77 protein-coding genes and 2 pseudogenes are annotated in these 92,847 nt (G+C 67.4%); 31 read left to right on the top strand and 48 right to left on the bottom strand.

All coding sequences use genetic code 11. The annotated features are described in order from the left end of the window. Nucleotides 1-263: 263 nt before the first annotated feature. Nucleotides 264-1,073, bottom strand: a complete 810-nt coding sequence (locus BLV97_RS14175) for a response regulator (RefSeq protein ID WP_035837584.1) — start codon at nucleotides 1,071-1,073, stop codon at nucleotides 264-266. Nucleotides 1,074-1,174: 101 nt separating this feature from the next. Here BLV97_RS14175 and BLV97_RS14170 point away from each other — a divergent pair, with 101 nt between their 5' ends. From BLV97_RS14170 to BLV97_RS14155, 4 genes are all read left to right on the top strand, one after another. Continuing rightward, entirely contained in the window at nucleotides 1,175-1,333 is a 159-nt protein-coding gene (locus BLV97_RS14170) for a NepR family anti-sigma factor (RefSeq protein ID WP_081824864.1), read from the top strand. Continuing rightward, a complete protein-coding gene (locus BLV97_RS14165; protein WP_081824863.1) occupies nucleotides 1,330-1,953 on the top strand; it encodes an RNA polymerase sigma factor in 624 nt (207 codons plus the stop codon). The genes BLV97_RS14170 and BLV97_RS14165 overlap by 4 nt, the downstream gene beginning before the upstream one ends. Then, on the top strand, nucleotides 1,953-3,791 hold the full coding sequence (locus tag BLV97_RS14160; protein WP_092164113.1) for a sensor histidine kinase: 1,839 nt from the start codon (nucleotides 1,953-1,955) through the stop codon (nucleotides 3,789-3,791). Before BLV97_RS14165 ends, BLV97_RS14160 begins: the two co-directional genes overlap by 1 nt. An 89-nt stretch (nucleotides 3,792-3,880) precedes the next feature. Further along, a complete protein-coding gene (locus BLV97_RS14155; RefSeq protein WP_035837573.1) occupies nucleotides 3,881-5,221 on the top strand; it encodes a phospholipase D-like domain-containing protein in 1,341 nt (446 codons plus the stop codon). Between the two features lie 14 nt (nucleotides 5,222-5,235). Here the strand turns inward: BLV97_RS14155 and BLV97_RS14150 are convergent, their stop codons facing one another. Beyond that, on the bottom strand, nucleotides 5,236-6,318 hold the full coding sequence (locus BLV97_RS14150; RefSeq protein WP_092164112.1) for an AI-2E family transporter: 1,083 nt from the start codon (nucleotides 6,316-6,318) through the stop codon (nucleotides 5,236-5,238). 175 nt (nucleotides 6,319-6,493) lie between these two features. Between BLV97_RS14150 and BLV97_RS14145 the strand changes: the two genes are divergently transcribed. Then, nucleotides 6,494-6,691 (top strand): CsbD family protein, encoded by a 198-nt coding sequence (locus BLV97_RS14145; protein ID WP_035837569.1) that lies wholly within the window; start codon nucleotides 6,494-6,496, stop codon nucleotides 6,689-6,691. A gap of 603 nt (nucleotides 6,692-7,294) precedes the next feature. On the opposite strand, the gene BLV97_RS14140 is transcribed toward BLV97_RS14145, so the two are convergent. Together BLV97_RS14140 and BLV97_RS14135 are read right to left on the bottom strand one after the other, a co-directional pair. Next, on the bottom strand, nucleotides 7,295-7,486 hold the full coding sequence (locus BLV97_RS14140; protein WP_035837552.1) for a PLDc N-terminal domain-containing protein: 192 nt from the start codon (nucleotides 7,484-7,486) through the stop codon (nucleotides 7,295-7,297). Nucleotides 7,487-7,557: 71 nt separating this feature from the next. Then, entirely contained in the window at nucleotides 7,558-7,731 is a 174-nt protein-coding gene (locus BLV97_RS14135) for a DUF1328 domain-containing protein (protein WP_035837550.1), read from the bottom strand. 245 nt (nucleotides 7,732-7,976) lie between these two features. On the opposite strand from BLV97_RS14135, the gene BLV97_RS14130 reads away from it, so the two are divergent. Continuing rightward, nucleotides 7,977-8,222 (top strand): hypothetical protein, encoded by a 246-nt coding sequence (locus tag BLV97_RS14130; RefSeq protein WP_035837548.1) that lies wholly within the window; start codon nucleotides 7,977-7,979, stop codon nucleotides 8,220-8,222. Here the strand turns inward: BLV97_RS14130 and BLV97_RS14125 are convergent. The 8 genes from BLV97_RS14125 to BLV97_RS14090 all read right to left on the bottom strand — a co-directional run bounded on the left by BLV97_RS14125 (nucleotide 8,219) and on the right by BLV97_RS14090 (nucleotide 16,520). Continuing rightward, entirely contained in the window at nucleotides 8,219-9,670 is a 1,452-nt protein-coding gene (locus tag BLV97_RS14125) for a mannitol dehydrogenase family protein (protein ID WP_035837564.1), read from the bottom strand. The two genes, BLV97_RS14130 and BLV97_RS14125, sit on opposite strands and share 4 nt — an antisense overlap. 54 nt (nucleotides 9,671-9,724) lie before the next feature. Then, entirely contained in the window at nucleotides 9,725-10,498 is a 774-nt protein-coding gene (locus BLV97_RS14120; protein WP_035837547.1) for an L-iditol 2-dehydrogenase, read from the bottom strand. After that, nucleotides 10,495-11,499, bottom strand: a complete 1,005-nt coding sequence (locus tag BLV97_RS14115) for an ABC transporter ATP-binding protein (RefSeq protein WP_035837546.1) — start codon at nucleotides 11,497-11,499, stop codon at nucleotides 10,495-10,497. Before BLV97_RS14115 ends, BLV97_RS14120 begins: the two co-directional genes overlap by 4 nt. Nucleotides 11,500-11,508: 9 nt before the next feature. Continuing rightward, complete coding sequence (locus tag BLV97_RS14110; RefSeq protein WP_035837545.1) at nucleotides 11,509-12,339, bottom strand: carbohydrate ABC transporter permease; 831 nt, start codon at nucleotides 12,337-12,339, stop codon at nucleotides 11,509-11,511. A gap of 43 nt (nucleotides 12,340-12,382) precedes the next feature. Beyond that, nucleotides 12,383-13,255 (bottom strand): carbohydrate ABC transporter permease, encoded by an 873-nt coding sequence (locus BLV97_RS14105; RefSeq protein WP_035837543.1) that lies wholly within the window; start codon nucleotides 13,253-13,255, stop codon nucleotides 12,383-12,385. An 81-nt stretch (nucleotides 13,256-13,336) separates the two neighbouring features. Continuing rightward, nucleotides 13,337-14,650 (bottom strand): ABC transporter substrate-binding protein, encoded by a 1,314-nt coding sequence (locus BLV97_RS14100; protein WP_035837541.1) that lies wholly within the window; start codon nucleotides 14,648-14,650, stop codon nucleotides 13,337-13,339. A 206-nt stretch (nucleotides 14,651-14,856) separates the two neighbouring features. Beyond that, on the bottom strand, nucleotides 14,857-15,825 hold the full coding sequence (locus tag BLV97_RS14095) for a sugar-binding transcriptional regulator (RefSeq protein ID WP_035837539.1): 969 nt from the start codon (nucleotides 15,823-15,825) through the stop codon (nucleotides 14,857-14,859). Further along, nucleotides 15,822-16,520 carry an HAD family hydrolase gene (locus tag BLV97_RS14090; protein ID WP_035837537.1) on the bottom strand — a complete coding sequence of 233 codons (699 nt, stop codon included), beginning with the start codon at nucleotides 16,518-16,520 and terminating at the stop codon, nucleotides 15,822-15,824. Before BLV97_RS14090 ends, BLV97_RS14095 begins: the two co-directional genes overlap by 4 nt. Nucleotides 16,521-16,691: 171 nt before the next feature. Here BLV97_RS14090 and BLV97_RS14085 point away from each other — a divergent pair, with 171 nt between their 5' ends. The 4 genes from BLV97_RS14085 to mdoH all read left to right on the top strand — a co-directional run bounded on the left by BLV97_RS14085 (nucleotide 16,692) and on the right by mdoH (nucleotide 20,946). Next, nucleotides 16,692-17,090: a (R)-mandelonitrile lyase gene (locus BLV97_RS14085; RefSeq protein ID WP_035837535.1), complete on the top strand. Its 399-nt coding sequence runs from the start codon at nucleotides 16,692-16,694 to the stop codon at nucleotides 17,088-17,090. Between the two features lie 165 nt (nucleotides 17,091-17,255). Next, nucleotides 17,256-18,920 carry an OpgD/OpgG family glucan biosynthesis protein gene (locus BLV97_RS14080; protein ID WP_035837533.1) on the top strand — a complete coding sequence of 555 codons (1,665 nt, stop codon included), beginning with the start codon at nucleotides 17,256-17,258 and terminating at the stop codon, nucleotides 18,918-18,920. Next, nucleotides 18,917-19,135, top strand: a complete 219-nt coding sequence (locus tag BLV97_RS14075) for a hypothetical protein (RefSeq protein WP_035837531.1) — start codon at nucleotides 18,917-18,919, stop codon at nucleotides 19,133-19,135. Before BLV97_RS14080 ends, BLV97_RS14075 begins: the two co-directional genes overlap by 4 nt. Further along, the gene (gene mdoH, locus BLV97_RS14070; RefSeq protein ID WP_035837529.1) at nucleotides 19,135-20,946 is read left to right on the top strand and encodes a glucans biosynthesis glucosyltransferase MdoH; all 1,812 of its coding nucleotides are present in this window, start codon (nucleotides 19,135-19,137) and stop codon (nucleotides 20,944-20,946) included. Before BLV97_RS14075 ends, mdoH begins: the two co-directional genes overlap by 1 nt. 10 nt (nucleotides 20,947-20,956) lie before the next feature. On the opposite strand, the gene putA is transcribed toward mdoH, so the two are convergent. After that, on the bottom strand, nucleotides 20,957-24,415 hold the full coding sequence (putA, locus tag BLV97_RS14065; RefSeq protein ID WP_081824861.1) for a bifunctional proline dehydrogenase/L-glutamate gamma-semialdehyde dehydrogenase PutA: 3,459 nt from the start codon (nucleotides 24,413-24,415) through the stop codon (nucleotides 20,957-20,959). A 104-nt stretch (nucleotides 24,416-24,519) separates the two neighbouring features. Between putA and BLV97_RS14060 the strand changes: the two genes are divergently transcribed. Beyond that, nucleotides 24,520-24,984 (top strand): Lrp/AsnC family transcriptional regulator, encoded by a 465-nt coding sequence (locus BLV97_RS14060; protein WP_035837527.1) that lies wholly within the window; start codon nucleotides 24,520-24,522, stop codon nucleotides 24,982-24,984. Nucleotides 24,985-24,987: 3 nt separating this feature from the next. Here the strand turns inward: BLV97_RS14060 and BLV97_RS14055 are convergent, their stop codons facing one another. The 3 genes from BLV97_RS14055 to BLV97_RS14045 form a co-directional block, all read right to left on the bottom strand. Beyond that, complete coding sequence (locus tag BLV97_RS14055; RefSeq protein ID WP_081824860.1) at nucleotides 24,988-26,076, bottom strand: DUF2235 domain-containing protein; 1,089 nt, start codon at nucleotides 26,074-26,076, stop codon at nucleotides 24,988-24,990. Beyond that, the gene (locus BLV97_RS14050; protein WP_035837525.1) at nucleotides 26,063-28,357 is read right to left on the bottom strand and encodes a xanthine dehydrogenase family protein molybdopterin-binding subunit; all 2,295 of its coding nucleotides are present in this window, start codon (nucleotides 28,355-28,357) and stop codon (nucleotides 26,063-26,065) included. Before BLV97_RS14050 ends, BLV97_RS14055 begins: the two co-directional genes overlap by 14 nt. 188 nt (nucleotides 28,358-28,545) lie before the next feature. Beyond that, a complete protein-coding gene (locus tag BLV97_RS14045; protein WP_035837523.1) occupies nucleotides 28,546-29,691 on the bottom strand; it encodes a type III PLP-dependent enzyme in 1,146 nt (381 codons plus the stop codon). Between the two features lie 222 nt (nucleotides 29,692-29,913). Between BLV97_RS14045 and BLV97_RS14040 the strand changes: the two genes are divergently transcribed. Continuing rightward, a complete protein-coding gene (locus BLV97_RS14040) occupies nucleotides 29,914-30,345 on the top strand; it encodes an Lrp/AsnC family transcriptional regulator (protein WP_035837521.1) in 432 nt (143 codons plus the stop codon). On the opposite strand, the gene ygfZ is transcribed toward BLV97_RS14040, so the two are convergent. The 3 genes from ygfZ to BLV97_RS14025 all read right to left on the bottom strand — a co-directional run bounded on the left by ygfZ (nucleotide 30,342) and on the right by BLV97_RS14025 (nucleotide 33,671). Further along, on the bottom strand, nucleotides 30,342-31,136 hold the full coding sequence (ygfZ, locus tag BLV97_RS14035; protein ID WP_035837519.1) for a CAF17-like 4Fe-4S cluster assembly/insertion protein YgfZ: 795 nt from the start codon (nucleotides 31,134-31,136) through the stop codon (nucleotides 30,342-30,344). The genes BLV97_RS14040 and ygfZ overlap by 4 nt on opposite strands. 112 nt (nucleotides 31,137-31,248) lie before the next feature. Then, nucleotides 31,249-32,976 (bottom strand): ABC transporter ATP-binding protein, encoded by a 1,728-nt coding sequence (locus BLV97_RS14030; RefSeq protein WP_035837558.1) that lies wholly within the window; start codon nucleotides 32,974-32,976, stop codon nucleotides 31,249-31,251. Then, nucleotides 32,973-33,671, bottom strand: coding sequence for a fused DSP-PTPase phosphatase/NAD kinase-like protein (locus BLV97_RS14025; RefSeq protein WP_035837516.1), 699 nt, complete (start codon nucleotides 33,669-33,671; stop codon nucleotides 32,973-32,975). The genes BLV97_RS14030 and BLV97_RS14025 overlap by 4 nt, the downstream gene beginning before the upstream one ends. A 342-nt stretch (nucleotides 33,672-34,013) precedes the next feature. Between BLV97_RS14025 and BLV97_RS14020 the strand changes: the two genes are divergently transcribed. Continuing rightward, nucleotides 34,014-35,213 carry a pyridoxal-phosphate-dependent aminotransferase family protein gene (locus BLV97_RS14020; protein WP_035837514.1) on the top strand — a complete coding sequence of 400 codons (1,200 nt, stop codon included), beginning with the start codon at nucleotides 34,014-34,016 and terminating at the stop codon, nucleotides 35,211-35,213. 54 nt (nucleotides 35,214-35,267) lie between these two features. Here the strand turns inward: BLV97_RS14020 and BLV97_RS14015 are convergent, their stop codons facing one another. From BLV97_RS14015 to BLV97_RS14005, 3 genes are all read right to left on the bottom strand, one after another. Continuing rightward, complete coding sequence (locus BLV97_RS14015; protein WP_051645791.1) at nucleotides 35,268-37,055, bottom strand: DUF4153 domain-containing protein; 1,788 nt, start codon at nucleotides 37,053-37,055, stop codon at nucleotides 35,268-35,270. A gap of 96 nt (nucleotides 37,056-37,151) precedes the next feature. Beyond that, nucleotides 37,152-38,708, bottom strand: coding sequence for a trimethylamine methyltransferase family protein (locus BLV97_RS14010; RefSeq protein ID WP_035837512.1), 1,557 nt, complete (start codon nucleotides 38,706-38,708; stop codon nucleotides 37,152-37,154). Nucleotides 38,709-38,787: 79 nt separating this feature from the next. Beyond that, complete coding sequence (locus BLV97_RS14005) at nucleotides 38,788-39,498, bottom strand: HAD family hydrolase (RefSeq protein ID WP_035837554.1); 711 nt, start codon at nucleotides 39,496-39,498, stop codon at nucleotides 38,788-38,790. A 115-nt stretch (nucleotides 39,499-39,613) separates the two neighbouring features. Here BLV97_RS14005 and BLV97_RS14000 point away from each other — a divergent pair, with 115 nt between their 5' ends. Continuing rightward, nucleotides 39,614-40,063 carry a MarR family winged helix-turn-helix transcriptional regulator gene (locus tag BLV97_RS14000; protein WP_035837510.1) on the top strand — a complete coding sequence of 150 codons (450 nt, stop codon included), beginning with the start codon at nucleotides 39,614-39,616 and terminating at the stop codon, nucleotides 40,061-40,063. Between the two features lie 135 nt (nucleotides 40,064-40,198). Next, nucleotides 40,199-41,224 (top strand): hypothetical protein, encoded by a 1,026-nt coding sequence (locus BLV97_RS13995; protein WP_092164111.1) that lies wholly within the window; start codon nucleotides 40,199-40,201, stop codon nucleotides 41,222-41,224. Here BLV97_RS13995 and BLV97_RS13990 read toward each other — a convergent pair. Then, nucleotides 41,221-41,550, bottom strand: a complete 330-nt coding sequence (locus tag BLV97_RS13990) for a GIY-YIG nuclease family protein (RefSeq protein ID WP_035837493.1) — start codon at nucleotides 41,548-41,550, stop codon at nucleotides 41,221-41,223. The two genes, BLV97_RS13995 and BLV97_RS13990, sit on opposite strands and share 4 nt — an antisense overlap. A 68-nt stretch (nucleotides 41,551-41,618) precedes the next feature. Between BLV97_RS13990 and BLV97_RS13985 the strand changes: the two genes are divergently transcribed. The 3 genes from BLV97_RS13985 (at nucleotide 41,619) to BLV97_RS13975 (ending at nucleotide 43,849) form a co-directional block, all read left to right on the top strand. Then, nucleotides 41,619-42,143 carry a DUF2239 family protein gene (locus tag BLV97_RS13985; protein WP_035837491.1) on the top strand — a complete coding sequence of 175 codons (525 nt, stop codon included), beginning with the start codon at nucleotides 41,619-41,621 and terminating at the stop codon, nucleotides 42,141-42,143. A 69-nt stretch (nucleotides 42,144-42,212) separates the two neighbouring features. Beyond that, nucleotides 42,213-42,473 carry a hypothetical protein gene (locus BLV97_RS13980; RefSeq protein ID WP_035837489.1) on the top strand — a complete coding sequence of 87 codons (261 nt, stop codon included), beginning with the start codon at nucleotides 42,213-42,215 and terminating at the stop codon, nucleotides 42,471-42,473. Nucleotides 42,474-42,562: 89 nt separating this feature from the next. After that, nucleotides 42,563-43,849 (top strand): O-acetylhomoserine aminocarboxypropyltransferase/cysteine synthase family protein, encoded by a 1,287-nt coding sequence (locus BLV97_RS13975; protein ID WP_035837487.1) that lies wholly within the window; start codon nucleotides 42,563-42,565, stop codon nucleotides 43,847-43,849. A gap of 38 nt (nucleotides 43,850-43,887) precedes the next feature. Here the strand turns inward: BLV97_RS13975 and BLV97_RS13970 are convergent, their stop codons facing one another. Then, the gene (locus BLV97_RS13970) at nucleotides 43,888-44,628 is read right to left on the bottom strand and encodes an SIMPL domain-containing protein (protein ID WP_244521031.1); all 741 of its coding nucleotides are present in this window, start codon (nucleotides 44,626-44,628) and stop codon (nucleotides 43,888-43,890) included. Between the two features lie 150 nt (nucleotides 44,629-44,778). Between BLV97_RS13970 and BLV97_RS13965 the strand changes: the two genes are divergently transcribed. Further along, nucleotides 44,779-47,406, top strand: coding sequence for a hypothetical protein (locus BLV97_RS13965; RefSeq protein WP_035837485.1), 2,628 nt, complete (start codon nucleotides 44,779-44,781; stop codon nucleotides 47,404-47,406). Between the two features lie 75 nt (nucleotides 47,407-47,481). On the opposite strand, the gene hppD is transcribed toward BLV97_RS13965, so the two are convergent. After that, nucleotides 47,482-48,576, bottom strand: coding sequence for a 4-hydroxyphenylpyruvate dioxygenase (hppD, locus tag BLV97_RS13960; protein ID WP_035837483.1), 1,095 nt, complete (start codon nucleotides 48,574-48,576; stop codon nucleotides 47,482-47,484). 135 nt (nucleotides 48,577-48,711) lie between these two features. On the opposite strand from hppD, the gene BLV97_RS13955 reads away from it, so the two are divergent. Then, entirely contained in the window at nucleotides 48,712-49,170 is a 459-nt protein-coding gene (locus BLV97_RS13955) for an Lrp/AsnC family transcriptional regulator (protein ID WP_035837481.1), read from the top strand. 7 nt (nucleotides 49,171-49,177) lie between these two features. Beyond that, on the top strand, nucleotides 49,178-51,091 hold the full coding sequence (locus BLV97_RS13950; RefSeq protein WP_051645789.1) for a cation:proton antiporter domain-containing protein: 1,914 nt from the start codon (nucleotides 49,178-49,180) through the stop codon (nucleotides 51,089-51,091). A gap of 72 nt (nucleotides 51,092-51,163) precedes the next feature. On the opposite strand, the gene BLV97_RS13945 is transcribed toward BLV97_RS13950, so the two are convergent. Together BLV97_RS13945 and metF are read right to left on the bottom strand one after the other, a co-directional pair. Further along, the gene (locus BLV97_RS13945) at nucleotides 51,164-51,658 is read right to left on the bottom strand and encodes a PaaI family thioesterase (protein ID WP_092164110.1); all 495 of its coding nucleotides are present in this window, start codon (nucleotides 51,656-51,658) and stop codon (nucleotides 51,164-51,166) included. 53 nt (nucleotides 51,659-51,711) lie between these two features. Next, complete coding sequence (gene metF, locus BLV97_RS13940; RefSeq protein WP_035837478.1) at nucleotides 51,712-52,578, bottom strand: methylenetetrahydrofolate reductase [NAD(P)H]; 867 nt, start codon at nucleotides 52,576-52,578, stop codon at nucleotides 51,712-51,714. A gap of 93 nt (nucleotides 52,579-52,671) precedes the next feature. Between metF and BLV97_RS13935 the strand changes: the two genes are divergently transcribed. Beyond that, nucleotides 52,672-53,577, top strand: a complete 906-nt coding sequence (locus BLV97_RS13935) for a LysR family transcriptional regulator (RefSeq protein ID WP_035837476.1) — start codon at nucleotides 52,672-52,674, stop codon at nucleotides 53,575-53,577. A 50-nt stretch (nucleotides 53,578-53,627) separates the two neighbouring features. Here BLV97_RS13935 and BLV97_RS13930 read toward each other — a convergent pair whose 3' ends face one another. The 4 genes from BLV97_RS13930 to BLV97_RS13915 all read right to left on the bottom strand — a co-directional run bounded on the left by BLV97_RS13930 (nucleotide 53,628) and on the right by BLV97_RS13915 (nucleotide 58,021). Next, a complete protein-coding gene (locus tag BLV97_RS13930; protein WP_035837474.1) occupies nucleotides 53,628-54,380 on the bottom strand; it encodes a LamB/YcsF family protein in 753 nt (250 codons plus the stop codon). Nucleotides 54,381-54,528: 148 nt separating this feature from the next. Beyond that, nucleotides 54,529-54,903 (bottom strand): DUF1850 domain-containing protein, encoded by a 375-nt coding sequence (locus BLV97_RS13925; RefSeq protein WP_035837471.1) that lies wholly within the window; start codon nucleotides 54,901-54,903, stop codon nucleotides 54,529-54,531. After that, a complete protein-coding gene (locus tag BLV97_RS13920) occupies nucleotides 54,900-57,017 on the bottom strand; it encodes a TRAP transporter permease (RefSeq protein ID WP_051645788.1) in 2,118 nt (705 codons plus the stop codon). The genes BLV97_RS13925 and BLV97_RS13920 overlap by 4 nt, the downstream gene beginning before the upstream one ends. A gap of 50 nt (nucleotides 57,018-57,067) precedes the next feature. Continuing rightward, a complete protein-coding gene (locus BLV97_RS13915) occupies nucleotides 57,068-58,021 on the bottom strand; it encodes a TAXI family TRAP transporter solute-binding subunit (protein ID WP_035837469.1) in 954 nt (317 codons plus the stop codon). Between the two features lie 395 nt (nucleotides 58,022-58,416). Here BLV97_RS13915 and BLV97_RS13910 point away from each other — a divergent pair, with 395 nt between their 5' ends. Beyond that, on the top strand, nucleotides 58,417-59,331 hold the full coding sequence (locus BLV97_RS13910) for a LysR family transcriptional regulator (protein ID WP_210184795.1): 915 nt from the start codon (nucleotides 58,417-58,419) through the stop codon (nucleotides 59,329-59,331). Between the two features lie 47 nt (nucleotides 59,332-59,378). On the opposite strand, the gene BLV97_RS13905 is transcribed toward BLV97_RS13910, so the two are convergent. Next, nucleotides 59,379-61,049 carry a GMC family oxidoreductase gene (locus BLV97_RS13905; RefSeq protein ID WP_035837467.1) on the bottom strand — a complete coding sequence of 557 codons (1,671 nt, stop codon included), beginning with the start codon at nucleotides 61,047-61,049 and terminating at the stop codon, nucleotides 59,379-59,381. Nucleotides 61,050-61,297: 248 nt separating this feature from the next. Between BLV97_RS13905 and tpiA the strand changes: the two genes are divergently transcribed. Then, entirely contained in the window at nucleotides 61,298-62,047 is a 750-nt protein-coding gene (gene tpiA / locus BLV97_RS13900; RefSeq protein ID WP_035837466.1) for a triose-phosphate isomerase, read from the top strand. A 51-nt stretch (nucleotides 62,048-62,098) separates the two neighbouring features. Here tpiA and der read toward each other — a convergent pair whose 3' ends face one another. Genes der through BLV97_RS13885 form a run of 3 tightly spaced genes read right to left on the bottom strand, consistent with a single transcriptional unit; the run spans nucleotide 62,099 to nucleotide 65,657 of the window. Continuing rightward, the gene (gene der, locus BLV97_RS13895; protein WP_035837464.1) at nucleotides 62,099-63,571 is read right to left on the bottom strand and encodes a ribosome biogenesis GTPase Der; all 1,473 of its coding nucleotides are present in this window, start codon (nucleotides 63,569-63,571) and stop codon (nucleotides 62,099-62,101) included. A 48-nt stretch (nucleotides 63,572-63,619) separates the two neighbouring features. After that, on the bottom strand, nucleotides 63,620-64,948 hold the full coding sequence (locus BLV97_RS13890) for a PQQ-binding-like beta-propeller repeat protein (RefSeq protein WP_051645787.1): 1,329 nt from the start codon (nucleotides 64,946-64,948) through the stop codon (nucleotides 63,620-63,622). 52 nt (nucleotides 64,949-65,000) lie between these two features. Further along, the gene (locus BLV97_RS13885; RefSeq protein ID WP_035837462.1) at nucleotides 65,001-65,657 is read right to left on the bottom strand and encodes a tetratricopeptide repeat protein; all 657 of its coding nucleotides are present in this window, start codon (nucleotides 65,655-65,657) and stop codon (nucleotides 65,001-65,003) included. 597 nt (nucleotides 65,658-66,254) lie between these two features. Here BLV97_RS13885 and urtA point away from each other — a divergent pair. The 6 genes from urtA to BLV97_RS13855 all read left to right on the top strand — a co-directional run bounded on the left by urtA (nucleotide 66,255) and on the right by BLV97_RS13855 (nucleotide 73,128). Further along, on the top strand, nucleotides 66,255-67,520 hold the full coding sequence (gene urtA / locus BLV97_RS13880; RefSeq protein ID WP_244521032.1) for an urea ABC transporter substrate-binding protein: 1,266 nt from the start codon (nucleotides 66,255-66,257) through the stop codon (nucleotides 67,518-67,520). Nucleotides 67,521-67,569: 49 nt separating this feature from the next. After that, nucleotides 67,570-69,513, top strand: a complete 1,944-nt coding sequence (gene urtB / locus BLV97_RS13875; protein ID WP_092164109.1) for an urea ABC transporter permease subunit UrtB — start codon at nucleotides 67,570-67,572, stop codon at nucleotides 69,511-69,513. A gap of 3 nt (nucleotides 69,514-69,516) precedes the next feature. Beyond that, complete coding sequence (gene urtC / locus BLV97_RS13870; RefSeq protein ID WP_035837442.1) at nucleotides 69,517-70,743, top strand: urea ABC transporter permease subunit UrtC; 1,227 nt, start codon at nucleotides 69,517-69,519, stop codon at nucleotides 70,741-70,743. Further along, nucleotides 70,740-71,480 (top strand): urea ABC transporter ATP-binding protein UrtD, encoded by a 741-nt coding sequence (gene urtD, locus BLV97_RS13865; RefSeq protein WP_035837440.1) that lies wholly within the window; start codon nucleotides 70,740-70,742, stop codon nucleotides 71,478-71,480. The genes urtC and urtD overlap by 4 nt, the downstream gene beginning before the upstream one ends. Before the next feature lie 2 nt (nucleotides 71,481-71,482). Then, nucleotides 71,483-72,178 (top strand): urea ABC transporter ATP-binding subunit UrtE, encoded by a 696-nt coding sequence (gene urtE / locus BLV97_RS13860; RefSeq protein ID WP_035837438.1) that lies wholly within the window; start codon nucleotides 71,483-71,485, stop codon nucleotides 72,176-72,178. Nucleotides 72,179-72,279: 101 nt separating this feature from the next. Further along, entirely contained in the window at nucleotides 72,280-73,128 is an 849-nt protein-coding gene (locus BLV97_RS13855) for a DUF2793 domain-containing protein (RefSeq protein WP_035837436.1), read from the top strand. 111 nt (nucleotides 73,129-73,239) lie between these two features. Here the strand turns inward: BLV97_RS13855 and BLV97_RS20815 are convergent, their stop codons facing one another. Then, complete coding sequence (locus BLV97_RS20815; RefSeq protein ID WP_143037542.1) at nucleotides 73,240-73,422, bottom strand: hypothetical protein; 183 nt, start codon at nucleotides 73,420-73,422, stop codon at nucleotides 73,240-73,242. 393 nt (nucleotides 73,423-73,815) lie between these two features. Here BLV97_RS20815 and BLV97_RS13850 point away from each other — a divergent pair, with 393 nt between their 5' ends. Further along, nucleotides 73,816-75,234 (top strand): MFS transporter, encoded by a 1,419-nt coding sequence (locus BLV97_RS13850; protein WP_081824857.1) that lies wholly within the window; start codon nucleotides 73,816-73,818, stop codon nucleotides 75,232-75,234. Here BLV97_RS13850 and BLV97_RS13845 read toward each other — a convergent pair. The 12 genes and pseudogenes from BLV97_RS13845 to BLV97_RS13785 form a co-directional block, all read right to left on the bottom strand. Beyond that, on the bottom strand, nucleotides 75,194-76,030 hold the full coding sequence (locus tag BLV97_RS13845) for a DUF2189 domain-containing protein (protein ID WP_051645785.1): 837 nt from the start codon (nucleotides 76,028-76,030) through the stop codon (nucleotides 75,194-75,196). The two genes, BLV97_RS13850 and BLV97_RS13845, sit on opposite strands and share 41 nt — an antisense overlap. 279 nt (nucleotides 76,031-76,309) lie before the next feature. Continuing rightward, nucleotides 76,310-77,434 carry a peptide chain release factor 2 gene (prfB, locus tag BLV97_RS13840; protein WP_035837434.1) on the bottom strand — a complete coding sequence of 375 codons (1,125 nt, stop codon included), beginning with the start codon at nucleotides 77,432-77,434 and terminating at the stop codon, nucleotides 76,310-76,312. 102 nt (nucleotides 77,435-77,536) lie between these two features. Then, on the bottom strand, nucleotides 77,537-80,107 hold the full coding sequence (locus BLV97_RS13835; RefSeq protein ID WP_035837432.1) for a penicillin-binding protein 1A: 2,571 nt from the start codon (nucleotides 80,105-80,107) through the stop codon (nucleotides 77,537-77,539). 256 nt (nucleotides 80,108-80,363) lie between these two features. Further along, nucleotides 80,364-81,602, bottom strand: coding sequence for an N-acetylmuramoyl-L-alanine amidase (locus BLV97_RS13830; protein ID WP_035837429.1), 1,239 nt, complete (start codon nucleotides 81,600-81,602; stop codon nucleotides 80,364-80,366). Nucleotides 81,603-81,724: 122 nt separating this feature from the next. Further along, nucleotides 81,725-82,534, bottom strand: coding sequence for an anti-sigma factor domain-containing protein (locus BLV97_RS13825; RefSeq protein WP_051645784.1), 810 nt, complete (start codon nucleotides 82,532-82,534; stop codon nucleotides 81,725-81,727). A gap of 400 nt (nucleotides 82,535-82,934) precedes the next feature. Next, complete coding sequence (locus tag BLV97_RS13820; RefSeq protein ID WP_081824856.1) at nucleotides 82,935-84,146, bottom strand: sigma-70 family RNA polymerase sigma factor; 1,212 nt, start codon at nucleotides 84,144-84,146, stop codon at nucleotides 82,935-82,937. Beyond that, a complete protein-coding gene (locus tag BLV97_RS13815) occupies nucleotides 84,146-86,182 on the bottom strand; it encodes an ASKHA domain-containing protein (RefSeq protein ID WP_035837427.1) in 2,037 nt (678 codons plus the stop codon). Before BLV97_RS13815 ends, BLV97_RS13820 begins: the two co-directional genes overlap by 1 nt. 273 nt (nucleotides 86,183-86,455) lie before the next feature. Beyond that, nucleotides 86,456-88,054 (bottom strand): glucose-6-phosphate isomerase, encoded by a 1,599-nt coding sequence (gene pgi / locus BLV97_RS13810; RefSeq protein WP_035837425.1) that lies wholly within the window; start codon nucleotides 88,052-88,054, stop codon nucleotides 86,456-86,458. A 9-nt stretch (nucleotides 88,055-88,063) separates the two neighbouring features. Continuing rightward, entirely contained in the window at nucleotides 88,064-88,735 is a 672-nt protein-coding gene (gene pgl / locus BLV97_RS13805; protein WP_035837423.1) for a 6-phosphogluconolactonase, read from the bottom strand. Beyond that, nucleotides 88,732-90,201, bottom strand: coding sequence for a glucose-6-phosphate dehydrogenase (gene zwf / locus BLV97_RS13800; protein WP_035837420.1), 1,470 nt, complete (start codon nucleotides 90,199-90,201; stop codon nucleotides 88,732-88,734). The genes pgl and zwf overlap by 4 nt, the downstream gene beginning before the upstream one ends. 271 nt (nucleotides 90,202-90,472) lie before the next feature. After that, nucleotides 90,473-91,517, bottom strand: a pseudogene (locus BLV97_RS13795) (IS3 family transposase). A 12-nt stretch (nucleotides 91,518-91,529) separates the two neighbouring features. After that, nucleotides 91,530-92,368: pseudogene (locus tag BLV97_RS13785) on the bottom strand (tyrosine-type recombinase/integrase). Between the last annotated feature and the right edge of the window lie 479 nt (nucleotides 92,369-92,847).

The raw sequence follows: 92,847 nt of genomic DNA, 5'->3' as shown, positions 1-92,847 counted from the left end.
AACGTGATTTGCGCATCGTCTGTTCTCCTCGCTGCTATGAACGCTACGAGAACAAACTCTCCTTTTGAATGGCCCGGTTCATCGGGGGCAGGTCACAAGCCCTGGCATGCACGGGTCTCTACCCCGGCCGCCCGCCGGGAACATCGCACCTGCCCAGGACGCCAAAGTGCCGGGACGCAGGCCCGGGCCCGCGGCGATAGATCCGGCAAGGCCCGCCCCCAACTTGCAGGGAGCCCGCGCGCCGCGGGGACGGGCCGGAAGGTTCAGGCCGCGAGGGTCTCGGTCGAGGAGAAGAACATCGCCTGACTGACGGCCGACCAGATCTGTTCCTCGGAATAGGGCTTCGAGATCAGGAAGGCCGGTTCGGGGCGTTCGCCGGTCAGAAGGCGTTCGGGGAAGGCGGTGACGAAGACGACCGGCAGATCGGGAAATTGCGAAAGGATGTCGTTGACCGCATCGATCCCCGAGGAATTGTCGGCCAGCTGGATATCGGCCAGCACCAGATCGGGGCGCTCGGAGCTTGCCATCTGCACCGCCTCTGCCCGGGTTCGGGCATTGCCGGTGACGCTGTGGCCCATGTTCTCGACGATGCTCGAGATATCCATGGCGATGATCGGCTCGTCCTCGATCACCAGCACCTTGCCCGACAGCGCGCCCTCCATCTCGCGTAGCGCGATCTCGACCAGATCAGAGGCCTCTTCGGCGCGGACCTGCATGATCTTGCCGACCTCGTCGAAGGAGAAGCCCTCGACCGTATGCAGCAAAAGGGCCTCTCGGGTGTTCGCGGTCAGCGTCGCCATGCGCTTTTGCGCGCGATCCGCGACCAGGCTGTCGGAATGCTCCGCGACCATGCCGCCGACGCTGGACCAGACAGCATGGAAGGTCTGAAACAGGCCGACCCTTGGCGTCAGGCCCGAAAGCGTCGAACGATCCGCCAGGATTGCCTCGAGCGTGGCCGCCGCGTAGCGGTCACCCGCATCCTGGCTGCCAGTCAACGCCCGTGCGTAGCGGCGCAGATAAGGAAGATTTGCAGCCACACCTGCCGCCAGATCCTCTTGCGCGTCCGAACTCATATTCATGCCTCCGCTTGAGATTTTCCGGGAACCAACGCGACTTGTCTGCGTTGGGTTCCATGCTTAGATACAATCAGACGGGCGAAAGTGTAGAGCGGGAAATGGGAAAGAGCACGGTGGCAGAGAGCACGCGGGCGAATTTGCGCCGACAGATCGACGAAAATCTGCGGCGCGCTTACCAGGAAGAACTGGAACGCGAAGTTCCCGACAAATTCCACGAGCTTCTGGAAAAGCTGCGCGGCAAGGAGAGCGCGAAATGACCAGTGCCCCCATTTCACGCGCCAGGCCGCGCGCCGCACCGCCGCAATCGGCGGCGGACGCAGGTGCCAACGATCCGCGAACAGCCCTACCCGATCATTTGCCGTCGCTGCGCGCCTTCGCGATCAGCCTGACCCGCGACGCCACCTCCGCCGACGACTTGGTACAGGACACGATCGTGAAGGCCTGGACCAATCTCGACAAGTTCCAGCCCGGAACGAACCTGAAGGCCTGGCTGTTCACCATCCTGCGCAACACGTTCTATTCCGATCGCCGCAAGCACCGCCGCGAGGTACAGGATAGCGATGGCGCCCATGCCGCAGGGCTGGTCGAGAAGCCCGCCCATGACGGCCGCCTGGCGTTTTCGGAATTCACTCGCGCCTTCGAGAAGCTCAGCGTCGAACACCGCGAGGTGCTGGTCCTGGTCGGCGCGGAAGGTTTTTCCTACGAGGAAGCGGCCGAGACGATGGGCGTGGCCAAGGGTACCGTCAAGAGCCGCGCCAACCGCGCCCGCGCCCGCCTGGCCGAGTTGATGGGCATGGCCGAAGGCGAAGAGGTGCTATCCGCGACGGGGGCCGAGACGCTTGCGGTTCTGGGTCGCGCCGCAGTTCCGGCCGCCTGATGAGCATGGCTGCGCTGCGCCGGCTGACCGGGCGGCTCGGATTTCGGATCACCTTTCTGCTGGCGTTGGCGCTCTTGCCGCTGGCGCTGCTGTCGGCGGTGCAGACCATCAGCCTGGCGTCCGAGGCGCAAAGCCGCGCCGAGGCCGCAATTCTGGGCGATACGGTGCGGCTGGCCGCGCCGGTGCTGCAGCATCTGCTGCGCGCCCAGGGCGCTGCGGCCACGCTGGCGTCGGCCATTGCCAAGGTGGACAACGACACCGCGCGTTGCAGCGAGATCCTGTCGCGCTTCGCCCAGGCCAACCCGCTTTATTCGATGGTCGGCTACATCCCCAGTGACGGGTTGATGACCTGCTCGGCCGACGGCCGCACCCATGATTTCGCCAACGACCCGGGTTTCCAGGACGCGATCTCGGATCCCAACCCGACCTTCGAAGTCACCCCGAAGGGCGCGGTGTCGGACAGCGCGGTGCTGGCGGTGATCAGCCCGGTTACCCATCGTGACGGCCAGCGCAGCGGCATCATCTCGCTCGCCATCCCGCAGCATGCGCTCGAAGTCAGCCAGGCCGGGATCAAAACCGCCACGGGTATCCCCAATTCGCTGCGTCTGTTCACCTTCGACAGCGGTGGCAACATGCTGACCTCGACCAACGGGATCAAGGCCGACCAAGGCTATCTGCCGGTCGACCGGTCGCTGAAGGCGCTGGCGGGCCACCGCTCGACCGCCTTCACGGGGCGCGACGCGCTGGGGCGCAAGCGCATCTTCGCCGTCGTGCCGATCGTGGTGAACAAGCTGTACGCGCTGTCCTCGTGGCCCGGCGATTACGGCCGTGGCACGGGGATGCTGTCGCAGTTGCCGCCGATCGTGCTGCCCGCGCTGATGGCCATCGTCAGCCTGTTCGCGGCCTGGATGGCGGCCGAGCGCCTGGTGCTGCGCCACATTCGCCGCCTGCGCCACGCGATCCGCGCCTTCGCCTCGGGCAGCCGCGTCGTACCGGTCAAGGGCCGCGGCCACGCCCCGCTGGAGATCGCCGAAGTCGAGGACAGTTTCGAGCGCATGACCGAAACCATTCTGCGCGACGAGGCGGATCTGGAGGATGCCGTCCACCAGAAGGAGGTGCTGCTGCGTGAGGTCCACCACCGGATCAAGAACAACCTGCAGCTCATCGCCTCGATCATGAACCTGCAGATGCGGCGCGAGAAATCGCCAGAGGTCAAGGCGATCATGAAGAACCTGCAGGACCGGGTGATGAGCCTGGCCACGATCCACCGCGGCCTGTATCTGACCTCGGGGGTCAGTGACGTGCGGGCAGACGAACTGCTGGCGGGGATCGTGAACCAGGTGCTCAGCATCTCGACCACGGAAGAGCGCAGCTTCAAGGTCCACACCGACATCGCCGACATCCTGCTGACCCCCGATCAGGCGGTGCCGCTGTCGCTGTTGCTGACCGAGGCGCTGACCAATGCGATGAAATATGCCGGCGGGTCGCACGACGGCGCGCAGCCCGAACTGGAGGTGACGCTGGCGCGCGAGGCGGGCACCGGGGCGGTCCTGCGGCTGTCGAACAGCCTTCCCGGCACGGGCGCGAGCCCCACCGCGCCGCTTGCGGACGAGCCATCGGGCTTCGGCTCGCATCTGATCCGGGCCTTTGCGCAGCAGCTGGAAGGCACGGTCAGAACCGGCATCGAGGACGGGCGCTACCTGCTGGAACTACACTTCTCGGTGACCCCCCTTTCAAGGGGCGAGGCCAGCCGTAGTTCTGCAGGAGCAGGCGTCGAACCGGACCCGCGACCGCCCGGTGGTTTGATACCTGGTGTCGCACCGGCGAAGAAAGTCTGAAACAAGGGGAACCGGGGACAGCCCTCGCACGTTGCGGGGGCCAATGGGCGGGGAATGACGGTACACGAGACAAAAATGAGAACACCGCCTTGGTCCGGGTGATCCTGACCAGTGACGAGGCCAACGAAGCGTTCGAGCGTGCCTTTCTGCAGGCGCGCCAAGAGGTATGGGCCGCTTTCAATCAATTGGACCCGGATCTCGAACTGGTCAGTCAGGCGGGCCTGCAGATCGGACGGACGTGGAAGGCGCTGGTCACCGCGACCTTGCAGCGCGGGGTGCAGTTGCGGCTGTTCCTGCCCGATGCCGATCCCTTTCTGGCGCCCGCGGCCCATCGGGCCAACCACGCCTGCGTCCGGCTGCTGCGCGCCGCGGCCACCGCACAGGGCCTTGCCAACCTGCTTGACATCCGGGTCCTGAAGCATCCGGCCCGGCATGGGCCGTTGACCTATGGCACCGAATGGCGCCGGCGCCGGGCCGCCGTCGCGCCGGAAATCGTCCGTCTCGCCGCCGCCGAGCCCGAGGCCCGGCAGCGCGCACTCGACGACATGCCGGGGCTGATCCCCTTCCTGGCGGCCGCGGCGCGCGGCGGGCGGTTGGCATTGCGCAAGTTCGCCCATCCGGCCCTGGCCGCCGCCTGCCATCACCACCAGTTGCTGGTCGCCGATCGGCGCCTGCTGCTGATCGGCGGGCCGGATACAAGCACCGATCGTGTCGGATATGGCCTGCGGCTTGCGCGCGAAGGCCCGTCGGCCGCCGACGCCCAGGCCCATCTGGAACATTTCGCCGGCATCGCGGCCGGCCAGGACGAACCCGGCTCTCAGCGCCACCTTCTGCGCACCCTGTCGCGTCGCGCCAGCCGCCTGCGCCGCGGCCCGACCAAGTCCTTGCGCCAGGATATCGCCACCGCCCATGCCGCCCTGGCCCGACGGGCCGAGGACCTGATCTATATCGAGACCCGCGCCTTCACCGATCCCCGGCTGGCCGCCGAGCTGGCCGAGATGGGACGGGCACGGCCCGATCTGGGGCTGATACTGATGCTGCCCGAAACCCCGCCGCCCGACCCCGGCGCGCAGGAACAGGTGCTTGCGCGGCTGGCCCGGGCCTTCGGGCCGCGCTTTTTCGCCGGGCAGATGCTGGTCCCTCTGTCGCAGGGCGGTCAGCGCCTGACGCTGTTCGACCGGCGAGCGGCACTGGTCACCTCGGCCGATCTGACGCCCGAGGCCCTGTACCGCGATACCGAGGCCGGCCTTTATGTGCGCACCCCGCGCGAGGTCAGCGAAATCGGCAGCCGGGCGATGGCCTATTGGTTTATGGCGCAGCGCGCCGCGGCGCCAGAGGGCGGCCCGGCGACGGTGGCGTTGTGGCGCGCCCGGGCGCAGCGGGATGACGGCGGGCCCGGGCGCCGGATGCGCCCCTACCCGCTGCCCTAGCCTGGACACCGACATCAATCCTGCTCCGCGGGATGATGGGGCGGCGTCGGGCTGGCCACGGCGGGCTGGCCGGGCAGGACGCCGGCAAGGACCAGCGCCCAGATCAGCAGCGGTATGGCGACGATGCCGCCCACCGGCCCCCACAGCCAGAACCCGAAGATCAGCGCAAGAAACACCAGCAGCGGATTGACCGCCGCATTGCGGCCCACCATCGCCGGCGTCACGAACTGGCTTTCCAGCACGATCAGCCCCAGATAGGCCGCCGCGGGCAGCCCCGACTGGGCCCCGTCGAAAGCCGCCACGCCGGCATACAGCAACCCGGCCACCGCCAGCCCCGGCCCCAGATAGGGCACGAAGTTCAGCACGAAGGCGACCAACCCCCAGGTTGCCGCCTGCGGCAGCCCCATCAATTGCAACGCCGCTGCCGTCAGCAGGCCGAGCCCCGCGTTGATCACCGCGATCGTCAGGAAATAGCGCGACACGCGATATTCGGCATCGCGCATCTTGCTGACCAGATTGCCGCGCTCGGAAGTCGTGGCCAGGCGGCGTGCAGCCCAATCGTACATGTCGGCCCGGGTCAGAAGAAAGAAGAACAGCGACCCCGCGAAGACGGTGAATTGCGTCAAGATCACCGGCGCCAGCATCAGCGCCCCCGCCACGGTCGGCACATGCACGCCCGAATCCTTCGCCGCCTTGGTCTGCGAGCCGGCCGCGTCGGCTGCAGGCGCGATCGCCTTGGTGACGTTGTCGGACATCTGGGTCAGATCGCGCGCAAGCGACCGCAGCGTATCCAGCGTCTCGCGCAGATCGCGCAACACCTTCGGCGCCTGGGCGGCCAGTTGCTCGACCGCGGGCTGGAAGATCAGGAACAGGCCGGCCAGCAGCAACAACGTGAACACCAGGGTAAGCAGGGCGGCCGCGGCGCGCGGCAGGTGATGCCGATCGCAGAACTCCGACACCGGCGACAGCACCACGCCGCTGACCAGCGCCAATGCCAACGGCGCGAAGATATCCGACAGCTCGTGTAGGGCCGCGAACATCACCACGGCGCCGATCACGATCAGCGACATCCGCGACAACGTCTCTAATCTGGTCATTAAGCCCGGCCCCCTTGGGCAGCAAACGCATGCTGCCCTGGGCAATCAACGCTTGCTGAGCGGATCGGGTTCCTGCGTGGCGCGCGCACAGCACGGTCCGTGGCGGAGGATCGACACGGAACCCCTCTGCCCCTTCGCGCGTCTTATTCACGTTGGCCATGCGAAGGAGGAAGTGATGAATCGCGACCAAATGGAAGGCAACTGGAAACAGATAAAAGGCAAGGTCCGCTCCAAATGGGGCGAGCTGACCGATGATGACGTCGCCAGCGTCGAAGGCCGGCGCGAGATGCTGGTCGGCAAGATCCAGGAGCGCTACGGAACTGCGAAAGCCGACGCCGAAAAGGCTGTCGATGAGTGGCTGCAGGATCTCTGACCCGCCTGATGACCCGATGCCCCCCGCCTGGCACTATTCAGGCGGGGGTTTTGTTATTGCGGCCTCGGTATTTGCGTCCCGCCGCACGGCCGGGCGACCTGGGCACCGCGCACAGGCCGAAGGCTCGTCGGCGTGGCAATCCCCGAAGCACGGCCAAGGTGGCCCCCGCGTGCCCCCCGCGAACGGGCGACGTGCGATGAAGACAGCCCAAGAAACGGCAAGGCCTTGGCCGGGGCCAGCCGGTAGACGCTGACGCGGAGGATTTTCCGGGGGTCAGGTGCGGCTGGCCGTCACTTTTCCAGCCGAGGGCCCGTGCGGGTCGCAAGCAGATCGCGCCGGGGCTGCGCCACCACGGCCGCCTCCGCCCCGGTGCGGGGGGAGGGCGCTGAAAGTAGCCTGGTGCGGGGGAATAGATGCAATGGGATATGCGAAGCGAAAAGACCGCCGCGTCGCGTTCGCCCGGGCCGGAAATGTTGCGGCGGCCGCGCGCGCGGGCGGCCACTGCCGCAACGGGGGCAGGGCCGCGACCTTCGCCCGACCGGACAAGCAAGGCGGTGCCCTTGGGCGCCGCCTTGTTGGAAGTTTCCCGATTGCCGGGCGGGATCAGATGCTGCCGGTGCGGGCCCGCGGGCCGATCACCCACCACAGTATCAGGCCGATCACCGGCAGGAACAGGATCACCAATACCCAGACCAGCTTGGACAGCGAGCTTTCCGCCGAGCCGATTACCGAGATGATCGCAAGAATGTCCAGGATCAGGATGATCACCGAACCGATCGTGCTGAGGAAGAACATGGACGCCTCCTAGGATAGGAGGAGATGGCGGCCGAAGCCCGGCTTCGACCGCCATCCCCCCAAGTGGGGGATCAGAGCGGCGGGTTGCCGCGCATTGCGCGCGCGACCAACGCAACCACGAAGAGAACCAGGAAAATCACGAACAGGATCTGCGCGATTCCGGCGGACGCCCCGGCGATCCCGCCGAAGCCCAGGGCTGCGGCGATCAAGGCGATGATCAGAAAAGTTATGGCCCAGCCTAGCATTGAAACCTCCTATGCGGGTGGAAGGGAAAATGTCGTCGATCAGATGTGATAGAAACGCCCGACCCGCGCACCGGTTCCTCACGCCCGGGTGTACTTTCTGATTAACTGTCTGATCCACAAATATATTTATGCAAATATGGTGACGCAGACGGCACCAAAAGGCCGAATTTCATTGGCCTGGAACGGAACCGCGGGGCACTGCCGGATGTTGATCGGCAAGAATTCGCTGCAAGAGGTTCGTCACGATGAAAGCCGCTCTGCTTCTGTCCGGGCTTGGCGCCGTCTGCGGCTCTTTCATGCTGGTCACCATGTTGGCCGTCTTGAATGCGCTGGGTCCAGGCATGCCAACCGATGCGCCCGCCTATGCCCACGCCCGCGCGCACGACGTCGCGACCCGGCACGATCCGGCGCGTGATCTGGCGCAGGGTATCGTCTCGGCCGCCGCGCAGCCCTCTCGCGCAGAAATGACGCGGATCGCGGCGGGTGGCTAGGCGCCGGACGCGCCGCCTTCCAGATAGCGCGCCAGTACCGCCCGGGTGCCATCCGACCAAAGGGCCGAAAGCGCCTGTGCGAAGGCCGCGACAAAGCCCGTGTCCTGGCCCCACGCGCCATAGACGTCTCGCATCGCGAGCCATTGGGCGGGGTCGTGCTTCGCCGCAAGGGCGCGGGCGTTCAGCGCCGTCCAGTCGGGATCGTTCGGCGCGATCCGCTGCCCCTGATCGTCCACCCCCGCACAATAGCGGCACCAAAGCGCCGACAGCAGCGCCAGCCCCTTCGGCACCTGGCCCGCAGCCAGATTGTCGCGCACCGAAGGCATGATGAACTTCGGCTGCCGGTTGGAGCCATCCAGGCACAGCCTGCGGATCCGGTCGCCGATGTCGGGATTGGCAAAGCGCTCCTCGATCGACGCCAGATAATCGACAAGCGAGGTCCCGGGGACCGGCTTCACATGCGGCAGGATTTCCTCGACCTCGACCTTGTGCAGGAAGGCCGCGACCTGTTCGTCCCGCATCGCTTCATGCGCGAATTCGATGCCCAGAAGGCCAGCGGGGTAGGCGATGATCGCATGGCCGCCGTTCAGGATGCGGATCTTCATCGCCTCGAAGGCATGAACCTGATCGGTGAAGGTGACGCCCGCGTCTTCCAGCGGTGGGCGGCCCTGGGGAAAATTGTCCTCGAGCACCCATTGCATGAACGGCTCGCACAGCACGGGCGCGGCATCGTCGACGCCGAATTCGCGCGCCACCAGGTCGATCTCGCGCTGGCCGGTGGCCGGGGTGATGCGGTCGACCATGCCGTTCGGGAAGGCCACGTTCGCGGCCACCCATTCGGCGAAGGCCTGGTCCGACAGCGCGGCCAGTCCGGTCACGGTGCCCTGGGCGACATGACCGTTGCCGGGCAGGTTGTCGCAGCTCATCACCGTGAACGGCGGCAGTCCGGCCGCGCGCCGCAGACGCAGCGCCTTGAGGATCGCGCCGAAGGCCGACCCGGGCGCGTCGGGCTGCCGGGCATCGCGCAGCATGTCGGGATGGGCGGTATCGAAGGCGCCGTGCTGGTCCAGGTAGTAGCCCCCTTCGGTCACCGTCAGCGACACGATCCGGGTCGATGGCCGCGCCATCGCGGCGATCAGCGGGCCGTTGTCGGCGGCGATCGGCACGAAATCCACCATCGCGCCGGTGACCCGCGCGCGGTGGCCTTCGGGGGCCAGTTCCACCACCGTGGTCAGCAGGTCCTGGCCCAACAGCCGTTCGCGCATCGCACCATCGGCGGTGCGCACCCCGGCGCCGACCAACGCCCAATCGCGCCCCTTGCCCATCTCGAACAGCCGGTCGAGGTAGACGGCCTGATGCGCGCGGTGGAAATTGCCCACGCCGATATGCACGATCCCAGGCGAGAGATCGCCCCGCGCATAGGATGGGCGCGCGACGCAGGGCTTCAGGTTCTGCAGATTGTCGAGCGAGAGTTTATCCATGGTATCCGTTCCTTCCAGCTCTCAGCTCATCCAGTTTCCGCCGTCCACGTTATAGGTCTGGGCGACGATGTAATCGGCCTCGGACGAGGCCAGGAAGATTGCCATGCCGGTCAGATCCTCGGCGGTGCCCATGCGGCCATAGGGCACGGCCGCGCCGACCTCGCGCTTCTTCTGGCCCGGCGCCTTGCCCTCGTATCGGGCAAAGAAGGCGTCGACACCGTCCCAATGCTCGCCATCGACCACGCCGGGCGCGATGGCGTTGACGTTGATCCGGTGGTCGATCAGGTTCAGCCCCGCCGATTGCGTCAGGCTGATCACGGCGGCCTTGGTGGCGCAGTAGACGGCAACCAGGGCCTCGCCCCGCCGCCCGGCCTGCGAGGCCATGTTGATGATCTTGCCGCCCTGCCCGCGCGCGACCATGTGGCGTGCCACCGCCTGCATGGTGAACAGCGTCCCGGCCACGTTCACCGCGAAGACGCGGTCGTAATCGGCGCGGGTGATCTCGGTCAGGGGCGCGGCGGTGAAGAGCGCGGCGTTGTTGATCAATATGTCGATCCGGCCCATCCGCTCAACCGCCGCGGCAACGCCTGCCTCGATGCTGTCTTGCCGCGTCACGTCCATGTCGACGGCATGGCAGCCCGGTCCCAGATCCTGTGCCGCGGCTCTGGCGCGGGTCAGGTCGATATCCGCGATGGTGACCTGCGCGCCTTCGGCCAGATAGGCCCGGGCGAACGCAAGGCCGATCCCCCGGGCGGCACCCGTGATCAGCGCGCGTCTGCCTTGCAGGCGCTTCATGCGATGCGTACCCCTTGGGCGTCGAACCGGTGGATCTTGGTCCGGTCGGGGGACAGGTGAACGATGTCGCCCGCCCTGAACGGAACTTCACCATCGGCGCGGACGGTCATCGGCGCTTCCCGGCCGGCGACTTCGACATGAAGAAAGGTGTCAGAGCCCAGATGCTCGGACACCACGACCTTGCCCGACCAGACACCGCCCTCGGCCACGATCGCCAGGTGCTCGGGCCGGATGCCGATGGTATGAGCCCCGTATTCGTCTGCTTCGGCGCCGGCGACGAAGTTCATCTTGGGCGAGCCGATGAAACCCGCCACGAACAGGTTTGCCGGCGCGCGGTACAGATCCAGCGGCGATCCCACCTGTTCGATCCGGCCCGCATGCAGCACCACGATCTTGTCGGCCATGGTCATGGCCTCTACCTGATCATGGGTGACGTAGATCATCGTGGTCTTCAGGCTGTTGTGCAGTTCGGAAATCTCCAACCGCATGTTCACCCGCAAGGCCGCGTCGAGGTTCGAAAGCGGCTCGTCGAACAGGAACGCCGCCGGTTCGCGCACGATCGCCCGGCCGATCGCCACCCGCTGACGCTGGCCGCCCGACAGCTGCCCCGGTCGGCGGTCGAGGTAATCGCCAAGGTTCAGCACCCTTGCGGCGTTCTCGACACGGCGGTCGATCTCATCGCGGGGCATCTTCGCCATCTTCAGCGGGAAGGCGATATTCCTGCGCACCGACATATGCGGGTAAAGCGCGTAGGACTGGAACACCATCGCCAGCCGCCGGCGCGCAGGCGGCAGCGTCGTCGCGTCCTGCCCGTCGATCGAGATGACGCCGTCGGTCACGTCCTCGAGCCCTGCGATCAGCCGCAGAAGGGTGGATTTGCCACAGCCCGAGGGGCCGACGAAGACCACGAATTCGCCCTCGTCTATGTCCAGGTCCAGCGGCGGGATCACCTCGACATCGCCGAATCTCTTCACGACCTTGGAAAGCTGTATCTGTCCCATGAGGTCCCCCTATTTCACCGCGCCAAAGGTCAGGCCGCGGACAAGCTGTTTCTGGCTGAACCACCCCAGGATCACGATCGGCGCGATCGCCATCGTCGAGGCGGCGGAAAGTTTGGCGTAGAACAGGCCCTCGGGGCTGGAATAGCTGGCGATGAACGCGGTCAGCGGCGCGGCGTTGGCGGCCGTCAGGTTCAGCGTCCAGAAGGCCTCGTTCCAGGCGAGGATGATGTTGAGCAGCAAGGTCGAGGCGATCCCCGGCACCGCCATCGGGGTCAGCACATAGAGGATCTCGTCGCGCAGGCCCGCGCCGTCCATCCGCGCGGCTTCCAGGATCTCGCCAGGGATTTCCTTGAAATAGGTGTAGAGCATCCAGATGATGATCGGCAGGTCGATCAGCGTCAGGATGATGACCAGCCCGGTGCGCGTGTCGAGCAACCCGTAATTGCGAAACAGCAGATAGATCGGGATCAGCACGCCCACCGGCGGCAGCATCTTGGTGGATAGCATCCACATCAGCACGTTCTTGGTCTGCTTGCCGGGCACGAAGGCCATCGACCATGCCGCCGGGATCGCGATCGCAAGCCCGATCACGGTCGAGCCGACCGAGATCACCACCGAATTCCAGAAATGCAGGAAATAGTCCGAGCGCGCGTTCACCTCGATGTAGTTTTCCAGCGTCCAGTGGAAGAACAGGAAATGCGGCGGCACCGACACGGCCTCTCCCTCGGTCTTGAACGAGGTCAGCACCGTGTAGAGGATCGGAAAGAAGATCAGGAAGGCGATCACCCAGGCGATCGCGGTGACGATCAGGCGGCGGCGGGTGGTGACACGGCGGGCCATGGCTTAAACCTCCTGTTCTGCGGTGAGGGGCGCGCGGATCATCCTAGGCGTCCAGGTTCTTGCCGATCATCCGCATCAGGAAGATCGCCACGATATTGGCCAGCACCACGGCGACCAGACCGCCCGCGCTGCCGCCGCCCACGTCGAATTGCAAGAGCGACTGGGCATAGACCAGATAGGTGAGGTTGGTCGACGCATTGCCGGGCCCGCCATTCGTCGTCACCAGGATCTCGGCGAAGACCGACAAAAGGAAGATGGTCTGGATCAGGATGACCACGGTGCCGGCGCGCGACAGATGCGGCACGGTGATTTGCACGAAACGCGCGACGGGACCGGCGCCGTCCATCTCGGCCGCCTCCATCTGTTCGCTGTCCAAGGATTGCAGCGCGGTCAGCAGGATCAGCGTGGCGAAGGGCAGCCATTGCCAGGCGACGATCAGGATGATCGAGAACAAGGGCGCTTGCGACAGGAAGTCGAAGGGCTGCAGGCCGAAGCTTTGCGCGATCCAGGCGAAGATGCCGTTCACGGGGTTCATGAACATGTTCTTCCAGATCAGCGCCGAAACCGTGGGCATCACGAAGAACGGCGCGATCACCAGCACCCGCACGACCCCCTGCCCCCAGATCGGCTGATCGAGCAGCAGCGCCAGCAGCGTGCCACCGATTGTGGTGATCAGTAGCACCCCGGCCACCAGCACCAGCGTGTTGACCAGCGCGGTGCCGAAGGCGGGATCGGTCAGGAAGTAGTAGTAATTCTTGAAGCCGATGAAATTATGCGGCCCCGGGATCACCAGATTGTAGTTCAGGAATGAGAAGTACACCGTCATCGACAGCGGGATGATCATCCAGCCCAGCAGCAGCAGAACCGCGGGTGAGATCATCAAGCGCGCAGCCGCGCGCGAATGTTTGGTGGCCATCGTCTCCTCCCTGAACCGAAAGCGGAATGTCGATGCGGGGCCGGCTCAGGAGGGAACCGGCCCCGCGGATGGCAAGGAGGCCTACTTGATGTAGCCGGCCTTGCTCATTTCGCGGGTAGTCAGGGCTTGTGCGTTTTTCAGCGCCTGGGCTCCGGTCTCACGCCCGGCGAGCGCGGCCGAGAATTGCTGACCCACCGCCGTGCCGAGGCCCTGGAATTCCGGGATCGCCACGAATTGCACGCCGACATAGGGCACCGGCTTCACGGTCGGATGCTCGGGGTCGGCCTTCTCGATCGACTTCAGCGTCATCTCGGCGAAGGGGACCTTGGCATAGTCGGGGTTCTTGTAAAGCGAGGTCCGGGTGCCCGGAGGCACGTTGGCCCAGCCGTCCTTCTTCGCCACAAGTTCGGTGTATTCCTTCGATGTCGCCCATTCCACGAAGGTCTCGGCGGCCTTCGCCTTCTTGGTGCCCGCCGGGATCGCCAGCGCCCAGGACCACAGCCAGTTGCCATCCTTGTCGACGCCCTGCTTGTGCGGCGCCATGGCAAAGCCCACGTCCTTGGCCACCTTCGAATCCTTGGGGTTGGTCACGAAAGAGGCCGCCACCGTGGCGTCGATCCACATGCCGCACTTGCCCTGCTGGAACAGCGCCAGATTCTCGTTGAAGCCGTTCGACGAGGCACCGGGGGGGCCGTAATTCTTCATCAGGTCCAGATAGGTAGCCAGGGTCTCTTTCCACGGCTTGGTGTCGAACTGCGGCTGCCATTTCTCGTTGAACCAGCGCGCGCCGAAGGAATTCGACATCGCGGTGATCAGGGCGATGTTCTCGCCCCAGCCGGCCTTGCCGCGCAGGCAGATGCCGTAGATGCCATCCTTCTTGTCGGTCATCGCCTTGGCGGCCTTCTTGATGAAGGCCCAGGTCGGCTTCTCGGGCATCGTCAGCCCGGCCTTCTTCATCAGGTCGGTGCGATACATCGTCATCGAGCTTTCGCCGTAGAACGGCGCGGCATAAAGCGTGCCCTTGTAGCTAAGGCCCTTGCGGATCGCCGGCAGCAGATCGTTCACGTCATAGCTGGCGGGGAATTTCAGTGGCACCAGCCAGCCCTGCTTGGCCCAGATCGGAACCTCATAGGTGCCGATCGTCATCACGTCATACTGGCCGGCCTTGGTGGCAACATCCGTGGTCACCTTCTGGCGCAGGACGTTTTCCTCCATGGTCACCCATTTGACCTTGATGTCGGGGTGCAACTTGTAGAAGTCGCCCATCATCCCCTGCATCCGGATCATGTCGCCATTGTTCACGGTCGCCACCGTGATCGTGGTCTCGGCCATCGCCCCCCCGGCGATCAGGCCAAGGGCACACGCGCCCATCAGCGCGCGAACATTCATATTCATCACTCTCCTCCCAAGATGCATGAGCATATGCCCATCTGGCGGGCATATGCTCACTCAACCATGCCAAAGTGTCAACTCAAAATCTCGCCCGCATGCGAAATCACGCGAGATTCGGAACCAAAGGCGGCAACGCCTGATCCGGTTGGAGCAAGCTTCGACAGCGAATCCGGGCGTTTATCCCGGACGGGTTGCGAAGTGTTCAGGGGCTATTCGGGGGATTCCAGAAGCGCCTCGGCGGTGTCTTCACCGGTCACCAGACCGTTCAGAAGCCCGCCCTTCAGCGCGGCGCGCAGCGGAACCACCTTGTCCGGCCCCGCGGCGATTCCAATCACTTCGCCGCACGGCTTGCCACCGGCGCGCAGCCCGCCGACACGGCGCGCGAGGCCCTCTTCGATATAGCGCCCCTCGGCGTCGAAGCAGGAGGTCACGATCTCGCCCACCGCGCCCAGCGCGCGCTGCTCGCGCAGGTCACGATCCGAAATGAAGCCGTCTACATAGATCGGCGCGCTTTCGCTCATGTGGCCGACGCCAACGAAGGTGACATCGGCCTGATCGGCCAGCCGCGCGACGATCTTCAGCTGCGGCAGCGAATAGAACATGCGCCGGATCTCCTCATCGTCGATGATCACCGGCAGGGGCATCGGGTAATGCGGCGCGCGCACCGTGTCGGCCATCCGCATGATCACGTCGTAATTCGAGGCCGTCCCGTCCGGCGCGATATTGCCGACCAACGAGACCAGCTTGTGCTGTTCGCAGGTCATCTTCGGCAATTCCTCGACCGTGGCGCGCAGCGCGCGACCCGTGCCCAGCGCGATGATCAGCGGATCGGGCTGGCGCAGGAAGCGCTCCATCACCTCGGCCGCGACCGGAGCAAGCCCATGGGTCGGGTCGGCCCCCGGCCCCGGGGACGGCGCCACCCGCACCATGCGCAACCCGTGACGTTGCTTCAGCGCGGCCTCCAGCGCCAGACAGCGGGCGATGCGATGTTCCAGCCGGACATGGATCAACCCCTCGGACATTGCCTTGGAAACAAGACGTTGCGCGCGCTGGCGCGAAACGCCCAGCTCGGCCGCGATCTGATCCTGGGTCAGCCGGCCGACATAATACAGCCACCCCGCCCGCGCCGCGGCATCGGTCGCGCTGTCTTCCGCGTCAAAGGCGGGTTTCCTGTTCACGGCACGGTCTCCTTGCGCTGCAAGTCAGGGAATTGCACGAAAAAGTCGGCAAATCCAGCAAGCGTGACATCCGGGCGCGGCGCCTCCGGCGGCAGGACGGCGCCGGCGATATGGCTTCCGCCGGCAAACCAGCACAGCCGCATCTGCGCCGCCCGGCCCGCGCGCAGGCCGGTCAGGCTGTCCTCGATCACCAGGCAGCGCGCCGGCCGGGCGCCCATCTTCGCGGCGGCATGTTCGAACAGATCGGGCGCGGGCTTGCCATGGGCCACCTCGGAGGCGGTGAACAGCCGCCCCGCGAAGCGCGCCGTCAATCCGGTCAGTTCCAGCGACCGGGCGGCACGTTCCGGGCTTGATGACGTAGCGGCGCAATATGGTACCCGCAGCCGGTCGATGACCTCGGCGACGCCGGGCATCACCTGCAGGCCGGTCTCGAAGGCGGACAGCAGGCGGGCGCGGTAATCGGCCTCGAAATTTCGGGGCAGGTCGATGCCGAAGGTCTCGCGCACGTTCTGCAGCACCACCGGATAGGATCGCCCCAGGAAATGCCGCGCGACATAGCCCATGTCGATCGCCACCCCATGCCGGGCCAGTTCGGCGATCAGCATGCGCGCGCTGATCACCTCGCTGTCGATCAGCACGCCGTCGCAATCGAAGATCACCAGATCGATCGCCGCCGTCTCTGTGCCTGCCGTCATTTCGTCTCCTTGCGCGGCGCGCCGGCGCCCGGCCCAAGACTAGCGCGACGCTGGGCAATTGCTCAAGCAGACGCGAAATGCCCGTGCCGTTTTCATCCGGCCGGGCGGCACGGCGCCCATTGCATCGGCCCGGGCTTGCGGCGCAGACTGCGCCCAGCAAAGGAGCCCATCATGCAGATCACGCGCAACGGATCCAGGCCCTCGGGCCCCGGCCCCGAGGAGTATTTCACCGGTCAGGTGCGGATCGACCCGCTGATGTCGCCCGACGCCCCGGCGCGGGTGGCCGGCGCCCATGTCACCTTCGAGCCCGGCGCCCGCACCGCCTGGCACACCCATCCGCTGGGTCAGACGCTGATCGTCACCTCGGGTCTGGGTTGGTGCCAGTCCGAGGGCGGCCCGGTTCAGGAAATCCACCCCGGCGACGTGATCTGGTTCCCGCCGGGCGAACGCCATTGGCACGGCGCCAGCGCCGCGACCGCCATGTCGCATATCGCGATCCAGGAACGCGATGAAACCGGCAGCGCCGTGACTTGGCTGGAGCAGGTGACCGAGGACGAATACAAGCGCTGAGAGAGTCGCGCCGAATTTCGCCCAATTAATAGGCAGATATAGGGGAACCCCCCGGCACATAGGCATAAATCGGCCATTCGATTTGGTCGCATTTGACCTTTCGTAGCTTTGGCGCAATGTGGCCCGAAAATTCACAGCCCGCCACCTGCCGCAAAGAATTCGCCAGTGCCCCACGTCTCTGATTCGCGCCTGTTCGCCTCGTCTCCCCATCCCGGCCGCCGCCGGGTGCTGGGTTATCTTGCCGCCTCGACCGTGCTGGCGGGCGGCCTGCCCCGCGCCGCCCGGGCCGCGGGTCAGGACGCCGCCACCACCCCTGCCCCGGCCGCCGCAGCCCCCGCGCCGGCCGCCGTCGCCCCCGCGCCGGAGGCACCACGGCCGTTTTCCTACGATATCCTCGCGCAGGAGATGAAAGCCCGCGCCGCCAAGCCGCATGTCGAGCGCACGCTGGCCAATTCGCCGCTGACCAAGCTGACCTACGACGACTACCAGCGCATCCAGTTCCGGCGCGATCACGCCCGCTGGCAGGGCAAGGAAGAGATGTTCCGCCTCGAGGCCTTCTATCTGGGCTGGCTCTACAAGACGCCGGTCGAACTTTACCAGGTCGAGGACGGCAAGGCCACGAAGATGGCCTTCCGCAACGAGGACTTCCAGTTCTACAACCCGATCAGCGTGAAGATCCCCGAAACCGGGCCGCTGCCGGGCGTCGCGGGCTTTCGCCTCAACACGCCGTTGAACCGGCCCGACAAGTTCGACGAAATGGTCTCGTTCCTGGGCGCCAGCTACTTCCGCGCGTTGGGGCGCGGCAATGTCTATGGCCTGTCGGCACGCGGGCTGTCGGTGAACACCGCGATCTCGGGGGCCGAGGAATTCCCCGAATTCACCAATTTCTACCTAGAGAAACCCGCCCCGGCGGCCGAGACGGTGACCCTATACGCCGCGCTCGAAAGCCCCTCGCTGACCGGCGCCTACCGCTTCGTGATGAAGCCCGGCGCCGCGACCACGATGGAGGTCACCGTGCAGCTGTTCCTGCGCGCCGACATCCAGCAGCTGGGCGTGGCGCCGCTGACGTCGATGTATCTCTTCGGCGGCAATGACCCGGGGAATTTCAACGATTTCCGCCCCGAGGTGCATGACAGCGACGGGCTGATGCTCGACGATGGCGGCGATCTGCGCTATTGGCGGCCGCTGAACAATCCGCCGCAGCTTGCGACGTCCTATTTCAGTGCCGAGAACCCGCGCGCCTTCGGCCTGATGCAGCGAGACCGCAACTGGAACGACTATCTCGACGCCCAGGCATTTTACAATCTGCGGCCCTCGCTGAAGGTCGAGCCGCTGGGCGATTGGGGCAAGGGCGCGGTGCGGCTGGTCGAGATCCCCTCGCAATCCGAGGCCAACGACAACATCGTGGCCTTCTGGATCCCCAGCGCGCCCGCGAAGGCCGGCGATGCGCTGACTTTCGCCTACCGGCTAAGCTGGGGAATGCTGCCGCTGCCGCCGGATCAGACCCTGGCGCATGTCCAGCGCACCCGTACCGGCCATGGCGGGGTAGCGGCGACCAAGTCCAAGCTGGACAGCAGAAAATTTATTGTGGATTTCGAGGGCGGCCTGCTTGGAAACCTGCCCTCCAATGCCGATGTAAAGGCGCGATTAACGGTCGCTAAAGGAAAGGTCGAGCAGCAGACTCTCTCGAAGATCGAGGGAACCAAAACATGGCGTTTCGTCGTTGATGTATCGGCCCCGAAAGGCACGATCATCGAGTTGAGCGCGGTGATCGAAGGCTACGGTCGCACGCTGTCCGAAACTTGGCTCTATCAATGGATCAAAGAATGATCTTCTCCTCTGCTGCCACCTCCAACACCACCGCCGCGCCGGGTACCGATACCCTGACCGCGGTCGGCGACCCGACGGCGCATGCCGCCGATTTCACCCCGCCCGCCGCACCGATGGCGATGCCCAAGCAGGTGCTTGAACGGGCGGTCGGGCGCGGGCAATCGCGCCGGCTGCGACTGCCGTTCTTCGGCGGACGGATGCAAGGCCAAAGCTGATGCCCAGCCCCCTGCCCGCCGACGCGCCGACCCGCGCGGCGCGGGTCCTTGCGCTTGCCTTCGCGGGCGTGATGGGCCTGGGCGCGGGCGGCCTGATCCTGATGGCCTCCGAATCCACCGGGATCGGCCGGCTTGACCTGCTGCGCGCCCTCTTGATGCTGGTCACCACCGCCTGGCTTGCCTGGGGCGCGGCGCAGGCGCTGATCGGGCTGGTCAGCCGCCCGCCGGCGCCACCGCCCGCGGTGCCCGACGACGCGCGGCCCGACAGCCGGGCCCCGGATGGCCTGACCGTCGTGATGGTGCCGATCTGCAATGAGGATCCGGTCGCCACCTTCTCGCGCGTGGCCGCGATGGCCGCCTCGCTGGAAGAGGTCGGGCTGCGCGACAGCGTGCATCTGGCGATCCTGTCCGACAGCCGTGACGACGCGGTGGCGCAGCGCGAACGCTTCTGGTTTGACCGCCTGCTGACGGAAACCGGTGCCGAGGGGCGCCTGTTCTACCGCCGGCGAAGTTCGAACGAGGGCCGCAAGGCCGGCAATATCGAGGATTTCATCCGGCGCCACGGGGCGGCCTATGAATTCGCGGTGATCCTGGACGCCGACAGCCTGATGGAAGGTGCGACCATCGCCGAGATGATCCGCCGGATGCGGGCCGAGCCGCGGCTGGGTCTTTTGCAGACCCTGCCCAGGATCGTCGAGGCAGAGTCGCTTTTCGGCCGCGCACAGGCCTTTTCGGCCGCGTTCTACGCGCCGGTCTTCGCGCGCGGCCTGGCGCGGATGCAGGGCAGCACCGGCCCGTTCTGGGGCCACAACGCCATCGTCCGCACCCGCGCCTTCGCCGAAAGCTGCGGCCTGCCGGAACTGACCGGCCCCGCCCCCTTCGGCGGCCCGGTCCTTAGCCACGATTACGTCGAGGCCGCGCTTCTGGCGCGGGCCGGCTGGATCGTGCGGCTCGATGACGATCTGGAAGGCTCCTACGAGGAAGGCCCCGAGAATATCGTCGCCCATGCCCGGCGCGACCGGCGCTGGTGCCAGGGCAACCTGCAGCACGCCCGCATCCTGCCGGCGCCCGGGTTGCGCATGTGGAACCGCTTTGTCTTCGTGCAGGGTATCCTGGCCTATGTCTCGTCGCTGATCTGGGGTGCGTTCCTGCTGGTTTCGGCGCTGTCGGTGCTGAACGTGGGACGGCCGAACTACTTTCCGCTGCCGCATCAGCTGTTCCCGGTCTTCCCCGACGACCAGACCAAGAAGATCGTCGGCCTGGCGATCGGAGTGGTGGGCCTGCTTGTGCTGCCCAAGCTGCTGATCTGGGTCAAGGCCGCGCTGGACGGGCGCGCGCGCGGCTTCGGCGGCGCGGCGCGGGCTTTCGGGTCGTTCTTCGCGGAACTGGCGCTGTCTTCGCTCAGCGCGCCGGTGATGCTGATGTATCAGGGCCGCGCGGTGCTGCAGGTGCTGTTCGGGCGCGACGGCGGCTGGCCGACCAACCAGCGCGGCGAGGGCCGGCTGACCCTGGCCGAGGCCTGGGCCGCCAGCGGCTGGATCGCGCTGACCGGCGCCGCCTGCCTGGGCGGGCTGTTCGCCATGCTGCCCGAATTGTGGCTGTGGATGGCGCCGATCTTCGTGCCGATGATGGCCGCGCCCGTCCTGATCGCCGCCAGTTCGCGCCCCCTAGGACGCCCGTTCTTCACCACCCCGTCCGAGGCCGCGACGCCCCCCGTCCTATGCCGCGCTCGCGCGGTCCATGCCGCCTGGCGGCGATCGGCGCCACAGGGAACACAGGCCGCCAAGACCCGCGCCGCCGCCCTGCCCTGAGGCGCCGCGCTCACGCCGGCCCGGCCGCCGCCAGAAGCTGGGCGTTGCCGCCCGAGGCCGTAGTGTCGATGCAGACGTGGCGCTCCAGCAGCACGCGGCCCGCATCCGGCGCCTCGGCGATCAGCGGCAGGATCGGGCCGGGCCGCGCCGCCAGCGCCTGCGCATAGGCGCGCCCCGCCTCCGCCTCACCCCACCAGATGACGCCGGAAAAGCCCTGTAAATCGGTCAGCGCCTCGGGCGCCAGCGTGCCTTCCGCCGCCACCGCCTTGGCCCCCAGCGCGGTCACCGCCGCCACCTGGCGCGCCGCGGCCTCCGCCCCCGGGCCGAGGCACAGCAGCGGCGCGCGCGGGTACAGCGACAGCCGGTTCGATTCCCCCGTCGGCCCCGGCAGATCGCTCACCCGCACCGCGCCCAGCCCCGGCCGCGCGGCGCCAAGCGCCGCCTGCAGCCGTGCCGGATCGGCCGGGCCGGGCCAGTCGCCCGCCGCGGGCCGGGCCGCGCGGGTGAAGCGGATCAGGTATTCCGGCCCGCCCGCCTTCGGCCCGGTGCCCGAAAGGCCCTCTCCGCCGAAGGGCTGGCTGCCCACCACCGCGCCGATCTGGTTGCGGTTGACATAGGTGTTGCCCACATGCAGGCGGTCCACCAGCATCTGCACGCGGTCGTCGATGCGGCTGTGCAACCCGAAGGTCAGCCCGTAACCGGTTGCGTTGATGTCGGAAATCACCCGGTCCAGATCGCGCCCCTTGAACCGCGCGACATGCAGAACCGGGCCGAAGACCTCGCGTTCGAGATCCTTGATGCCGGTGACGCGGATCGCCGCGGGGGCGATGAAATGGCCAACATTGAGGGCGGCCAGTTCGTGCAGTACGCGACCGTCTGCGCGGGCCTTGGCGACGTATTCGGCAATGCCGGCCTGCGCCTCGGCGTCGATCACCGGGCCCACATCGGTGGCCAGATCCCAGGGGTTGCCCAGCGCCAGTTCCTCCATCGCGCCGAACAGCATCGCCTCGATGCCCTCGGCCACGTCCTCTTGCAGATAAAGGCAGCGCAGCGCCGAACAGCGCTGACCGGCGGACTGGAAGGCCGAGGTCAGGATATCGCGCACCGCCTGTTCGGGCAGCGCGGTGGAATCGACGACCATCGCGTTCAACCCGCCGGTTTCGGCGATCAGCGGCGCGTCGGGGGCAAGATGCGCGGCCATCGCCCGGCGGATCGCCAGCGCGGTATCGGTCGAGCCGGTGAAGGCCACCCCCGCGACACGGGCGTCCGAGGTCAGCGCCGCCCCCACCGTCGGCCCGTCGCCGGGCAGCAGTTGCAAGGCGGTCTCGGGCACCCCCGCCTGATGCAAGAGCCGCACCGCCAGCGCGGCGATCAGCGGCGTCTGTTCGGCGGGCTTGGCGATCACCGCGTTGCCCGCCGCCAGCGCGGCCGAGATCTGGCCGGTGAAGATCGCCAGCGGAAAGTTCCAAGGAGAGATGCAGACGAAAGTCCCCCGCGCGGGCTGCGTCAGCCCCGCGGCGCCATCGGCATAGTAGCGCAGGAAATCGCAGGCCTCGCGCAATTCCCCCACCGCGTCGGCAAGCGATTTGCCCGCCTCGCGCGCGACGATCGCGAAAATCGCGCCGTATTCCTCTTCATAGAGGTCGGCGGCGCGGCGCAGCACCGCGGCGCGCTCGGCGGCGGGGACGTCCCAGACCCGTGCGGCGGCCAATGCGGTTTCCACGTCCTCGGGCGCGGCCGGTGTGACGCGGCCCACCGCATCGGCGGGGTCGGCGGGGTTCGGGGCCTCGAACGGCGTGCCGCCCGTCACCGGCCCGGCGATCATCGGGGCGGCGTGGAAATGCTGGGTGCGATAGGGGGCGCGGGCGGCCTCGATCGCCGCCAGATCGGCAGCCTCGGTCAGATCCCAGCCGCGCGAATTGCCGCGCGCGCCGAAAAGATCCGGGCCGCGGCGGATGGCCGGGTTCGCGGGCGTCGGCAAAAGCGGCGCGATCGCGGCGAAGGGACAGGCGGCAACCACCTCTGGCGGCACGTCCTCATCCACGATCTGGTTCACGAAGGAGGAGTTGGCGCCGTTTTCCAGCAGACGCCGCACCAGATAGGCCAGCAGATCGCGATGCGCGCCAACGGGCGCGTAGATGCGACAGCGGGTGCCCTCTTCTGCATGGACGATCTCGTGCAGGCGCTCGCCCATGCCGTGCAGACGCTGGAATTCGAACGCCGCGCGGTCGGTGGCCATTTCCAGGATCGCAGCCACGGTATGGGCGTTGTGGGTGGCGAATTGCGGATAGATCCGGTCGGTCATGGACAGCAGCTTGCGCGCGTTGGCGATATAGCTGACGTCGGTCGCGGCCTTGCGGGTGAAGACCGGAAAATCCGCCAGCCCCAGCACCTGGGCGCGCTTGATCTCGGTGTCCCAATAGGCGCCCTTCACCAGCCGCACCATGATCCGCCGGTCCAGCCGCCCCGCCAGCTGATACAGCCAGTCCAGCACCGGCCCCGCGCGCCGGCCGTAGGCCTGCACCACCACGCCGAACCCGTCCCAGCCTTTCAGTGCCGGATCGGACAGCACCGCCTCGATCACGTCAAGCGACAGATCCAGGCGGTCGGCCTCTTCCGCGTCGATGTTGAAGCCCAGCTGCGCCTTCGCCGCCTGCCGCGCCAGCTTGCGCACGCGCGGCACCAGTTCCGCCATCACCCGGTCGCGCTTGGCCACCTCGTAGCGCGGATGCAGCGCCGAAAGCTTCACCGAAATTCCGGGGTTGGCGCGGATGTCGCCGGTCTTCGCCGCCCCCGCGATCGCGGTGATCGCATCACCATAGGATTTGAGGTAGCGCAAGGCGTCCTCGCCGGTGCGCGCGGCCTCTCCCAGCATGTCGTAGCTGTAGGAATAGCCCTTGGCCTCCATCCCGGCGGCGCGGTCCATGGCCGACTTGATCGTCTCGCCCAGCACGAACTGGCGGCCCATCTCCTTCATCGCGCGGCCCACGGCGGTGCGGATCACCGGCTCTCCCAATCGGCGCACGGCGGCGCGCAGATGGCCGGCGATGCCCGGCTCGCCCTCGTCCAGCACCCGGCCGGTCAGCATCAAGGCCCAGGTCGAGGCATTGACCAGCGACGAGGCCGAGCGGCCCAGGTGCCGGCCCCAGTCCGACGGCGCGATCTTGTCCTCGATCAGCGCGTCCATCGTGGGCGCGTCGGGCACGCGCAGAAGCGCCTCGGCCAGACACATCAGGGCGACGCCCTCGTCGGTGGACAGGCCATATTCGGCCAGGAACACCTCCATCAGACCGGGCCGGGCGCCGGCACGGATGGCGCGCACCAGCTGGGCGCCGCAGGCATTGATGCGGGCGCGATCCGCGTCACCCAGCGCGGCCTGGTCGATCAGGCGCTGCAGCAGCGGGCCCTCGGGGGCAAGCGTGGATGCGCGGATCGTCGCGCGCGGGTCCTGTGGCACGGAAACTTGCATGGCGTGATTCTCCAGTTTGTTCCATGATAGCGGGAAGCGGCCACCCGTTTGTCCCGATTATCGCGAAATGGCGGGCCGTATGACTGGAGTTGAGGGGTATCACGATGCAAGAGGACGCCGCCGATCTGGACCGCTTCGACCGCGCGATCCTGCGGGTGCTGTCGGCCGAGGGACGGATCAGCGCGACGGAGCTGGCGCGACGGATCGGGTTGTCGAAATCGCCCACCCAGGCGCGTCTGAAACGGCTGGAGGAAAGCGGCGTGATCACCGGCTATCGCGCGCTGCTGGATCCGATCCGCATGGGTCTGGCGCATGTGGCCTTTGTCGAGGTGCGGCTGTCGGACACGCGCGAGGCCGCGCTGCAGGCCTTCAACCGCGCCGTCGCCGCGGTCCCCGAGATCGAGGAATGCCACATGATTGCCGGTCATTTCGACTATCTCCTGAAGGTCCGCACCGCCGATATCGCGGATTACCGCAAGGTGCTGGCGGAACAGATCTCGGCGCTGCCCCATGTCACCTCGACCTCGACCTATGTGGCGATGGAATCGGTGAAGGACAGCCCGATCTGAACGCTAGAGCACCTGATCGGTGCGGCGGACCACGCGCCAGCGGCGACGGCTCTGGAAGGTTCGGGAATGCCAGTCCTTCGCGGTCGGATGGATCCGTTCCGAGGCGTCCTGGCCGACGACCCGCCGCTGGCGCAACAGAAACATCTTGCCCCAGCCCGACCAGGTGCCGACCATCGGCGCGTCTGGGTCGATGGCGAAGCGCTGTCGCCAGCCCTCGGGCAGCGTCAGACCCAGCGCCTCGCCCTGTTCCAGCATCCACACCAGGGGGATGTTGGCCAGCGGGCGGGCGGCCTCAAACTCTCCCAGCATGCCGCCCACATCGCCGTGGGTGCCGCGGAACCAGACCTGTTCCACCCGCCCCGGCCAGGCCTCTGGCGTGTTCCACAGCACCGGCGCGAAGGCCAGCCGCGTCTCGTCCAGCGCCAGCGCGTGAAAGCCCCGCAGGATCGCTGGTCCCAGGTCGTGATTGTGAAAGGCATGGCGCGGCGCGGAAAACCGATGCAGGATCGGCAGCCGCCAGCCCAGCGCCTTCACCGTGTCCCAGACGCCGATCATCTCGATCTTCACGTCCTTGTGGCAGAAACGCTGGGCGAAGGCCGCGGCGGTCTCATGGCTGACGGGCATCTGGTAGTGGCGATAGGCGGTGCGAATGTTGCGCACATTGGCGTGTTCGGCCCGCAGCAGGCCCACCCGGTCGATCACCCCCGCAAGCGAACGCACCGCATAGGCGCCCCGCGAATAGCCCATCAGGAAGATCCGGTCGCCCGGCCGGTAGCGCGACGCCAGGAAGCCATAGGCGCGGCGGATCTGGCGGTTGATACCGCGCCCGGCGATCACATCGGCCGACTGGCGCCAGCTTTGCCACTGGATCCCGGCCTCGTAGTAAAGCGACAGGTGCGGCGAGGGCGTGCGTTCCGCCAGCAGCTTGTAGGCAAGCCCGGCATTGGTTTCCCGCCCCTCGTCCAGGGTCGAGAGCGTGCCGTCCAGGATCACCACATGATCGACGGGTCCGCGGCGCCGGAGACCCGGCGCCTGCGAGGCATACCTGCGGCCGGGCCAGATCCAGCCAAGGAGGCGCTTAGCGAGGCTCACCGCCCTCCCCCGAATGTTGCAGCCAGCCCCAGATGCGCGCAGGCGTCAACGGCATGTCGACCTTGCGCACGCCGCGCGCCCACAGCGCATCCAGCGCCGCATTGGAGATCGCGGCCAGCGCGCCGACGGTGCCGGCCTCGCCGCAGCCCTTCATGCCCAGCGGATTGGCCGTCGAGGGCACGGGTTCGGTGGTGAAGCGCATCATCGGCATGTCCTTCGCGCGGGGCAGCGCGTAATCCATGAAGGAACCCGTCAGAAGCTGTCCGGTTTCATCGAAACCCACCTGCTCCATCACCGCCTGGCCGAAGCCCTGCGCCACGCCGCCATGCACCTGGCCTTCCGCCAGTTGCGGGTGCACCAGATTGCCGAAATCGTCGGTGACGGTGTAGCGGTCAAGCACCAGCTTGCCGGTCTCGGGGTCGATCTCGACCTCGGCGACATGGGCGCCGTTGGGGAAGGACCGGCCCGGCAGGGTCATCCGTTCGGAATGGCGCATCAGATCGTCGCGGCCCCGCGTGCGGGCCATCGCGGCGGCTTCCAGCAGCGTCGGCGTCAGGTTCGAGCCGGCTGCACGGAAGCGGCCGTCCTCGAAATCCGGGCGGCTGCCCATCTCTTCATCCAGAAAGTCGGCGTAGGCCGCAACCAGCTTGGTCACCGTGACCAGCGTCGCGTTGGCCTGCGTGGTGACCGAACGCGACCCGCCGGTGCCGCCGCCCCTGGCGATCAGGTCGCTGTCGCCCTGCACCACCGCGATCCGGTCGACCGGGATGCCGGTCCGGTCGGACAGGAACTGGGCATAGACGGTCTCGTGCCCCTGCCCGTTCGACTGGGTGCCGACATAGAGGTTCACGCCCCCGGCTTCGGTGAACTCGACGGTCGCGCCCTCGCTCGGGTCGCCCAGGATCGCCTCCAGGTAATAGCTCAGCCCCAGGCCGCGCAGCTTGCCCGCGGCCTCGGACGCCGCGCGGCGGGCCTTGAAGCCGGCGATATCGGCCTCGGACTCGATGCGCGACAATACGCGATCGAAGTCGCCCACGTCATAGGTTTCGCCGGTGGCGGTGGCATAGGGAAAGGCGGCGGGCGCAATGAAATTGCGCCGGCGCAGGGTGAATGGATCGACCCTCAATTCACGCGCGGCATGGTCCATGGCGCGTTCCAGCATGTAGATCGCCTCGGGCCGTCCGGCGCCGCGATAGGCATCCACCTGGGTGGTGTTGGTATAGATCCCGCGCGCCCGGATGAAGGCCGCCTGCACGTCGTAAACGCCGGTCAGCACGCGCGAGAACAGCTGCGACTGGATCAGCTGGCCGAACACCGAATTATAGGCGCCGAGGTTTGACAGGATATCGACGCGGTAGCCGATCAGCCGCAGGTCGGCGTCGAAGGCCAGTTCGGCGGTCGAGACCAGATCGCGGCCGGAATTGTCGGTCAGCATCGCCTCGCCCCGATCCGACATCCAATGGCAGGGCCGCCCGGTGATCTTCGCCGCTCCCGCCAGGGCGAATTGCTCCGGGTAGGGGCCGTTCTTCATGCCGAAGCCGCCGCCGACATCGGGGATCGTCACCCGCACCTGCGCGGGGTCGGTCGAGAAGGCCTTTGCAAGAAAATCCTTGTGATTCCATACCCCTTGACCATTGAAGGCCAGATGCAGCCGCCCGTCGCGCCATTCGGCGGTGGCACCGCGCGGCTCCAGCGAGTTGACGATGACGCGGTTGTCCTCGACCGTCAGCGTGACGCGATGCGCGGCGCCGGCAAAGGCCGCCTCTACCCGCGCCGCATCGCCCATCGACCAGTCATAGGCCAGGTTCTCCGGCGCCTCGGGGTGCAACGCCATCCCGCCGGGGGCGATGTCCAGATGCGCGGGCAATTCGTCATAGCTGACCTCGACCGCCTCGGCCGCGTCGAGCGCCTGGGCCTTGGTCTCGGCCAGGATCAGCGCCACGGGTTCGCCCACGAAGCGCACCTTGTCGCGCGCCAGCGCCCGGCGTGGCGGGGCGGCGGCGGCGGTGCCGTCGGAATTGGTCACGGTGATCGCCGGCAGATCGGGCGTCATCCCCGCGGCCTCGAGATCCGCAAGCGTCAGGATGGCATGGACGCCGGGCATGGCGCGCGCGGCCTCGGTGTCGATCCCGGTGATGGCGGCATGGGCGACGGGCGCGCGCAGGAAATGCGCGATCAGCGCGCCTTCGGGGATCTGGTCGTCGACATAGCGGCCTTCGCCGGTCAGGAACCTGACGTCTTCTATCCGCTTGATTGACTGGCTTTCTCCGAACGCGTTCATGCCCTGTCCCTTGCTGTTGTCGCACCGGCAACCTAGCCGCAGCAACGGCGGAGTCCAGACAATGTCACGCAAAGGTTGCGCACAGGTGAAGCGCGGCAGAGAAACTACCCGATCGGGTGGCAAACGGGGTCCGAAACGCCCGGACGCGGGGTCCGGGCGGGCGGGATGGCAGGCGCGGCGCGGGCCGGCTAGCTATGCAGCGACAGCACCGTCACCACGCCCAGATCACCGAACCCGTTGAACCGGGTGTTGGTGGCGGCGGAATAGGCCCCCATGCCGTGGAAGACAAGGTAATCCTCTTCCTCCAGATCGCCCGGCAGAGGCACCTCGCCCGGCAGCCGGTCGACGCTGTCGCAGGTCGGGCCGAAGACGATGCGCGCGACAGCCGCGCCCTGACGGTGGGTTCCGTCCGGGGCGATGGCCTCGGTCCGGTCGATGACGCCGATCATCGGCAGTTCCATCAGCGCGCCATAGACCCCGTCGTTGAGGAACACATGCGCGTCGTCGCGGATCGCCTTGACGCGGGCGGCCAGGGTGAAGGCCTCGGCACACAGGCCGCGGCCGGGTTCGCACACCAGCGCCGGGCGCTCGGCCCCGAAGGCCTCGGTCGCGGCCTCGTCGATGCGGGCGAAGATCGCCTCCAGCATCGGCTGGACCTCGGTCAGCCGGTGCGAGGGGAAGCCGCCGCCGACGTTCAGCCGGGCGATGGTCACGCCGGCTGCGCGGGCGATCTCGGCTGCGGTGTGGATATAGGTCTCCCACGCGGCGGGGTCGGTGCATTGGGTGCCGGGATGGAAGGTCAGCGACGGGATGAAGCCGGCGTTGGCGGCGGCTTTCAGCAGCTCGGTCGCCAGTTCCACCGTGGCGCCGAACTTGGCGCCGAAATTATAGGCCGCGCCCTGCACCGGCAGCTTGAAGCGCACCGAGATTTCGCAATTGTCCGCCGGCACCATCTCGATCAGCTTGGCCAGTTCGGAATGGCTGTCGACCGACCAGGATTTCACCCCCATCTCGACAGCGGCACGGATTTCCGAGCGCCCGCGGACCGGGTTGTTGTAGTGCAGCGCCGCCTGGGGCGCGAGGCGCCGGATCAGGGCGATCTCGGCGGGCGAGGCGACGTCGAAGCCGCGAATGCCGGCGGTGGCGAGGTTGTGAATCACGATCTCGTCGGGGTTCGACTTGACCGCATAGGTCACGAGCCCCGGAAAGCCGTTCAGAAAGCGGCGCGCGGTGGCCTGCAAGATCCCCGGAGAGAAGAACATCACCGGGTTATTGGGTTGATTTGCCTTCAGGAATTCGGACGGATTGGTCCAGATCGTTTTCGAGAGCCCCATCGGCGTGTCCCTTTCGCTGCCAACAGAGCGCAAGCTACCCTGCCCTGGCATCACCAGTTCGGAGAAGCATGCGCATTCAACCAAACCAGGCCAGGTGCTGACGACTTGCCGCCCTTTGATCCTGAAAACGAGTGTTCCGCATATGAATGTTGTTTTCACCGATGAAAAGGGTTGAATTGTACGAAATCGTCGTCAAAATGACGAAAACCTTGGGCAGATTTCATGGACGACCTCGACGAGAAACTTCTGACCGCGCTGGTGTCGGATTCGAGCACCTCGACCTCGCGCCTGGCGCGGCGATTCAAGGTGGCGCGGTCGACCGTGCAGGCCCGGATCGAGCGGCTGGAGCGCGGGGGGGTGATTGCCGGTTACACGGTGAAGCTGGGCAATGTGGTGCTGGCACGGCGGATTCGCGCCACCGTGCTGTTGCAGGTCGAACCGCGTTCGACGCCGCAGATCCTGCAACGGCTGAAGGCCATGCCGGAGGTTGAGATCGTGCATACCACGACCGGGCGGTTCGACCTGATCGTGCAGATCGCGGCCGAGACGACCCAGGCGCTCGATGTGGTGCTTGATCAGCTTGGCGCGATCACCGGGGTGCGGTCTTCCGAAAGCCTGATCCAGCTGTCGACCAAGATCGACCGGGCGGTCTAGGGCTGATCCGGGGCGGCGAAGACGCGCGCGGCACCCGCCGTCAGCCCCCCCTCGGCCCGGTCAAAACGCAGATAGGCGATCCCCTGGCCACCCGACTGGGTATAGAGCGTGCCGGCGGTCTTGCCCGACTCGGTCACGATCTCGGTGCCGACCGGGGCCGCGCCCTCGACGCGCACGCGGCGCAGTCCCTTGCGCAGTTCGGTCTTGTGCTTCATCCGCGCGGTGACCTCCTGGCCCACATAGCAGCCCTTGCGGAAATCGACGCCGTGGAGGCGCTCGAACCCGGCCTCCAGCAGGAAGGTGTCATCGGGGATCAGTTCGACCCCGGTCTCTGGGATGCAATGGGCGACGCGGATCGCGTCCCAGTCGATCGCGGCGGCGGCGTCCGGCCCGGCAGCGGCGTCCGGCCCGGCGCCAGACGCGCCGTAGCTGCGCCAGCCAAGCGCCGGGTGGCGCGGATCGGCAAAGGCGCCGGCGGGGGCCTCGCCCAGGCCGCGGCGGACCTGAAGATCGGTCTCATGGATCTGCACCTTGGCGCGCAGGCGGTACATGTTCAGCCGGCGCAGCAGCCCCTCGGCCAGGCTGGCATGGGTGTCAAGCAGCACGTCGCCGGCGTCGGGCACCAGGAAGAAATCGGCCAGATACTTGCCCTGCGGCGTCAGCAGCGCGGCATAGACCACGCCCTGATCGAGCCGGCCGACATCGTTCGAGACCAGGCCTTGCAGGAAGTCGCGGGTGTCCTCGCCGGTCAGGCGGAACAGGCGGCGGTCGGGGGCGCGTTCGCCGGGCATCTTGATCCTCTTTTCGGTCGTTCCCGGGGGATATAGCATGGGACAGGCGTTTCGACAGGGGGGTGTCCCCAAGGCCGCCATCCCCCGAGGCTATTCGAAACAGGACGAAGGTTCAGTCGCGGAACTGCAGCTGGTGCAGCCGGGCATAGGTGCCGCCCAGGGCGATGAGGTCCTCGTGGGTGCCTTGCTCGACCACACGGCCCTGATCGAGAACGACGATCTTGTCGGCGTCGCGCACGGTCGACAGGCGATGCGCGATGACCAGCGTGGTGCGGCCGTGCGACAGCGTGCCCAGCGCCTCGGCCACGAGTTTTTCGGATTGCGCGTCGAGGGCCGAGGTCGCCTCGTCCAGAAGCAGGATCGGCGCATCGCGCAGCAGCGCGCGGGCGATCGCCACGCGCTGGCGCTGGCCGCCCGACAAGGCCGAACCGCGCGGCCCCGCGGGCATGTCGGCGCCGCGCGGCATCGCGGCGACGAAATCGGCGGCATGGGCGGCGCCCAGGGCGGCGTCGAACTGCGCCGGGGTCACGCCCGCGCGCCCCATCAGCACGTTGTCGCGGATCGATTCGTCGAACAGCGCCGCATCCTGGCTGACCACCGAGAACAACCCGCGCAGCGCGGCAAGGTCGAGCGTGCGGATATCGCGCCCGCCGATGCGCACCGCGCCCGACTGCGGATCCACCAGCCGGGCAAGCAGCGCGAAGACCGTGGACTTGCCCGCGCCGGACGGCCCCACAAGCGCGGTGGTCTGACCCGGCTCGGCGGTGAAGGAAAGGCCGTTCAGCGCCGGGGTCTCGTCATAGGCGAAGGTGACGTTGTCGATCTCGATGCGCAGGGTGTCGGGCAGCGGCGCGGGATTGGCCGGGGTCACGATCGTGGCGGGGCGGTCGAACAGCGCGCGCAGACGTTCGAGGCTGGCACGCGCCATCTGCCAGGCGCCCGAAACCGCGCCGATGCGGCGCAGGGGTTCGAAGATCAGCGCCATGGCGGTGAAGAAGGACATGAATTCGCCCACCGTCTTTTCCCCGCCGATGATCTGGAAGCCGCCGTAGACCAGCACCCCGGCAAAGCCGATCGCCGCCACCACGTCCATCATCGCCGGGATCCCGGCAGATCCGGTATCGGCCCGCACCTGGGCGCCGACGAAACGATCCAGTTCCTTGCGGTAGCGCGCGGCCTCGCGGGCCTCGGTGCCGCTTAGCTGGATCGTGGTCAGGCCGTGGAAGATCTCGTCCAGCCGGGTCGCCAGATCCGCCGCGCTGGCGCGGGCGGCGCGCGAGGTGTGGCGCACCAGGCGTTGCAGCGCCAGGATCGGCAGGATCAGCAGCGGCGTGCCCGCCACCGCCACCAGCGTCCAGCGCCAATCGACCGAAATCGCCACCGCGAACAGCGACACCAGCGCCACCACGTCGCGCCCGACCGCTGCCAGCACCGAGGTCCACAGGTTGCGCAGCGTGGTGGTATCGCCGCGCACGCGTTCGATCAGCGCGCCGGGCGGATGGGTCTGGTGGAAGCGCTGATCGAGCGTCATCAGATGCGCCAGCAGGTCCGACTGGATCGCGGCGATGAACCGCTCTCCCGCGATCGCCATCAACGCCCGCTGCCCCACGCCCGACAGCGCGCGCACCACGAACACCCCCGATACCGCCGCCGCCACCCAATAGACCGCGCCGGCCGATCCACCGACGAAGACCCGGTCGAACATCGGCTTCACCAGATAGGACAGCGCCCCCATCATCGAGCCCTCGACCGCCATCAGCACCAGCGCCGCCAGCAAAAGCCAGCGGTAGGGGCGCATGTAGCTGCGCCAAAGCCAGGCGATCATCGCCGCGCCGGTCATCTGGGATCCCAGTTGCCCGCGCGCCATTGAGCGAAGGAGCGCGTCACCTCTTCGGGGTCGTATCCGGTGCGGATCCAATCCATCAGCGTGATCCCCGTGCGTCTGTGTTCGCGCGCATAATAGCGCAGGAAATGATCCAGCACCCCGGTCTTCGACCGCTTCAGATGCGCGAACTTCAGGCCAAGCTGTTTCTGAGCAACCTCGACGGGCGCGCCCTCGATCATCATCTGGTAGAGCGCGGCGGCGAAACCCGCCCGGTCGGCGCCCGATTTGCAATGCATCACGAAGGGGCGCGGGATCGTGCGGAAGGCCTGTTCCAGCTCAATCAGCCGTTCTGGCGGCACCAGATCGCGGGCCGAAAGCGGCAGGTTGACCATCTCGATCCCGGCCTCGCGGGCGGCGGCGCTTTCGAACAGGTAGAACGGCAGCCGCCCCTCGCCGCGCAGATTAAGGATCGCGCGGATCCCCATCGCGCGGTAGCGCGCCACGCGTTTCGCGTCGGGCTGGTTCGAACGCCAGACGCCTTCGGCCACCGGATAGAGGTTGGTCCAGAACGTGCGCAGGAAGCCATGGTCGAGCAGCAGGAACTGCCAGCGCGCCCGGCGGCGGACCACGGGATCGGCCAGGTTCGTGAAGTCGGTGCTGTTGAGGCTGTTTTCGATCGCCTTCAGCCGCTGTTGCATCGCCTTGAACATCCGCACTCCGCATCCGGCCCCCGGGCGCGCGAGGCGACCCGTCGCGCGGGGTCTAGCGGCTAAGCCGAAGCCTGGCAAGCAATGCCACCGCGACGCGCGCATCCGGCCCGGATCGCCAGGTCCGTTTCGGCCGGTGCCCGGGCGGGGCCGGACACGCCGATGAAGGCGCCCAGCCCCGGGGGCGCGGGATCGGTCGGCTGCTGGCCCGACCTGCCCCTGATGTGGGCAGATCATGCGCGCACCCCGCCCGGGGGCGCGATTGCGGTGCGCGCCCGGGGCGTCGCGCATTGACGCCCCCTGCGCCCCGGACTACGGAAATCAAAAGCCTTGCGGAGTTTCCCGATGTCCCTTGCCCATGGCCGCCCCTATCTTGCCATTCCCGGCCCGTCGACCATGCCCGACCGGGTGCTGCGCGCGATGCACCGCGCCGCGCCCAACATCTATGCCGGCGAATTGCCCGGCATGATGCCCAGGCTGACCGCCGATCTGAAGGCCGTCGCGGGCACCCGCCACAACGTGGCGATCTACATCGCCAATGGGCACGGCACCTGGGAAGCCGCGAACTGCAACCTGTTCTCGCGCGGCGACCGCGCGCTGGTGCTGGTCACCGGCCGCTTCGGCGAAGGCTGGGCCGACAGCGCCCGGCGCCTGGGGGTCGCGGTCGAGACACTGGATTTCGGCAAGCGCTCGCCGGTCGATTGCGCGCGGCTGGCCGAGGCGCTGGAAGCCGACCCCGACCACCGCATCAAGGCGGTGATGGTCACCCATATCGACACCGCCAGTTCGGTGCGCAACGACATCGCGGCGGTGCGGGCCACGCTGGACGCGGCGGGCCATCCGGCGTTGCTGGCGGTGGATACGATCGCCTCCTTGGGGTGCGAGGAATATCACATGGACGCCTGGGGCGTCGACGTGACCGTGGGCGCCAGCCAGAAAGGCCTGATGACGCCGCCGGGCCTGGGCTTTCTGTGGTTCTCCGAAAAGGCCCGCGCGGCCTGCGAGGGCGCGGACCTGCGCACGCCCTACTGGGACTGGACCGAACGCGCGGCGCCCGAGGAATTCTACCAGTATTTCGGCGGCACGGCGCCGACCCATCACCTCTACGGTCTGCGCGAGGCGCTCGACATGATCGCCGAGGAAGGGTTGCAGGCCATCTGGGCCCGCCACGACACCCTGGCCCGCGCGGTCTGGGCGGCCTTCGAGGCCTGGGGCCGCGATGTGCCCGATATCGCGCTGAACATCGCCGACCCGGCCCATCGCGGCCGATCCGTCACAGCGGCCCGGCTGGGCGCGCCCCATGCCACGGCGCTGCGCGACTGGACCGAGACCGAGGCCGGCGTGACCCTGGGCATCGGGCTGGGCATGGCCGCGCCGGGCGATCCGGCCTATCACGGCTTCCTGCGCGTGGCCCATATGGGCCATGTGAACGCCCATATGACCCTGGGCGCCATCGCGGTGATGGAGGCCGGCCTGCGCGCCCTGCAGATCCCCCATTCCCCCGGCGGGATCGAGGCCGCGACGGCGGTGATCGCGGGACGCTGAAGGCGTCCCTCCGCACCGGCCCCGCACCGGCCCCGCGCCGGTCCTTCCCGGATTCTAGGGCTGCACCATCAGCTGCAGCCCGCCGATATCCAGCGCCTGCACCCGGGCCGGAGACAGCGAGGTCTTGCCGGCCAGCACCGCCTCGATCACCGCCACGGAGGACGGCGCCTTGGCCCCGGGCAGCAATTGCCGCGCGCCGTTCACCCGCATCAGCGCCCCGCCCTCGCTGCGGTGGGCAAAGCCGTCGATGCGCAGCCGCCCGGCATTGTCGCGCGTCAGCAACAGCGCTTCCTGCCCGGGACTGTCGGGCAGGAAATCGCCGACCAGCAGCACGCAGCCGGGCTGCCCCGAAGGCAGAGTACGGGTACAGGCCTCGGCCCAAAGCTTCAGCTGCCAGACGCTGCGGGTGGACAGGATCTGGGCCTTCAGGTTTGCGCCCTCTCCCTTCGGGCGCACCGCCAGATCGCGGGTCAGCCGGGCGCGCAGATCGGCGATGTCGGCAGGCACCTTGGCCCCCGGCCCCAGCCGCCCGGCATCGAGATCGGCGAAACGTTCGGCCAATGCCTTCTGCTCCGGGCGGGCGGCGATCGCGCGCAGGGTTGCCAGCGCCTCGGTCCCGGCATGTCCCAGCCGGGTCTTGAGGTAGTATAGATCCACCGCGCCCGGCGGGGTGGCCGCGCGTTGGTAGCGCGCGACGCGGTTCGCCGCGGTGATCGCATCGGCGTTGAACAGCGGCGTCAGCCACAGGCCCGCGACCGCGATCACCACCAGCGCCAGCACCCGGTTGTCGCGCCGGATCCGCGCCCCCCAACGCCCGCGCCGCAGCACCGACACCGCATAGCTCAGCCCGTAAAGCAGCAACAGGCCCGCGCCCGTCAGCCCGCCGATCCGCGGTGGTGTCAGCCCGTGCTCGGCCACCCTCAGCCAGATCGCCCAGCCGCCCAGCAAGGCCAGCGCCGGCAGCATCAGCGCCAGAAGCTGGATCGAAAACTGCATCGGCTTGCTGCGGACCGCCTCGTCGTCGTCGCGGTCCAGCGCCGCCGTCACCAGCGTCGCCGCCGCCACCGCCATCGCCAGCAGCGTCCCCGCCACCGATATCTGCCCGAAAAGGTTGCTCAGCCCCTGAAACGGCAGCGCCGCCAGGAATACCGCGACCACGAGGGTCACCACCGGCATGATCACCCGCAAGAGTCGCAAGATCAGGAAGGGCGAGACATAATCGGAAAGCTCGTCAACCACCGAAAGCCCGATCCCCAGCGACAGGCCGGTCAGCACATAGGCCAGCCAGTCGGTGCTGATCAGGTGGCTCAGCAGCGTGATCCCAACCAGCAAGAACAGCTGATCCGACAGGAACAATACCGCCCAGACCACCGCAACGAACAGCCAGGCCGAGGCATAGCGCACGACGATCGACCAGGATTGGGTGAAAAGCGCCGGATAGTCGTGCCAGCCCGCCCCGGGCAGCCCTGCGGCGATCAGGAAGGGCAACGGCAGGGTCGAAAGCAGCACCACCGCCAGCAGCGTCTCGGTCGAGGCGAACAGGTCGCGCGGATCGGCGAAGCGAAAGCTTGCCCACCACACCAGGCTGGCCACGACCGCCGCCAGCGCCAGCGACGACAGTGCCGCGCGGGCCAGCCGCAAAGGCCCGACCGATATCAGGAACGCGCCGAAGAACACCCCGAAGAACAGCGCCAGAAACAGGTGCAGGCGCGGCGCCAACTGCCCCTGGGCATAGACGTCGAACAACAGCCAGGCCGAAACCCCGCACAGCGCCCCCGCCAATCCCAGCACCACACGCAGCCGCGGGCCAAGCACGTTCTCTTCCGACACGGCGATCCTCATGTCTGCATCGCCGCCACATTAGCGGGGCGCGACCGCCCGCGCCAGCCGCTGCGCCCCCGGTGCGGCGCGATGCCCGCGCCGCCGGCAGCGCGGCGCCTAGAAGTCGGTGGGCGCCCCGCCCTCTTCCTTGCGTCGGATCACGAATTCCTCCAGCGCGCCGCGCGCGGCATCGTCCATCGGCGGCGGGGCAAAGTCGGCCAGGATCGCCTTGTAGATCCGGTGCGCGCGCTCCTGCGTCCAGACGGCGCCGTCCGCCACCCAGGCCTCGTAATTGCGCCAGTCGCTGGCGAAGGGAGCATAGAAGGCGGTGGCATAGCGCTGCTGGGTATGTTCGCAGCCGAAGTAATGCCCCACCGAACCGACCTCGCGGATCGCGTCCAGCGCGATGGCGTCATCCGATGTGTCGGTGATGGCGGGTTCGAAATAGCGCTGGATCATCTGCAACAACTCGCAATCCATCACGAATTTCTCGGGGCTGGCGATCAGCCCGCCCTCCAGCCACCCCGCCGCGTGATAGACGAAGTTCGTCCCGGAAGTGACTGCAGCCCATAGGGAATTTGAGGTTTCCCACATCGCCTGGCCATCCGGCACATTGGCCGCGCAGACACCCGATGAACGCATCGGCAACTTGTAGCGCCGCGCCAATTGCCCGGTCATCTGGGTTGCGCGGATGTATTCCGGCGTCCCGAAGGCGGGCGCGCCGGACTTCATGTCGACATTTGACGTGAAAGTCCCGATTCCGACCGGGCACCCGGGCCGAATATATTGCAAAAGTGCAATCGCGCTCAGCCCCTCGGCGAGGCTGAGCGCCACCGCGCCGGCCATCGTCACCGGCGCCATCGCCCCGGCCAGGGTGAACGGCGTGACCAGAACCGGCTGATTTCGCCGCGCCAGACGCATCGCGCCATCGAGCATCGGGTAATCATGCTTCAGCGGCGAGACCGAGTTGATGTTGGTGTACATCCGCGGCCTGGCCTCGAACGCGTCATGGCTGAGCCCGCCGGCAAGGCGCGTCATCTCCATCACGTCCTCGACCCGCTCGGCGCCCAGGGAATAGGCGTGGACCACCTTGTCGGTGGTGATCAGTTTTTCGCGCAGGCAGTCGAGATGGCGCACCGAAGGGTGGATGTCGATAGGTTCCACCGGATAACCCCCGGCGACGTGGATGCAGTTGAAATACTGGGTGAGCTTGATGAATTCCTGGAAGGTGGCGAAATCGCCGGGGCGCTTGCCGCGCACCATGTCCCAGGCGTTGGGCGGAGACGAGACATTGACGAAGACCATGTGCCTGCCGCCCACCACGATCTCGCGCCCCGGGTTGCGCGGGGTGATGGTGAAGCTTTCGGGCGCGTGGCCCAGCATCTCGGTCACGAAATCCTCGTCCATGCGGACGTTGGTGCCCGCGACGCGGCAGCCCGCCCGGCGCAGGATCTCGACGGCCTCGGGGTTCAGGAATTCGATCCCGATCTCTTGCAGGATCCGCATCGCGCCGCGGTGGATCGCCTCGACGCCCGCGTCGTCCAGCGGCTCGACCGGGCGGTCGGGGTTGAGCGGGATGCGCCAGGGCATCTGCTCGATCGCCGCATGTCCCGCGCGGGTCTGATGTCCGGCCCGTCCGCCCGACCGGCGGCGCCGCGTTGCCGTTTCGCTCATGCGTTTTCTCCTGTGCTTCGGCACAGGAAACCATGGGCGCGGTGGGCAATCTTTTCCTTTGCGACGGATTTCGTCGCTTTCAGACTTTCGCGCGATCGGCGGGCTGGGAATCCAGCCAGCGCGGCAGATGGCCGATATCGGGCAGCACGGCCTCGGCCAGCGGCGCCAGTTCCTCGGCGCCGGCAAGGCCGGTCAGCACGGCGACGGTGCGCATCCCCGCGGCGCGGCCGGCGATCAGGTCGTGCAGGCTGTCGCCCACCATCAGTACCTGAGCAGGATCAAGGCCGAAGCGGTCGGCAAAGGCCAGCAGCATTCCGGGGCTCGGCTTACCGCCATGGCCGGAATCGAAACCCGCAATGAAATCGAAATAGGCCGTGATGCCGGCCGTTTCCAGATGCGCCTGCGCCGCGACCTCGCTGTCGTTCGTGGCCACGCCCAGGCGCAGGCCGCGGGCGCGCAGCCCGGTCAGCAGCGGCGCCAGCGGCAGCGCCTCGACCTGCGGCGCGTCGGCCGCGATCACGTTCATGCGCGCCACCAGGCTGGCCGGCGTCTGCCCGGGCAGATGCGGCAGCAGAGCCGCGGCGACCTCTTCGGGCGTATGGGCGATGACGATGGAATCGGGGCTGAACCGCCCCTCTGCCAGATCATAGCCCAATACCGTCGCCAGCCGCCCGGCCCGCAGGCTGTCGCCCCGCGCCAGTTCCAGCAGCAGGCCTTCGGTCCAATCGCGCCACGTCGCGTTGAAATCGAACAAGGTGCCATCCTTGTCGAACAGAATGCCCGTGATCATGGTGTCCTCCCGGCTGGCCAGACGCGGCCCGACCGCCTTTAGCATCGCCCGGCGCGGCGGCCAATGCAACGCCCGCGCAATTGACAGTTTGCGGCGGATCGGGAACAGAGGGCCGATGACAGAAGGTTACCGGCTTCATCAATCGCTGCTCTATCAACTGACGCTGACCTCGCGATTGCAGGAACGCCGGCTGGACGAGGGCCTGCGCCAACACGGGCTGACGCGCCTTACCTGGTGCGTTCTGCTGGCGCTGCATGTCGAGCGGCTGACCCGGCCTTCCGAGATCGCGGAATTCATCGGCATCGACCGAACGGCGATCTCTCGCGCGTTGCGGCAGATGGAGGCCGCGGGCTGGATCGCACGCTCGGGGGGTACCACCGACCGGCGCACGACCCGCGTCGAGACCACCCCCGAGGGCGCCGCGCTGTGTGAACGCGCCACCCCGGTGGCCGAGGAAAACGCCCGCCATTTCCTGTCGAAACTGCCCGAGGGCGGAGCCCGCGCCCTGCAGGAACTGATGGCCCGTCTGCGCGAAGGCGAAGCGCGCAACCTGCCGCGGTTCTGAGGCCAGAAAGCGAAGACCAGGGCGCAAAACAGAGGGCGGGTGGCCCCCTCGCCGCGCAAAGCACCTGCCGGCGCCGGGCCTTTCGCCGGGCGGCAAAGCGCCTATACTGCGTCGCGACAACCCCCGAGGCAGCGAATGGCAGCGACGAACGACACCGCCCCGGGCGCGGCCCAGGCGCCCCGCCCCTTCAACATCCTGATCATCGCCCAGGCCGGTCGCCTTCAATATGAGGCGCTGCTGTTCGCGGCCTCGCTGCGCGCAACCAACCCCGATTTCGCGGGCCAGCTGTTCATCGCAGAACCGCAGCCGGGCCCGCTTTGGCCCAAGGATCCGCGCATCGGTGATCCGCAGGTCCGCGAGATGCTGGAAAGCCTCGGCGCCAGCTTCCTGCCGTTTGATAGCCGCCATTTCGGCGCCGATTACCCCTATGGCAACAAGATCGAGGCGCTGACCGCCCTGCCCCCGGACGCGCCCTTCGTCTTCTTCGACACCGACACGCTGATCACCGGCGATCTGAGCACGCTGGGCTTCGATTTCGACCGCCCCGCGGCCTCGATGCGGCGCGAAGGCACCTGGCCCGAGATCGAGCTTTACGGGCCGGGCTACAGCGCCACTTGGAAATCGCTTTACGACAAGTTCGGGCTGGATTTCGCACCGACGCTGGATCTTGACCAGCCCGACGAATACTGGGGCCGCTACCTTTATTTCAACGCAGGCTGGTTCTTTCATCGCGACCCGCAGGCCTTTGGCCGGCGCTTTCTGGACTATGCGTTGGCGATCCGCGACGACGGGCCCGAGGAAATCGTCTGCCAGTCGCTTGATCCCTGGCTCGATCAGGTGGCGTTGCCGCTGGTGATCCATTCCCTCGGCGGCGGGCGACCGGGGCCGAGCCTGGCAGGGCTCGACGGTGATGTCACCTGCCACTACCGGCTGTTGCCGCTGCTTTACGCACGCGAAAGCGACCGGGTGGTCGAGGTGCTGGAAGAGATCGCCGCCCCGAACCCGATGAAGAAGCTGCTGCGCGGCTCGGAGGCGGTGCGCAAGCTGGTCTATCAGGGCAAGGGCGCCCGCATCCGCGCCCTGTTCGACCGCGACGCGCTGCCCCGGCGCGAGCAGATGATCCGCAACGCGATCAAACGCGAAAACCTCTGGCTGCGCTAAAGCGGTTCCGCCCCCAGATCCCCGCGCCAATGGGCAAGACGCTCCTTCAGAAGCCGCGCCCGCGTCATCGCGCCAAGCTCGGGGTCCAGCGTCTCGAGCACCTCAAAAACAAAGCCCTCACCCCCCGCCGCCCGCCAGGTCCGGGCCAGGGCCGGCACCCGGCAACTGCCAGTGCGCAGGGTGAAGCGCAGCCGGTTCTCGGCCGCGTCCAGGGTCGGCGTCGCGCCCACCCAGACCACGCCATCCGGCGCACGGAAGGCATAGACCCCCGCCGCGACCTTCTTCTCCTTCCACGCCGCCGCCGCGGCCTTGCGATCCACCGACATCTCTTGCCTCTTGCGAATATTACCCGGGCGATATATTTGACCCGGATGAAATAATCAAGGAGAGACGGATGGAGCGTTCTGTGACTGCCTTTCGCGCGGGCCGGCGGGTCGCCGCGGGCGGGATGGCCGAAGTGGCAAAGGCGCTGGCCGGGCAGGATCCGGCGCTGGTGATCGACGATGCCACCGGCCGGGTGGTCGATCTGGACCTGAGCGGCGGGGCGGCGGCGATCGCGGCGCGCTACGCGCCCACGCCGCGCGGACCGGGGCGGCCGAAGCTGGGCGTGGTGGCGCGCGAGGTGACCTTGCTGCCGCGCCACTGGGACTGGCTGAACGCGCAGCCCGGCGGCGCTTCGGCCACGCTGCGCAGGCTGGTCGAGGCCGCCCGGCGGTCGCCCGACGCCCGCGCCCGGGTCGCCCAGGAACGCACCTATCACGCGCTGCAGGCGCTCGCCGGCGACCTGCCGGGTTATGAAGAGGCCCTGCGCGCCCTTTTCGCCGGCGACACCGACCGCTTCGCGGCCTGCGTTGCCGCCTGGCCCGAGGACTTGCGCACCTATGCCCTAGCGCTTGCCACCGGGGACGGGGATGACTGAGCCCCATATCGGCCGGCCGATCCGCACGCCGCCGCCAACGCCCTCTTCACCTGCGGCATCGCGGGCCCGATGGTGATGCTGAACCTGCTGAGCTTCCGCGACATCGCCGATTACCGCTCCAACCCCGGCCTCGCCCCGCCCGCCCCGATCAGCGGCGCCAAAGCCTATGACCTTCATGCCGTGGCCACCCTGCCGATGCTCGAAGACCAGATAAGGAAGCGAGGGGCGAGCCCCTCGCGCTCCCCGGGATATTTTCACCAGAAAGACGGAAATAGAGGAACCCTGTCTGCTTTCTGGCCCAAATATCTTGGCGGGAGGCATGAAACCTGACGCGGCCCGCCGGTCGGTGCGCCGCCCGCCCGTTGTGCGCCGTTCCGGCCTGCCCTAGGCTCTGTCCCAGGCATTCGAGGGAGGCCCCGATGAGCAAAACCTACGGTTTCGACACCCTGCAAATCCATGCCGGCGCGCGGCCCGATCCGGCCACCGGCGCGCGGCAGACGCCGATCTACCAGACCACCGCCTATGTGTTTCGCGACGCCGACCATGCCGCGGCGCTGTTCAATCTGCAGGAGGTGGGGTTCATCTATTCGCGCCTCACCAACCCTACGGTCGCCGTGCTGCAAGAACGCATCGCCACGCTGGAGGGCGGCGTGGGGGCCATGTGCTGCGCCTCGGGCCATGCGGCGCAGATCATGGCGTTGTTTCCGCTGATGGCGCCGGGGCGCAACGTGGTGGCGTCCAGCAGGGCATATGGCGGCACGATCACCCAGTTCGGCCAGACGTTCAAACGCTTCGGCTGGACGGCGAGGTTCGTCGACATGGACGATCTGGATGCCGTGAAGGCCGCGATCGACGATGATACCCGCGCGATCTTTTGCGAGACCATCGCCAACCCCGGCGGCTATATCACCGATCTGGATGCAATTTCCGCCATCGCCCGGGACGCGGGCCTGCCGCTGATCGTCGACAACACCAGCGCCACGCCCTATCTGTGCCGCCCGATCGAGCATGGCGCGGCCCTAGTCGTGCATTCGACCACCAAATATCTCACCGGCAATGGCACCGTCACCGGCGGCGCGGTGGTCGACAGTGGCACCTTCGACTGGTCGGCCAGCGACAAGTTCCCCTCGCTTTCCCAGCCCGAGCCCGCCTATCACGGGCTGAAATTCCACGAAACCTTCGGCTCGCTCGCCTTCACCTTCCATTCGATCGCCGTGGGCCTGCGCGATCTGGGCATGACCATGAACCCGCAGGCCGCGCATTACACGCTGATGGGGATCGAGACGCTGAGCCTGCGCATGGCCCGCCATGTCGAGAACGCCCAGAAGATCGCCGAATGGCTGGAGGCCGATCCGCGGGTGACCGAGGTGACCTATCCGGGCCTCGCGTCCTCGCCCTATCACGCACGGGTGCCGCGGATCTGCCCCAAGGGCGCGGGCGCGTTGTTCACTTTCGGGGTGAAGGGCGGCTACGACGCCTGTGTCAGGCTGGTCGACAGCCTGGAATTGTTCAGCCACGTGGCGAACCTGGGCGATGCGCGATCGCTGATCATTCATCCGGCCTCGACCACGCATCGGCAGTTGACCGAAACGCAGCAACGCGCCGCCGGCGCCGCGCCCGAGGTCGTGCGGCTTTCGATCGGGATCGAGGATGCCGACGACCTGATCGCCGATCTCGATCAGGCGCTGGCAAGGGCGACGGCCTGAGCGGGCCGAGCGCGGCATCTGAGGCGCAGACCCTGCGCCTACTGCGCCAGTGCGTAAGTCACCGTCACATCGGCGGAAAAGCCGACCTCACCCCCCGAGACCGGCACCGTGGAGGCCCCGGCCGGGGCCGCCATCCGCAGCATCGGCAAGGGGCGCGGGCCACCGCCGTTTTCGGAAATCGAGAGAACCCGGCCCAGCTTGGCCCCCGCGGCCTCGGCCATCAGCGCGGCCTTGCGATGGGCGTCCTTCACCGCCTGCGCGCGGACTGCGTCCTGCAACGGGCCGGGGTTGGACACGCTGAATTGCAACCCGTTGATCGTATTTGCACCGGCCCTTACCAACGCATCCAATACCCCACCCAGCGCGTCAAGCTTGCGCACCCGGACGGTGACGCCGTTCGCAGCCGTAAAGCCCACGACCCGCTGCGCCGCGCCCTCGGTCGGGCGTGCCCAGCGGGGGCCAAGCGACAGGCCCGAGGTCTGCATATCGCGCGCCGCGACCCCCGCAGTCTTCAGCGCCGCGAAGACCCGATCCAGACCACGGCTGTTTTCAGCCATTGCCTGGGCGGCAGTCTTTGCCTCGGTCGTGACACCCAGGGTCACCACCGCCATGTCGGGGGCGGCGCTGACCTCGGCCCGGCCGGTCACGGTGATCCTGGCCGGCCCTGCCACACTCGCTGTCTCTGCCTGCGTAGGCGTCCCGGCCCCCAGCCCCAGTGTCAGACCCAGGACCAGCCCCAGCACGGCGGCCCCCGCCCGCATCTGCTTCACGATCTTCATCGGCACCTCCCTGATCGCCGCCAGCATCCCCCGGGCGCACGCGGCGCCGCAAGCCCCAAGCAACTTCCGTTCGGCAATTTCCTGCTATAGGAACGGACAAGGCCCGGCGGCGACTCCCGAGGGTGGGCCGACCTGTGCTAGAGCCATGCGATGAAACCCGGTTTCGCCCTGAAATTGTCGAGCGAAGGCATTGTGCTTTTGCACCGCGCGATCCGCGGCTGGCTGGTCGTGGGCGAAGCCGCGCCCGATGACCCGAAACTTGGCCAGGCGCTGGCCTATCTGCGCCGTACCGCGCTGGATCTGGACCCGCACGGCCTGACGACCAAGCTGATCCTGCCACAAGACCAGATCCTGTACACGACCATCACCGCCCCCGGCCGATCCGAGGCGCAGCGCCGCGCGCAGGTGGCCGCGGCGCTCGACGGGCAAACCCCCTATGCGCTGGACCAAATCGTCTTTGACATCGCCGGCGAGGGGCCCGAACTGCAGGTCGCCGCCGTCGCGCGCGCGACGCTGCAAGAGGCCGAAGCCTTCGCCGCCCAGCATGGGTTCAACCCGGTCTCCTTCGTCGCCGCCCCCGATCCCGGCAGCTTCGACGGCGAGCCCTTCTTCGGCCAGACCGAGAACTGCGCGAAGGTCCTGGGAAAGGATGCAAGGGTTGACCGCGACGACATGCCGGTGGCGATCGTGGGCAAGGCCGTGTTGCCCCGCGCACCGGTCGCCGCCGCGGCCGAGGCAAAGCCGCCGGCGGCGGAACCCGCGCGGCGGGATCCAGGCGCTTCGACACCGCCCGTTCCCGTGCGGGACGGCGCCGAAACGCCAGAAGACGCCGCCCAGCACCCGCATGGGGCGCGCGCAGCCGCGGATCCCAAAGAAAAGGTCGCGGAAGCCCCAGCGGCTGCCCGCCCCGGCACCCCGGCCAAAGCCCCTGTCGCCGATGTCTCGGCCGCCGAAGCCGAAGCTGACGCGCCCCGGCAGCCCCATCACGACGACCGGACGCCAGCGCAGAAGGATGATGCCCAGGCGCCCGGCGGCCTGACCACCCCTGCACCGCCCACCGAGTCGCTGGCGGGGGCGCTGGCGGCCAATATGGCAAAATCGCTGACGGAAATCGCCGGCGGGCACGTGGTCTTCGCGTCGCGCCGCCAGACGCAACCGGACGCGCCCGACGCGCCCGACACCGGGGCGACGCCCGAGGCCGCCGCCCCGAAAGACGCCGCCGCCGAAGACACGCGCGGCCGCGGCAAGCCGCCTTCCCGCCGCCGGCCGCCCAAGTCCCCGTCTCCTCCGGCGCAGCGCCGCCCGAAGGCGCGCCCAGCAGCTTCTCCGTCCCACGAGGGCGCCACCGGCGTGATGGCTTCTCCGCCGGCATCCGCGCCGCCCCGGGGATCGCACACCGCCGCCGTGCCGCCGCTGCTGATCGGCGCCGCGGTCGACGCCGCCGCACGGCCGCAGGAAGATCCCTTCCTTGCAATGATGGCCCGGACGCATCCGCGCCGGAACCCGCGCCTGGTGCTGATCGCGCTGGCGGTCGCGGCCGTGGGGGCGCTGGCGTTCCTGCTGGGGTGGTCGGTCCTGGACTTCGGCAACCGAGGGACCGGCCCCGACCAGACCCGCACCGCCCTCGTACAGCCCGCGCCGCCCCCCTTGTCCGGCCCGGCGAAGCCCCGGATCACCGAGCCCAACCCGCTGCCCAACCTGACACTGCCAAATCCGGTGCTGGCCAACCTCGGGCCATTGACCGCACCCGGTGAAAGCCCTGCCGACATCGCCCCCGGCCCCGAAACGCCCGCCGCCGCCGAGACGCTGCGTCCGGCCGCGCCGCATGCCGCCCCGCGCGACGCCGGGCCCGGCGCCCAGCCCGCGGGCGACACCCCGGCACTGCCGTCAGATCCGGTCACCCGGCTGGTGCCGGCGACGATCCGGGTCCAGAAGGCGCCCGCGCCGTCACGCCCCCCCGCCCCCAGCGCGCTTGGCACGATCACCTGGCCCGGCATCGCCGCCCCGCCCCCCGCCGCCAGCGCCACCGCGCATCCCCCGGCCCCGGTGCCGGCCGAACGGCAGGACACCGCATTCCGCGCGCCGGTCGATCCGCCCGCCTATGGCACCAAGTTCGATCTTGGGCCCGACGGGCTGGTGGTGCCGACAGCCAAGGGCGCCCGCACCCCCGATGGGGCCGTGGTCTATGCCGGACGCCCGCCCGTGGTTCCCCCCCCCCGACCCGGCAGCCCAACCGCCGCCGCCCCGTTGCAGGACCAGCCCGCGCAGGGCCAGGTCGCGCCGCAACCCGCGCCCCAACCCGCACCGCAACCCGAGAGCTTCCCCGATGCGAGCCGCCTGGCGGTCGCCTCTTCGCTGGTGCCGCCGCAGCGGCCGGCGGATTTCTCGAAGATCGTCGCGGCCGCTCTGGCCGCCGCGCAGGCGGCGCGCGCGGCCTCGACGGCAGCCTCGGCGTCGGCGGTCACGGATTCCGGCGCGGTCGAAGCCCAGGACGCCGAACCCGAACCCGCGGCCGTCGCCCCGCGCATTCCGACCCGCTCTTCGGTCGCGAAACGTGCGACCGTCAAGAACGCCATCAGCCTGAACCGGCTGAGCCTGATCGGAGTCTTCGGCGCACAATCGCAGCGCCAGGCACTGGTGCGCACCTCGCGCGGCAAGATCCTCAAGGTGAAGGTGGGCGACCGGCTGGATGGCGGCCAGGTTTCCGCCATCGGCGAGCATGAACTGTATTACGTCAAGGGCGGGCGCAACATCCGCCTGGCCATGCCCAAGGGCTGACGGGCCCGCGCCCTGGCCGCCACGCCGGGATGCCCCCCCGGCAAGACGCCCCGCTCGGGCGTGCCCGCCACGCGCCTAGCCGGCCTTCAGCACGCCGCGGTTGATCTGGTCCTGTTCGATCGACTCGAACAGCGCCTTGAAATTGCCCTCGCCGAAGCCGTCGTCGCCCTTGCGCTGGATGAATTCGAAGAAGATCGGCCCGATCACCGTGCGCGAGAAGATCTGCAGCAAGATCCGCGTCTCGCCCCCGCCGACGACCCCTTCGCCGTCGATCAGAATCCCGTGTTTCTCCATCCTGTCAATGGGTTCTTGATGGCTCTTCACACGCCCCGTGCTCGCCTCGTAATAGGCATGAGGCGGCTTGGGCATGAATTTCACGCCCCTTTCGGCGATCGCGTCGACAGAGGCGTAGATATCATCGGAGCCGACCGCGATATGCTGGATGCCCTCGCCGTTGTAGCGCTTGAGGTATTCGACGATCTGCCCGGTCTCGCCCCGGTCCTCGTTGATCGGGATGCGGATGCGCCCATCGGGCGACGTCAGCGCGCGGCTGTGGAGTCCGGTGAACTTGCCCTCGATGTCGAAAAAGCGGATCTCGCGGAAGTTGAAGATGTCGCCGTAGAACTTGAACCAGACATCCATGTTGCCCTTGTGGACATTATGCGTCAGGTGATCGAGGTAGTAGAAGCCCTCGCCCGCCGGCTTCGACTGTGCGAGCCACGCGAACTCTTCGTTGTAAGGCGAGGTGTCGTAATAGTTTTCGACGAAGTAGATCAGGCTGCCGCCGATGCCCAGGATCGCGGGCACGTCCAGCGCCTTGCCGGGGCCTTCATAGGGCGTGGCGCCCCGGGCCACAGCGTGCCTGAAGGCATGATCGGCATCGGCCACGCGCCAGCCCATCGAAGGCGCGCAGGGGCCGTGTTCCTCGATGAAGGCGGCGGCATGGGTGCCGGGCTCGGCGTTCAGCAAATAGGTGATGTCGCCCTGCTGCCACAGTTCGATGTTCTTCGTCTTGTGGCGTCCGGTCAGGGCATAGCCCATGCGCGCGAAGGTCTCGCGCAGCTTTTCAGGCTCGGGGTGGGCGAATTCGACGAATTCGAACCCGTCGGTGCCGGCGGGGTTCTGATCAGAGATCGTCGCCCGGGGGGCGTTGTGCGGGAAAGGTCCCATGGGAAATTCTCCTGTTCCTTGCGCTAGACCCATCATGCGCCCGGATGCGCGGAATTTGCGCGCATTTTGGGGCGCGTCGTGGTACGGTCATGCGGGAAACCTTCATGAACCCGGACCGACGCGCGAGGAATCCGCATGACGCTGGACCCAACCGATTCCCGAATCCTGACCGCCCTGCAGCAAGACGCCCACCTCACGGCCGAAGCGCTGGGCAAGGTGCTGAACCTGTCGCCCAGCCAGGCCGGGCGGCGGCGCCAGCGCCTCGAATCAGTGGGCTATATCCTGGGCTATGCCGCGCGGCTGGATCCGGGGCTTTTGGGCCTGTCCGTGCAGGCCTTCGTGCAGGTCGAGATGGCAACCCATGCCCCCAATGCCGCAAAAGCGTTCCACACGCTGATTGCGGCGCGCCCCGAGGTAATAAGCGCATGGACGCTGACCGGCACGGCGGACTATCTTCTAAGGGTTTATTGCAAAGATCTGGCGGCGCTGAACCGGCTGATCCATCAGACGCTGCTGCCGCACCCTTCCGTCGCCCGGGTGCATAGCCAGATCGTCATGGATCAGTTCAAATCCGACGCCCCCCTGCCGACCTGAGGAGCCCATGGAAGCGCCGCTTTACCTTGCCAGCCTCTATCTGCTTAGCGCCGTGATCCTGGTGCCGCTTGCGGTACGGATGGGGCTGGGCTCGGTGCTGGGGTTCCTGGCGGCGGGGATCGTGATCGGGCCGGTGATGGGGCTGACCGGGCACGAGACCGGCGATCTGCAGCATGTGGCCGAATTCGGCGTGGTGATGATGCTGTTCCTGATCGGGCTGGAGCTGGAGCCGCGCGTGTTGTGGACCATGCGGCACAAGCTGATCGGACTGGGCGGGCTGCAGATCCTGGGCACCGCGGCGGGGGTGATGGCGGCGGGAATCGCGCTGGGGCTGACCTGGAAGATGGCGCTGGCGGTGGGGCTGATCCTGTCGCTTTCCTCTACCGCGATCGTGCTGCAGACCCTGAATGAGCGCAACCTGATGCGCACCAATGGCGGGCGCTCGGCCTTCGCGGTACTGTTGACCCAGGATATCGCGGTGGTGCCGATGCTGGCCTTCCTGCCGCTGCTGGCCTACGGGATCTCTCCCGAGGCGCTGCTGAAGATGCTGGGCGCCAGCAACGGCACCACGGGCGACCATCCGGCGAATGCGGTGGTCAGCCTGGTGCAGGGCCTGCCCGGCTGGGGGGTGACGCTGCTGACGTTGGCGATCGTGGCGGCGATCGTGCTGGGCGGGCATTACCTGACGCGGCCGGTGTTTCGTTTCGTCCATGCCGCGCATCTGCCAGAGATCTCGACCGCGATCGCGCTTCTGATCGTGCTGGGCATCGCCTTTCTGATGACGCTGGTGGGCCTGTCGCCGGCGCTGGGTACCTTCCTGGCGGGCGTGGTGCTGGCGAACTCGGAATTCCGGCACCAGTTGTCGGCCGATATCCAGCCATTCAAGGGCCTGCTGATGGGGCTTTTCTTCATCACCGTGGGCGCGGGGATCGATTTTCAGGTGCTCGCGGCCGAGCCGCTTTTGATTCTTGGCCTGACGCTGGGGGTGATGGCGCTGAAGCTTGGCGTTCTGCTGGGGCTGACGCCGATCTTCGGCATCAAGGGCCGCGACCGCTGGCTGTTCGCACTGTCGCTGGCCCAGGCGGGAGAGTTCGGTTTCCTGCTGGTGGGCTTCTCGGTCCAGCAAACGGTGCTGCCGCGACCGGTGGGCGATATCCTGTTGCTGGTGATCGGGCTGTCGATGCTGCTGACACCGCTGCTGTTCGTGGCCCAGGCGCGCATTGCCCGGCGCTTCTCTGAAAAGGCCGGCGCCGATCAGGCCGCGGACGAGATCGACGAGAAGGGCAAGGTGATCATCGCCGGCATCGGCCGCTTCGGCCAGGTCGTCAACCGGCTGGTGCGGATGAGCGGTATCCAGACCGTGGTGCTGGATGCCGACATGGCCGCGGTGCAACTGATGCGCCGCTTCGGGGTCAAGGGCTTCTACGGCGACCCGACCCGCCCCGAACTGCTGGCCGCCGCCGGGCTGCACGAGGCCCAGGTGCTGGTGGTCGCCGTCGACGACCGCGAAAGCGCCCTTAAGATCGTGCGCCATGCCCGGCTTGAAAACCCCGGCATCCATATCGTCGCCCGCGCCCGCGACCGCGCCGATGTGTACGAGCTGTACCAGGCCGGAGCCGACGACATCGTGCGCGAAACCTTCGACAGTTCTGTCCGCGCCGGGCGCTATGTGCTGGAAAACGCGGGCCTCACCGAATACGAGGCCGCCAAGGTCACCCAGGCCTATTACCAGCGCGACCGCGCCTCGATCCGGGAACTTGCCGAGCTATGGGTTTCCGGGCAACCCATCCATCTGAACGAGGCCTATATCGCACGGGCGAAGGAACTGGATACGGAACTCGAAGCCGCGCTGCTGGATGAGCTGGACGAGGATCACCCGCATCGCGAGCCGCCTGTCGGGGTGAAGGTCGACGGCGGCTAGGGCCGGCCCGACGCGCGCCTTGCCGACACCAGCGGGGGCGCCGCCCCCCGGGCGGGGGCGGCCCGAGCCACATCAGCGTTGCGGTGCGTCCATCATCAGACAGGTGGTCGAGCCGGTGGCGTAAAGCTTGCCGTCCTTCAACCCGCGGATCGTGCCCTCGGCCACGCCGGTGGTGCGGCCGGCATGGCTGACCACGCCCAACGCCTCGATTTCCACGTCCACGGGCAGGGCGCGGGTGATGTTGATCTTGTATTCCAGCGTCGTGTAGACGCGGCCCTTGGGCAGCATAGTCATCACCGCGCAGGCCATGCAGCTGTCCAGCAGGGTGCCGTACCAGCCCCCATGCACCCCGCCCATCGGGTTCACATGGGCAAACTCTGGCGCGCCGCGAAACGCCACACGGCCGGGTTCGACCGCATGCAGGCGATAGTTCATCACCCCCGCGATCGGCGGACCCGAAAGCCGCCCTTCCAGCATTGCGCGCATGAAATCCAGCCCCGACTGACCGGCCAGATCGGCCAGGGTGGGAAGCTCTTCAGGGGTTTGGGCGGTGAATTGTCTGCTCATCTGCGTCTCCGGTTGCGGCGCCAGACTAGCCGGCGCCGCCCCGGGCGCAATCGTTACGCCACGTTTTCCAGCACGACATCGGGCGCCACGCCCAGCGCATGGCAGACCTCGCGCGTCAGATGCGGGCGGTTGAGGGTGTAGAAATGCAGATCCTCCACCCCTTCCTGGATCAGCTTGTCGCACATCTCGGTGCAGATCGCGGTGGCCAATAGGTCCTCTCGCCCGTCGCGCTTGGCGGTGGCGAAGGCGTCGTCAAGGAAGGCGGGCACGTTCGCGCCGCAGCGCTGGGCGAAACGCTTGGCGCCGTTCCAGTTCTCGATCGGCAGGATGCCGGGGATGATCGGGGCGGTGATGCCCTCTTTCGCGCAAAGATCGCGGAACCGCAGGAAGGTCTCGGCCTCGAAGAAGAACTGGGTGATGGCGCTGGTGGCGCCGGCGTCGATCTTGCGCTTCAGCCAGCGCACATCGGCCAAGGTGTCGGCGGCGTCGGGATGCGGTTCGGGATAGGCGCCGACGCGCAGGGTGAAACTGCCGGTCGCCGCCAGCGCCTCGATCAGTTCGACCGAATTGGCGAAGCCCTCGGGATGCGGGGTGAAACGCTCGGCCCCTTTGGGCGCGTCACCGCGCAGCGCGACGATCTCGGTCACGCCGGCCTCGGCATAAGATTGCGCGATTTCCAGCGTCTCGGCCCGGGTCGCCTCGACACAGGTCAGGTGGGCGGCCACGTTCAGATCGAACTGCTTGCCGATCGTCGTCACGGCCTCATGCGTCAGCTTGCGCGTGGTACCGCCCGCGCCATAGGTGACCGAGACGAAATTCGGCTTCAGCGGGGCCAGCGTCTGCACGGTCTCCCACAGACGGAAGCTGGCGTCCAGCGTCTGCGGTGGGAAGAACTCGAAAGAAACGCGAGGGGTGGGCATGGCACGGACTCCGTTGATTTCACCCCTTGTCGCAGATTTTCGAACGTGAGACAAATTCATAATTTTCATCACCAACATGAGTCACGCCACAAGATGCATCTGGAACTGCGCCATCTCCGCTCGATCAGGGCGATACACGAGGCCGGCGGGCTGGCCCGCGCCGCCGAGATGATGAACATGACGCAATCGGCGCTGTCGCATCAGATCAAGGGGCTGGAAGATCAGGCGGGGGTAGAGCTTTTCGCGCGCCGGTCCAAGCCCTTGCGGCTGTCGGCGGCGGGGCAGCGGCTGCTTCGGTTGGCGCAGAAGGTGCTGCCCGAGATCGACGCCCTGAACGCCGAGTTCCGGGCGCTGCGCGAGGGCAAGGCGGGGCGGCTGCACATCGCGATGGAATGCCACGCCTGTTTCGAGTGGCTGATGCCGTGTCTGGAACATTTCCGCAGCGCCTGGCCGCAGGTGGATGTGGACATCCGCGCCCGGCTGGCGTTCGAGGCGCTGCCCGCGCTGGTGCGCGAAGAGGTGGATCTGGTGATCTCTTCCGACCCCGAGGATCTGCCCGGCGTGGTCTTCCAGCCGCTGTTCGACTACGCCCCGGTGTTCATCTGCTCGCCCCGCAATCCCCTGGCGCAAAAGCCCTATGTCATGGCCGAGGATTTCGCGGACCAGACCTTGCTTACCTATCCGATGGACCGCGCGCGCCTTGATGTGTTCACCGAACTGCTGACCCCCGCGCGCGTCGAGCCGCTGGCGATCCGGCAGGTGGAACTGACGGCGATCATGCTGATGCTGGTCGCCTCGAACCGGGGCGTGGCGGTGCTGCCGGACTGGGTGGTGCGCTCGGTCCGTGGGCAGCCGGATTTCGTGACCCTGCCGGTGACCGAGCAAGGCCTTACCCGGCGCCTCTATGCCGCGATCCGCGAAGAGGACGCCACCCAGCCCTGGATGGCGCATTTCCTGCGCCTGGCCCGGACCGAGCCGGTGAAGTTGCAGCGGGCATAGGCCCTGGGGGTGCGCCGCGCTCGGCCTTTCCGCGGATCCGCCGAGCGGCCTTAGAACCGCGTCACCGCGATGCCCGCGTCTTCCAGATGGGCGCGCACGCCGCGGGCCATGGCGACGGCCTCGGCGCTGTCGCCATGCACGCAGATCGTGTCAATCCGGCAGGGGATGTGCTTGCCGCCCGCGGTGATGATCGCACCCGCGCGCAGCATCTCGACCATGCGCTTGCCGGCGGCCTGGGGATCATGCAGCACCGCGCCCGGCTTGCGCCGGTCCACCAGGGTGGCGTCGTCCTCATAGGCGCGGTCGGCGAAGATCTCGCCCGCCCAGCGCGCGCCCAGATCGCGCGCCACCGCCTCCATCGGGGTGGCGGCCAGGACCACCAGGATGATTTCGGGATCGACCGCAAGCGCCGCGGAATAGCAGGCGCGGGCGATCTCGGGGGCTTCGCTGGCCATGTTGGCCAGCGCGCCGTGCAGTTTCAGATGCCGCACCCTTCCGCCGGCGCGCCGCGCCATCGCTTGGGCCGCGCCCAGTTGATAGGCCACCAGATTGCCCAGCTCCTCGGTCGAAAGCGAGATCCGCCGCCGCCCGAACCCCTGCAGATCGGCGAAACCGGGGTGCGCGCCGATGCCCACGCCGCGGGCTTCGGCCCGGGCCATGGTCGCGGCCATCGTGCCGGGATCGCCGGCATGGAAACCGCAGGCGATATTGGCCGAGGTGACGACATCCAGAAGCGCCGCATCGTCGCCCATCACCCAGTGGCCAAAGCCCTCGCCCATATCGGAATTCAGATCGACCTGCATCAGCGTCCCTCCAGTTCGCAGCCCCTCCGCGGCGCTGCCTGTCTGCCGTCGGAACCGCAGATCGCGGCCAGCCCGCGGACTTCGGATCCGATTGGTGCACCCTGGCGCCCGCGCTTGCAAGGGCCGCCGGGCGGCGCCAGGACCCGGCCTAGCCGCAGGGCCGCAGCACGATCGGCGCGCCCGCCGTCCGGCCCAGTGTGCGGCAATCGCTTCCGGGCCAGGCGCCCTGGCACAGATGCCAGCCGCCCACCGTCGCCCCCGAGGCCGCCAGCACCAGATCCGGAACCGGGCCAAGCGTCGGTTTCCAGACCCACCAATCGCCCTTCAGCACCGCGCCCGGCCCCGGATCCATCCCCGCGCCCGAGCCCATGACGCGGGCCTGCGTCAGTTGCAGCCCCCGCGCGGTGACGGCGTAGGTTTCCGACCAGCCGGTCTTTTCCACCGAATGTGTCCAGCTCAGCGTGAACAGCGCCGAGGCCAGCGTCACCGCCTTGGCCCCGACCATCAGGCAGGCCGCGCTCATGCCGGCGCGCCGCCGCCGGAACGGGCCGCCCGGTTGCGCCGCCAGGCGATCAGCGCGAAACCCGCGACCAGCGCGAAGCCGATCTCGTCGGTCAGCGGCAGCGCGGCGACCAGGGTGAAGGCCGCGGCCACCGCCAGCAGGCGCTCCAACGGGTTCAGGCGCACCCCCAGCCAGCCGATCACCGCAGCCCCCCACAGCCCGATCGCCAGCACCGCCTTGATCACGATATAGGCGACGGCGGGGGCATAGCCGATCTCGGCCGCCAGCGGCCCGCCATCTTGCAGCATCAGCGCCGGCGTATAGACCGCCATGAACGGGATGACGAAACCGGCGGCGGCGACCTTGATCGCCTCGATCGAAATCTTCAGCCCCGATTCCCTAGCGATCGGCGCGGCCGCGAAACAGGCCAGCGCGACCGGCGGCGTCAGATCGGCCAGGATGCCGAAATAGAAGACGAACATATGCGACACGATCAGCGGCACCCCCAGCGCCAGCAGTGCCGGCCCGGCAATCGAGGAGGTGATGATGTAGTTCGGGATCGTCGGGATCCCCATCCCAAGGATGATGCAGGTGATCATCGTCAGCACCAATGACAGGAACAGGTTCGACTTGCCGACGCTGACGATATAGTCGCCGAAGGTGGTGGCGATGCCGGTCAGCGTCATGGTGCCGATGATCACGCCGACCAGCGCGCAGGCGATGCCCACCGGCAGCGCGGTCTTGGCGCCCTCGGCCAAGCTGTCGCGGCACAGCGCCAGCGTCTGGCGCCCGCCCTTGACGAACAGGTTCACCGCGATCAGCGCCGCCATCGCCGCGACGATCACGTTGATGCCGTATTCAAAGAACCCCGCGGCGACCACGCCCAGCCCGATCCAGAAGACATAGCGCAGCACGCCGGCGGGCAGGCCCAGCGCGATCGAGCCGCCCAGGATCAGCATCACCGTCAGCGCCAGGCCGATGGTGCCCGCGTAAAGCGGCGTATAGCCGGTGAACAGCAGATAGACCAACACCGCCAGCGGCAGAAGCAGATACCAACCCGCCTGCAACGCCAGCCGGGGCGAGGGCAGATCGGCCTTGGCCATGCCGCGCAGGCCCCATTTTTCTGCCTCCAGATGCACCATCCAGAAGGCCGATGCGAAATAGAGGATCGCGGGGATCAGCGCGGCCTTCACCACCTCGTGGTATTCGACGCCCAGGGTTTCGGCCATGATGAAGGCGACCGCCCCCATCACCGGCGGCATGATCTGCCCGCCCATCGAGGCCGTGGATTCGACGCCCCCCGCGAAGGCCGGTCGATAGCCGAAGCGCTTCATCAGCGGGATGGTGAACTGACCCGTCGTGACCACATTGGCGACGCCCGAGCCAGAGATCGTGCCCATCAGCCCCGAGGACACCACGGCGACCTTCGCCGCGCCGCCCTGCCGGTGACCGACGAGGCCCAGCGAGACATCGGTGAACAGCTTGATCATCCCGGCCTTTTCCAGAAAGGCGCCGAACAGGATGAACAGGAAGATATAGGACGACGACACATAGACCGGGATGCCGTAGATCCCTTCGGTGCCGAAGGACATGTGGTCGATCACCTGGGAAAACGGGTAGCCCCGGGTCTCGAACGGGCTGGGCAGGTACTGGCCCCAGAAGCAATAGGCCAGGAAGGCGCCCGCGATGATCGGCAGCGCCGGCCCCATCAGCGCATAGGCGGCGGCAAAGACCACGATCAGCGCGGCGACGCCGATCAGGGTGTCGGCGGTCGTGGGGTCGCCCGCGCGGATGATCAGCGGCGCGTATTCGACCCATTGATAGACCGCGACGACCACCCCCACGGCGGCCAGCACCCACGCCAGCGCCCGCAACCCCGGCCCGCGCCCGTGCACCAGCGCCAGGAAGGGAAAGCCCAGAAGCCCCAGAAAGCCCACATGAACCGCCCGGATCACCTGGCTGGGCAGGTTGGTCAGATGCGCGGCGGTCGCGATCTGGAACAGCGAGAACATCACCGCGATCCAGAACAACAGCCGCCCTTCGAACCCGCGCGGGAAGCTGCCCGCCAAGGGGTCGTGAATACCAAGGTCGGGATTCTTCCCGGCCAGTTCATGTGCCGTGTCGCCTGCCTGCATAGCCTGCCTCCGAATGGGACGGGGCGGCTGCGTGGCCGCCCCGACCGGACCTACTTGATGAGGCCCTTTTCCTTATAGAACTTCTCGGCGCCCGGATGCAGCGGCAGCGGCATCCCCTTGATCGCATTGGCCAGCTTGATCTGCGCCGCGGCCTTGTGCGACGCCTCCAGCGTGCCGAGGTTGTCGAACAGCAGCTTGGTCATCTCATAGGCGGTCTTGTCCGACACGCCCTTGCGGGTGACCAGGAAGTTCACCACCGCCACGGTCGGCACGTCGGCATCCTGGCCGTCATAGGTGCCGGCCGGAATCGTCGCGCTGATATAGGGCGCGCCCAGTTTCCCCGCCACGTCCGCGGGCACCGCGACCATGGTGATCGGGACCGAGGTGGACAGATCCTTGATCGAGGCCACGCCCAGACCGGCCGATTGCAGCGTCGCGTCAAGCTGGCGGTTCTTGATCAGCTCGACCGATTCTCCGAACGGCAGATATTCGGTCTTGGCAAAATCCTTGTAGCTGATCCCCGCGGCGGCGAAGATCTTGCGCGCGTTCAGCTCGGTGCCCGATTTCGGCGCCCCCACCGAGACGCGCTTGCCCTTCAGATCGGCCAGCGTCTTGATGCCGCTGTCCTTCGAGGCCACGATCTGGATGTAGTTCGGATAGATCGCCGCGATCCCGCGCAGCTTGTCGAGCTTCTTCTTGAAGCCCGCCTCGGCATCGCCTTCCCAGGCCAGTTTCACCGAATCGCCCAGCGCGAAGGCAAGTTCCCCGCGCCCCTGCTGCAGCAGGTTGAGGTTTTCGACCGAAGCCTTGGTGGATTGCACCTGGACCTTGGTGCCCTTCATGTTCTCGGAATAGATCTTCGAAAGCGCCACCCCGAGTGGATAATAGACCCCCGACGTCCCCCCCGTCAGGATGTTCACGAATTGATCCGCCCGGGCCACCGCCGGGCTGAGCAGCGATGCGGCGGCGGCCAAGGCAAGGATCTTGCCCTTCAAACTTTTCATAATCTTTCTCCCGTAGAACGACGTCGGGCGCTCTGCGGCGCCCAGGCCCAACCAGTTAGCCGCCGGAACACGTCCATGTCACCGATTCTCACGTTTGCGGGAGTCATTTTCCAGTAACATTTGCCGCCCGGACCGATTGTCAACGGCCCGTGGCGTGCCGGGACCGACCATTGGCGGGATGGCGCGCGTCCTCTGCGTACCGGTGAAAACCGGGGTGGCCCCCGAGGGCCGCAACCCGCCCGGCCCGGCGCGCGCGGCGCATGCTGGCTGGCGCGCCGGCTTTGGTCTAGGCTGGCCCCGCAGCTTCAGGACAGCCCCATGACAGCCAGCCGCGCCCCGCTTTGTCCCGTCCGCCGCCGCGCGCGCCGTCTTTCCCGTCGGCCGGAGCAGCCGGCGTGACTGCGCTGGGACGCCTCGCGGTGCAGGATCTGCGCCTGCTGCGCGCGCTGGTCGCGGTGGCGCATACCGGCAACGTCACCCGGGCGGCCGAGCTTCTGAACCTCACCCAGCCGGCGCTTAGCGTGCAATTGCGCAAGTTGTCCGACCTCACGGATCTGACGCTTTTTCAGCGTAACGTCCGCGGATTGCGCCTGACCGCCGACGGCGAGATGCTGGCCGCCAAGGCCGAAACCGTGCTCGACGCGCTGCAGGAATTCGACCAATTGCTGCGCACCATGCGCAGCCAGTTGCGCGGCACGCTGCGCATCGGCACCATCATCGACCCTGAATTCACCCGCCTGGGCGCGCTGCTGCAACGGCTGCTGGAAACCGCGCCGCAACTGTCCACCTCGCTGCGCCACGGGGTCAGCGGCGAGGTGCTGGACCAGATCGGCCAGGGCCAACTGGATGTCGGTTTCTATCTGGGCGCGCCGGCCGAGGCCGAGGCCGGCCGTTTCCATGGTCGTCATCTGGCGCGGCTGCGCTACCGGGTGGTGGCCGCGCCACCGCTGGCGCAAAGGGCCCGGGGGATGGATTGGGCCCAGCTTGCCCGCCTGCCCTGGGTCGGCACGCCACCGGCCTCGGTGCACAACCGGCTGCTGGGCGCGCGCTTCGCCGCCTGCGGGGTGCAACAGAACGTGGTCGCGCAGGTGGATCAGGAAGCCTCGATGCTGGCCATGGCGCGCACCGGCGTGGGGCTAAGCCTGTGCCGCGATTTGATCGCCCTGCACGAGGCGCAATCGGGCAGCGTGGTGATCCTGGATCAGCAGCCGCTAGAGACCGAACTGACCTTCCAGTGTCAGGCGGCGCGCGCCGACGACCCGGTGATCGCCGCCGCGTTCCGCGCGATAGACCATGTCTGGGGACACTAGGGCGCCCTGGCCCGGTCCGCGCCCCGGGCCAGGGGCCGGAGCCCTGCTCAGGCGTCTTCCAGGATGAAACCGGCGGCCTTTTCGGCAATCATCAGCGTCGGGGAATTGGTGTTGCCCGAGGTGATCCGCGGCATCACCCCGGCATCGGCCACCCGCAGTCCGCGCACCCCGCGCACCCGCAGCCGGCTGTCGACCACCGCCATCGGATCGTCGGCGCGCCCCATCTTGGTGGTGCCCACCGGATGGAAAATGGTCGAGGCGATATCCCCCGCCAGCCGCGCCAGTTCCTCCTCGGTCTGGTATTGGGCGCCGGGCTTCCATTCGACCGGCCGGTATTTCGCCATCGCCGGCCGCGACATGATCTTGCGCACATGGCGCAGGCTTTGGGCGGCAACCAGGCGGTCCTCATCCGTGGACAGATAGTTCGGCGCGATCTTCGGCGCATCGGCGGGGCTGGCCGAGCGGATCTCGACCATCCCGCGCGAGGTCGGGTTCAGGTTGCACACGCTGGCGGTGATCGCGGGGAAGGTATGCAGCGGCTCGCCGAAGGCATCGAGGCTGAGCGGCTGCACATGATATTGCAGATTGGCATGAGGCCGCGACGGATCCGAACGGGTGAAGGCGCCCAACTGGCTGGGGGCCATGCTCATCGGGCCGGACCGGCGCAGCGCATATTCAAGCCCGAACATCGCCCGGCCGGTCAGCGTGGCGGCCAGCTTGTTCAGCGTGCGCGTGCCCTCGACCTTGAAGATCGTGCGGATCTGCAGATGGTCTTGCAGGTTGCGCCCCACGCCGGGCAGATCGGCGCGCGGGGCGATGCCGTTGGCCTTCAGCACGTCGGCCGGGCCGATGCCCGAAAGCTGCAGGATCTGCGGCGAGCCGATCGCACCCGCCGACAGCACAACCTCGCGCCGCACCGCCACGCCCACCTCGCCGCGCCCCGCCACGCGGACCCGCGCCCCGGTGCAGCGCAGCCCGCCGTCGGCGTCTTCCTCCAGCGTCAATCGCTGGACATGGGCCTCGGTCCAGACCGCCAGGTTCGGGCGCTTCCTGGCCGGGCGCAGGAAGGCCTTCGAGGCGTTCCAGCGCCAGCCCGAGCGCTGGTTGACGTCGAAATAGCCCACGCCCTCATTGTCGCCGGTGTTGAAATCGTCGGTGCGCGGAACGCCGGCCTGCTCGGCCGCCTCGGCGAAACTGTCAAGCACGTCCCAGCGCAGGCGCTGCTTTTCCACGCGCCATTCGCCGCCATGGCCATGCAGGTCGGAAAACCGCAGGTTGCGGCGCGAGGCCGGATCCTCGCCGCCATCCAGCCGGTAATGATCCTCATGCGCCTTGAAGGCGGGCAGCACGTTGTCCCAGGCCCAGCCGGGATCGCCCGTCTCCTTGGCCCAGCCGTCGTAGTCGCGCGCCTGACCGCGCATGTAGATCATGCCGTTGATCGACGAACATCCCCCCAACGCCTTGCCGCGCGGATAGCGCAGACTGCGGCCGTTCAGCCCGGTCTCGGCCTCGGTGTTGTAAAGCCAATCGGTGCGGGGATTGCCGATGCAGTAAAGGTAACCCACGGGAATGTGGATCCAGGGGTAATTGTCGCGCTTGCCGGCCTCCAGCAACAGCACCCGGACGCGCGGATCGCGGCTGAGGCGGTTGGCCAGCAGGCAGCCCGCCGTCCCCGCGCCAATCACGATATAGTCGAAGGTTTCGGCCTGGTCGCTCATCACTCTCTCCCCACTCTCCGCGCGCGGCAGCGGCGCGCCTCGGCTTGCGGTTTACCCCAGGTCGGGCCGGCCGCCCAATAAAACCATAGGGTAGGATTATTACGCAGAATAATGATGCGGCGCCCCGCCCGATGGGGGCCTCGGGGTCCCGCGCGCCGCGCGTTGCCGCAATAGCACCTGCCCCCGAGGGGCTTCCGATCACGCGCCGTATTGGCTATCTCGGAAGGGTCGCATCAGGAGAGAGCCGCATGACCCCCCGCAAACTTGCCGCCGGAAACTGGAAGATGAACGGGCTGGGCGAAAGCCTGGCCGAGATCGACGCCCTGACCCTGGCCTATCCCGCACCGGCCTGCGAGGTGCTGATCTGCCCGCCCGCCACGCTGCTGTCGCGTATGGCCGACCGGCTGGCCGATCACCCGATCGCGGTGGGAGGCCAGGATTGCCACCCCGCCGCCTCGGGCGCACATACCGGCGATATCTCTGCGGCGATGCTGCAGGACGCGGGCGCCGATTATGTGATCCTGGGCCATTCCGAGCGCCGCGCCGACCATGCCGAGACCGACGCGATCGTCCATGCCAAGACCGAAGCCGCCCTGGCCGCGGGCCTTGGCGCCGTGGTCTGCGTGGGCGAGACCGAAGCCCAGCGCGACGCGGGCCAGACGCTTGAGGTGATCGGCACCCAGCTTGCCGGTTCGTTGCCCGAAGGGATGCGCGCCGAAACCCTGGTGGTGGCCTATGAACCCGTCTGGGCGATCGGCACCGGCCGCACGCCGTCGCTGGCCGAAATCGCCGAGGTGCACGATTTCATGCGCTCCACCCTCATCAGCCGCTTCGGCAAGGCGGGTGAGGCGATGCGTCTGCTGTACGGCGGCTCGGTCAAGCCCGGCAACGCGGCCGAGATCTTCGCGGTCTCGAATGTCGACGGCGCGCTGGTCGGCGGCGCCTCTTTGAAAGCCACGGATTTCGGCGCGATCATCGCCGCGCTGGAAAACGCCTGACCTTCCCGCCGGTCTTCATCTTGGCCCAAATACTCCCGCCGGAGGCGTCTTTCAGCCGCCGGCGGGTCCCTTGCCCAAATGTTTGCGCAGCCGTGAGGGCGTGGTGTATCTCTTGTTCTTGAACGGGTTCTTGTCACCCTGGCCGCGCAGCGTCAGCCGGATCGGCGTGCCCGGCATGTCAAAGCTCTCGCGCAACCCGTTCACCAGATAGCGCTTATAGCTTTCCGGCATCTCCTGCGGGTGCGAACACATCACCACGAAGCCCGGCGGGCGCGTCTTCACCTGGGTCGCATAGCGCAGCTTGATCCGGCGGCCGCCCGGCGCGGGCGGCGGATGGGCCTCGGTCATCGCGCCCAGCCACTGGTTCAGCTTGGCCGTCGGCACACGCCGGTTCCAGACCTCATGCGCCTTCAGGACCGCCTCGTGCAGCCGGTCGAGCCCGCGGCCGGTGCGCGCCGAGACGGTAATCAGCGGCGCGCCACGCAGCTGCGGCAGGAGACGGTCGAACATCTCCTTCAGCTCCTTCAGCTTGCCCTGCTTGTCGTCCTCCAGATCCCATTTGTTCACCGCCACGACGACGGCGCGGCCCTCGGCCTCGGCATAATCCGCGATCCGCAGGTCCTGGCTTTCAAACGGGATCTCCACGTCCAGAAGCACCACGACCACCTCTGCGAAACGCACCGCGCGCAACCCGTCCGAGACGGAAAGCTTTTCCACCTTGTCGGTGATCTTGGCACGCTTGCGCATCCCCGCCGTGTCGAAGATCCGGATCGGCGTGCCCTGCCAGTCGGCCCCGACCGAGATCGCGTCACGGGTGATGCCCGCCTCGGGGCCGGTCAGCAGCCGGTCCTCGCCGAGGATCTTGTTGATCAAGGTGGACTTGCCCGCATTGGGCCGGCCGATCACCGCGATCTGCAGCGGGCGCGCGCGCGTGGGGCGCAGGCGCGCCCCTTCCTCGGCGTCGTCGCTTTCGTCCTCGGCCACATCCACATCGGTTTCCGGCGCGTCGGCCTCGGCCCGTTCGGCAAAGCGGTCGGCCAGCGGCTGCAGCGCGCGGTAAAGATCATCCATGCCCTCGCCATGCTCGGCCGACAGGCGCAGCGGTTCGCCCAGACCCAGGGCATAGGCCTCCAGCACGCCCTCTTCGCCGGCGCGGCCCTCGGCCTTGTTGACGCCCAGGATCACCTGCTTGCCCTGGCGGCGCAGGATCTCGGCAAAGCCCTGATCCGCCGCCGTCACCCCCGCGCGCCCGTCGATCAGAAACAGCGAGATATCCGCCATCTCGACCGCGCGTTCGGTCAGGCGCCGCATCCGGCCCTGCAGGCTGTCGTCGGTCGCCTCCTCTAGCCCGGCGGTGTCGATCACGGTAAAGCGCAGATCGCCCAGCTTCGCGTCGCCTTCGCGCAGGTCGCGGGTGACGCCCGGCTGGTCGTCGACCAGCGCCAGGCGCTTGCCGACGAGGCGGTTGAATAGCGTGGATTTGCCCACGTTGGGGCGCCCCACGATGGCAAGGGTAAAGGACATCAGCCCGCTCCGATCCGGTCGAAGCCGTCCGCCTACACCGGAACGCGCCTAGCGGAAAGCCCGAAGTTTGCCGTCTTCGGTGACGATATACAGCGTGCGGTTCGCGACCACCGCGTTCGTCGTGGCCCCGTCGCCGATCGGCCGGGTGGCGATCAGCTTGCCCGAAGCCGGGTCGAAGATCATGAAATTGCCATCCGATGAAGGCACGATCAGCCGGTTCCCGGCCAAGAGCGGACCGAAGTTGACATAGATGTCGCGGCGCCGCTTGTCCTTGCGGTAGGGCTTGTAATAGGGCAGTTGCGCTTTCCACACCACGGCGCCCGTGGCCGCGTTCATCCGCACCAGCTTCATCTCGTCCGATATGAAGTAAAGCTGCCCGCCCGCCGGCCAGACCGGGCCCAGCATGCCCTCGGGCGAGGTCCATTTCGCCTGCCCCGAAGCCAGATCGTAGGCGCCGACGCGGCCGGTGGCGTTGCCGACATAGATCGTCCGGCCGTCGATCACCGGATCCCCCGCGATATCCGAGATCTGGGCATAGACATGGCCCAGCCGGCGACCGGCGATATTGGTTGTCCACGCGATGGTGCCGCCGCTGGCCAGGGCGCCGATCATTTCGTCGCTGGAGAACGGGAAGACCACGGTATCGCCCGCCACCGCCGGCGCCGGGCCGCCCGTGAGGCTGGCGATCGAGGGCGTGCCCTGCACCATCCAGCGCACCTTGCCATCGGCGGTGTTGATCGCCCAGGCCGCAGCATCGCGCGAGATGACATAGACGGTGTTGCCCCGCACGGTGGGCGCGCCGGTGGCCGGGGCATCGAATTTCTGCCGCCACAGGATGCGCCCCGAGGCCGGATCCATTGCCACCAGCTCGCCAAAGGCCGAGGTCACGAAAAGCTTGCCGTCGCCGTAAGCCAGCCCGCCGCCCGAAACCAGGCCCGCACGCGCACCCGGCGGGGTGATGTCGGTCGACCAGGCGGTCTTGCCCGCCGTGGTGGTGGCGGTCACGGTCGCCTCGGCGTCAAGCGTGAAGATGCGTCCGCCCGCGACCACCGGATCCGAGGTGATCTTGTGGCGCTTGTCGTCGCCGCGCCCGATCGAGACCGACCACAGCGGCGTCAGCGATGTGTCCAGCGCCGGCTGGGCGATCAGATGGGCGGGGCTGCCGTTGCGCTCGGTCCATTGGGCATTCACCCGCGGCGCGGGCAGGCTTACCGGCACGTTGTGGGGCGCATAATCGCCCGGCGGCGGGCCGGCCTCGCCCGCGCCGACGATGCTGCGCGGATCCAGGCGTTCGCCCTTCAGCGGGATCTTCTTGGGCGCGCAGGATGCCAGAAGGGCCGCGCAAGCCAGACAGAAAATGGCGTGGTTCAGCTTCAAGGCCCAGCTCCTCAAGATTCGGTCCGTTCGGGGGGGATGCCGGCCAGCACCGTCAACCCGCCGCCTTGGGCGAACCGCCCAGGGCCACAATCATCTGCGTGGCGCGCTGACGCAAGCCCGGCGTGACGCCCGCATCCTGCGCGATCTTGGTGAATTGCTCGATCGCGTCCTTGGTCTTGCCCGCCTTCACCGCAAGCAATGCCAATTGTTCCAGCGCCAGCGGCCGGTAGGGCCGGCCCGGCTGGCTGAGCGCGGCCAGCACCTGATCGCGCCGATCGGCGCTCATCGTGTCGCCGGCCAGGGTGACCGACTTCAGCAGCGCCAGATCGCGGAAGGCCGGCGGCAGGCTCTTGTCGCCCGACACCGCGTCAAGCCGCGCCAGCGCGGCCTTGGTGTCGCCGGCCTTCTCGGCCTCGGCCGCGGCCAGAAGATCGGCCACCGCGGCCTGGGCGCCCTGCGCCTTGATCGCGGCCAGCGCCTTGTAGACGGCCTCGGGCTTGTCCTTGGACTGGGCCGCCAGCACCGCATCGCCGAAGGCCTGAGCCCCCGCCTTGTGCTGCGCCGCGCGATATTCCTTCCAGGCCGCGCCGCCGACCAGCAGCACCACGGCGAGGATCGCGATCCAGCCATATTTCCGGAACGCCGCGAAGAGCTTGTCGCGGCGAACTTCCTCGGTGACTTCGTCGATGAAACTGTCGACTTCGCTCAACGTGCGGCCTCCTGCCTTTGGCCCCGTCTTACACGCAAGCCCGCGCCCTTGCCAAGCCCCGCGCCGGGGCGCAACGGGCTCTCTTGTCGCCTGCCCCGGCGAGAGACCTCCCGCAGCCCCGCGCTGCGCGGAAACCGGCCTTGCGCGGCGCAACCCTGGCGAGAGACGCCCCGGCGGCCAAACAGGGCCCGCCGCCGGCAAAAGCGGCCTGGCACGCGGCCACGCGACGAGGGCTATATTCTTGCCGCGAAATACGGCGGGCGCGCAAGTATCAGCCCAATATTGCGGCACGTCCGCGCGTCACGCGACTTCGCGTCCCCGTGATCGACGATTTTGTGTAGAGCGCAACACCGCGCCCGCCCAAGCTTCACCTGACCGGTGCCCGAGCAGACGGGGCGCGCGGTCGTCAACAGGGCGGCGCGATGGCGGTGTGTTCGGACACGCGACCACCACCGCGCCGGGTGCAACAGGGTTGCCGGTCAAGACGACGCTCTCCTCCGCTGCGGGGAAAGCCTTGATCCCGCATGGCCGGGCCGAAGAGGGACAGAAACCATGACGAACATGAACCGCCGCCAGATGCTGCTGACGGGCGCCGCGATGGCCGTGCCGCTGGCCGCGCCAACCATTCTGCGCGCTGCAGACACGGACACGATCAAGCTGGGCATCCTGCATTCGCTGTCGGGGACGATGGCGATTTCCGAGACCACGCTGAAGGACACCATGCTGATGCTGATCGCCGAGCAGAACGCCAAGGGCGGCGTGCTGGGCAAGAAGATCGAACCGGTCGTGGTGGATCCGGCCTCGAACTGGCCGCTGTTCGCCGAAAAGGCGCGCGAATTGCTGACCGTCGACAAGGTGGCGGCGATCTTCGGCTGCTGGACCTCGGTCAGCCGCAAGTCGGTGCTGCCGGTGGTCGAGGAGTTGAACGGCCTGCTTTACTATCCGGTGCAATATGAGGGGCAGGAAAGCTCGAAGAACGTGTTCTACACCGGCGCCGCGCCGAACCAGCAGGCGATCCCGGCGGTTGATTATTTCCTCAATGAGCTGGGCGTGCAGAAATTCGCGCTGCTGGGCACCGATTACGTCTATCCGCGCACCACCAACAAGATCCTCGAGGCCTATCTGCAGCAAAAGGGAATCAAGAAGGAAGACATCTTCATCAACTACACCCCCTTCGGTCAGTCGGACTGGTCGAAGATCGTCGCCGACGTCAAGGCGCTGACCGCCGACGGCAAGCAGGTGGGCGTGATCTCGACCATCAACGGCGATGCCAACATCGGCTTCTACAAGGAGCTGGCGGCAAGCGGCATCACCGCCGATGACATCCCCGTGGTGGCCTTCTCGGTCGGGGAAGAGGAGCTTTCGGGGCTGGGCAAGGGGGATCTTCAGAACCTGGTGGGCCAGTTGGCCGCCTGGAACTATTTCGAAAGCGTCGACACGCCCGAAAACGAGGCCTTCATCAAGGCCTGGCACAAGTTCACCGGCGACCCGAAGCGCGTGACCAACGACCCGATGGAGGCCCATTACATCGGCTTCAACATGTGGGTGCAGGCCGCCGAGCAGGCGAAATCGGTGGCCAGCGACGCGATCCAGGAGGCGATGATCGGTCAGAAATTCCCCAACCTGACCGGCACCACCGCCGAGATGCTGACCAACCACCACCTGACCAAGCCGGTGCTGATCGGCGAGATCCGCGCCGATGGCCAGTTCGACGTGGTCAAGAAGACCGCCCCCGTGCCGGGCGATGCCTGGTCGGATTACCTGCCCGAGTCGAAATACCTGGTCTCGGACTGGAAGGGAAAACACTGCGGCATGTTCAACACGCAGACCAACACCTGCGTCCAGATCAAGTCGAACTACTGATCCGGAAGGGGGCGGGCCCGGCGGGCCGCCCCCGTTCCAGGGGGGATTCATGATCCGCATACTTCTTGCCGCGGCGCTGGCGCTTGCGCTGGCCCCAGGCCTGGCGCGCGCCGACAGCCTGGGCGACATCCTGAACGCCAACAAGGCGCTGGTCGAACATGCCTCGCGCCTGACGATCGGGCCGGTGATCGACAAGCTGGCGGCCTCGGGCGATCCCCGCACCGAGGCGCTGCTGAAGGCCTGGGGAGACAAGAAACTGGGGCTGCGCAAGTCCGACGGTACCTTCGTGCTGCTGACGCGCAAGGGCGGGGATTACGCGCTGACGCTGCCGGACGGTTCCGGCGACGGTACGGCGAAGCGTAGTGATATCAACATCTTGCGCCCCAATGCTGGGGTACGGCGGCTGATCGACGGGGCGCTGGTGGAATTCCAGCTGTCCAGCCCCGACCTGAAGACCCGGACCGAGGCGCTGTCGATCATCGACCGCCACCCCGAGGCCGGGCAACTGAAACCGCTGGAGGCCTCGCTGAAGGCCGAGACCGACCCCGCGCTTCGGGCCCGCAAGGAACGCCTGCTTCGGCTGCTGACCATCCGCTTCGGCGAGAGCACGCCAAAGCGCATCGCCGCGATCGACAGTTTCGGCGCCGACACGGGCCTTGATCTGCGCGGCACGCTGAACCCGCTTCTCGACAGTCACCGCGTCATCACCAAAGCGGGCGAAAGACCCCAAGGCAATGTCGAGCGCCAGCTGATCCCGGGCAAGACCATCACCCCCGAGGCCGCCTATGACCTGCTGGTGGCGCGCGGCGACGCGCCCGCACGGTTGACGCCCCTGGCCCGGCGCCAGGCGCTGGAGGCGCATATCGAGGGCGGCAAGGTCGGCGGTGTGCCGGTGGCGCAGATGTCCGATCCCGAGGCCCGCGACCGCGCCTATGCGGCGCTGGAAAAGGCGGGAAAGGTGCCGGGGGCCGCCACCCGGCATGAGGTCGCGGCGGCGGTGGCGGGCCATGCCTATTGGCGGGTCTATCAAGAGGCCGACCCGGCGATGACCACGGCCGCCAAGGCGGCGCTGGCCAAGATCGCGGTGAAGGTCGATGCGATGCAGGGCCTCGATCTGCTGATTGAGGCGCTGTCGCTGGCCTCGATCTACTTCCTTGCGGCAATCGGGCTGGCGCTGACCTTCGGGGTGATGGGCGTGATCAACATGGCGCATGGCGAATTCATCATGATGGGCGCCTATACCGGCTATGTCGTGCAGCAGATCGTGCCCGATTACACGCTCTCGCTGCTGATCGCCCTGCCCCTGGCCTTCGCCGTCACCTTCGCCGCCGGCGTCGCGATGGAGCGGCTGGTGGTGCGCCATCTCTACAAGCGTCCGCTGGAGACGTTGCTGGCGACTTTCGGCGTCTCGATCGCGCTGCAGCAGATCGCCAAGAACATCTTCGGCACCCAGGCGCGGCCGCTGACCTCTCCGGGTTGGCTGGATGGCGCCTGGGTGCTGAACGACGTGGTGTCGATCAGCTACATCCGGATCGCGATCTTCGTGCTGGGCGTGGTGTTCCTGGGCCTGTTCCTGTGGGTGATGAAGCGCACAAGGCTGGGGCTGGAATTGCGCGCGGTGACGCAGAACCCCGCAATGGCGGCCTCGATGGGGATCAACCCCGACCGGATCAACATGCTGGCCTTCGGCCTTGGATCGGGGATCGCAGGGATCGCGGGGGTGGCGCTGGGGCTTTACGCCAAGGTCACCTCGGAACTCGGGCAGGATTACATCGTGCAAAGTTTCATGACGGTGGTGGTGGGCGGCGTCGGCAACATCTGGGGAACGCTGGCAGGGGCCGCGCTGATCGGCACGCTGCAAAAGGGGATCGAGTGGCTGAACCCGTCGAACACCCTGGCCGCGCAGACATACATGATCCTGTTCATCATCCTGTTTATTCAGGTCCGGCCGCGCGGGATCATCGCGCTCAAGGGCCGTGCGGCGGGGGATTGAGCCATGACGTTTGTGAAGAAGAACCCCTCGGTGCTGTGGTTTCTGGTGATCCTTGCGGTCTTCACCCTGGCGGTGACGCTGATGTCGCCGGGGACCGGGACGGGGGTGATCTCGACCTCTTTCGTCAAGACGCTGGGCAAGACGCTGTGCCTTGCGATGGTGGCCTTGGCGATGGATCTGGTCTGGGGCTACACGGGCATCCTGTCGCTCGGGCACATGGCGTTCTTCGCGGTCGGCGGCTACATGATCGGCATGTGGCTGATGTATGCCCGCACGGAGGAGATCGTCTTCGCCGCGCTGGCGAAAAGCCCGATCCCCCCTACCCCGGCCGAGCTTCACGACGGCATCGCCAGCCAGATCTTCGGGGTGGTCGGATCGTCGAAGATGCCCGCGATCTGGGCCTTCGCGGGATCCCTGCCCGCGCAGCTGGCGCTGGTGGTGCTGGTGCCGGCGGCGCTGGCGCTGGCGTTCGGCTGGCTGGCGTTCCGCAGCCGCGTCGCGGGCGTCTATCTGTCGATCCTGACCCAGGCGATGACACTGGCGCTGGCGCTGTGGCTGTTTCAGAACGACAGCGGCCTGCGCGGCAACAACGGCCTGTCGGGGCTGCAGAACATCCCCGGCCTGAACCATGTGCCGCAGGAATGGCTGTCGATCTGGTTCTTCTGGGCCTCGGCCGCCGCGCTGGCACTGGCCTATGTGCTGCTTGCCTGGGTCGTGTCGGGCAAGTTCGGATCCGTGATCCGGGCGATCCGCGACGACGAGCAAAGGGTAAGGTTCCTTGGCTATCCCGTTGAAGGGTACAAGCTTTTCGTCTTTGCACTGACGGCGGTGATCGCCGGGATCGGCGGCGCGCTTTACTATCCGCAGGCAGGCATCATCAACCCCGCGGAACTGGCCCCGATCGCGTCGATCTATCTGGCCGTCTGGGTGGCGATCGGCGGGCGCGGGCGGCTGTACGGCGCGGTGATGGGGGCAGTGTTCGTCTCGCTTCTGTCGTCGTGGTTCACCGGCGGGCGGGCGCCCGATGTGCCGCTGGGCTTTGCCACGATCCACTGGGTCGATTGGTGGCAGGTGCTTCTGGGGCTGGCCTTCGTGCTGGTCACCCTGTTCGCGCCGCAGGGGCTGGGCGGGCTGGTGGACCTGATCACCGGACGCCGCGCGCCGCCGCGCCATGGCGCGCCGCTGGGGCCGGACACCGGATCGCTGCAGGAAAGGGAGGCCGAGGAATGAGTTCCCTGCTGGAGGTTTCCGGCGTCTGCGTCACCTTCGACGGCTTTCGCGCGATCAACAACCTGTCGTTCCAGATCGGCCCGGCGGAACTGCGCGCCGTGATCGGGCCGAACGGCGCCGGCAAGACCACCTTCATGGATATCGTCACCGGCAAGACCCGCCCCGACGCGGGCCGCGTGCTGTTTGGCGAGAAATCGATCTCGCTCCTGCGCCGATCCGAGGCCGAGATCGCCCGCATCGGCGTCGGCCGCAAGTTCCAGCGCCCCACGGTGTTCGAGGACCAATCCGTCGCCGACAACCTGATGACGGCGCTGAAGGCGGCGCGGGGCCCGTGGAAGGTGTTGTTCTGGCGCCCCGGCCCCGCCGATCACGCCCGGGTGCTGGAACTGGCCGATCAGGTGGGCCTGGCCGCGCATCTGGCGCGCAAATCGGGAGAGTTGAGCCACGGCCAGAAGCAATGGCTGGAGATAGGCATGCTGCTGGCGCAAGAGCCGCGGCTTCTGCTGGTCGACGAACCGGCGGCAGGCATGACCCTGGCCGAGCGCGAACAGACCACCGCGATGCTGGTCGATCTGGCGAAGACCCGTGCCGTGGTGGTGGTGGAACACGACATGGAGTTCGTCCGGCGACTGAACTGCAAGGTCACGGTGCTGCATGAGGGGTCGGTGCTGGCCGAGGGCTCGATCGACCATGTCACCGCCGATCCGCAGGTCGTCGAGGTTTATCTGGGGCGCTGATCATGCTGGAATGCCAAGGCCTTACACTGCATTACGGGGGCTCTCAGATCCTTCACGGGATCGACCTTCAGGCCCGCGCGGGAGAGGTCACCTGCGTCATGGGCACCAATGGCGTGGGCAAGACCAGCCTGATGAAGGCGCTTGCCGGGGCGCATGCGCGCTCGGACGGAACCCTGCGCCTCGATGGAGAGGAGCTGGGCCGCCTGCCCGCGCAGGCGATGGCGCGCAAGGGGCTGGGATATGTGCCGCAGGGGCGGATGATCTTTCCGCTGCTCACGGTGCGCGAGAACCTGGAAACCGGCTTTGCCCTGCTGCCCCGGACCGAACGCCGGGTGCCCGACGAGATCTATGAACTGTTCCCGGTGCTGCGCGACATGGGCCACCGGCGCGGCGGCGATCTGTCGGGCGGACAGCAGCAGCAATTGGCGATCGCGCGGGCCATGATCACCCGGCCGAAGGTGCTGCTGCTCGACGAGCCGACCGAGGGCATCCAGCCCAACATCATCCAGCAGATCGGCCGGGTAATTGCGCTTTTGAAGGCGCGCGGCGATGTGGCGATCGTTCTGGTCGAGCAATATTTCGATTTCGCCTATGGGCTGGCCGATGCCTTCTGCGTGCTCAAGCGCGGTCAGGTGGCGCTGGCCGGGCGCAAGGCCGATCTCGACCGCGAGGTGCTGAAGCAAAGCGTCTCGGTCTAGGGTGTTGCGCCTTTCGCGCGGGGCAGCGCACGCCCCGCTTGCCCGGCGTTAACCGCGCCTTGGCATGTTGCGCGGTGAATTTGCCAACAAGGACCGAGCGCATGCAAAACACTGCCAACCTGGGCCTGCCCTTCATCGAGCCGAACCAGGCCCAGAAACATGTCACCCACAACGAGGCGCTGCGCATCCTTGACGCGTTGGTGCAGATCGGCGTGGTCGGGCGCAGCGCCGGCAGCCCGCCCGCAAGCCCCGCCGAGGGCGAGCGCCATATCGTCGCCGCCGCCGCCAGCGGGCTATGGGCCGGGCATCCGCTGGAACTTGCGGTCTATGTCGAGGGCGTGTGGGTCTTTCATCCGCCGCAGGACGGGTGGCTTGCCTGGGTCGAGGACGAGGCGCGGCTTGTCGTCTGGACCGGCGCATCCTGGACCCCGGTGGTGCCGGCGGTGACCGGCGCGCCCCTGTTCGGGATCAACGCGGCGGCCGATACCACCAACCGGCTGACGGTGAAATCGGATGCGGTGCTGATTTCGCATGACGACGTCACGCCGGGCACGGGCGACGCGCGGGTGGTGGTGAACAAGGGCGCGCCGGGCAACACCGCCTCAATGCTGTTTCAAAGCAACTGGTCAGGGCGCGCGGAATTCGGCTGCACCGGCGACGACAACTGGCACGTCAAGGTTTCCGCCGACGGCGGCACCTGGCACGAGGCGCTGGTGGTCGCGGCGGCGAGCGGCAATGTCGGCATCGGCACCGCGGCGCCTTCGACGGCGCTGGATGTCGCGGGGCCGGTGCGGATGGGGAATTTCGCGGTGGCCGCCCTGCCCGATCCAGTGGCCGCCGGCGCCGGGGCGATGCTGTTCGTCACCGATGAACTGGGCGGCGCGGTGCCGGCATTTTCGGACGGCGCAGCCTGGCGCCGGGTGACGGACCGGGCCGTGGTCAGCGTCTGATCCGGCGGCGCGCGCTTCGCGCGCAAGACCGGGCTCTGGAGGGGGCGCGCGCCCTGCGCCCGCCCCGGGGATATTTTCGCCACAAGGAAGACCAGGCCTATGGCCAGGGCCTTAGCCCCCGCGCAGCAGGCGCCAGATGCTGGCCATCACGCCAAAAGCCACCCCCGAGACCGCCGCGACGGCAACGGCCGCATGCAGTTCCATGCCGGTTCCGGCCTCGGCGCCGAAGGTGAGTGCGGCGAAAAATAGGGCTCCGGTGGCGATCTGCGGGGCTCTGGGGGAGTGTCGGCGCATTCAGGTCTCCTGGTGTGAATCAGTGTATCCGTTCGCGCATTATCCACCATTCGAGGCCCGCCGCGACCCACGAGATGGCACTTGGAACGGATCGCGCGCACCTGGGCAAGCGAGGCAACGGCCTAGGCCCCGGCGCCGGTCGGATCCGTGGCATCGCGATTTCGGGACGACGCGCGCCGACACGCCTCGCACCCGCTTCGGCCGGGCTCTGGCTGATTCGTCCGCCGGCGGCGGACGCAAGCCCCGGGCCCCCCATATCTGCCTGCCGAGCCCCCCCCCCACGCGACCGGTGTCGCTTGGCGAAAACATCCCCCGGGGCTGGATCTTGCCGGGGGCCACGCTATTTTTCGCCGTGCTGACAATGGGTTTGCGCTGGCGGGAACAAGGCGGCGGATGCGAGACATACAGGTAGATCCGGGCCAGGGCGCACGATCCCGCCCCGCAGCCCCTGCCGTCCATGTCGACGGGTTGCCGCGCCCGCGCCGCCAATTCGCCTGGGTCGCAATCATCCTGGGGCTGATGCTGGCGGTATTGGACGGAACCATCGCCAACGTCGCCCTGCCCACCATCGCACAGGATTTCAACGCCCCGGCCTCGGTTTCGATCTGGATCGTCAACGGCTATCAACTGGCGATCGTGATGGCGCTGTTGCCGCTGGCCTCGCTGGGCGAGATCTTCGGCTACCGGCGGGTCTATCTGGGCGGGATCGCGCTGTTCACCCTGGCCTCGGTCGGCTGCGTGATGTCGGATTCGCTGGCCACGCTGACCATGGCGCGGGTGGTGCAGGGGCTGGGCGCGGCGGGATTGATGAGCGTCAACACCGCGGTGCTGCGTTATGTCGTGCCGCGCGACCGCTTCGGCGCGGCGCTGGGGATCAACGCGCTGGTCGTCGCGATCGCCGCCACCGTGGGGCCGGTGCTGGCCGGTGCGATGCTTAGCCGGTTAAGCTGGCAATGGCTGTTCGCGATCAACATCCCGCTGGGGGTGCTGGCGCTGGCGGTAGGCTGGCCCAGCCTGCCGCATTCGGACCGCTCGGACCACCGGTTCGACTGGATCAGCGCCGGGCTGAGCGCGCTGTCGCTGGGGCTGGTGATCTCGACCATCGATTCGATCGGACATGCGCTGAGCTGGCCGCTGGTCGCCGCCCAGGTGATCGCCTGCGTGGCGGGCTTTGCCCTGCTGGTGCGCCGCGAGGCGCAAAGGTCCCACCCGATGCTGCCGGTCGATCTGCTGCGCATCCCGATCTTCAGCCTGTCGGTGGCGGCCTCGGTCGCGGCCTTCACCACACAGCTTCTGGCCTTCGTCGCGCTGCCGTTCCTGTTTCAGATACGCATGGGTTTCCGCCCCGAAATGGTGGGCCTGCTGATGATGCCCTGGCCGCTGGCGATCGCCTTCGCCGCGCCGCTGGCGGGGCGCTTGTCGGACAGCCGATCGCCGGCGCTGCTGGGCGCGGGGGGAATGGTCTTGCTGGCGGCGGGGATGGTGTTGCTGGCGGTGCTGCCGCCACATCCGAATATCTGGGATATCGCCTGGCGCATGGCGGTCTGCGGGGTGGGCTTTGGCCTGTTCCAGGCGCCCAACAATCGCACCATGGTGGGCACCGCGCCGAAGGAACGATCCGGCGCGGCCAGCGGCGTGCTGGGCACCGCGCGGCTGACCGGGCAATCGGTGGGGGCGGCGCTGGTGGCGCTTATGCTGGCGCGGTTCGGGATGGCGGGCTCGGTCTATGCGCTTTATCTGGGCGGCGCGGCGGCCGCGCTGGCCGCGCTTTTCAGCCTCTCACGTCGCTCGATGTGGCGCGCGCCGTCCTGAGCGGGCGCGCCGGTTCCGGTTCCAGCGCGCGGCGGTAAAGGTGCCAGCTGGCGTGGCCCAGCACCGGCAGCACGACGAACAGGCCCAGAAAGCCGGGGATCATCCCCAGAAACAATAGCGCTGCGCAAAGCGCGCCCCAGGTCAGCATGGTGCCGGGATTGGCAAGGCAGGTGGTCACGCTGGTGATCATCGCGGTGACGAAATCGACCTCTCGGTCCAGCAGCAAGGGCAGGCTGACCACGGTGATCGAGAACAACAGCCCTGCGAAGGCCGCGCCCGCCAGCGTGCCGAATCCCAGCATCATCAGACCGTTGGGGGTAAGGAACACCTCCCAGGAAGAACTGATGTTGGTCATGGTCGAGACGCCGAGAAACAGCGCGAAGATCATGTGCGACAGGAAGTTCCAGAACAGAAAGAAGATCACGATCACCGCCGCCATGGAAGGGATCTGGCGGTCCTTCTGGCGAAACACCACGCGCAGGATCCCGGCCATGTTGGTGCGCTCGCCCCGTTCCAGCCGGTGGCTGACCTCATAAAGCCCGACCGCCGCGAAGGGCGCGAGGATCGGAAAGCCCGCCGCGGCCGGCAAGCTGACCCAGAGATAGCCGGAAATCGCCAGAAGCCAGACCAGCGCCAGCCCGCCCAGCACGAAGATCCCCGAGAACACCAGCCCGCAGCGCGGGGCGGTGCGGAAATCGCGCCAGCCTTGGCGCAGCGCCCAGGTCAGATCCTGCAGGCCGATCATGCGCACCACCGGTATTCCGGATGCCTGTAGATGAGCCTCGTCTCGGGTCATGCAATCCTCCTTGAACGAAGGCTAAGGGAGGACGGGGTCTTGGGCAATGTCCGTGAGGATTCCGCCGGACGGGCGGCGCGAAACCCGGCCCTTCGCCGCAGGAAAGGCGATCCGGTTGCCGGTGCGGCAGGGGATGCCGACGCGGCGGGCGGGGGCTTTGCCCCCTGCAACGCCGGGATATTTCCATCAGAATGAAGACGGAACACGGACAGGTTCCCGCACGGGGCGCAGCCGGTCCCGGTCTGGCATGGCGTCATGGCCGGGGCGCGCGCGGTCGGGTCAGAGATCGGAGCGGGCTTCGGCGCGGCTTTTACCGGCGACGTCCATCGCCAGGGTCGCGGCCATGAAGGGGTCGAGGTCGCCGTCCAGCACGCCCTGGGTATCCGATGTCTCGTGCCCGGTGCGCAGGTCCTTAACCATCTGGTAGGGCTGCAACACATAGGACCGGATCTGGTTGCCCCAGCCGGCCGAGCCCTTGGCCTCGTGCGCCTCGTTGATCGCCGCGTTCCGCCGATCCAGTTCCATCTGATAAAGCCTTGATTTCAAGGCATTCATGGCGATCTCGCGGTTCTGGTGCTGCGATTTCATCGACGAGGTCACCACGATCCCGGTCGGCAGGTGGGTGATCCGTACCGCCGAATCGGTGGTGTTCACATGCTGCCCGCCGGCCCCCGACGAGCGGTAGGTGTCGATGCGGATATCCGAGGGGTTCACCTCGACCTCGATATTGTCGTCGACCACCGGATAGACCCAGACCGAGGCAAAGGAGGTTTCGCGCGTACCCTTGCCGAAGGGCGAGATCCGGACCAGCCGATGCACGCCCGATTCCGACTTCAGCCAGCCATAGGCGTTGTGGCCCGAAATCTTGTAGGCGCAGGACTTGATCCCGGCCTCGGAGCCCGCCTCTTCAGATTGCAGCTCGACCTTGAAGCCGCGTTTCTCGGCCCAGCGCACATACATCCGTTGCAGCATCTGGGCCCAGTCGCAGGCCTCGGTGCCGCCGGCGCCGGCGTTGATCTCGAGGAAGGTGTCATTGGCGTCGGCCTCGCCGTCCAGAAGTGCCTCCAGCTCCTTCTCGGCGGCCCTGTCGCGCAGGCCGCGCAGCGCGTCCTCGGCCTCGGCCACGACCTCGGCGTCGGCCTCGGCCTCGCCCATCTCGATCAGCTCGACATTGTCGGACAATTCCTTGGCGATGCCTTCATAGGTGCCCAGCGCGTCCATCAGCGCCTGGCGGTCGCGCATCAGCTTCTGCGCGCGGGCGGGATCGGACCACAGATCGCCATCCTCGATCATCGCATTGAATTCCTCCAGCCGGTGCGGCGCCGTCTCGACGTCGAGCCGCTGGCCCAGCAGGCTCAGGCTTTTCTCGATCTCGGAGACGATGGACTGGATCTCGGCGCGCATTTGGGCCCCTTCGGCTATCGCGGGTTGGAAAGGTGAAACCGGTGACACGGTTCACGCGAAATGGACGATCGGTGATAACGTCATCCCCGGCCCCGGGCAAGCTTAGTAAAGCCCGCCCGAGTTGACGGTGCCGAAGGTCGCCTTGCCGGGCAGCACCTTGACCTTGCCCGACGAGGTGGTGACGGTCTGTTTCTGCCCGACCCCGCCGTCAGAGGTGGGGTCGTTCTCGCCCGGGGTGAACAGCGGCAGGTTCGACCCCATCTTGAAACCGCCGTCGACCACGCCGATACCCAGGCCCGGCGCATCCCCGTCACGGAAGTAGATCGACACGACATCGGGTCCGGTCGCAGAAGGGTCCATCGCGGCTCCGGTGTAGCGATCCACGTTGACGAAATGCCCGCCGGGCGGGACCGGGAAGGTGGTGCCACCGTATTTCTTCACCGCCTTTTGCATGAATTCGTTGAACACCGGCGCGCAGAGCGTGCCGCCATAGGCGCCTCGGCCCAATGAGCGCGGCGTGTCATAGCCCATGTAGCAGCCCGCCACGAGGTTGGTGGTGAAGCCGATGAACCACACGTCCTTGGAATCGTTCGTCGTGCCGGTCTTGCCCGCCACCGGCACCGGCAGGTTCACCCGGCCCGCGGCGGTGCCCGATTTCACGACCCCCTCCATCATCTTGATCAGTTCGTAATCCGCGATCGGGTCCAACACGCGCTGGCGATTGGATTCGATGGTGGGGGACTGGCCGGGGGGCAGGTTCGGATCCTTGCAATCGGTGCAGATGCGCTGATCGTGGCGGTAGATCGTCTTGCCGAACCGGTCCTGCACCCGCGATACCAGCGAAGGCGTCACCCGTTCGCCGCCATTGGCGATCATCGAATAGGCGCCCATCAGCTTGAACAGCGATGTCACCTGACTGCCCAGCGCGTTGGCGATGTAGTGCTGCATCGGATCGTAGACGCCGAAGCGTTCGGCATAACGCGCGACCGTGTCCATGCCGATCTGTTCGGCGATGCGGATGGTCATCAGGTTGCGCGAATGGATCAGGCCGGTGCGCATCGGCGTCGGCCCGTAATACTTGTCCTCGGCGTTCTTCGGCCGCCACAGGCCCTGGGGCGTGTTCACCTCGATCGGGGCGTCGATCACGATCGTCGCCGGGGTGAAGCCGTCGTCGAGCGCCGCGCCGTAGATGATCGGCTTGAAGGAGGAACCGGGCTGGCGTTCGGCCTGGGTAGCGCGGTTGAAGCTGGAGTTCTGGTAGGAAAAGCCGCCCTGCATCGCCAGCACCCGGCCGTTGCGCGGATCCATCGCCATGAAGGCGCCCTCGATCTGCGGGATCTGGCGCAGCGACCATTGCTGAAAGCTGCCGTCCTTGGCCCGCTCTGCCTTGACGAAGACCACATCCCCCGGCTTGAGCAGCGCATCCAGATCACGCGCGCGAACAATCTTGCCGTCGTGTTCGCGCTTGTGGGTCCAGACCAGATTCTTGTCGGTCAGCTCATGGCCCTCGGGGGCATTGTCGGGCACCCCCTCGATCCCCAGATCGGCCGAGGTCTTCTTCACCGACAGCACCACGGCCGGATGCCAGCCGGGCACATCGCGCGCCACATCGGTATTGGCCAGCGCCGCGCGCCACTTGACTTCGGTCTTCAGATCGGCGGCCGGGATCGTCTTGCCGGTGCCGCGCCAAACCCCTTTGCTGCGGTCGAACTTCTCCAGCCCGTGGCGCAGTGCCTCGGCCGCCCATTGCTGGGTCTGGGGATCAACAGTGGCGCGGATCGTCAGGCCGCCGCCGAAGAATTCCTGCTTGCCGAAGGTTTCCGACAGCTCGCGCCGGATCTCGTCAGTGAAGTAGTCGCGCGGCGGAAGCTTTTCGCGGAAGGCGGGGAAATCGCCGTTCTGCACGCTGCGCAGGGGCTGCTTCTCGGCGTTCTCGGCCACCGCCTTGGTGAGGTAGCCGTTCAGATACATCTGGTTCAGCACATAGTTGCGCCGGGCGGTCGCGGCCTTCTTGTCGCGCACCGGGCCCAGTTGCGACGGCGCCTTTGGCAGCGCGGCCAGATAGGCGGCCTCGTCCGGGGTCAGCTGGCTGAGCGTCTTGTTGAAATAGGTCTGCGCCGCCGCCGCCACGCCGTAGGAATTCGCGCCAAGGTAGATCTCGTTCAGATAAAGCTCCAGCACCCGGTTCTTCGAGAAGGTCTGGCTGATCCGGTAGGACAGGATCAGCTCCTTCACCTTGCGCTCGATCGTGCGGTTGCCCGACAGCAAGAAGTTCTTGGCCACCTGCTGGGTGATGGTCGAGCCGCCGCGAATCCGGCGACCGTGGGATTTGACGATCTCCACCACGGCCGCGGCGATGCCCTGCACGTCGAAACCCGGATCGGTGTAGAAGGTCTTGTTTTCGGCCGAAATGAAGGCGTCCTTGACCAGCGGGGGGATGTCGCGGATCGGCGTGTAGATCCGCCGCTCGTGCGCGAATTCGTCGATGATCTGGCCTTCGCCGTTGTAGATCCGGCTGATCGTCGGCGGCGTGTACTGGGCCAGCAGTTCATAGCTGGGCAGATCGCGCGAATACATCCAGAACATCCCGACGCCCATCAGTCCGCCGAAAACAAGGGACATCGTCAGGAAGGAATAGATGGCGCCAAAAAAGGAAAGAATTGCCCGGATCAAGGATCGCCCCACGTCAAAATCGCTCCTCATATACGCACTCGCCCCCCCGGGGTCAAAACAAGAGCGTCCGCGCCCGCGCCGTTTTCCGCCACAGCGCGTCACATGGACGCGAGAAGAGGGCGCAAGGCGGGCGCGCGATTGCATGACCCGGGGCGCGTAGCGGGCCAAAACAGGGGCCAGTTCGGGCGGGCCGCGCCAGCCCCGCCCGGGCGCGCGCCACGTCCTTCACGCGTGCGCCGGGCGGAAGCGGGCCCCGCTAGCGCCGCAAGAGCGCCGCCTGCGCCGCATCCTTCACCGCCCAGGCACGGATGCCGCGGACGATTGCCGCGACCATGCGGTCCTGCCAGGCCGGATCCTCCAGCCGCTTGCGGTCCCGGGGCGAAGACAGAAAGCCCAGTTCCAGCAGCGCCGAGGGGATGTCGGGGGATCGGATCACCGCGAAATCGGCCTCTTCATGGGCGGGGTCGTGCATCCGGATGCCGGCGTGCCGGATCACCTGGACCAGATCGCGGGCAAAGGCATCCGATCGTGGCATGTTGTCGGCCTGCGCCATGCTCATCAGCAGGCCGGCGACGATATCGTCGGTTCCCGACAGATCGACGCCCGACAGCAGATCGTCGCGGTTGTGATGTTCGGCCAGCAGCGCCGAGGCCCGGTTGGTCGCCTTGCGCGACAGCGTATAGACGGTGGCGCCGGTCGCATGCCCGACCGGGATCGCATCGGCATGAAGCGACAGGAACAGATCCGCCCCCGCCTCGCGCGCGACCGAAACCCGCGTCTCGAGCGGCACGAAGACATCGGCATCGCGTGTCATCACCACGTCGAAACCGCCCGCGCGCAGCAGCGCCTCGCGCAGTTTTCGCGCCACGGCCAGCACGATATCGGCCTCGTGTTCCTTGCCATAGACCGCGCCCGGGTCGATGCCGCCATGGCCAGGGTCGATCACGACCATCAGCGGATGGTCCCCGGTCTGGCGGTGCTTCGACAGGCCGATCTGCGCGGGCTTCGGCAGCGACCAGCCCGGGGGGTCGGGGCGTGCGGCGGCAGTGGCGAAATCGGCCTCGGACTCGGGGCGCAGTCGCAGATGCACCACCGCGCCGCCCGCGCCGCCCTGATCGGTGCGCATCTCGGCCGTCGCGACACCGAAGGGGCCGTCAAGTTCCAGAACCAGCCGCGACCAGCCCGGGCGCAGCGGGCCGGCGCGCAAGGCCTTGATATGGCGGGATTGCGACAGCGACATGCGCGAGACATCGCCCCAGTCGACTTCTCGGAAATCGACGACCAGCCGGGCGGGATGGTCCAGCACCCGGACCCGCCAGGGCACCGGCTGGCTGATCGCCAGGCGCACCGCGATGTCGCCGCCGCTGTCGGTAATGGCCGACGCCCGCGGCTCGAACCGCGCAAGCGCCGACAGCGCCGGTTCGGCATGACCAAGCGGCGCGGCCAGAAGCCACGCCAGGAAACCCAGCCTGAAAATCGCGACAAGCCTGCTCATGCCTCGCCTTTTTCGGCCACATTAGCGCAAGCGGGACGGGCGGGGAACGCCCCGCGCGCGCCGTAGCGAACAGGTGTTGCCTCCCAGCCGCCACCCCAACCGTCACCCAGGCGGGCACATCGTCAGAGCCGCGCGACCACACCCTTGACCAGCACCGGCCCCGTTGGCTGCCCCGTGCGCGAGCCCCCCATGGGTTCCAGGCTGACCGCCAATTCCGCGCCTGGCGGCAGCGCCGGCACCGCCGCCCGGTACAGATGGCCGCGCAACAGGCCCAACGAGACCGGCGCCCCGGATCGGTCGATCAGCCACAATTCGTAATCGTGCCCCGGCCCGGCCGGCGGCCCCAGGGTGCGGGTGACCTGCAATTCGCGGGTTGCGGGGCTCCACTCGGCGGAGAAGGCCAGCTTCACGCCGCGCTGTTCCAGCGTGGCGGCGGAACGGGGCGCCGTCGGGCGCTGGCCGCCGGCCTGCCAGAACACCACGACCGCCAGCGCCAGCGCCAGCGCCGCCGTCAGGACGAAAATCGCGCGCAGCAAGTAGCGCCGGCGGCCGGGCGCGCGGTTGCCGAACAGACGCACCTCGATCCCGGGCAGCAGGTCGGGCGCAGGCAGGGGGTCGGCTGCGGGGCGCGGATCCTTCGCGGCCCGGCCGGGCGCGGCGGGTTTGGTGCGCCGCCGTTCGGCCGCGCAATCGCGGGCGATGGCAGTCAGCCAGGCCATCGCCCCTTCCCGCGCCGGATCGAAGCGCTTCGCGCGCTGCCAGATGCGGGCGAATGTCTCTTGCAGCGCGTCCTCGGCCTCGGCCCGGTCGCGCAGGATGTGCAAGATGGCCGCGAAAAGCCTGTCCGCCGCCGCATCGTAAAGATCGCGCAGCGCGGCGCGGTCGCGCGCGGCGAGCCGCCCGATCAGATCGGCAAGGGGATCGGCGCTCATGCCTGCCGCCCCGCCGCGCCGCCGGCTTCGGCCGTGATCGTTTCGAGACTCATGCAAGAACCCTTTGCCCGCATGGGCGCGGGCGTGCGGCGATTTGAACAGACCCTTCCCGCCCCGGCAAGAGGGGCGGATCGGCCTGAGTCCGCCACCACCAAGGGTCGGCGCGGAGCAGGCGCGCCGGGCTGCATGGCCCTATCGAAGCATGGCGGCACTGGGGTCCGCGACAGCGTGCCGCGGCAAGGCGCTGCCACCAGGGCCACCGCCATCGCGCCGCCCCCCGAGGCGCCCGCCTGCATGGCGCGGGCGGCGCGCGTCGCACTGCTTGCGTGGGCCCGCCTCTGCCCAAAGGCCGAAACGGGCCTCCCCCGTCGAAGGCCCGCTCAGGCCGCGCGGAGCGCGGTCAGAGCCTTTGCACCTTGCCAGTCAGCAGCATCGGCCCCGAAGGCTTCGCCGCCAGGCCGTCGCTAGTTGGCTCCAGCGTGACGCCGAGCTTGGCGTCGCGCGGGATATGCGAGATCAGGGTGACGTTTTCTTCGCCGCGCAGCATCATCAGCGGCTGCACCGCGCCATCCGCGCGCAGCAGCCAGATCTGATAATCCTTGCCCGGCGCCGGTGCCGGCCCGCCCGTGCGCAGCACTTCGAACTTGCGGCTGCCCGGATCCCAGGCCGCCGCGAAGATCAGCTGATTGCCACCGGCTTCCAGCGTTGCGGCATACAGTTCGGGCGGCGGGGTGGTGTCGCGCACCGCGATCGCGGTCAGCGCCGCGACCACTGCGATCGCGGCGACCCCGCCGAACATCGCAACCGCCATCCGCTTGAGGTTGCTTTGCTGCACGGCCACCGGCGTGCCGAAGATGCGCGCCTCGATCATGGTCAGCAGATCCGGCGCGGAAACCGCCGCATAGGCCGCATTCAGCGGCGCCAGCCGCGCCCGCCACAGCGCGACATGGGCGGCAAAGGCGGTATCATGCAGATTGGCCAGACGTCTTTGCACCATGCGGCGCTCTTCCAGGCTTAGCGAGCCCAGCACGAATTCCGCCGCCAGCATCCCATCCTCAGAGCAGTCGTCGTCTGGCACCACGAGCCCCGGCAATGCCTTCGGTTCCCCGACGGCGGCGATCTGGCGGAAGGCATCGTGCAGAAGCGGGCGCACCTCGGCTTCCTGCTTACCGCAGGCCGCGGCGATCTCGGCATGGGTCAGCCCGCCCAGATAGGCGGCGGTGATCGCCTGCGCACAGCGCGGTTCGACCCGCGACAGGCCTTCGGGATGGCGCAAATCCGCCTCATGCGCCATAAACGCGGTCTCGTGGCCCGATCCGTCGGCAGGCACCGGGCCGCGGGCGCGACGCCTGTCGATCGCGCTGTCGCGCGCCATGCAGATCAGGAAATCCAGCCCTCGTTCGCGATCGGGATTGAATCGCCCCGCGTGCAGCCAGATCCGGGTGAACAGATCCTGCACGGTCAACTCGGCCTCGGCCTTGTTGCCCAGAATGCGCAACGCGACCCCGTAGAGTTTGGCCGAAACGGTTCGGTAGAGCCCTCGGAACGCCTCGCGGTCCTGCTGGGCAATCCTCAACAATAGGCCCGCACTGGGGCCGGTGTGATCAGTCATCAGCGCCTCCTCCTGCGACCGCCCTCCCGGTCGCTGCCGATGTTGAACGAGACATCTGGCAAAGGCACGATCGCATTCAGATGGGGGAAGGGATCAGTGGCGTGCGGCAGCGCGTTCGCGTTGACGAAATGCTCCTGAAACCTCGGTTCTATCGCCGTCTCCACCTTGTGAATGCCGCGTACCACGGCCTCGATCTCGCTGCGGGCTTCGGTGTTGCACAGGGCAATCCGCGCTCCCGTTCCAGCAGCATTGCCCGCCGAGATCACATTTTCAAGAGCAACATCCGGAATCATGCCGATGGCCATTGCATGCTTTGGCGAAATATGCGCCCCGAACGCCCCGGCCAGGACCACCCGGTCGACGGTGTCGATGCCCAGTTCATCCATCAGCAGCCGCGCCCCGGCGTACAGCGCCGACTTGGCCAGCTGGATCGCGCGGATATCGCCCTGGGTGACGCTGATTATCGGGCCACCATCGGGACTTGCGTCGTGAATCAGGTAGCTGTGCGTGCGGCCCTGCGCGACCATCCGGGGCGTGCCGACCTGCGCGGCCGAGCCGATCAGGCCCTTCGCGTCGACGATGCCGGCCATGCGCATCTCGGCCACCGCCTCGATGATGCCCGACCCGCAGATCCCGGTGATTCCAGTGCCTGCGATGGCCTCCTGGAATCCGGGCTGATCGGACCATATGTCGCAGCCGATCACCCGGAATCGCGGCTCCTTGGTGACCGGGTCGATCTCGATCCGCTCGATCGCGCCGGGTGCGGCGCGCTGGCCCGAACTGATCTGCGCCCCCTCGAAGGCCGGCCCGGTGGGAGAGGAGCAGGCCACGACCTTTTCCTTGTTGCCCAGAAGCAGCTCGGCATTGGTTCCGACATCGACGATCAGCACCATGTCCTCGGATTTCTGCGGCTGCTCGGCCAGCGCCACGGCGGCGCAATCGGCACCCACATGTCCGGCGATGCAGGGCAGGATGTAGATCCCGGCGCGCGGGTTGATCGCCGAAAGCTGCAGATCGGGGGCCTGCAGGTCAAGCGCGCTGGACACCGCCAGCGCGAAGGGCGCCTGGCCCAGTTCGACCGGGTCGATGCCCAGAAGCAGATGATGCATCACGGGATTGCATACGATCACCGCCTCGACGATCTGGGGCGGCTCGATCTTCGCCGCCTCCGCCAGATCCTCGGCCAGGCCATCAAGCGCCTCGCGGACCGCGCGGGTCATTTCGACATCGCCGCCGGGGTTCATCATCGCGTAGCTCACCCGGCTCATCAGATCCTCGCCGAAGCGGATCTGCGGGTTCATCACCCCGGCCGAGGCCGCGACCGAACCGTTGCGCAGATCCACCAGATGCGCCGCAATCGTGGTCGAGCCCAGATCGACCGCAAGGCCATATAGCCGCCCCTCGTAGAAGCCGGGCCAGATGTCGATCAGCCGGGGGTGGGCGTCGTGATTGCCCTGGCTCAGCGCCACCGTCACCTTCCACTCCCCTTTTCGCAGCGCCGGCTGCAATTGGCGCAGCACGTCGAGATTGGCGCTGATCTCGGGGATCTCCCATTGATCCTTCAGCGCCGCCTTCAGCCGCTCCAGATCGCCGGTGGGGACATGCATGTCGGGCTCGGCCACCTCGACGTAGTAAAGCCGCGTGGCCGGGTCCATCACGATCGGCCGGGCATCGGCCTCCTTGCGCACCACCTGCTTGTGAACCTGGCTTTCGCGCGGAACATCGATCACCACGTCGCCCATGATCCTGGCCTGACAGCCCAGGCGCCGACCTTCCTTGAGGCCGCGCACCCGGTCATAGCGTTCCTCGACGGCGTTCCATTCGCTCAGCGCGTCGGGCTTCACATGGACGCCGTGCTTGGGGAATTCGCCGTAGCCCGGCGTGATCTGGCATTTCGAGCAAATCCCGCGCATCCCACAGACGGAATCGAGATCGACCCCCAATTGCCGTGCCGCCTGCAGCACCGGGGTGCCCCGGGCCACCCGGCCCCGCTTGCCCGAGGGCGTGAAGATCACCAGCGCGTCGTCGTCAGCCATGAACCGCTCCTTCGTCCTGCCTCCGTTCTAGGGGCTGCCGCAGGCGGTGCAATGGGCGTTTGCGGCATCCGGCGGCCGATCCTCGCCGCTTTGGCTGGTCGCGAGGCCGCGGCGGGGGCTCTGCCCCCTGCGCCCCCGGAGTATTTGGGCCAAAGTGAAAGCAGAAGGGGCGTTCTTTGTTCTTCACCTTGGAAAATATTCCATGGGGTCGCCATCGGTCCGATCGACAATGGCAACGGGGTGCGCCCCCCGGCGCCGGGGGCTACAGCCGCACTAGCCGCGCAGGTAATCGATCAGCATCCGGGTGGAGGCGTCCTTGGTATCCGCGTCGGCGCCTTCCTCCAGCATCGGGACCAGCGTGGCGGCCAGTTCCTTGCCAAGCTCTACCCCCCATTGATCGAAGCTGTTGATCCCCAGAATGACGCCTTCGACGAACACCCGGTGTTCATAGAGCGCGATGATCTGGCCCAGGGTGAAGGGGGTGAGCCGAGGATAGAGCAGCGTGGTGGAAGGCCGGTTGCCCGGGAAGACCCGGTGCCGGGCCTGCCGTTCCAGTTCGTCGCCCCGCAGCCCCTTGCGCGCCATGGCCGCGCGGGCCTCGTCAAGCGAGCGGCCGCGCATCAGTGCCTCGGACTGCGCCAGGCAATTGGCCGCCAGCAGCCGGTGCATCGGCGCGAGTTCCGGCTCATGTCCCTCGCGCGCCAGCAGGAATTCGCAAGGAACGACCCGCGTCCCCTGGTGGATCAGCTGGTAGAAGGCATGCTGGCCGTTGGTCCCCGGTTCTCCCCAGACCACCGGGCCGGAATTCATCGGCAGCGTGGTGCCGTCCATCGCGACGCGCTTGCCGTTCGATTCCATCTCGAGCTGCTGAAGATAGGCGGGCAGCCGCGCCAGGTGCTGGTCGTAGGGCAGCACCGCGCGGGTGGCATAGCCGCAGATCTGGTTGTGCCAGACCCCCACCAACGCCAGCAGCACGGGCAAGTTGTCGACGAAAGCCGCGGTGCGGAAGTGATTGTCCATGGCGCGGCCGCCGGCGAGGAAATCGTCGAAACGTTCGGGCCCGATGGCGATCATCAGGCTAAGCCCCACCGGACCCCACATCGAATAGCGCCCGCCGACCCAATCGGCAAAGCCGAAGACCCGCTGGGGCGCGATGCCGAAGGCCGCGGTCTTGTCCTCGGCCGTCGAGACGGCGGCGAATTGCGCCGCCGGATCGGTGACGCCCGCCGCCATCCAGTCGCGCGCGGCGGCGGCGTTGGCCATCGTCTCCTGCGTGGTGAAGGTCTTCGAGGCCACGATCACCAGCGTCGTCGCCGGATCGAGCGGCGCCAGAACGTCATGGATATGGGCCGGATCGACGTTCGAGACGAAATGCGTCCGCGGCCCGTCGGCATAGGGGGCAAGCGCCTGCGCGCCCATCGCCGGGCCCAGGTCCGAGCCACCGATGCCGATATTGACCACATCGGTGATCGCGCCTCCCTGTCCGGCGAAGCGGCCCTCGCGCACGTCGCGGGCGAAGGCGGACATGCGGGCGTGAACCTCGCGCACCGCGGGCATCACGTCGGCGCCGTCGACCGTGACCTTGGCGTTCAGGTCGCGCAGCGCCGTATGCAGGACCGCGCGGTCCTCGGTCTCGTTGATCTTGGCGCCCGCGAACATGGCGTCACGGCGGCGGGCAACACCGGCCTCCTCGGCCAGCCGGATCAACAGCGCCCGGGCTGTGGCGTCGATGTTTGTCTTCGAATAATCGAACAGGATGCCCTCTGCTCGCGCAGAAAACTCGGCCGCCCGATTTTCATTTTCGAACAATTGCGCCAAGGCGCGCTGCCCCACCGATGCCTGATGCGCGGCAAGGTCATCCCAGGTGCTCATGGTTGTCCCCTATTCGGCCCAGTGGACGGTGGCATCGTCCAGCACGGCGCGGATCGGCGCCTCGGCCGGCGAAAGCTTGGCCGCCTTCTCCAGCGCCGCGCGCTTCTCGGGGCCGGTGATCAACACATGGATCTTCATCGCTTCCTTCAGCACCGGCATCGACAGGGTGATCCGCGCCTCGTTGGCTCCGGGCACGCGAATCGGCACCAGAAGCGGCGCGTCGGCGGCCAACGCCGCATCGGCGCCCTCCGCGCCCGGAATGATCGAGGCGGTATGCATGTCGCCCCCCATCCCCAGCAGCAGCACCGAGATCGGCAGATGCGGGCGCACGGCTTCGGTCAGGTCGTCAAGCCGGGCCTCGGGCGTCTCGGCACCGTTGTAAAGCGACACGAATTGCGCCGCCGCGGCCTTGTGCTGCATCAACCGGCTGCGCACCAACCGCGCGTTCGACCGCGGCGCGTCCTCGGGCAGCCAACGCTCATCGCCCGGCAGGATCGACACCCGGCCCCAATCCAGATCGATATCGCCCAGCACATCGAAGACCGCCCCCGGCGTGGTGCCGCCGGGCACGCAGAAGGTGGCGCGCGGCTCGCGGCGCAGGAAATCCCCCAGTTCGGAGGTCAGCTTGTCGGCCAGCGACAGGAACATCATGTCACGGTCCGGATATTCGACGAATTTCATCCGCGTATCTCCCTCCAGCGGCGGCCATCCCGGTGCATCAGCATCAGCGCGTCCTCGGGCCCCGAAGAACCCGGATCGTAGCCATGCGGACGCTCGCCGCGATCTTCCCAGGCGGCGATGATCGGATCGGCCCAGGCCCAGGCGGCCTCGACCTCGTCGCCGCGCATGAACAAGGTCTGGTTGCCCCGGATCACATCCATGATCAGGCGCTCGTAGGCGTCGGGGATATCGGCGTCTTCCGACAACCAATCGGCGAAGGACATGTCCAGCGGCATTTCGGTCAATCGCATTCCGCCCGGCCCCGGTTCCTTGATCATCACCGTCAGGGTCATGCCCTCGTCCGGTTGCAGCCGGATCGCCAGCACGTTCTCGCGCCAGGCGTCGTCCTCGTCGAAGATCGAATGCGGCGGCTCCTTGAAGGTGATGGCGATCTCGGAAATCCGGTTGCGCAGCTTCTTGCCGGTGCGCAGGTAGAACGGCACCCCCTGCCAGCGCCAGTTCGAGATCCCCACCTTCAGCGCGATATAGCTTTCGGTGCGGCTGTGGGCGTTGCCGACATCCTCGGTGTAGGAGGGTTCGGCCTTGCGCCCCTCGCGCGCGGGCATGCCGCGGTACTGGCCCCGCACGATCTCGTCATGGCCCACCCCGGTCAGCGCGCGGATCACCTTGAGCTTCTCGTCGCGCACGGCGTCGGGTTCGAACTTGTAGGGCGGCTCCATCGCGATCAGGCACAAAAGCTGCATCATATGGTTTTGCACCATGTCGCGCATTGCGCCGGCGCGGTCGTAATATTCACCGCGCCCGCCGACACCCACCGTTTCGGCCACGGTGATCTGGACATGATCCACATGCTGGGCGTTCCACAGCGGCTCGAACAACGAATTGGCAAAGCGCACCGCCATCAGGTTCTGGACGGTTTCCTTGCCCAGGTAATGGTCGATCCGATATATCTGGGTTTCATTGAAATGCGCCGCAAGCGTGGCGTTCAGCGCCCGGGCCGAGGCCAGATCGCGGCCGAAGGGCTTTTCCACCACGATCCGGCTGTCGCCATCAGCGATGCCGTATTCATGCAGCTTCTCGGCCAGCGCGCCAAACAGCGACGGCGCGACCGAAAAATAGAAGGCCCGCACCACCCCGTCGCGCATCAGCGCCTTGAGGGAATCCCAGCCATCCGACCCCTTGGCATCCGTCGCGACATAGGACAGCCGCGCCAGGAAGGCCTGGATCTGGGCCTTGTCTCGATGCCCCGGCTCGACGAATTCGGCGATCGCCTCGGCCACGAAGGCGCGATAGGCATCCTCGTCCATCTCAGAGCGCGCGGCAGCGATGATCCGTGCGTCCTCGGGCATCTGGCCGGCAAGGAACCGCCGGTAAAGCCCGGGCAGGATCTTGCGCCGGGCAAGATCGCCGGTGCCGCCGAAGATCACCAGGTCGAACGGATCGACCGGAATTACTCGTGAGACCATCTGCCCTCGCTTCCACCGCGTTACGGATGCTCGTTAGCGCTAACGGATGTCGTTTTAGCCGCAGCGCTCCGATGAGTCTAGCACCCCATTCCGGTGCAGCAAGGGGCGGCTGGAAGCGCGGTCGGCGAAGGCCCGCCTTGCCATGCCCCGCAAATGTGCAGACGATGCCCTGCCCCCCCCCCCTTGAGTCCGTCGTTCATGACAAGAGGCTGCGGGTTTATGCTGTGCTACGCGAAGCGCCCTCGGGCGTTATCAGAGTTTCCGCCGTTCATCAGGCACACGGGCTGGCTGCGTCCCCCGATTTCATCAGCATGACCGGGACCTTGCGCCGATCGCGCTGAGGGATCGATGCTTATTGTAACACCTACGCCAAGCCTCCAGCTTTTCGCCACATCTTCAAGGGACAGAAACCAGTGCTGGTTCAGACACTCAGCCCGGGACCGGCCATGGAACGCTTCGATGAACGCATTGTCGGTCGGTTTTCCCGGTCGAGAGAGGCTGAGGGTCACGCCACGCTGAACGGCCCAGAGGTCCATGTGACGGGACGCGAATTCGCTGCCCTGGTCGACCCGGGTGGTCTTCGGATAGCCGGTCTTCCCGCAAACGCGGTCCAACGTCGTGGCCGCATCCTCGCCGCGGTATCTGTGGCGCGCGTCAAGGACGGGGACGTGAGCCGCGAGAAGGTGTCTACGACCGTCAATATGCTCATTCTCAGTTTTTTGCCCGTCGCCAGTTGATCGTGAACGAAGTCCCTAACCCAGACCTCGTTCGGACCGACAGCCCCGGCACGGTCGTCACGCAGCTTGGCCTTCACCCGCCGCTTCGGGTTCTTGTTCCCGAGTCGCAAACCCAACTCTCCGTAAATCCGATAGATTTTCTTGATGTTGATGTTCCATCCCTCGCGCTCGAGCAGGATGTGAACCCGCCGACAGCCATAACGCACACGCGTTTCGCAGATCTCCCGGATCCGCTCGGCGACGGCGGCCTGATCGGCGCGGCGGGACTTGTAGCGAAACGTCAAACGGTCGAACCCGATGGCCCCATAGGCCTTACGGATCGAGACCGCCCAATCGCGGCACATCCCGAGAACCAGTTCGCGCTCGCGATCAGGCCCCAGAACTTTCGGCGGGTGACGACCGCTCGCCATTGTCCTCGGACCAATGGCGGACATGGCCGCCGAGCGCCTCGGTCCAGCAGGTCTCGATCTCCGACATCACCTTGAGCTGGCCGAGGCTGACATGTCCGGCATTGGCCCGCCGCCACGCGGACCCATGGGCACGGAAGATATCAGCGATCTCCAGCGCTGGCCGGGGCAACGCCCCCGCCCGTCACTCCAGGCTTCGCTTCACGGTCCGGTCCTGCGGTCTCCTCAGGGCCTCGAACGGGCTGACGACATCGCGGATCGTCCGGGTCGCCACATGGGTATACTGGGCGGTGGTGGTGAGCTTGGCATGGCCGAGCAGCACCTGGATCACGCGGACATCGGTATTGGCCTCCAGCAGATGCGTCGCGAAGCTGTGGCGCAACGTGTGCAGGGTGGCGGGCTTGGCGATGCCCGCCATCTGCTTGGCCGAGGTGAAGGCCCGGTTCAGTTGACGCGGCGACATCGGGTTGATCTTCGGCTTGCCGGGGAACAGCCAGCCCTCGGGGCGGGCCTCGCGCCAGTAGTCGCGCAGCAGCTCCAGCAGCCCCGGCGCCAAGATGATCTTGCGATCCTTCTTGCCCTTGCCCTGCTCGACATGGATCAGCATCCGGTCGCTGTCGATGTCGCTGAGCTTGAGGTTGCACACCTCCGCGGCTCTCAGGCCGGCCCCGTAGGAGATGCTGAGCGCCGCGCGGTATTTGAGACCCGGCCCGGGGCGGCCATCAGCAGATCGGACACCTCCTCAACGCTGAAGACGACCGGCAACTTCCGCGGTTGGCTGCGGAACTGCATGTAGCGCTTCATGTCTTCGCGCCCGCAGGTCATACCGAAGAAGAACCTGAGCGCCACGATGCACGCGTTGAACGTGGTCGGCGTGATCCCGGTGTCGGTCATGTACAACTGGTAGGCGTGAAGCTCCTCCGGCGTGGCCGCATCAGGGGGTCGCTTCAGGAACGCGGCGAAGTCCTTGATCGCCCGGATGTGGGCCTGCTGGGCCTTCTCGCCCATCCCGCGGATACGCATGCCTTCGATCATCCGCTCGCGAAGCAGTGTGGTTCTCTCCTCGTCATGCGAACCTCCTGTCTGACAATTGAGAGACCCCAATCGTCGGACAGAACGGACAGGCCCAAATGCACAGCGTTCAGATCATCGCGGACCACCAGCCACAGGCGCCAATGCCGCGCGAGCGGCTTCGGCCCTGGGCCGCTCTTTCCCCAAACATCAACTCCACGAGCGCCGCGCGTGAGCGCGACACCGCCCGCGCCATGCAAGCAACTGCGGTCGCCTGGCCGAGCCACGATTCATCTTGCAGCGGTGCTAAAGAAAATGAGACCCGGAATTCGGCCCGAACGCTGACCGCACCACCGCGCCGTGCGCCGTGCACATGCGGCTGAAGGCCAAGAGCCTTGAGCTACTCCCCGTCTCTTGGACAGGATCTGGCGTAAATTAAGCTACTCGTTGCACCTGCTGATCGGGTTGATTGATATCATTTCTCTGCCAAT

It is taken from the genome of Allgaiera indica (genome assembly GCF_900106675.1).
Lineage (GTDB): Bacteria > Pseudomonadota > Alphaproteobacteria > Rhodobacterales > Rhodobacteraceae > Acidimangrovimonas > Acidimangrovimonas indica.
This window is presented reverse-complemented; position numbering and strand designations above follow the sequence as displayed.

Excerpts from the sequence above, each read along its gene's own strand:
- BLV97_RS13815 (WP_035837427.1), bottom strand. The coding sequence starts at position 86,182 with ATGGCTGACGACGACGCGCTGGTGATCTTCACGCCCTCGGGCAAGCGG.
- ygfZ (WP_035837519.1), bottom strand. The coding sequence starts at position 31,136 with ATGCCCGGCGAACGCGCCCCCGACCGCCGCCTGTTCCGCCTGACCGGC.
- BLV97_RS14060 (WP_035837527.1), top strand. The coding sequence starts at position 24,520 with ATGCAAGAGGACGCCGCCGATCTGGACCGCTTCGACCGCGCGATCCTG.
- BLV97_RS13990 (WP_035837493.1), bottom strand. The coding sequence starts at position 41,550 with ATGTCGGTGGATCGCAAGGCCGCGGCGGCGGCGTGGAAGGAGAAGAAG.
- BLV97_RS14100 (WP_035837541.1), bottom strand. The coding sequence starts at position 14,650 with ATGAATATGAATGTTCGCGCGCTGATGGGCGCGTGTGCCCTTGGCCTG.
- BLV97_RS13825 (WP_051645784.1), bottom strand. The coding sequence starts at position 82,534 with ATGAGCGCCGATCCCCTTGCCGATCTGATCGGGCGGCTCGCCGCGCGC.
- hppD (WP_035837483.1), bottom strand. The coding sequence starts at position 48,576 with ATGGGACCTTTCCCGCACAACGCCCCCCGGGCGACGATCTCTGATCAG.
- BLV97_RS14030 (WP_035837558.1), bottom strand. The coding sequence starts at position 32,976 with ATGACCGGCGCGGCGATGATCGCCTGGCTTTGGCGCAGCTACATGCGC.
- BLV97_RS14145 (WP_035837569.1), top strand. The coding sequence starts at position 6,494 with ATGAATCGCGACCAAATGGAAGGCAACTGGAAACAGATAAAAGGCAAG.
- pgl (WP_035837423.1), bottom strand. The coding sequence starts at position 88,735 with ATGAAATTCGTCGAATATCCGGACCGTGACATGATGTTCCTGTCGCTG.
- BLV97_RS14045 (WP_035837523.1), bottom strand. The coding sequence starts at position 29,691 with ATGGGGCTCTCGAAAACGATCTGGACCAATCCGTCCGAATTCCTGAAG.
- BLV97_RS20815 (WP_143037542.1), bottom strand. The coding sequence starts at position 73,422 with ATGCGCCGACACTCCCCCAGAGCCCCGCAGATCGCCACCGGAGCCCTA.
- urtA (WP_244521032.1), top strand. The coding sequence starts at position 66,255 with ATGGCCGTGCCGCTGGCCGCGCCAACCATTCTGCGCGCTGCAGACACG.
- BLV97_RS14010 (WP_035837512.1), bottom strand. The coding sequence starts at position 38,708 with ATGAGCGAAACGGCAACGCGGCGCCGCCGGTCGGGCGGACGGGCCGGA.
- BLV97_RS14050 (WP_035837525.1), bottom strand. The coding sequence starts at position 28,357 with ATGAACGCGTTCGGAGAAAGCCAGTCAATCAAGCGGATAGAAGACGTC.
- BLV97_RS14090 (WP_035837537.1), bottom strand. The coding sequence starts at position 16,520 with ATGACGGCAGGCACAGAGACGGCGGCGATCGATCTGGTGATCTTCGAT.
- BLV97_RS13950 (WP_051645789.1), top strand. The coding sequence starts at position 49,178 with ATGGAAGCGCCGCTTTACCTTGCCAGCCTCTATCTGCTTAGCGCCGTG.
- pgi (WP_035837425.1), bottom strand. The coding sequence starts at position 88,054 with ATGAGCACCTGGGATGACCTTGCCGCGCATCAGGCATCGGTGGGGCAG.
- BLV97_RS14140 (WP_035837552.1), bottom strand. The coding sequence starts at position 7,486 with ATGTTCTTCCTCAGCACGATCGGTTCGGTGATCATCCTGATCCTGGAC.
- BLV97_RS13850 (WP_081824857.1), top strand. The coding sequence starts at position 73,816 with ATGCGAGACATACAGGTAGATCCGGGCCAGGGCGCACGATCCCGCCCC.
- BLV97_RS13965 (WP_035837485.1), top strand. The coding sequence starts at position 44,779 with ATGAAACCCGGTTTCGCCCTGAAATTGTCGAGCGAAGGCATTGTGCTT.
- BLV97_RS13845 (WP_051645785.1), bottom strand. The coding sequence starts at position 76,030 with ATGACCCGAGACGAGGCTCATCTACAGGCATCCGGAATACCGGTGGTG.
- BLV97_RS13820 (WP_081824856.1), bottom strand. The coding sequence starts at position 84,146 with ATGACTGATCACACCGGCCCCAGTGCGGGCCTATTGTTGAGGATTGCC.
- BLV97_RS13830 (WP_035837429.1), bottom strand. The coding sequence starts at position 81,602 with ATGAGCAGGCTTGTCGCGATTTTCAGGCTGGGTTTCCTGGCGTGGCTT.
- BLV97_RS14085 (WP_035837535.1), top strand. The coding sequence starts at position 16,692 with ATGCAGATCACGCGCAACGGATCCAGGCCCTCGGGCCCCGGCCCCGAG.
- BLV97_RS14135 (WP_035837550.1), bottom strand. The coding sequence starts at position 7,731 with ATGCTAGGCTGGGCCATAACTTTTCTGATCATCGCCTTGATCGCCGCA.
- BLV97_RS14000 (WP_035837510.1), top strand. The coding sequence starts at position 39,614 with ATGACAGAAGGTTACCGGCTTCATCAATCGCTGCTCTATCAACTGACG.
- BLV97_RS13970 (WP_244521031.1), bottom strand. The coding sequence starts at position 44,628 with ATGAAGATCGTGAAGCAGATGCGGGCGGGGGCCGCCGTGCTGGGGCTG.
- BLV97_RS13945 (WP_092164110.1), bottom strand. The coding sequence starts at position 51,658 with ATGAGCAGACAATTCACCGCCCAAACCCCTGAAGAGCTTCCCACCCTG.
- urtB (WP_092164109.1), top strand. The coding sequence starts at position 67,570 with ATGATCCGCATACTTCTTGCCGCGGCGCTGGCGCTTGCGCTGGCCCCA.
- urtE (WP_035837438.1), top strand. The coding sequence starts at position 71,483 with ATGCTGGAATGCCAAGGCCTTACACTGCATTACGGGGGCTCTCAGATC.
- BLV97_RS13985 (WP_035837491.1), top strand. The coding sequence starts at position 41,619 with ATGGAGCGTTCTGTGACTGCCTTTCGCGCGGGCCGGCGGGTCGCCGCG.
- der (WP_035837464.1), bottom strand. The coding sequence starts at position 63,571 with ATGTCCTTTACCCTTGCCATCGTGGGGCGCCCCAACGTGGGCAAATCC.
- urtD (WP_035837440.1), top strand. The coding sequence starts at position 70,740 with ATGAGTTCCCTGCTGGAGGTTTCCGGCGTCTGCGTCACCTTCGACGGC.
- BLV97_RS14105 (WP_035837543.1), bottom strand. The coding sequence starts at position 13,255 with ATGGCCACCAAACATTCGCGCGCGGCTGCGCGCTTGATGATCTCACCC.
- BLV97_RS13925 (WP_035837471.1), bottom strand. The coding sequence starts at position 54,903 with ATGAGCGCGGCCTGCCTGATGGTCGGGGCCAAGGCGGTGACGCTGGCC.
- BLV97_RS14150 (WP_092164112.1), bottom strand. The coding sequence starts at position 6,318 with ATGACCAGATTAGAGACGTTGTCGCGGATGTCGCTGATCGTGATCGGC.
- BLV97_RS13905 (WP_035837467.1), bottom strand. The coding sequence starts at position 61,049 with ATGAGCGACCAGGCCGAAACCTTCGACTATATCGTGATTGGCGCGGGG.
- BLV97_RS14160 (WP_092164113.1), top strand. The coding sequence starts at position 1,953 with ATGAGCATGGCTGCGCTGCGCCGGCTGACCGGGCGGCTCGGATTTCGG.
- BLV97_RS14120 (WP_035837547.1), bottom strand. The coding sequence starts at position 10,498 with ATGAAGCGCCTGCAAGGCAGACGCGCGCTGATCACGGGTGCCGCCCGG.
- BLV97_RS14110 (WP_035837545.1), bottom strand. The coding sequence starts at position 12,339 with ATGGCCCGCCGTGTCACCACCCGCCGCCGCCTGATCGTCACCGCGATC.
- putA (WP_081824861.1), bottom strand. The coding sequence starts at position 24,415 with ATGCAAGTTTCCGTGCCACAGGACCCGCGCGCGACGATCCGCGCATCC.
- BLV97_RS14015 (WP_051645791.1), bottom strand. The coding sequence starts at position 37,055 with ATGAGGATCGCCGTGTCGGAAGAGAACGTGCTTGGCCCGCGGCTGCGT.
- prfB (WP_035837434.1), bottom strand. The coding sequence starts at position 77,434 with ATGCGCGCCGAGATCCAGTCCATCGTCTCCGAGATCGAGAAAAGCCTG.
- BLV97_RS14170 (WP_081824864.1), top strand. The coding sequence starts at position 1,175 with ATGGGAAAGAGCACGGTGGCAGAGAGCACGCGGGCGAATTTGCGCCGA.
- BLV97_RS14020 (WP_035837514.1), top strand. The coding sequence starts at position 34,014 with ATGTCCCTTGCCCATGGCCGCCCCTATCTTGCCATTCCCGGCCCGTCG.
- BLV97_RS13935 (WP_035837476.1), top strand. The coding sequence starts at position 52,672 with ATGCATCTGGAACTGCGCCATCTCCGCTCGATCAGGGCGATACACGAG.
- BLV97_RS13920 (WP_051645788.1), bottom strand. The coding sequence starts at position 57,017 with ATGCAGGCAGGCGACACGGCACATGAACTGGCCGGGAAGAATCCCGAC.
- mdoH (WP_035837529.1), top strand. The coding sequence starts at position 19,135 with ATGCCCAGCCCCCTGCCCGCCGACGCGCCGACCCGCGCGGCGCGGGTC.
- BLV97_RS14175 (WP_035837584.1), bottom strand. The coding sequence starts at position 1,073 with ATGAGTTCGGACGCGCAAGAGGATCTGGCGGCAGGTGTGGCTGCAAAT.
- BLV97_RS14130 (WP_035837548.1), top strand. The coding sequence starts at position 7,977 with ATGAAAGCCGCTCTGCTTCTGTCCGGGCTTGGCGCCGTCTGCGGCTCT.
- BLV97_RS14040 (WP_035837521.1), top strand. The coding sequence starts at position 29,914 with ATGGACGACCTCGACGAGAAACTTCTGACCGCGCTGGTGTCGGATTCG.
- urtC (WP_035837442.1), top strand. The coding sequence starts at position 69,517 with ATGACGTTTGTGAAGAAGAACCCCTCGGTGCTGTGGTTTCTGGTGATC.
- BLV97_RS14115 (WP_035837546.1), bottom strand. The coding sequence starts at position 11,499 with ATGGGACAGATACAGCTTTCCAAGGTCGTGAAGAGATTCGGCGATGTC.
- BLV97_RS13855 (WP_035837436.1), top strand. The coding sequence starts at position 72,280 with ATGCAAAACACTGCCAACCTGGGCCTGCCCTTCATCGAGCCGAACCAG.
- BLV97_RS13930 (WP_035837474.1), bottom strand. The coding sequence starts at position 54,380 with ATGCAGGTCGATCTGAATTCCGATATGGGCGAGGGCTTTGGCCACTGG.
- BLV97_RS14075 (WP_035837531.1), top strand. The coding sequence starts at position 18,917 with ATGATCTTCTCCTCTGCTGCCACCTCCAACACCACCGCCGCGCCGGGT.
- zwf (WP_035837420.1), bottom strand. The coding sequence starts at position 90,201 with ATGGTCTCACGAGTAATTCCGGTCGATCCGTTCGACCTGGTGATCTTC.
- BLV97_RS13955 (WP_035837481.1), top strand. The coding sequence starts at position 48,712 with ATGACGCTGGACCCAACCGATTCCCGAATCCTGACCGCCCTGCAGCAA.
- metF (WP_035837478.1), bottom strand. The coding sequence starts at position 52,578 with ATGCCCACCCCTCGCGTTTCTTTCGAGTTCTTCCCACCGCAGACGCTG.
- BLV97_RS14025 (WP_035837516.1), bottom strand. The coding sequence starts at position 33,671 with ATGTTCAAGGCGATGCAACAGCGGCTGAAGGCGATCGAAAACAGCCTC.
- BLV97_RS13975 (WP_035837487.1), top strand. The coding sequence starts at position 42,563 with ATGAGCAAAACCTACGGTTTCGACACCCTGCAAATCCATGCCGGCGCG.
- BLV97_RS13915 (WP_035837469.1), bottom strand. The coding sequence starts at position 58,021 with ATGAAAAGTTTGAAGGGCAAGATCCTTGCCTTGGCCGCCGCCGCATCG.
- tpiA (WP_035837466.1), top strand. The coding sequence starts at position 61,298 with ATGACCCCCCGCAAACTTGCCGCCGGAAACTGGAAGATGAACGGGCTG.
- BLV97_RS14165 (WP_081824863.1), top strand. The coding sequence starts at position 1,330 with ATGACCAGTGCCCCCATTTCACGCGCCAGGCCGCGCGCCGCACCGCCG.
- BLV97_RS13995 (WP_092164111.1), top strand. The coding sequence starts at position 40,199 with ATGGCAGCGACGAACGACACCGCCCCGGGCGCGGCCCAGGCGCCCCGC.
- BLV97_RS13980 (WP_035837489.1), top strand. The coding sequence starts at position 42,213 with ATGGTGATGCTGAACCTGCTGAGCTTCCGCGACATCGCCGATTACCGC.
- BLV97_RS14005 (WP_035837554.1), bottom strand. The coding sequence starts at position 39,498 with ATGATCACGGGCATTCTGTTCGACAAGGATGGCACCTTGTTCGATTTC.